This window comes from Hydrogenophaga pseudoflava NBRC 102511 (genome assembly GCF_001592285.1).
In the GTDB taxonomy this organism is placed as follows: Bacteria; Pseudomonadota; Gammaproteobacteria; order Burkholderiales; family Burkholderiaceae_C; genus Hydrogenophaga; species Hydrogenophaga pseudoflava.
Map to the genome: position 1 here is coordinate 224,681 of NZ_BCWQ01000002.1, position 111,921 is coordinate 336,601.

Here is a 111,921-nt window from a genome sequence, read left to right on the forward strand (position 1 = left end):
GTGCCGCCCCAAGCCAGACAGCCCCGGTGGTCGCGCACGATGTCGGTCAGCCGGTCGAACGGCAGCTCGACATTGGCCAGCACCTCCATGGTGTCGGCCGTGCCGGCCGGCGAGGTGATGGCGCGCGAGGAGGTCTTGGGAAAAACCAGGCCATAGGCGGCCACGATCGGCACCACCAGCATCGAGGTGCGGTTGCCCGGGATGCCGCCGATGCAGTGCTTGTCCACCACCAGCGACTCGCGCCAGTCCAGCCGCCGTCCGCTGGCCACCATCGCCTCGGTCAGGAACGAGACTTCCTCGCGGTCGAGTTCGCTGCGGTTGCAGGCCACGACGAAGGCCGTCAGCTCGATCTTGGAATAGCGGTGGCGGGCGATGTCGCCGACGATGGCGTGGAAGTCGTCGCGGCTGAGCCGCTCGCCATTGATCTTGCGGAACAGCGCCGGAATCGAGGCCGGCGGCTCCGCCTGCGTCACCGACGCCGGATGGCCCTCGGGCACCTCCAGCTGCGCAAATGCGTCCTCGGACACGCCGATCTGCTGGCAGCCCACCAGCGCCGGGTCATCGACCACGTTGAGCGTGGCCAGGATGCTGCGCCCGTTGGCGCGCACCTCGACCTTGGACAAGGCCTGGAAGCCCTCGGCCCGCACCACCGCGCAGTCCCGGTGCAGATAGGCCACGTTTTCGCGCCAGGTGTCGATCGCCACGCGGCGCAGGGTCAGCCCGGCGCCTGCGCCGGGAGTGGTTGTCTCAGGTGTCTCCATGGCTCCACGATACACCGCCCCGGGCCGCTTCGAGGCGGCAGAAATCGGTTAATGTTTTGCCACCCCATGCAGGAGACACGCCCATGAAAGCAGAACAGAACCAGCGCCTGACCCAGGTCGGCCCCGGCACCCCCGGTGGCGAATTGTTGCGACGCTACTGGCAACCCGTGGCCATGCTGGACGAGTTCGATCCGGCACTGGACCCATCCATGGCCATCCGCCCGGTCAAGGCGGTGCGGCTGCTGGGTCAGGACTTCGTGCTGTTCAAGGACGCCCAGGGGCGCTTCGGCCTGCTGGACCGCGACTGCCCGCACCGCGGTGCCGACCTGGCCTACGGCCGCAACGAGGGCGACGGCCTGCGCTGCCCCTTCCATGGCTGGAAGTTCGACGTGAGCGGCCAATGCACCGAAACCCCGGCGGAACCGGCGGGCAGCACGCTCTGCCAGCGCATCCGCCAGCGCAGCTACCCGCTGGTCGAAAAGGCAGGCGCATTGTTTGCATGGCTAGGCCCGGAGGGTCAGACGCCACCACCCTTCCCTGCGCTGGACTGCTTCGTCGCCCCTGCTTCGCACAGCTTCGTATTCAAGGGCCTGTGGCACTGCAACTGGTTGCAGGCGTTCGAGGTCGGCATCGACCCGGCCCACGCCTCCTACCTGCACCGCTTCTTCAACGATGCCCCGCTGGAAGGCAGCTACGGCAAGCAGTTCCGCGGTGCCAGCGCCGGCGACATCGGTGGCGAGCGCTGGCCGATGACGCGCGTGATGCGCGAGTTCGACCAGCCCGAGATTTCCTTCACCCAGCAGCCCTGGGGGCTGCAGCTGACCGCACTGCGCCCGTTGAACGAGGCGCTGACCCATGTGCGGGTGACCAACGACGTGTTCCCGCAGACCTTCGTGATCCCGCTGTCGGAGACCATGACGATCACGCAGATGCATGTGCCGGTGGACGACACCCGCAACTACTGGTACGCCTTCTTCACCAGCTTCGAGGCGCCGGTCGACAAGGCCACCATGCGCCAGCAGCGGCTGAAAGCCGTGACGCTGCCCGACTACATCCCCAAGGCCGGGCGCTGGAACCAATGGGGCTTCAACCCCGAGGAGCAGATGACCCGCACTTTCCTGGGCATGGGCGAGGACGACATCAACGTGCATGACCAGTGGGCCTGCGAGAGCATGGGCCCGATCCAGGACCGCACGCGCGAACACCTGGGCACCACCGACAAGGTCATCATGGCCCACCGCCGCCTGCTGCTGCAGGCCATGGACACCGTGGCGCAGGGCGGTACGGCGCCAGGCATCGGCGATGCGGCACAGGCTGCTGGCATCACCGGACCCGACACGGTCGACGGCATCGCACCGGCCCAGGGCTGGCAGGACTGGTGGCAACGCGCGGTGCGCGACAAGCGCGAGGGTGCGCCGTGGTCAAGCGCCACCGAACCGGCACAGACGCTGCTGGCGGCTGCCAAATGACGTCGTTCGCCGAACGCTGCGGCCTGCACGACACCCACCGGGAGGCGGCCTGCTTGCGCGCCGCCGAGCTGATCGAGTCCAGCGGCGTCCAGCGCGTGCGCATGGGCTGGTGCGATGTGCACGGACAGTTGCGCGGCAAGACCCTGATGGCACACGCCGCGGTCAAGGCCTTGCGCGACGGCGTCGGCATGGTCGGCACCATGATGCTCAAGGACACCTCGGACCACACCGCCTGGAAGGTGTTCGAGGCCGGGGGCACCGAAGGCCTGACCGGGTTCGCCGGCGCCTCCAACCTCATGCTGCTGCCCGACCCCGAGAGCTTCACCCTGCTGCCCTGGAGCGCGGGCACGGGCTGGTTGCGCTGCCAGCCCTGGCACAGCAACGGAACGCCGGTGGCGCTGGACAGCCGGCACGTGCTGGAGCAGGCGCTGTCCAGGCTCGCGATGGCGGGCTTCGGCTTCAAGACCGGCCTGGAGGTCGAATTTCACATCTACCGCATCACCGACGAAGCACCTCAGCTCGACCCCGAACTCGCAGGCTGGCCGGGATTGCCGCCAGCGGTGCAGATGATCCATCCCGGTTACAACCTGCAGGCCGAGGCCATGATGGACATGGCAGACGAGCCGCTGAGCATCGTGATGCAGACCGCCCAGGCGCTGGGCCTGCCACTGCAGTCGCTGGAGATTGAGCTGGGCCCGAGCCAGGTGGAGGCGGTGTTCGACGCCACCGATGCGCTGACCGCCGCCGACCAGATGGTGCTGTTCCGCAACGGCGTGCGGCAGGCGCTGCGCCGCGCCGGCTACCTGGCCACCTTCATGTGCCGCCCGCCCTTCCCCAACATCATGTCCAGCGGCTGGCACCTGCACCAGTCACTGGTTGAACGCGATGGCGGCCGCAACGGCTGTGCGCGCGCCGCTCCCGCCGAGGACAGCACGGTGCGCGACGCCCGCCACACCCTCTCGGACGCCGGTGCCCACTGGCTGGCCGGCCTGCTGGCGCATGCGCCGGGCATGACCGCGCTGTGTACCCCCACCATCAACGGCTTCGGCCGCTTCCGGCCCAACGCCCTGGCGCCGCAGCACATCCTCTGGGGCCAGGACAACCGAGGCGCGATGTTGCGCGTGGTGGGCGCCGCGGGCGACCCCGCCACCCGGATTGAAAACCGCATCGGCGAGCCCGCGGCCAATCCCTACCTCTACATGGCGTCCCAAATCCATGCCGGCCTGGACGGCCTGCTGCGCGGCCTGGAACCTCCGCCCGCCACCGACAATCCCTATGCCACCGGCCACGCTCGCCTGCCGGACAACCTGGGCGATGCCCTGGCCGCCCTGCGGGGCGACGAGGCACTGATGAACGGACTGGGCGCTGCGGTGGTCGAACACTTTTACCGCATCAAGCAGTCTGAAATCAACCGCCACGCCGACGCCCAGGACAAGGCAGACTTTGAACGGCGCGAATACTTCAGCCGCTACTGATTCACTTCTTTCACATGAGCACCATCCACATCCGTTTCGTCCACGCCGACCAGACCGAAGAAACCATCACCGCCGCCACCGGCCAGAGCCTGATGAAGGCCGCTGTCGACGCCGATATCCATGGCATCGAGGCCGATTGCGGCGGCGTTCTCACCTGCGCCACCTGCCACGTCATGATCGACAGCCCCTGGGCCGAGAAGCTGCCCAAGCCGGTGGCCGACGAAACCGACATGCTCGATTTCGCGGCCAGTCCGGTCGAGTCCGGCAGCCGGCTGAGCTGCCAGGTTCGGCTGACACCCGAGCTCGATGGGCTGGTGGTCCGCCTGCCCGCCTCGCAACACTGACCCGCCTCCCCGAGTACTGAAAGGTCACCGATGAGCTACACCTTCGCCCCGCCCGCCGTCGTCTCCGTGCCCGTGGTGGGGCGCGCCGAACGCTTTCCCGTCCACCGCATCTACTGCGTGGGCCGCAACTACGAAGAACACGCCAAGGAAATGGGCTTCACCGGCCGCGAGCCGCCATTCTTCTTCCTCAAACCTGCCGACGCCATCGTGGTGGCCGAGGCCGGACAGACCGCCACCATCCCCTACCCGTCGCTCACCGGCAACCTGCACCACGAGATCGAGCTGGTCGTCGCCATCGGCCGGGGTGGACGGAACATCAAGGCAGCCGATGCCGCCAGCCACATCTACGGCTACGCCGTGGGGCTGGACATGACCCGCAGAGATCTTCAAAACGACATGAAGAAACAGGGCCGCCCCTGGTGCATCGGCAAGGCCTTCGACCAGTCGGCGCCCATCGGCCCCATCACACCCGCCGCTGAAGCCGGCGACATCGCCAACGCCGCGATCTGGGTCCAGGTGAACGGCACCGACCGTCAGCGCAGCAATGTCTCGAAGCTCATCTGGAACATCGCCGAAACCATCGAGCACCTGTCGGCGGCCTGGGAACTGCAACCCGGCGACCTCATCTACACCGGCACACCCGAAGGCGTGGCTGCGGTGGTCAGCGGCGACACCATGAGCGGTGGTGTCGACGGACTCACCAGCATTGCTGTGCACGTGGGGTGACCCGGCAAGGGTAAACCCCCAGAGGCCGCTCCCTAGAATGGAACGCCTCTGATCCGCTGTTCCCCTAACTACAGGAGCCATCACATGATCCAGCGCAGAACCCTGCTCCAGTCCGGTGCCGCCGTTGCCTTCGGTGCCCCCGCCCTCGTCGGCCTTGCCCAGCAAAGCGTGACCCTCAAGTTCCACACTTTCATGGCGCCGCAATCCAACGTGTGGCTGAACATGCACAAGGCCTGGATGGACAAAGTCACCAAGGACTCCGAAGGTCGCATCAAGTTCGAGGCCTATCCCGCCATGCAATTGGGCGGCTCGCCCGTGCAGCTGTACGACCAGGCCAAGGACGGTGTGGTCGACATCGTGTGGACCCTGCCGGGCAACACCCCGGGCCGTTTCCCCCGCATCGAGGTGTTCGAACTGCCGTTCATGATGAACAACGCCGAAGCGACCTCTCGCGCCTACTGGGAATACGTGCAGACCGCGGCCACGGACGAGTTCAAGGAAGTTCACCCGATCGCACTGCAGGTGCACGGCCCCGGCATGTTCCACATGCGCGACAAACTGGTGAAGACCGCGGCCGACCTGCAAGGCTCCAAGGTGCGCGGCCCCACCCGGCAGATCACCAAGATGCTGGGCTACCTGGGCGCCACACCGGTCGGCATGCCGCTGCCGCAGATCCCTGACGCACTGTCCAAGGGCGTGATCAACGGCTGCGTGATTCCCTGGGAAGTGGTTCCCTCGGTCAAGGTGCACGAGCTCACCAAGTTCCACAGCGAATTTGACCCTGCTGGCGGCGCGTTGTACACCACCACCTTCATCATGGCGATGAACAAGGCCAAGTACGCCTCGCTGCCGCCCGACCTCAAGGCCATCATCGACAAGAACTCGGGCATCGAAACCTCGGGCTGGCTGGGCAAGGTGCAGCAGGGCGGGGATGTTCCCGGTCGCGAGGCGGCGGTCAAGCAGGGCAACACCATCCACACCATCCCTGCGGCCGAGGCACAGGAGTTCAAGCGCAAGGCGCGACTGGTCGAGGTCGAGTGGATGCAGGACATGGACAAGCGCGGTTTCAACGGCAAGCAACTGCTGGACACCGCCAAGGCGCTGATCGAGAAGCACGGTAAGGCCACCACGAAGAAGGCCTGACAGCCGTCGGCTTCACAAGGGCTCCCAAGGGAGCCCTTTTTGCTTTTTGTTCAGCCCCTACACTCAACGCCATGTTTCGCAGCCCGATCCAGCACTGCCGCCAATGCGGCGCACCCGTGGTCTACCGCCTGCCCGACGACGGGGACACCAAGCCTCGCGCAGTCTGCACCGCGTGTGCCACCGTGCACTACGAAAACCCGCTCAACGTGGTCGGCACCGTGCCGGTCTGGGGCGAGGACGGGGCCCAGGTGCTGCTGTGCCTGCGCAACATCGAACCGCGGCGAGGCAAGTGGACGTTGCCGGCCGGCTTCATGGAACTGGGGGAAACCACCGCCGAAGGTGCACAGCGCGAAACCATCGAGGAAGCCGGCGCCAGCATCGAGCTCGGGCCGCTGTTCACTCTGATGAACGTCGCGCGCGTGGGTCAGGTCCACATGTACTACCGTGCACGGCTGCTGAACGATCGCTTCGACCCAGGCGTTGAAACCATCGAGGCCCGTCTGTTCACGGAAGAGCAGATCCCCTGGGACGAGATCGCCTTCCGCACCGTCCGTGAAACCCTGGAGTGCTACTTCGCCGACCGCCGAAAAGGGCACTTCGGTTTTCACACCATCGACATTGCCTGACCGACAGAAACGAAAAAGCCCGCAATCGAACGATTGCGGGCTTTTCAATAAATGGTCGGCGTGGCGGGATTCGAACTCGCGACCCCTTGCACCCCATGCAAGTGCGCTACCAGGCTGCGCTACACGCCGACAAGCCTTGCATTATAGCGTGCAAATAGAGCGATTCACACGGGGGCAGTAAGAAGCTCGCGAATTTCAAGCAACTCCCGTCGGACACCCAGCAACGCAGCTGATGGTTGCTCAGAAACCGCGGGGATGGCCTCTGCCACCAGATCTTCTTCTGCGTCCCCCAGGACGTCGTATCCGACAGAATCAGCGAAATCGTCATCCTGCGCGCGGCGCCTGTCCCGCTCGGCCTGCACCAGCTCCTGAAGCTTGTTGCGGGCGCCGCTGATGGTGAAGCCTTGGTCGTACAGCAACTCCCGGATCCGCCGAATCATGAGCACTTCGTGGTGCTGGTAGTAGCGTCGGTTGCCACGCCGCTTCATCGGGCGCAACTGGGTGAACTCCTGCTCCCAGTAGCGCAGCACGTGCGGCTTGACACCACACAACTCGCCCACTTCCCCAATGGTGAAGTAGCGTTTTGCGGGGATAGGGGGAAGCGATTTTTCCATCAAAATCAATGCGGTATAAACCGAACCTTGAAATTTACTCTAAGCGCTGGTGCCGCGCGCTGCGCATCGGAAAAAACCGTACAAACTGTTGCAAATCCATCTCCTCAGCACTTTTTAGTGGCAGCGGAAGATAAAAAACCCGGCGACCACAGGTCCCGGGCTTCATTGATTGCCTGCAATGCAAGGCTGTGCGAAATGCTCAGCCGGTGACAACGGCCGCCTGCACCTGCTCCTTGAGTTTGGGGCTCGCATGGAACGTGACCACCCGACGAGCCTCGATGGCCACGGGTTCTCCTGTTCTGGGGTTGCGACCCGGTCGCGGGGCCTTGGTTCGGATCTGAAAGTTGCCGAAGCCGGAGATCTTGACGTCGGTGCCCTCGACCAGACAGTCTGTGATCAGGTCAAAAAACGCATCAATCATGTCCTTGGACTCGCGCTTGTTCAGACCGATCTGATCAAACAACAGCTCAGCAAGCTGCGCCTTTGTGAGTGCAGGAGTCTCCAGGCTCTCGACTGCCAGTTCCATTGGGGTGTGCTCCAGATTCTTGTCCATACGCAAGGCGCTCAACGCAGGCGCGCACCCACGCGCTGTTCCAGCGAAACCAGCGCGCCCTTGACCGCCGCCTCAATCTCCTGCTCGGTCAGTGTAGCGTCCTCCCGACTGAGCGTCAGGCGCACTGCCAAGCTCTTCTCGTCCGACGCCAGGCCGCCGCCCTGCCCTTCGGACGTCTTCTTGGGCCGGTACACATCGAACAACACGGCGTCGCGAAGAAGCTCACCTCCTGCGTCACGGATGGCTTCCATTACCGCGGCGTGCGTCACCGCCTCCTTGACCACGATGGCGATATCGCGCTCGACCGGCTGGTGGCGGCTCACGCTCTGGAACACCGGAACCTCGCGCTGCAGCACCGCATCCAGTGCGAGTTCAAACATCACCGGCGCCTGCGTCAGGTCGTAGCCCTGGCGCCACTTCGGATGCAGTTCGCCCACGTGACCGATGCAGCGCTCACCCAGCCAGACGCTGGCGCAGCGACCCGGGTGCATCGCGGAGTGCTCGGCTGGCTTGAAGGAGGCTTGCAATGGCGCCAGCAGCGCCTGCACATCACCCTTGATGTCGAAGAAATCGACGTTGCGCTCGGCGCAACCCCATTGCAGGCTGTCGACCCCGCCATACGCCAGACCTGCCACCCGCATAGGTTGGTCGAACCCGGCGACGGAGGTGTCGCTGTCCTGAACCGACGGGTCCTTGCGGAACACGCGCCCCAGTTCAAACAGGCGCACACGCTGTGCCTTGCGGTCCAAGTTGAACTTGAGCACCGCGATCAGGCTGCCCAGCAGCGACGAGCGCATCACGTTCATCTGGCTGGCGATCGGATTCAGCAGTTTGATCGGATCGGCATTGCCAGCCAGTTCGCGCTCCCACCGCTCTTCGACAAAGCTGAAATTGATGGTTTCCTGATAGCCCAGTTGCGCCAGTTGACGGCGCACAGCAAATGGGCCGCGCCGGCTCTCGACCCGCAGCTTGGCGGTGATGGGCGCCAGCGGCGGATTCGTCGGCAGTTGTTCGTAGCCGATCACACGCGCGACCTCTTCGATCAGGTCTTCTTCGATCTGCAGGTCAAAACGAAAGGCCGGTGGTGCAACGGTGACCGTGCCCTCGCCTTCGGTCACAGCCAAGCCAAGGCGGCGCAGCGCGCCAACGCACTGCTCCTGAGTCACCGGCATGCCGATGACCTTTGCCGTGCGAGCCACGCGCAGCGTGACCGGCCTGCCTTCCGGCAACGCAAGCACTTGATCATCCAGCGGGCCTGCCTGACCTCCACAGATCTCCAGCACCAGCTGCGTGATGCGCTCGACGTGTTCGACCGTGGTCGACGGGTCGACGCCACGCTCAAAGCGGTGGCCCGCATCGGTGCTGAAGTTGTAGCGGCGCGAACGGCCGGCGATCGCCTTGGGCCACCAGAACGCGGCTTCGATGAAGATGCTCTTCGTGTCGTCCGACACAGCGGTCGCGTCGCCCCCCATGATGCCCGCCAGCGACTCGACCTGCAGATCGTCGGCGATCACACCCACGCTGCTGTCGAGCGTGACGGTATTGCCGTTGAGCAGCTTGAGCTGTTCGCCCTCGCGGCCCCAGCGCACCTGCAAACCGCCATGGATCTTGTCGAGGTCGAAGATGTGCGAGGGACGGCCCAACTCGAACATCACGTAGTTGGAAATATCCACCAGTGGCGAAACGCTGCGCTGGCCGCAACGCGCCAGGCGCTCGACCATCCAGGCCGGCGTCTGCGCCTGGGTGTTGACGCCACGCACCACGCGGCCGCTGAAACGGCCGCAGAGATCAGGCGCCTGCACACTCACCGGCAGGCGGTCTTGCACCTGCACGGCGGCTTTCGGAAACTCGGGCTGTACAAGCGGTGTACCGGTCAGGGCCGAGACCTCGCGTGCAATGCCATACACGCTCAGACAGTGCGCCAGGTTGGGCGTGAGCTTGAGCGTGAACAACATGTCGTCCAGTCCCAACTGCTCGCGGATGTTGCGGCCAGCCACAGCGTCGTCAGCCAGTTCCAGCAGGCCGTTGCTCTCCTCAGAAATCTGCAATTCCTTGGCCGAGCACAGCATGCCCTGGCTCTCGACGCCGCGCAGTTTGCCCAGCTTGATGGCGAAGGGTTTGCCGTCTTCGCCTGGCGGCAGCAACGCGCCAACGGTGGCGCACGGGACCTTGATGCCGGCACGCGCGTTGGGAGCGCCACAAACGATGTTCAACGGAGCGCCCTGCCCCACGTCCACCTGGCAAACGCGCAGGCGGTCGGCGTTGGGGTGTTGCTCGGCGCTCAGGATCTGTCCAACCACCACACCGGTGAAGGCGGGCGCAAACGGGCGCAGCTCCTCAACCTCCAAACCAGCCATGGTAAGGGTGTCGGCCAGTTGCTGACTGGTCAGGGGCGGGTTGCAGAAGGCACGCAGCCAGGATTCGGGGAATTGCATGATTTCTTCAGCTCAACAAGACTTCAACGGAACTGCGACAGGAAGCGAATGTCGCCGTCGAAGAACAGGCGCAGGTCGTTCACGCCATACCGCAGCATGGTCAGGCGGTCCGGCCCCATGCCGAAGGCAAAACCGATGTAGCGCTCAGGGTCCAGCCCCATGTTGCGCACCACGTTCGGATGCACCTGACCAGATCCGGCCACCTCCAGCCAGCGCCCGGCCAACGGGCCGCTCTGGAACTGGATGTCGATCTCGGCGCTGGGCTCGGTGAACGGGAAGAAGCTGGGACGGAACCGCAACACCAGATCGTCGCTCTCGAAAAAGGCGCGGCAGAAATCTGTGAAGACGACCTTGAGGTCCTTGAAGCTCACGTTCTCGCCGATCCACAAACCTTCGCACTGGTGGAACATGGGCGAGTGGGTGGCGTCGCTGTCCACGCGGTAAGTGCGTCCCGGCGCGATCACGCGTATTTCGGGCATCGGCTGGCCCGCATCCAGCGCGCCACGGTGGCGCTTGACGTGCTGCACCGCATGGCGGATCTGCATCGGGCTGGTGTGGGTCCGCAGGAGGTTGGGCGCCTTGGCACTGCCACCTTCCACATAGAAGGTGTCATGCATGGAACGCGCCGGATGGTCCTCGGGCGTGTTCAGCGCGGTGAAGTTGAACCAGTCGGACTCGATCTCGGGGCCCTCGGCCACCTCGAAGCCCTGCGAACCGAAAATGGCTTCGATGCGCTCCAGCGTCAGGCTCACCGGATGCAGGCCACCCTGGCCACGCTGCCGACCGGGCAGCGTCACGTCCAGCGCCTCGGCCTTGAGCTGCGCCTGCAACTCGGCATCGGCCAGCGCCTGGCGGCGTTCGGTCAGCGCGGCTTCGATCGACTGCTTGGCCACGTTGATGGCCGCACCACGGGTCTTCTTTTCCTCGACCGGCAGGGAAGCCATGCCCTTCATCAGCTCGGTGATGCGGCCCGACTTGCCCAGGTACTGCGCCTTGGCATTTTCCAGATCGGCGGGGGTGGCTGCCTGCGCGAACGCGGCGCGTGCGCTGTCAACCAGTGCGTCCAACTCGTTCATGTGTATCTCGTCCGGGAAAACAAAAAAGGGGTTGAGAGCAGCGAGGGAATCCCTCAAGCCTCAACCCCTTTGAGCGACATCGTCACCACCGGCCGGAGCAGGCAGGGACAGTCGTGAATCAAGCGGCCAGCTTGGCTTTGACTTGCTCCACGATGCTGTTGAAAGCAGCAACGTCGTTGACGGCCAGATCGGCCAGAACCTTGCGGTCGATCTCGATCTGTGCCTTCTTCAGGCCATTGGCGAACTGGCTGTACGTCAGGCCGCAAGCGCGTGCACCGGCGTTGATACGCGCGATCCACAGCTGACGGAAGACGCGCTTCTTGGTGCGGCGGTCACGGTAGGCGTATTGACCGGCCTTCATCACCGCCTGTTTGGCGATGCGGAAAACGTTACCGCGGCGACCGCGGAAACCCTTGGCAAGGGCGAGAACTTTTTTGTGACGGGCGCGTGCCGTTACACCACGTTTGACGCGAGGCATGTGTTGCTCCTTGTTCGTCGTTGATCAAATGCCCATGCCGGGCAGCATCTGTGCCATGTGACCCATATTGGTCTCATGAACAGTCACCGCACCACGCAGATGGCGCTTGTTCTTGGTGGTCTTCTTGGTCAGGATGTGACGTTTGAAGGCTTGACCGCGCTTGACGGTGCCACCGGGACGAACGCGAAAACGCTTCTTCGCGCTGCTCTTGGTCTTCATTTTGGGCATGTGAATGCTCCTTTTCATTTGTGCTCGTGAGGCGCCGCGAACCTTCCGCGGACTTGCTGGCCCCGAGCCACTTTTGATGGACCACCCATTTGGGTCGTCCTGTTCGGAGAGAGGCTTTCACCCCTCACCTCGAAAGGACCGGCAGACTAGACCGGCCTTTTCAATCCTGACGGCAAAGACTTGCCACTGATTGTCAGGCGGCTGGCTGGACAACAGCCTCCGCCTTGGGTGCACCACCGCCTGCTTTCTTTTTCCCGGGCGCAATCATCATGATCATCTGGCGCCCTTCGAGCTTCGGGAACTGCTCAACCACGATCGCATCGCCCAGTTCATCCCTGATGCGATTCAGCAGAGCGAGACCCAACTCCTGGTGGGTGATCTCACGACCCCGAAACCGCAGCGTGATCTTGCACTTGTCTCCGTCGTCCAGAAAACGGCGAATGTTGCGCATCTTGATGTTGTAGTCGCCGTCGTCGGTCCCGGGACGGAACTTCACTTCCTTAATCTCGATGACAGTCTGCTTGGCCTTTGCCTCGGCAGCTTTTTTCTGCTCCTGGTATTTGAACTTGCCATAGTCCATCAGCCGGCACACCGGCGGGTTCGCTGTCGCCGCGATCTCGACCAGATCTACGTCCAGCTCACCGGCCATGCGCAACGCTTCCTGGAGGCTGACAATGCCCAAAGGCTCGTTGTCTGGCCCGTTGAGGCGGACCTCGGGGGCCATGATTTCCCGGTTCAGGCGGTGTGCACGCTCTTCACGCTGGCGGCGGTCGCGAAAGTTGGTAGCTATGGCTAGTTCCTTGTCGTGGGCAGTTGGTCAGAAAAAAACAAACCCCTCGGGGCCACGCGCAGTGCACAGCAGCCGAGGGGCCTTCCGGAGCGGATGAAATCACACCTTGGAGGAAACGTCTGTCGCCACTAATTGGGAGAAGCTCTCCAGCGACATGACACCGAGGTCTTTGTTGCCTCGTGCCCGCACAGCCACAGCGCCAGCGCCTTTTTCCTTGTCGCCCACGACGAGGATGTAAGGCAGCTTTTGCAACGCATGTTCGCGTATTTTATACGTAATTTTCTCGTTGCGCAGGTCTGTTTCAACCCTAAGCCCTTGTTTTTGCAGCGATTTCGCCACTTCCTGAGCGTAATCCGCCTGCGCATCGGTGATGTTGAGAACAGCCACCTGCACCGGCGCCAGCCAAACAGGGAGCGCACCTGCATGCTGCTCGATCAAGATTCCGATGAAGCGTTCGAGACTGCCCACGATGGCGCGATGCAGCATGATGGGACGATGGCGCGAGCCATCTTCCCCAACGAACTCTGCGCCCAGTCGTTCGGGAAGATTGGGGTCGACCTGGATGGTGCCGCACTGCCATTCGCGGCCCAAAGCATCCTTGAGTGTGTATTCGATCTTGGGCCCGTAGAACGCCCCTTCACCCGGCAGGTACTCGAACGCACACCCCGAAGCTCTCAGCCCTTCGGCCAACGCCGCCTCCGCCTTGTCCCAGCTCTCTTCGGTGCCGATGCGCTTTTCGGGACGAGTCGAAAGCTTGTAGAGGATGTTGGTGAAGCCGAAGTCCTTGTAGACCTGCTGCAGCAAAGTGGTGAACGCCTTGACTTCGGACTGGATCTGGTCCTCGGTACAAAAAATATGGCCGTCATCCTGCGTGAATGCACGCACACGCATGATGCCGTGCAGCCCTCCCGAGGGCTCGTTGCGGTGACACTGGCCAAATTCGCCGTAGCGCAGTGGCAGGTCCCGGTAGCTTTTGATTCCCTGCTTGAAGATGATGATGTGGCCCGGGCAGTTCATCGGCTTGAGCGCGTAGTCGCGCTTTTCCGACTCGGTCACGAACATGTTCTCTCGGTACTTGTCCCAGTGCCCGGTCTTCTCCCAAAGCGCCTTGTCCAGGATCTGAGGCCCCTTAACCTCCTGGTAGTCGTTGTCGCGGTAGACGGCCCGCATGTACTGCTCCACGGCCTGCCAAACGGTCCATCCTTTGGGATGCCAGAACACGGTGCCAGGCGAGTGCTCGTCCAGGTGGAACAGATCCAGCTCGCGACCGAGCTTGCGATGATCCCGCTTCTCAGCCTCTTCCAACATGATCAAGTACTGCTGAAGCTCATCCTTAGAGGCCCAGGCAGTGCCATAGATGCGCTGCAGCATTTCGTTGCGATGGTCACCTCGCCAATACGCCCCAGCGACTTTCATGAGCTTGAAGTGCTTAAGCTTGCCGGTGCTGGGCACATGCGGGCCACGGCAGAGGTCTTCGAAGGCGCCCTCGCGGTACAGCGACACATCCTCGCTGCTCGGAATGCTGGCGATGATCTCGGCCTTGTAGTGCTCACCCAGCCCCTTGAAATACGCCACCGCCTCGTCGCGCGGGAGCACACGGCGCACCACTGTTTCGTCCTTGCTGACCAGTTCGATCATCTTCTTTTCGATGGCCGCAAGGTCTTCGGGCGTGAAGGGCCTCTTGTAGGAAAAGTCGTAGTAGAAACCGTGCTCGATCACGGGACCGATGGTGACCTGTGCGTCGGGAAACAGCTCCTTGACGGCGTAGGCCAGCAGATGGGCGGTGGAGTGTCGGATCATCTCCAGGCCATCGGCGTCCTTGGCAGTGACAATGGCCAGCGAAGCGTCTTCTGCGATCAGGAAACTGGTGTCCACCAACCTGCCGTTGACCTTGCCACCCAGCGCCGCCTTGGCCAGACCGGCGCCGATGGAGGCGGCCACCTCGGCCACGGTCACTGGCCCAGGGAATTGTCGCGAGGAACCGTCAGGAAGTGTGATGTTGGGCATGGCGTGATCAGAGAAACAAAAAAGCGCGGACTTGGCCGCGCTTGAAAAGAGAAGACTGCAAAAAACTGCAGGCGCGAACTGTTGGCCTCAGCTGGCCTGGGCAAAGAGCTCCGGTTTAGTTCGCGGTGTCATAACCAAGCAGTACGAAGTCTAGAGAACAACAAACTTCAATTCTCACACAGTTCTTCGCTGCACTCCTGGCAGATCAGTTGCACTGCGTCTCAAGCCACCCAGGGATCACACAGCTCGTCCCACCCTTGGCAACACAATCCGACATGGCCCGCGAGTCGGCAACCTCCTTGGATGAGCCACTGGCAACACCCCAGACGTTGTTGTTGCCTCTCGCGGCTGATCCACAGGTACCGTTACCGGAGAACTCAAGAATGACCTCGCATCCCATGCCGGTTCCAACCAAGCGTGCGCACTGAACCAACGCATCGCTGTTGGCTTCAGGCTGAGAAGCATAGTTGGTCACGATAGTGCCAACACCGTTGATGGTGTTCACCGCAATCGCACCACGTGCTGTGGCTTCGCCGCCCCCACCACATCCTGCCAAAGTCAAGGACATTGCCAGAACAGACACCCATTTCCATTTGCTCAACACTTGGACTCTCCTGTTTTGTAGTGGCCTGAGCGACCTGCTTTACCCGGCAAATTCTCCCACGGGTAGGGAGGAATATCCCCAAGCAACACACCAATGTAGGAATTTGACGACAGACCACGTACTGGAAATAAGAGAAAACCCCGGGATCGCGGTGCCGCGAGCCGGGGTTGACGTCTCGTACTTGCGAACTGGTCGTCAGAGCGATCAGTGGAACTGCTCTTCTTCAGTCGAGCCGGTCAGGGCCTTCACGGAAGAGGACCCACCCTGGATCACGGTGGTCACGTCGTCGAAATAGCCGGCGCCGACTTCCTGCTGGTGCGACACGAAGGTGTAGCCCTTCTCGCGCGCCTTGAATTCCGGCTCCTGCACCATCTCGGTGTAGTGCTTCATGCCTTCGCCGCGGGCATAGGCGTGGGCGAACTGGAAGGTATTGAACCAGTTGATGTGGATGCCGGCCAGCGTGATGAACTGGTACTTGTAGCCCAGCGCGGACAGATCGTCCTGGAACTTGGCGATCTGCTTGTCGTCCAGGTTCTTCTTCCAGTTGAACGAGGGCGAGCAGTTGTAGGACAGCAGCTTGCCTGGGCAGGCAGCGTGCACGGCCTGGGCAAACTCACGGGCGAAGCCGATGTCCGGCACGCCGGTCTCGCACCACACCAGGTCGGCGTAGGGAGCGTAGGCCACGCCACGGCTGATGGCTTGCTCCAGACCGTTCTTGACGCGGTAGAAACCTTCTTGCGTGCGCTCACCGGTCAGGAAGGGCTTGTCGTTGGCGTCGTGGTCGCTGGTGATCAGGTTGGCGGCTTCGGCATCGGTGCGGGCCAGCACGATGGTGGGCACGCCCATCACGTCGGCGGCGAAGCGGGCGGCGATCAGCTTTTCGATGGCTTCCTGCGTGGGCACCAGCACCTTGCCACCCATGTGGCCGCACTTCTTCACGGCGGCCAGCTGGTCTTCGAAGTGCACGCCAGCAGCACCGGCGGCGATCATGTTCTTCATCAGTTCGAAGGCGTTGAGCACACCGCCGAAACCGGCTTCCGCGTCAGCCACGATCGGCAGGAAATAGTCGATGAACTCAGGGCTGCCCGGCTCGATGCCACGGCTCCACTGGATCTCGTCGGCACGCTTGAAGGTGTTGTTGATGCGGCGGACCATGGTGGGCACCGAGTCGTACGCGTACAGCGACTGGTCGGGGTACATGGTTTCGCTGGTGTTGCCGTCGGCGGCGACCTGCCAGCCCGACAGGTACACGGCCTCCAGACCAGCCTTGGCCTGCTGCATGGCCTGGCCGGCGGTGATCGCGCCGAAGGCGTTGACGTAGCCCTTCTTGGCGCCACCGTTGACCTTCTCCCACAGCTTCTCGGCGCCACGCTGGGCCAGCGTGTACTCGGGCTGCATGGAGCCGCGCAGACGCACCACGTCAGCGGCGGAGTAACCGCGCTTGACCAGCTTCCAGCGGGGGTTGGTGGCCCAGTCTTTTTCCAGGGCTTCGATCTGCTGTTGGCGGCTCAGTTGTTCTTTGAGGGACTGGGGCATTTTGGACTCTCCATGAGGTTGATGAACGGGACGGCTTGTCGCTGCTGCAGACCGGAGCCGATGGGAGAACTTTAAGTCTTATAGAAGACTTTTGGAAGCTCTTATGTCTTATATAAGACAAAAAATAAAACCATTTAAAATCAATAATCTCCAAAACATATTCCGCCATACAAAATCATTTCTCTTGTATTGAGAAATTTTTTTGCAGCGCAGCAGGAGATTTTTCTCATTGCGAAATAACACAACTCCATCTGGAAGACACTGATCACCGTTGACTGGGGCATGATGCTCGCCCTATGTCATCACAGCCAAAGTTACCAACCACACCCGCAAAATTTGGTGCGTATGTCTGCCTCGCGGCCAGCATGGCGCTGGTGGGGAGCTATGTCGCACTCTCCAAACCATTGGTCGCAGCCTTTCCGGTTTTCCTGCTTGCGTGGCTCCGCTTCGGTCTCGGGGGTGCGGCCATGTGGAGATGGCTGCGCAAGCCTGCCGAAGAGCCCCAGCTGTCCGCTCGCACACGAAAGCTGCTGTTTCTTGAGTCCTTTCTGGGTAACTTCCTGTTCTCAATCTGCATGCTGTTTGGCGTGTCGATGACCACGGCGGTGTCCGCTGGTGTGGTGATGTCATCAATTCCCGCGGTGGTAGCCGTCCTCAGCTGGGTGTTTCTCAAAGAGCGCATCGGCAAGCGCACCGCTCTTGGTATTGCGTGTGCTGCGGTCGGCATCGGGCTCTTTTCAATGCAGAAGGCCGGCGGGACCGCGCACGCACAAGCTGTCGGATGGTTTGGTCTCGGTCAGCAGTTCTGGGGCAACTTGCTGGTGTTCGCTGCGGTGCTTTGCGAAGCCTCCTATGTGGTCATTGGCAAGCGGCTCACGGAAGGCCTGGGGCCCAAGCGGATATCCGCCATCATCAACCTCTGGGGTTTTGTGCTGGTCACGCCCTTTGGGCTGTGGGCGGCCAGAGCCTTTGACTTCGCCTCCATCACAGCACCCATGTGGGGCCTGCTGGTCTTTTACGCACTCGCCGCCAGTGTCTGGACGGTCTGGCTCTGGATGACCGGCCTGAAGTCCGTTCCCGCCGCTCGCGCCGGGGTGTTCACAGTGATGCTCCCGATCAGCGCAGCCACCATCGGTGTGCTGTTCATGGGTGAAACCCTCAGCACCGTCCAGATGCTTGCTTTTGGTATCGCCTTGCTGGGCCTGGTTCTGGCAACCCTGCCAGGACGTTCAAGCTGAGAGGCTCACGCGCACCACAGACCGGTGGGATCGGTGATTCCCATCCAGAGCGCCCAACCGGAGGTGGCGGCCAGTGCAATACCTGCCAGCCGGATGCCCCAGCCACCCGAGCCGTCGCCTCGCAAACGCAGCAAAAGCCAGGGACCGATGGTCAATGACAGTGATGTCCCAGCAGAGAACAGCGCCATGATCGTCGCGCCCTCCATCGCGTCGGCCGACAAAGAGGCCACCATCAACGCGGAATACAGCAGCCCGCATGGCATCAGGGCCCACGCGACGCCGAGCACCGCGGGAGCCTTGGCCCCCAGGCGTCCGAACACTGGTCGCGTCCTGCGCCAGACGCCTTGGGCCAGCCCGTCGAGCCATGCTGGCTGGCGAGCCTGCCAGATCAGCACCAAACCAAGCAGCATGGCTGCCACGTGAAACATGGTCCAGACCGGCCGGATCACCGAGGTGTTGGTTCCCAGCCAGGCCAGGCCTTGCACCGAGCCTGCTGCAATCGCCCCGAAGAGGGAGTAGCCAAGCAGTCGTCCGGCCTGGAAGGTCAGCAGAGCCGAAGTGCTCTGGCGCCCGGTCCCGCCACGACTGATGCCCGCACACGCGGCACCACACATGGCGACACAATGGGGACCACCAGCGATCCCCATGAACAGTGCGGTGAGTGCCATGGATGTTTGCATGGCAGAACTCTAGCAGTCGCAGCCCTCGCGCCGGTTCGAAACCACGCGAGTCAGATGATCTTGGAGAAACGCGCCCGGTCCTGGTCGACCTGCAGGTTCTTGTCGAAAACCATGGCAATGGCGCGAACCAGATACCAGCCCGATGGCGTCACCTCCACACCTGAGTCGTCGATGCGAACCAGTCCGTGTTCGGCATAGCCAGCCAGTACCTCCAACTCGCGCGCAAAGTAGCTCTTGCAGTCGATCAAGTGCCCCAGGTTGATCGATTCGAACTGAAGCTGACCCTGACACATCAGCGACATGATCACGGAGCGGCGCAGCAGGTCGTCCCTGGTCAGTGCCAGCCCGCGCACGATCGGCAGCCGGCCCTGGTCCAGCGCGTCGTAGTACTCCTCGATCGTCTTGGCGTTCTGGCTGTAGGTCGCGCCGATGCGGCCGATGGCCGAGACACCCAAAGCGATCAGGTCGCAATCCGGCTGCGTGCTGTAGCCCTGGAAATTCCGGTGCAGGCGCCCTTGACGCTTGGCCACCGCCAGCGCATCCGTGGGCAGCGCAAAGTGATCCATGCCGACATAGACATACCCCGCATCACTCATGGCATCCAGCGAAGCCGACAGCATCGACAGCTTGTCTCCCGCGCTGGGCAGTTCGGCAGCGACGATTCGCCGTTGCGGCTTGAAACGCGCCGGAAGATGCGCGTAGGCATACAGCGCGATGCGGTCGGGGCGCAACTGGTTGACTTGGGCAAGCGTACGGGCAAACGACTCAGGGGTCTGCAGCGGCAGCCCATATATGAGGTCCACGTTGACCGACTCAAACCCGATCTTGCGGGCTGTCTCGACCAGTGCGAACACCTGTTCGGCCGGCTGCACCCGGTGCACCGCTTTCTGAACAGCGGGGTCGAAGTCCTGCACACCGAAGCTCAGGCGGTTGAACCCCAGTCTGGCCAGGGTCTGCAAACGCTGGTCCGTCACGGTGCGGGGGTCAACCTCAATGGAGTACTCGCCTCCTGGAACAAGTGTGAAGTTGCGCCGGATCATTGTCAGCAGATCTTCCAGCTCTGCGTCGGACAGGAAGGTCGGCGTCCCTCCTCCCAGATGCAGCTGGGACACGGCATGCCCCTTGCCGAAATGCTGCACCTGCAACTCCACCTCACGCGACAGATACCGCAGGTACTCCGCCGCCCTTTCGTGGTGCTTGGTGATGACCTTGTTGCAGGCGCAGTAGTAGCAAACAGACTCGCAGAAAGGAATATGCACGTACAACGACAGCGGCAACGCGAGCGAGCCTGCCCGACGCTGTTCCAGCGCCTGGATGTAGTCGCTCTCCGTGAACGCTTCTACAAAGCGGTCCGCGGTGGGGTACGAGGTGTAGCGGGGGCCCGGGATGTCGAATCGCTTGAGCAATTCGTCTGAAATGGCGTGACTCACAAACAATTCTCCAGTTCTCAGCGCGAATGTGCACCAAGGCAGAAATCGCACCCTTGATCAAGATCAAGGGCCGTCCAAGCCCCGGGTTTTCCCCCATGCGTGCAACGAGGATGAGCGCGCCCGCCTTGCTGGCACTTGTGGCCATGCGTTAAGCTTCGGGAGAAATCTGGAAGATTTATGGACATTCACAGTATCAAAGTCGCCTGTTCCAGCTGCAACCTTCGGGAGTTGTGTTTGCCAATGGGCCTCAATCCCGAGGAAATGGGCAAGCTGGACACCGTGATCTCCACGCGCAGGAGGATCAAGCGGGGAGCCGCACTGTTCAACACCGGCGACAAGTTCACTTCGCTCTACGCGGTGCGCTCGGGCTTCTTCAAAACCTGCGTGACCACGGCCGATGGGCGAGACCAGGTCACCGGCTTCCAGATGACCGGAGAAATCATCGGCATGGACGGCATCGTCAGCGACCGCCATTCCTGCGACGCGATTGCGCTTGAGGACGCCGAGGTCTGTGTGATGCCGTTTGACCAGGTCGAGGAACTCTCGCGGGAATTCACCACGCTGCAACACCATGTCCACAAGATCATGAGCCGGGAAATCGTACGCGATCACAGCGTCATGCTGCTGCTGGGCAGCATGCGTGCCGAGGAACGTCTCGCAGCGTTCCTTCTCAATCTCGTCCAGCGTCTGCATGCACGAGGTTTCTCGCAGTCAGAGCTCATCCTTCGGATGACCCGGGAGGAGATTGGAAGTTACCTGGGCATGAAGCTCGAGACCGTGAGCCGGACTTTCTCGAAGTTCGTTGAGGAAGGCACCATCGAAGTCAAACAACGGTACGTGCACATCAAGAACACCGATGCGCTCAAGCAGATCGTGAACCCTCAGAGCTGCCGCTGAGTCTGGGCGTTTGAACGAAAGAAACCCCGCTCGGGTCTGAGGCCTGAGCGGGGTTTCTCTTTGTGTGCAAGCCGAGGGTCAGCCGCACCCGCCATTGCGGGCGCAGTCCCGGGGGCGCTCCGCTTCGGGAACCGGGCAGCGGTTGACTTCGAACGGAGACATGGACAGCAGGGTGGTCAGCGCGCTCGATGCCATGGTGACACCCCAGAACACAAAGAACGCCAGTGTGTAGATGGCTTGGCGAGACAACTCCAGGGGGCTACCGAACCAATGGAGATCACCAGGGTCGACCATGGCGAAAACAACCATCTCAAGCACAGCAGCCACCAGAAAGGCAGGCCAGGCTATCCACATCCAACGCTGAGCATTCATGATGCGTCTCCTTCACTCCTGTGTGGTCACATCCGGTGGTGTGGCGTCCTACTTGGAGGGTGCCGCCGGGACGACGGGAGAGGCGGCGTGATTGCGGGCCTGATGGGCCGGCTGCAACTTGGCCATCGCATCGACCTTGGCCTGCCCTTCCAGCCGCTGAGCCGCCGCAAGATCCCTTTCGTAGTCAGACTTGTTGAGCACAGGGTCCGGATTCTTCACCGCGATGACCACGGTGACCAAGCCGGCAACGATCACCAGCAAAGGACCTCCCACCACCATCCACATGTGTGGGACTTTCCACCAAGGCGTGCTTGGCGCGCGGTCGACTGGACGAGGTATTGCTGACATGACTTGTTCCATAAGGCGTGTAATTTCAGTTTAGCGCGGAACGATGAAGACCGCCTTCTCCACCACCTCGGACGCATCCGCGGCGGTGGACCGGACGGTGAACCGTATCGGGTGCGATCCGGCGGGTGCGGCGTTTGGCGGGATCTGCACCCGCACGGCGGCGGAACGCACTTCCGTGGAAAGCACGTCCACCTCGTTTTCCGACGCGATCATCACGCCCTCCAGCCCCTCGACGCTGATCTGGTAGCGCTGAGGCGACTCGGTCGCGTTCATGATCTGCAGGCGGAACACGTTTTCGATACGCCCCTGCTCCACCATGCGCGCCAGCGCGCCACGGTCGCGAATCACGTCGACCTTGAGCGGCGTGCGCAGGAAGAGGCTGACAAACACAGCCAGGGTGATGACCGCCAGAATGCTGGTGTAGACGAGCACCCTGGGACGGAAGGCGTGACGGACCATCTGCTCACGGGTCCAGCCCTTGGCCATGCCGTTCTGCGTCGAATACTTGACCAGCCCCCGCGGATAGCCCACCTTGTCCATCACCTCATCACAGACATCGATGCAGGCACCACAGCCAATGCATTCGTACTGCAGTCCGTTGCGGATGTCGATGCCCGTCGGACAGACCTGCACGCAGAGCGTGCAGTCGACGCAAGCCCCAAGGCCCAGGGTCTTGGGGTCGGCTTTCTTCGAACGTGCTCCGCGCGGCTCTCCACGCGCCTTGTCGTAGGTCACGATCATCGTGTCCTTGTCGAACATGGCGCTCTGGAAGCGGGCGTAGGGACACATGTACTTGCAGACCTGCTCGCGCATGAAGCCCGCGTTGCCGTAGGTCGCGAAGCCGTAGAAGAAGATCCAGAAGGTCTGCCAAGGCCCCAGTGAAGCGGCCAGGCTCAGACTCGCCAGTTCCCGGATGGGTGTGAAGTAGCCAACGAACGTGAAGCCGGTCCAGAGGGCGAACAGGACCCACAGGGCGTGTTTGAGCGAACGCTTGCCGAACTTGCGGGCGTCCAGGCTCGATTCGTCCAGCCGGATCCGCGCCGACCGGTCCCCCTCCACCTTCTTCTCGATCCACAGAAAGATCTCGGTGTAGACGGTCTGGGGGCAGGCATAGCCGCACCAGAGGCGACCGGCGACCGCAGTGAACAGGAACAGCGCCAGCGCGGAGATGACCAGCAGTCCTGTCAGGTAGATGAAGTCCTGCGGGTAAAGGACCAGACCAAAAATATAGAAGCGGCGCGCTTCGAGATCGAAGAGCACCGCTTGGCGGGCGTTCCACTCCAGCCAGGGCAATCCGTAAAAGATGATCTGGGTGAACCAGACCAGCGCCCAGCGCCACTTTGAGAACAACCCGGACACCGAACGGGGATGGATCTTCTTTCGCGAGGCGTAGAGGGAAACCATCACCTCATCGTCCTCCGGGACACCTTTCGGCGTCTCGGGAACGATGGGAATCACGGGAGGCTTAACGGTGCTTGTGGCGTCTGGCGCTGGAGAACTCACGGATGACCCGGCGGGAGAGAAGTAACTGGCTTCAGTCCATCACTGCTTGGAGGCAGGCTTGTTGGACAAACCCCAGACATAGGAAGCCAGCACGTTGATCTGAGCTTCGTTCAGCAGCGCGGCCTGCGGCGGCATGTGGTTGTTGAAACCATTGTTGACGGCACGAATGATCGCCTCTTCGCCCCAGCCATGCAGCCAGACGCCGTCGGTCAGGTTGGGCGCACCCACCGCTGCCATGCCTTTGCCCTCGGGGCCGTGGCACGCCGCGCAAGCTGCGAACTTGGCCTTGCCCTGCGAAGCACGAACCGAATCGCTCGGACTGCCGGAGAGGCTGAGCACGTAGTGGGCCACGTCCTTGACGTCTTCAGGACCACCCACAGCCGCAGCCATCGGGGGCATGACGCCGGTACGACCCTGTGCAATCGTGGTCTTGATGTAGGCGTGATCGGAACCACCCAGCCAGTCGCCATCGGCAAGGTTGGGGAAGGACTTGGCGCCGCGGGCGTCGGAACCATGGCACTGGGCGCAGTAGTTCATGAACAGGCGCTCGCCAATAGCCATCGCCTGGGCGTCGGCCGCGATCTCCTCCGGCTTCATGCCGTTGTACTTCGCATAGATCGGGGCAATGGCGTCCTCGACCTTTTTCACCTCTGCGGCGTGCTGCCCCTGGGACGACCAGCCCAGGGCACCCTGGAACTTGCCAAACATCGGGTAAAGGGCGCCGTACACGAGGGCAAAGACCACGGTGATGATGAACAGGTACACCCACCATTTGGGAAGGGGGTTGTTCATCTCACGCAGGTCACCGTCCCATACGTGTCCCGTGGTGTTGTCGGCGTGGGTGGCAGCCTTGGTCGTGCCGCTGATGTACAGCAGCACCGCGCAGGCGATGATGCTGACGAGCGTGATACCGGCCACGTAGAGGTGCCAGAAGTCGCTGATGAAGTCACTCATGATGTTTTCTCGTGTTCGTTCCGCAATCGCTCAGTCGTCCTGGAAAGGCAGCTGGGCCGCCTCCTCGAAATCGCGCTGATTGCGTTTGGACCAGGCCCAGACCAGGATGCCGACAAAGGTCAGCAGGCTGATCGTCGTGACGATGCTGCGAAGATCGTTGATGTCCATGGTCTCGCCCCTTATTGGGTCTTGCCGTCGGCCGCCGGTGCTGCAGCCTCAGCCGCAGGAGCAGCGGCTGCAGGCGCGAGCTTGGCGGCACTGCGTGCGGTACCCAGCACCTGCAGGTAGGCGATCACGGCATCCTGCTCGGTCTTGCCCTTGACCTCTTCCACGGACTTGGCGATTTCTTCGTTGCTGTACGGCGCACCCAGGGTGCGCAGGGCCTTCATGCGGGCAGGAATGCCATCGGCGTCGACCGTCTTTTCGGCCAGCCAGGGGTATGCAGGCATGTTGGACTCGGGGACCACGTCGCGTGGGTTGTTCAGGTGGGCACGGTGCCACTCGTCGCTGTAGCGGCCACCGACGCGGTGCAGGTCCGGACCGGTGCGCTTCGAACCCCACTGGAAGGGGTGGTCGTACACGTATTCGCCGGCCACCGAGTAGGGGCCGTAACGCAGCGTCTCGGCCTGGAAGGGACGGATCATCTGCGAATGGCAGTTGTAGCAACCTTCCTTGACGTAGACATCGCGACCGGCCACCTGCAGCGCGGTGTAAGGCTTGAGACCTTCGATCGGCTGGGTGGTGGACTTCTGGAAGAACAGCGGCACGATTTCCACCAGACCGCCGACAGCCACCACGAGGGTGATCAGGACGATCATCAGGAAGTTGCTGGTCTCGATCCGAGCGTGTCCGCTCAGGTGTTCATTGCTGGCCATGTTGTTCTTCTCCTCAGGCGTGGGCAGGGTTGACGGCCATGACCGGGGCGTTGTGGGCCTTGCCCTGCAGCGCAGTCATGATCACGTTCCAGAGCATCACGATCATGCCGGTCAGGTACAGCACACCACCGACCAGGCGGATCACATAGAACGGGAAGGTGGCTTTCACCGACTCGACGAAGGTGTAGGTCAGGCTGCCGTCGGGGTTGACCGAGCGCCACATCAGGCCTTGCATCACACCGGCAATCCACATCGCAGCGATGTACAGCACGATGCCGATGGTGGCGATCCAGAAGTGCAGTTCGATGGCGGGCACCGAGTACATCTTCTTCTGGCCGAACAGGCGCGGGATCAGGTAGTACAGCGAACCCATGGACACCAGACCCACCCAGCCCAGGGCGCCGGAGTGCACGTGGCCCACGGTCCAGTCGGTGTAGTGCGACAGGGCGTTGACGGTCTTGATGGACATCATCGGGCCTTCGAAGGTGGACATGCCGTAGAACGACAGGGACACGATCAGGAAGCGCAGGATGGGGTCGTCACGCAGTTTGTGCCAAGCACCCGAGAGGGTCATGATGCCGTTGATCATGCCGCCCCAGCTGGGGGCCAGCAGGATGAGAGAGAACACCATTCCGACCGACTGGGCCCAGTCGGGCAGCGCGGTGTAGTGCAGGTGGTGGGGCCCCGCCCACATGTAGGTGAAGATCAGGGCCCAGAAGTGAACGATCGACAGGCGGTACGAGTACACCGGACGTTCGGCCTGCTTGGGGATGAAGTAGTACATCATGCCCAGGAAGGCGGCGGTCAGGAAGAAGCCCACGGCGTTGTGGCCGTACCACCATTGCACCATCGCGTCCTGCACGCCGGCGTAGGCCGAGTAGGACTTGAACAGGCTCACCGGCAGGGCCGCGCTGTTGACAATGTGCAGCAGGGCCACGGCGATGATGAAAGCGCCGAAGAACCAGTTGGCCACGTAGATGTGCTTGACCTTGCGGATGCCGACCGTGCCGAAGAACACGATGGCATAGGCCACCCAGGTCACGGCAATCAGCAGGTCAATCGGCCACTCCAGTTCGGCGTATTCCTTGCCGCTGGTGTAGCCCATCGGCAGGGTGATCACCGCCGAGACGATGACGATGTTCCAGCCGATGAAGGTGAACCACGCCAGCTTGTTGAGAAACAACGGTGTGTGGCACGTCCGCTGGACAACGTAGTAGCTCGTGGCGAACAGCACGCAACCGCCAAAGGCGAAGATCACGGCGTTCGTGTGCAGCGGCCGCAGGCGGCCGTAGGTGATCCATTCGATCCCCATGTTGAGCTCGGGCCAGGTCAGCTGGGCCGCGATGATGACGCCCACCAGCATGCCCACCACGCCGTAAATCACGGCTGCAATGGAGAACCAGCGGACGACGCTGTCGTTGTAGACCGCCGGTTGGCCGGTCTTTGTTGTTACGGACATACAGAACTCCTCATTAATGCCACCGGCGAAGTGTCCACATGTAACCCAGTGAACGCCTTGACTTACGTCAATCGCCTCTAAGAATGCGTTCGCCCTCGCGCTCGACGTTGTCGAACTGACCGGCGTGCAGTGCCCACCAGAACACGCCGATGATTGCGAAGACCAGCACGATAGAGACGGGTATCAACAGATACAGGATGTCCATGTCGGCTCCTTGAAATAATCTCAATCTGAAACGCCAAGAGCCGGTTCAGGCGCCGGTCTGCTCACGCGGTGGCGCGGCCAGCCGCAGCGCGTTGAGGATCACCAGCAACGAACTGCCCGCCATCCCCAGACCGGCCAGCCACGGCGGCATCCAGCCGACCAGTGCCAGAGGGACGCACACCAGGTTGTACAGCGCGGCCCATACGAGGTTCTGACGAACGATGCGCATCGTGAACCGGGCCTGCCGCAAGGTCAACACCACGTCCTGGACCTTGCCGCCCTGAAGGATGAAGTCGGATTGCGCCTGCGCCAGCGGCGCCGCATGACCGAGTGCGAACGAGGTGTCGGCCCTGGCGAGCACCGGACCATCGTTGAGACCATCACCCACCATCGCCACCCGCAGCCCCTGCGCCTGCATGGACTCGATCTGCGCCAGCTTCTGTTCGGGCGAGGCACCTGCCACTACGTTCTGCACCCCCACCGTCTGCCCCACCGCCCGGGCGGCCGCTTCCCGGTCGCCCGACAGCAGCCAGGTGCGCAACCCGGACTGGTGCAGGAACGCCACGGCCGGGGCCGCGTCCTCGCGCACCCCTTCGCTCAGGTCAAAACTCGCCACCCACCCCTGCGCGTCCGACAGGTGCACACGGCCAGTAGGCGCGTCCATGCCCTCGCTGGCCAAGCCACAGAAGGCCGCCGACCCCATACGGACCAGGTCGCCGTGCGCGCTCCGGGCAGACAACCCCTGCCCTGCCACCTCGGTCACCTCGTTCAAATCTGCCCGCTCGGTGGACACGCCTGCATCTCGCGCAGATGCGGCGATGGCGCGGGACACCGGGTGCAGCGAGCCTTCCGCCATGGCGGCAGCCAGCGCCAGCACCTGCCGGGGGTCAGCCCCCTCACGGACCCGCTGACCCGTCAGCGCCAGACGGTCGTGGGTGAGCGTTCCGGTCTTGTCGAACACCACCGCCCCCACCTCCGCCAGCGTCTCGAACGCCTGCAGACGGCGCACCAGAATGCCGCGCCGGGCCAGAGCCCCGGCGGAACTCAGCATGGCCGCCGGCGTGGCCAGCGACAAGGCACAGGGACAGGTGACGATCAGCACGGCGACAGCAACGGCCAGCGCCTTCGAGTGGTCGATCTGCCACCAGTATGCAAACGCGAGCGCGGCCGCCGCCAGCACGAGCACGAGGAATGGCGCCGCAATGCGGTCGGCCAGAATGGCCAGGCGCGGCTTCTCGGTGGAGGCCTTTTCCATCAGTGCCACGATCTGTGCAAACCGGGTGTCGCGCCCCAGGCGCAGCACCTCGACCAGCACCGGACCGGCCAGGTTGTAGCTGCCGGCCACCACCCCATCGCCCTGTCGGCGGGTCACAGGATCGGACTCGCCGGTGAGCAGCGCCTCGTCCACGGTCGCGGTGTCGCTGAGCAGCCGCCCGTCTCCCGGGAAAGCCTGGCCCGCCTGCACCCGCACCACATCGCCCACCGACAGACGGCGCACCGACAGCGATTCGAAACGCCCGTCAGCGGTCTGCCGCTCGCAGACCTCCGGCAGGCGGTTCATCAGCGCATCCAGCGCGCCGGCGGTGCGGTCCCGCGCCTTGAGTTCGAGGTAGCGCCCCCCCAGCAGGAAGAACACGAACATGGTCAACGAGTCGAACCAGACCTCACGGCCCCAGGGCCCTGACGGATCGAAGGTGGCCGCCGAACTGGCCAGGAAGGCCACGAGGATGCCGATGGACACCGGTGTGTCCATGCCGACACGACCGAGCTTGAGATCGCGCCACGCGCCCCTGAAGAACGGTCCGCTGGCAAAGGTGACCACCGGCACGCTGAGCACCCAGCTGGCCCAACGCAGCAGCTGGTCGATGTCGGCCGGCATCTCGCCGGGCTCGGCCACGTAGGCCGGCCACGCGTACATCATCACCTGCATGGCGCAGAAGCCGGCCACGAACAGGCGCCAGAGCGCGAGCCGGGTTTCCTTCAGGCGTTCGGAAATCGACAGCGCCTGCTGCAGCGGCAGCAGGCGGTACCCGGCCTGGCCCACGGCGTCGGCCAGCGACGACATGCGGGTGGCACCGGGTTCCCACTGCAGCATCAGGCGGCGCGTCGCGGCATGAACCCGCGCGCTGCGCACGCCGGGCAGGTCCTGCAAGGCGCATTCCACCGTGTCGGCACAGGCGGCGCAGTACATGCCCTGCACCATCAGCACGGATTCGGCCACCGTTTGGCCGTCAATTTCCTTGAATTCAGTGAAGTCGTTCAGCTCGACCGGGTCGTCGAGCACCGAAAAGTCATCGGTGACGGTCAGCGGCCCGCGATGTGGTCCGAAAGGGTCTTCCCCGCGCTGCGACTGGGCAGACGGTTCGTTGCCCAGCAAAAGCCCCACCGGGGGCGCGGTGGCGGCCTCGTTCATGCCGCGAGGGTAGTTCAAGTCGCTTTTCATGCAGTTGATTTAAGTCAACCGCTACCGGGCGGTCAATGCGTAGCCTATATTGTCCTTTCAACCACAACACAACCGGAGATCAGCATGTACAAGCGCATCCTCGTGGCCACCGATGGCTCCAAACTGTCCAACATGGCCGTCGAACACGCCATTGGCCTGGCCGACATCACCGGTGCCGAGGTCGTGGCATTGAAGGTGGTGCCGCGCTACCCGCAGACCTATTTCGAAGGCGGTGTGGCCCTGGCGGCAGCGGAAGTGGCCCGCATCGAGAAGCAGTGGAACGATGAAGCCATGGAGGCGGTCAACGCGGTCAAGGCCGCGGGACAGAAACGGGAGGTCAAGGTCAAGCCGATCACCGTCAAGTCCGACCTGATCGCCGAAGCCATCATCGCCGCAGCCAAGCGCAACAAGGTGGATCTGATCGTGATGGCCTCGCACGGCCGAAAGGGCATCAAGCGGCTGTTGCTGGGCAGCGAGACGCAGCAGGTGCTGACGCATTCTCACATCCCCGTGCTCGTCCTGCGCTGAGCGAGCCCCTCAAGCAAAAGGCCCGCGACTGCGGGCCTTTTTGTTTTGCAGCGCCAGGTTCAGGCGAACGCGCCCTTGTACTGATCGCGCAACAGGTTCTTCTGCACCTTGCCCATGGTATTGCGGGGCAGTTCGGCCACCACCACGCAGCGCTTGGGAATCTTGAAGTTGGCGAGTTTTGCCTTGAGTTCGGCGATCACCCGGTCCGGGTCCACCGTGGCGCCGGGCTTGGCGATGATCACCGCCACGCCCACCTCACCGAAATCCGGGTGTGGCACGCCGATCACCGCGCTCTCGGCCACGCCCGGCATGTCGTTGATGTAGCCCTCGATCTCGGCCGGGTAGACGTTGTAGCCGCCGGAGATGATCAGGTCCTTGCTGCGGCCGACGATGGTGACGTAGCCTCGTTCGTCCACCTTGCCGACATCACCGGTCCTGAAAAAGCCATCGGCGGTGAACTCCTCTGCGGTCTTTTCGGGCATGCGCCAGTAGCCCTTGAACACGTTCGGGCCTTTCACCTGGATGCCGCCGATCTCGCCCGGCGCCACCAGCTTGCCGTCGTCCTCCATCACCCGCAGCGTCACACCCGGCAGGGGGAAGCCCACGGTGCCGCCGCGGCGCTCGGTGGCGCCGCCGTGGCGCGCGTCCGGGCCGCAGGGGTTGGAGGTCAGCATCACCGTCTCGCTCATGCCGTAGCGTTCCAGGATGGTGTGACCCGTGCGCTGCTGCCATTCGGTGAAGGTCTCGATCAGCAGCGGCGCCGAGCCGGAGATGAACAGGCGCATGTGCGCGGCCTGCGCCTTCGTCAGCGACGGCTCCGCCAGCATGCGCACGTACAGCGTAGGCACGCCCATGAAGACGGTGGCTTCCGGGAATTTGGCAATCGCCAGCTTCGGATCGAACTTCGACAGCCAGATCATCTTGCTGCCATTGATGAGCGCGCCGTGGATGGCCACGAACAGGCCGTGCACGTGGAAGATGGGCAGCGCGTGGATCAGCACGTCGTCCGGCTGCCACTGCCAGTACTCGCGCAGCATCAGCGCGTTGCTGCGCATGTTGCCGTGTGTGAGCATCGCACCCTTGCTGCGGCCGGTGGTGCCACTGGTGTAGAGGATGGCGGCCAGGTCGTCGTCGTGCCGCACGGCGGGCGTGTGGCGGTCGCTGTGGTGGGCGGCGCGCTCCAGCAGGCTGCCTGTGCGGTCGTCGCCCAGTGTGAAGACGTATTGGGTGCCGGCGGTGAATGCGATCTTGCTCACCCAGCCGTGGTTCCTCGGGCTGCAGACAACCACGGCAGGCTCGGCGTTGCCGATGAAGTACTCGATCTCGGCACTCTGGTAGGCCGTGTTCAGCGGCAGGAACACATGGCCCGCACGCAGCGTGGCCAGATACAGCACCATGGCCTCGACCGACTTTTCCACCTGCACGGCGATGCGCGAAGCCGGAGGAAGGTCCAGCGAGTCCAGCAGGTTGGCCATCATGGCCGTGGCGCGGTCCAGATCGCGCCAGGAATAGGACAGACCGTTGTCGGTCTCCACCGCCGCGCGGTCGAGGTCGGCGGGGAAGGCGTCGCGCAGTGCGACGAACAGGTTCTGGTTGCTCATGGTGTGGCGTGGGAGGTTCAGAAGTTCGGCGGCCGCTTGGCCAGAAAGGCGGCAATACCCTCGCGGTGTTCGGCGCTGTCGGCGTAGTCGTAGGCGGTGGGTACCAGGGCTTCGGCGCCCTGCCCGCCCGCCAGCGCGCGCAAGGTCTGCTTGTTCAGGCGCGCGGCCTGCGGCGCCAGGCGGGCGATGCGCAGGGCGCGTTGCTGGGCCTCGGCGGGCACATCTGCGTCGTGCAGCACGGTGTGCAGGAAGCCGCGCGCGAGCAGGGTCGGCGCGTCCAGCACCGCGGCCTCCAGCAGCATCTGCCGCGCAGTGGCCAGACCCACTTCGCGCGCCACCAGCGCGGCCTCGCGCGGCGCCATCGGGAAGCCCAGCTTGGCAATCGGGGCACCGAAGCGGGCACCATGCCCTGCCACGCGGATGTCGCAGCAGCTGGCGATCTCCACGCCAGCCCCCATGCAGTTGCCCTCGATCTGTGCGATCACGGGCAGGTCGCAGTCCACCACGGCCGAGAGGCCGCCCCAGACGTCGTTCTCGTGGAAATCGCGCAAGCCGTCGGGGTGAAAGCGGAAGTCGGTGTACTCGGCGATGTCACCGCCCGCACAGAAGTGCCCGCCCTCACCCGCCACCACCACCGCACGCAGCTCGCTGCGCTGCTGCAGCCCGGTGAACACCTGCCGCAGCTCGCGCCACATCGCGCGCGACATGGCGTTGAACTTGGACGGGTTGCTCAGGGTGACGCGGGCGATGGCGTCTTCAAGGTGCAGGCGGATGTGACCGGACATGGGCGGGACTGTGGCGACAGATCAGTCGAGTTTCGCGCCCGAGGCCTTGACCACCTGCGCCCACTTCTTCAGTTCGGCCTTGACGAAGCCATCGAACTGGGCGCCGCTGAGGTTCGGGAACTCGGCGCCCTGGGCCGCCCAGACCGTCTTGGCCTCGTCGGCCTGTGCAGCCTTGCGGATCTCTTCGATGGCCCGCGCCTGCGCGTCGGCCGGCGTGCCCTTGGGTGCCCAGATGCCGTACCAGGTGGTCACGGTGTACTCGGGCAGGCCCAGCTCGGCGGCGCAGGGCACGTCGGGGAACGCGGCGTTGCGTTTGGTGCCCGACACCATCAGCGCCTTGATGCGGCCACCCTTGATGTGACCGGCCGATGAGCCCAGGCCGTCGAACATCATGTCGACGTTGCCGGCAATCAGGTCGTTGAGCGCAGGGCCCGCGCCGCGATACGGGATGTGGGTGATGAAAGTCTTGCTCTGCTGCTTGAACAGCTCGCCGGCCAGGTGGTGCGAGGTGCCGCTGCCGGCCGAGCCGTAGTTGAGCTTGCCGGGGTTGGCCTTGATCTCGGCCAGGAAGGCCTTGAAGTCCATGCCGCCATGCTTCTTGGCATTGACCACCAGCACCTGCGGCACGCTGGCCACCAGGATCAGCGGCACCAAGTCTTTTTCAAGGTCGTAGTCCAGCTTCGGGTACATGAACGGAGCGATGGTGTGGTGCACCGCCCCCATGAACAGGGTGTAGCCGTCGGGCGCCGCCTTGGCCGCGATGCCGGCGCCCAGCGTGCCGCCAGCGCCGCCGCGGTTGTCGATCACCAGGGACTTGCCCGAGAGCTTGGTGAACTGGGCCGCCATCGGGCGCGCGAAGGCGTCGGTGCCGCCGCCGGCCGGGAACGGCACGATCATCGTGACCGGCTTGGTCGGCCAGCTGCCCTGGGCATGGCCCACGGTGCCGTACACCGCGGCGCCTGCCGCGACCGCGCGCAGCACATCGCGCCGCTTGAATCCTGTTGCTTGCATCGGTTTGTCTCCGTTGTGGTTGTGGTGAAAGTGTTTCGCGTCAGGCCAGCAGGTCCTTGATCGCCGGGGCGACCGGGATCTTGCCTTGTGCCAGGGCGGACCGGTTCCTGTCGAGCTTCTTGAGATCGTAGAGGTAGTTGACCATCAGGCCATAGGACTGCTTGAACCCTTTGGGCGACGGGTCGGCGGCCCAGTTCAGGCGCTCGACGCGGGCGCCGTTACCCAGGTGGAAGCGCGCCACCGCATCCAGCGGCTTGCCATCCTGCAGCTCCTGGGCGAGGTAACGCGCCGCCCACTGCTTGAGGGCCACGCGCGGAGGCGACTTCTCGGCCAGATCTGGCGCCGCCTCCCAGGCCTGCAGCAACTCGGCCGGCGCGTGCTTGCCCAGCCAGGCCCGCAGCCCGGGAATCGGCGAGAGCGTGGCAAAGGTCTTGAGGCGCGGAAACTCCTCGTGCAGGCACTCGACCACGCGCTTGATCAGCGAATCGCCAAAGCTCACGCCGCGCAGTCCGGCCTGGGTGTTGCTGATGGAATAGAAGATTGCCGTGGTCGCGCGGTCCAGGTCGGCCGGCGCGGCGGCTTCGTCCAGCAGCGGCGTGATGCTGGGAGCGATCTCGTTGATCAGCGCCACCTCCACGAAGATCAGCGGCTCGCCCGGCAGGCGCGGGTGGAAGAAACCGTAGCAGCGGCGGTCGCTGTCCAGTCGGTTCTTCACGTCGCCCCAGCTGCGGATGTCGTGCACCGCCTCGTACTTGATGAGCTTCTCCACCAGCGACGCGGGCGAGTCCCAGCTGATGCGGCGCAGTTCCAGAAAGCCGACATCGAACCAGGTGGAGAACATGTACTCCATCTCCACATCCAGCGCGAGCAGGCGCTTGTCGGCCTTGAGCTGCGGCTGCATCTCGGCGCGCAGGTTGACCAGAAAAGGAATGCCGTCCGGGTGGGCGCTGAAGCGCTGCAGCAGGCGCCGGCGCGGCGAAACGGTGGCCCGCCGGTACAGCACCTCGGCCGCTGCTTCGTCGGGTGTACCGACTGCAGCGGCGTATTTCTGCTGCGCGGCCTTGACCTGCGCGGGGTCGGCCACGAAGCGCTCGCTCATGAGCAGCCACAGATCGCGCCGGTGGGCCGGCGATGCGCTGGCGTACCAGTCGATCAGCTCGCCGGCGCGGCGTCCACCCTCCACCTCGCTGACCAGCGGATCGACGATGCCCTTGAGCTCGTCCAGCTTTTGCCGCAGTGCCCGGGGCGACAGCGCTTCTTCGCCCTGGCGCAGGCGGGCCTTGAGCCGCTCGTTCGTGGAACGTACGGGCGCCGGCTGGGGTACCGCGGCCGGCGCACGCAGGCGGGAAACCCTTTCGCTCAGCCATTCCCTGGTGTTCATGCGGAGATCCTTGAGGTGTGGAGACGGGCCAGGTCGCGCAGCGCCACGCGCTGGCGGATCAGGTGGGTCCGCATCGCCGCCTCCGCCCCCTCGGCGTCCCTGGCCTTGAGTGCGGCGTACACCGCCATGTGCTCCGACAGGCTCTGTTCCAGCCGGCCGGGCGCATGCAGCTGCTGCAGGCGCGCGAGCTTGACGATCTTGCGCAGGTCGCCGATCACCTGCGCCAGCCAGCGGTTGTTGGCCAGCACGATGATGGCTTCGTGAATCGCGTAATTGGTTTCGTAGTACTCGGTGATGCGCTTGGCCTTGGCACTGCGCTGCAGACGGTCATGCAACTGCTCCAGCGCTGCCAGATCGGCGTCGGTCGCGTTGGTGGCAGCTTCGAACGCGCACCGCCCTTCCAGCAGAGCAATGACCGGAAAGATCTCGTCCAGATCGCGCTCGGTGATTTCACTCACAAAGCAGCCGCGCCGCGGCTCGTGCCTCACCAGCCCTTCGGCCGTCAGCACCTTGAGCGCCTCGCGCAAGGGCGTGCGGGAGATCGCCAGCTCGGCGCAGAGTGCCGGTTCGTCGATGAATCGCCCTGGCGCTAGGTCCCCCGCAAAGATGCGGTCGCGCAACTTGGCGGCCACCTCATCGTGAAGGGAGTTGAGCACCAGTCGCATGAAGCATCGGGAGAACCCGCTCTGTGATTACCTGTAATTACAGATAATTCTAGAGAGAGGCCCACCGGGCGCAAGCCCGTACAAACCCTCAGAACACGTCGGACGCCTTCAGCTGCGTCGACCCGCCCAGACCCACAACGCAGCACCGCCGAGGACCATGGGCACACACAGCCACTGCCCCATGCTCATGCCCAAAGACAACAGGCCCAGGTGGGCATCCGGCTCCCGGAAAAACTCCGCGGTAAAGCGGAACAGGCCATAGCCAAACAGGAAGGCGCCGCCCACCTGCCCCGTCGCGCGCGGTTTGCGCGCGTACCACCACAACAGGACGAACAGAAGCAGACCTTCCAGCAGGAACTGGTAGACCTGCGAGGGATGCCGCGGGAGGTCACCTGCGCCGCGGAACACCATGGCCCATGGCAGCGACGGGTCGGCCACCCGCCCCCAGAGTTCGCCGTTGATGAAGTTGCCCACCCGACCGGCGGCCAGACCAGTGGGGACGCAGGGCGCCACGAAGTCCATCACCTGCAGCCACGGCCGCTGGCGGCTGCGTGCGTACCAGACCATCGCCACCAGCACGCCCAGCATGCCGCCGTGGAAGCTCATGCCACCCTCCCAGACGGCAAAGATCTCCAGCGGGTGGCTCAGGTAGTACGCAGGCTTGTAGAACAGGCAATAGCCGATGCGCCCGCCCAGCACCACACCCATAACCCCCAGGAACAGGATGTCCTCGACATCCTTGCCCTCCCAGGGTCTGGGCGCTCGAACCGACGCAAAGGGCTCGTGCTTCAGCCGAGCACGCCCGAGCAAAATAAAAAGCCCGAAGGCCGCAAGGTAGGTCAGCCCGTACCAGTGGATGGCCAGCGGGCCAAGCTGCAGGGCGATGGGATCAATCTGGGGATGAATCAACATGGCCTGCGATTGTGCACGCAGGCCATGACCCTCTCCGGTCAGTCGAGCATCGACAGGTTGCGCACGGCACCCTTGTCGGCCGAGGTGGCCAGCAAGGCGTAGGCCTTGAGCGCGGCGGTCACCTTGCGCGGGCGCGGCTGGGCCGGCTTCCAGCCCAGAGCGTCCTGCTCGGCGCGGCGCTTGGCCAACTCCTCATCGCTCACCAGCACATTGATGCTGCGGTTGGGAATGTCGATGCGGATGCGGTCGCCCTGGCGCACCAGGCCGATGGCGCCGCCGGCCGCTGCCTCGGGCGAGCAGTGGCCGATAGACAGGCCGGACGTGCCACCGGAGAAGCGGCCGTCGGTGAGCAGCGCACAGGCCTTGCCCAAGCCCTTGGACTTGATGTAGCTCGTGGGGTAGAGCATCTCCTGCATGCCAGGGCCGCCCTTGGGACCCTCGTAGCGCACGATCACTACGTCGCCGGCCTTGACCTTGTCGGCCAGGATCTCGGCCACCGCTTCGTCCTGGGACTCGGTGACATAGGCCGAACCCTCGAACACCAGGATGGACTCGTCCACACCCGCCGTCTTCACCACGCAACCGTCGAGCGCAATGTTGCCGCGCAGCACGGCCAGACCGCCCTCTTTCGAGAATGCATGGTCAAAGGAGCGGATGCAGCCTTCGGCACGGTCCAGGTCGAGGCTGGGCCAGCGCGTGGACTGACTGAATGCCACCTGCGTCGGAATGCCCGCCGGGCCGGCCATGTAGAAGGTCTTGACCTCGTCTGACGGGTTGCGCGCGATGTCCCACTGTTCCAGCGCGTCCTTCATGGTCTTGGCGTGGATGGTGGGCACGTCGGTGTGCAACCTGCCCGCACGGTCCAGTTCACCCAGGATGGCCATGATGCCGCCCGCACGATGCACGTCTTCGATGTGGTACTTGTTGGTGTTGGGCGCGACTTTGCACAGCTGCGGCACGACACGCGAGAGGCGGTCGATGTCGGCCATGGTGAAGTCGATCCCGGCCTCCTGTGCGATGGCCAGCAGGTGCAGGATGGTGTTGGTGGACCCGCCCATGGCGATGTCCAGCGTGATGGCGTTCTCGAAGGCCTTGAAGCCCACCGAGCGCGGCAACACCGACTCATCGCCCTGTTCGTAATAGCGCTCGCACAGCGCCACAGCCGTGCGACCGGCGCGCTTGAACAACTGCTCGCGGTCGGCGTGCGTGGCCACCACGGTGCCGTTGCCCGGCAGCGCCAAGCCCAGCGCTTCCGCCAGGCAGTTCATGGAATTGGCGGTGAACATGCCTGAGCAGGATCCGCAGGTCGGGCAGGCCGAACGCTCGACCTCGGCCAGATCGGCTTCGCTCACCTTGCTGTCCACGGCCATCACCATCGCGTCCACCAGGTCGAGCTTCTTGATCTCGATGGTCTGGGTCTGCGGATTGGCCAGCCGCACCTTGCCCGCCTCCATGGGGCCACCGGAGACAAACACCACAGGAATGTTCAGGCGCATGGCGGCCATCAGCATGCCGGGTGTGATCTTGTCGCAGTTGGAAATGCACACCAGCGCGTCGGCGCAGTGGGCATTGACCATGTACTCCACCGAGTCGGCGATCAGCTCACGGCTGGGCAGCGAATACAGCATGCCGTCGTGCCCCATGGCAATGCCGTCGTCCACCGCAATGGTGTTGAATTCCTTGGCGACGCCACCAGCGGCCTCAATCTCGCGCGCCACCAGCTGGCCCAGATCCTTGAGGTGCACATGACCAGGCACGAACTGCGTGAAGCTGTTGGCAATGGCGACGATGGGCTTGGCGAAGTCGCCATCCTTCATGCCAGTGGCGCGCCAGAGAGCGCGGGCACCAGCCATGTTGCGGCCGGCGGTGGAAGTCTTGGAGCGGTAAGCAGGCATGGGGCGGATGATGTTGATGAACGGAATGCGGGCTGTCAACCTCAAATTATCCCGCAGGGCCATGCGCCCTGCATCTGAAAGCCCAGCCGGGGCAAGGGGGACGGCTACCGCGCGATTCAGCGCTTGCGTGTCCGGATGCCGAGCGCTGCGCGCTGCTTGTCGATGCGCTCTTTCTTCTTCCTGTCCATCTTCTCGACTTCTTTGCGCTTGGTGTAGCCGGTGGTGTCAGCCCAAGTCCACCAGGCAACCGTCAAACCGAAAGGCACCGCGACCCACCACCACGACACCCCGGCCATGAAACCGATCTCCAGGTATCTCATCAGCAACAAGGCAATTCCGACAGCCAACAAATACATCACACCCTCCGGTAAAGGTCCGATAAAGACGGGCAAACTTCTGTAAAGAAGCATGGGGCGTCCCCGACCGACTCGCTAGAATCGCGGCTCGTGAGCTTCTCACTTATTCCCACGAGGACAACACCATGAAACGCGCTCTGATGATTATGGCTGCGATGGCCGCTATCTCCACCTCCGCCATGGCTGATCAGGCTCTGGCCACTGCCAAGAACTGCATGGCCTGCCATGCGGTCGACAAGAAGCTGGTCGGCCCCTCCTACAAGGATGTGGCCAAGAAGTACGCGGGCGATGCCAAGGCCGTCGACATGCTGGCCGGCAAGATCGTCAAGGGTGGTTCCGGCGTCTGGGGTGCGATTCCCATGCCGGCCAACACGCAAGTCAGCGATGCCGAAGCCAAGAAGCTGGCTGCCTGGGTGTTGAGCCAGAAGTAAGCCGCTTCGCACAGCACACACCAAAAAAAAGCCCGCTGGATTCCAGCGGGCTTTTTTTATCGCCCGGTGCCTCGTTGGGCACCAGGGCGATTTCGAGGATGTCAGTTGTTTTCGGCCAGCTGGTCCAGGATCGCCGGGTTTTCCAGCGTGGAGGTGTCCTGGGTGATGGCTTCGCCCTTGGCGATCGAGCGCAACAGGCGGCGCATGATCTTGCCCGAACGGGTCTTGGGCAGGTTGTCGCCGAAGCGGATGTCCTTGGGCTTGGCGATCGGGCCAATTTCCTTGCCCACCCAGTCGCGCAGTTCCTTGGCGATGGCCTTGGCTTCGTCGCCGGTGGGGCGCGAGCGCTTGAGCACCACGAAGGCCACGATCGCCTCACCGGTCAGATCGTCCGGACGGCCCACCACAGCAGCTTCAGCCACCAGGTCGGTCTTGCCCACCAGGGCCGATTCGATTTCCATCGTGCCCATGCGGTGGCCCGACACGTTCAACACGTCGTCGATACGGCCGGTGATACGGAAATAACCCCGGTCGGCGCTGCGCACCGCGCCGTCGCCGGCCAGGTAGTAGCCCTTGAGTTCTTCGGGAAAGTAGCTTTTCTTGAAACGTTCGGGGTCGCCCCAGATGGTGCGGATCATCGAGGGCCAGGGCTTCTTCACCACCAGAATGCCACCCGCGCCGTTGGGTACGTCGTTGCCCGTCTCGTCGACGATGGCGGTGGTGATGCCCGGCAGCGGCAGCGTGCAGGAACCCGGCACCAGCGGCGTGGCGCCCGGCAGCGGCGTGATCATGTGGCCACCGGTCTCGGTCTGCCAGAAGGTGTCCACGATCGGGCAGCGCTCGCCACCCACGTGCTTGTAGTACCACATCCAGGCTTCGGGGTTGATCGGCTCACCGACCGAACCCATCAGGCGCAGGCTGGTCAGGTCCCAGTTCTTGGGGTGCACCTTCTCATCTCCTTCCGCGGCCTTGATCAGCGAGCGGATGGCCGTCGGGGCGGTGTAGAAGATCGTGCACTTGTGCTTTTCGATCATCTGCCAGAAGCGGCCGGCGTTCGGGTAGGTGGGCACACCTTCGAACACGATCTGGGTGGCTCCAGCGGCCAGCGGGCCGTAAGCGACGTAGCTGTGACCGGTGATCCAGCCGATGTCGGCCGTGCACCAGAACACGTCGTTGTCCTTCAGGTCGAAGGTCCAGTTCATGGTCAGGTTGGCCCACAGCAGGTAGCCGCCGGTGCTGTGCTGCACACCCTTGGGCTTGCCGGTGGAGCCGGAGGTGTAAAGCACGAACAGGGGATGCTCGGCGCTGACCATCTCGGCAGGGCAGTCGGTGGACTGGCCCTCCATCACGTCGTGCATGAAGCTGTCGCGGCCGGCCACCATGTTGCAGGCGGTGGGCGTGCGCTGGAACACGATCACATCCTTGATCGTGTCGCAGCCGCCCATGGCGATGCCTTCGTCCACGATCGACTTGAGCGGCAGCTCCTTGCCGCCCCGCAGCTGGTAGTTGGCGGTGATCACAGCCACGGCGCCAGCGTCCTGGATGCGCTCCTGCAAGGCCTTGGCGGAGAAGCCGCCGAACACCACGCTGTGGGTGGCGCCGATGCGGGCACAGGCCTGCATGGCCACCACGCCCTCGATGGTCATGGGCATGTAGATGACCACGCGGTCACCCTTCTTCACGCCACGCGCCTTCAGCGCATTCGCAAATTGCGACACCTTGGCCAGCAGTTCCTTGTAGGTGACCTTGGTGACCTCGCCGCCGTCGGCTTCAAAAATGATCGCGGTCTTGTTCTCCACCGGCGTGCCCATGTGGCGGTCCAGGCAGTTGAACGAGGCGTTCAGTTCGCCGTCCTCGAACCACTTGTAGAACGGCTTGTTGGACTCGTCGAGTACCTTGGTGAAAGGTTTGCTCCAGGTCAGGGTCTCGCGGGCGCGCTGGGCCCAGAAGCCTTCGAAGTCTTTTTCGGCCTCGGCACACAGGGCGTTGTAGGCCTCCATCCCCGAAATCCGGGCGGCCTTGCGGATGGCCTCGGACGGTTCGAAGACACGGTTTTCGACCAGGGTGGATTCAATCGACGACGAAGGCGTGGACATGTACAGGTCTCCTCTGGGATGGGGAACAAAGAACCCGGCGAATGTGCGCAAGGGCTCTTACGAGCCACTTACATGGACTGGCGCATCCTGAGACCATTTTCAGGGACCCAGGTGGCGGGGGCTTCTACAATTCCGCACAGTGCGCCAGCCTTGAGCCAGCGCCAGTCTAATCCCTACCCTGCCCATGAGCGACCCCGTCAAAACCCCCGGTTCCACGCGCGCCCTGCCCAACCTGATTTTCGCCAGCCGCTGGCTGCAGCTGCCGCTGTACATCGGCCTGATCGCGGCACAGGCCATCTATGTATTCCACTTCTGGGTGGAGCTGGTTCACCTCATCGAAGCAGCCTTCGGCAATCAGAACGCGCTCGCCGCCCTGGTCAAGAGCATCGGCTACAAGGACGGCTTCGAGGTCACCGCCCTGAACGAGACCATCATCATGCTGGTGGTGCTGGCGCTGATCGACGTGGTGATGATCAGCAACCTGCTGATCATGGTCATCGTCGGCGGCTACGAGACCTTCGTCAGCCGCATGCACCTGGAAAACCACCCCGACCAGCCGGAGTGGCTGAGCCACGTCAACGCATCGGTCCTCAAGGTCAAGCTGGCTACCGCCATCATCGGCATCAGTTCGATCCACCTGCTCAAAACCTTCATCAACGCCGCCAACTACGACCAGAAGGTGCTGATGTGGCAGACCATCATCCATGTGGTCTTCCTGCTCAGCGCCATGGCGATTGCCGCCACCGACCGGATCATGCACCCGGTGGCCGAAACGCCTGATCACTGATCCGATTGCCCCCAAGAACCATCCCCGGAAACGCCCCATGACCACCATCCGCCAGAACGACCTCATCGAGTCGATTGCCGCCGCCCTCCAGTACATCAGCTACTACCACCCGGCCGACTACATCGCTCACCTGGCCCGCGCCTACGAGCGCGAGCAGAGCGCTGCCGCCAAGGACGCCATCGCGCAGATCCTGACCAACAGCCGCATGTGTGCCGAAGGCAAACGCCCGATCTGCCAGGACACCGGCATCGTCAATGTGTTCCTCAAGATCGGCATGGACGTGAAATGGGAAGGCTTCACCGGCAGCATCCAAGACGCCATCGACGAAGGCGTGCGCCGCGGCTACAACAACCCCGACAACAAGCTGCGAGCCTCCGTGCTGTCGGACCCGATCTTCGAACGCAAGAACACCAAGGACAACACGCCGGCCGTGGTGTTCATGGAGGTCGTGCCCGGTGACAAGGTCGATGTCATCGTCGCAGCCAAGGGTGGTGGCTCCGAGAACAAGTCCAAGGTCTACATGCTCAACCCCAGCGACAACATCGTCGACTGGGTGCTCAAGACCGTGCCCACCATGGGCGCCGGCTGGTGCCCGCCGGGCATGCTGGGCATCGGCGTTGGCGGCACCGCCGAGAAGGCGGCGCTGCTGGCCAAGGAAGCTCTGATGGACGACATCGACATGTACGAGCTGCTGCAGCGCGGCCCGCAGAACAAGCTCGAAGAGCTGCGCATCGAGCTGTACGAGAAAGTCAATGCGCTGGGCATCGGCGCCCAGGGCCTGGGCGGCCTGACCACGGTGCTCGACGTCAAGATCAAGACCTACCCGACGCACGCGGCCAGCAAGCCCATCGCCATGATTCCGAACTGTGCGGCCACGCGCCACGCCCACTTCGTGATGGACGGCTCCGGCCCGGTCTACATGGACCCGCCCAGCCTGGACCTCTGGCCCAACGTGCACTGGGCGCCCGACTACAACAAGTCCAAGCGGGTGGACCTGAACACGCTGACCAAGGAAGAAGTGGCAAGCTGGAAGCCGGGACAAACCCTGCTGCTCAACGGCAAGATGCTGACCGGCCGCGATGCTGCACACAAACGCATCCAGGACATGCTGGCCAAGGGCGAGCCGTTGCCGGTGGACTTCACCAACCGCGTCATCTATTACGTTGGCCCGGTCGATCCCGTGCGAGAGGAAGTGGTTGGCCCGGCTGGCCCGACCACCGCCACCCGCATGGACAAGTTCACCCGCATGATGCTGGAGAAGACGGGTCTCATCGCCATGGTCGGCAAGGCCGAGCGCGGCCCGACCGCCATCGAGGCGATCAAGGATGCTAAGAGTGCCTACCTCATGGCAGTGGGTGGCAGCGCCTACCTGGTGTCCAAGGCCATCAAGGCCGCCAAGGTGGTGGGCTTCGCCGACCTGGGCATGGAAGCCATCTACGAGTTCGACGTGGTCGACATGCCCGTGACGGTGGCCGTGGATGCCGGCGGCACCAGCGCCCACATCACGGGCCCCGCCGAGTGGGAAAAGCGCATCGCCACCGGCGAGTTCAAAGGCATCACCGTCGCCGCCGCTTGAAGACGATCGGCGTTTTCGACAGTGGTGTCGGGGGCCTGAGCGTGCTGCGCGCGCTGCTGGCGGAGATCCCGCAGGCGCACTTCGTGTACCTCGCGGACGGCGCCCATGCACCCTATGGCGAACGAAGCCCGCAACAGATCGCCGAACGCGCCCACCGGATCACGGAGGGCCTGCGCCACCACTTCGGCATCGACGCCTTGGTGGTGGCCTGCAACACGGCCACGGCGCTGGCCATCGAAGGCCTGCGCGCAGAGCATGCAGACTGGCCCATCGTGGGGGTGGAGCCGGCGCTCAAACCGGCCGCAGCCCTCACACGAACCGGTCACGTAGGCGTGATGGCCACACGAGGAACGGTCGAAAGCGAACGGTACTCCCGGCTGCGGCAGCGCCTGGAAAGCGGCTCGGACTCACCGCTCCACTTCAGCAGCCAGGCCTGTGACGGTCTGGCCGATGCCATTGAGCGCGACGACAAAGCCGCCATACAAAGCCTCTGCAAGCGCTACTGGGAGATGCTCAAAACCGACCGGGAGGATCTACCGGCCATCGACACCCTGGTGCTGGGCTGCACCCACTACCTCTTCGCCGCCGACGTAATTCGTGCGCTGACAGGCCCGGAGGTCGCGCTGGTCGAGACCGGTGTTCCGGTGGCCAAACGCACACAGGCGGTGCTGAAAGATTTGCCAGACCGCCCACACGCCTCTGGCTCGCACCCTGGCGTCACGCTGCTCTCCACCGGCGACCCGGAACCTCTGGCCCGCGCGGCCCTCCGGTGGCTGGGACTGAATGTCCCAGGTCGGCAGTTCATCTGCTGAGCCGAGCCTGGACTCAGGCTTCCGCCGCCAACGCAGCCCGTCGACCGCGCTCGACATCCACCCGCTGCAACAACAGCCATCCGGTCACGAACAGGACTGCCGTGGAGGCGATCGCCAGCCGCTGATTGCCGCCTGTACCCCAGGCGATGAGGCCATAGGTCAACGGCCCGATGATGCTGGCAAGTCGTGTGGCAAAGGTCCACAGACCGTAGAACTCCGCCAGCTGAGCCGCGGGCGCAAACAACCCCGCCAGCGCCCGCCCTGCCGACTGGCTGGACCCCATACACAGACCGGCGATGGCCGCTGCGTACCAGAATCCCCCTTTGGTCGTCGTGAGGGCAGCGATCACGCAGGTTGTCACCCAGCCCAGCAACGTCACGCTCAGCGCGCGCTTGTGGCCGATCCGGTCCTGCCAATGACCAAAGACAAACGCCCCCACCGCGGCGGCAATGTTCAGCACGAAGATCAGCACCATGGTTTCCTGCTGAACGAAACCGATGACCTGCTCCGCATAGATGGCGGCCAGCGCGATCGTGACGGCCACACCGCCCTGGTAGGCCACCGCACAGCCCAGCAGCCACATGAAGTCGCGGTATCGGCGGGATCTGCGGTAAGTGGTCAGCAACTGCGACCAAGCCTGCCCCAGTCCACCGCCGGAACGACGGGGCGCGCGCTCTCGCAACCAGGCAAACGTGCACAAGGATGAAATCGAAAACACGCCCGCGGTGATCCACATGGTCATGGGAACGAACTGCGTCGCCGGCTCACCGGCCGCCTGCGACTGGATCACCACCACCAGGCTCAATCCCAGCGCCAGCATGCCGCCGAGGTAACCAAAACTCCAGCCCCAACCACTGACCCGCCCCAAGGCCTCCGGACGCGCCAGTTCGGGGAGGAAGGCCGCGCTCAACGACTCTCCCCACGAGAAGAACACATTGGACAGCACGATAAGGACAACACCCAAGGCAACATCCCCCGGCCCCACTTGTGACAACCCCATCGTCGACACGACGCACCCCACGGTGCTGACAGCCAGCAAACGCTTCTTGGCACCATGACGGTCGGCCCAAGCCCCCACCATAGGCATGGTGAGCATCACGATGGCGTAGGAGAGGCTCAGGCTCGCCGTCCAGGCGAATGTAGCCCAAGGAGCACTGCCGGCCACGGCACCCACGAAATAGGCAGAAAAAACGGCCGTGAGAACGACCGTTGTGTATCCGGAGTTGGCGAAGTCGTACATGGCCCATGCAAACACCTCGCGCTTTCGCACGCCAGGGTTCAGGGCTCCGGCGGCCGTCTGCGACATGCGTCAGTGAAGATGGCGCGGCTTGCGGCCTCCCCCATGCCCCGATGATCCACCGTGGCCACGGGGAGGACGCCCCAGCTGCATCGAGTTCACCAGGGCATCAAAACGCTGGTTGAACAGGCGGTCAATCGAGGCCACCACATCGTTGAGCTCCGATGCATCGAAATGCCGCTCCATGATATGGACCACGTCCTGCACCAGCAGATCGCGCTGGACCTGCATGATCGCTGCCGGGGTTGGCCCCACAAAGCACATCATGAAGTCGTCACGCGCCTCTTCGTCTTCGGGCGCCTCTTCTTCGTCGAACTCGGTGTCGTAGAAAGACACCTCGATCGGGGCTCCGGCGGAGGCGATTTCATTCAGGCCCATGCAGGCCTCTTCGATCACCTGCCGGAAGTCGTCATCACCGGGGACTGTCCAGCACATCTGCAGCACATGCTCTTGTGCGTCAAATCGGATACCCGGCTCGTCCTCATAGGCACTTTCGGCAGCAGCAGCCAGGGAACGGGCACCCGCATACTGCCAAAGGGGCTTGAGCGCGTCCTGAATCTGGGCGTAGGCCACATCCTCGCGCAGAGGAACGTCCCCATGCACATGGATTTCAAAAGGCGCGTTGTATCGGGTCATGGAAACTCACTGTAGCGGCGAAAGCGCCCCACGCATAGTCGGGCGGTGGGCGTGGTGCCTCGAACCGGAATCGAACCGGTACGACCGGTTAGGGTCGGCGGATTTTAAGTCCGCTGTGTCTACCAATTTCACCATCGAGGCGGACTGCGAGGCATTGTCGCAGGTTCATCCCAGGGACCACTGCAGCGAGCCGAGAGGCAGCGCCTACGCACGTCTGGCGGACAGCATCGAACCAAAGAAAAAACGGGAAGCGTTGCTTCCCGTTTTTTGATGAATGGAGCGGGAAACGAGGTTCGAACTCGCGACCTCAACCTTGGCAAGGTTGCGCTCTACCAACTGAGCTATTCCCGCAAAAATTCCAGTGTGACTGGAGGCGCGATCCGGAGTCGAACCGGACTAGACGGATTTGCAATCCGTTGCATAACCGCTTTGCTATCGCGCCCGATTCACCGACGCGAAGATCGCGTTGATGCAACCGACAAAAAAGGGAAGCCGGGCTTCCCTTTTTCAAACTGGAGCGGGAAACGAGGTTCGAACTCGCGACCTCAACCTTGGCAAGGTTGCGCTCTACCAACTGAGCTATTCCCGCATGTTTCTGACGTTTGGTGAAATTCGTCAGAAGCTGAAATTCTAGCGCAAAAAACGAGCCTTTTTCAAGGCCCACACTTTTTTTGCTCAGTGTTTGACTGCTCCAGGTGCCGGTGCAGGGGCACTACCCGCGGCAGCGGCCACTTGAGCTGCCACCTCTTCATCGGTCAAGGGCACCGGCTGGCGCTCCAGGGCAATGGACAGCACCTTGTCGATCCATTTGACCGGAACGATCTCAAGCCCTTGCTTGACGTTGTCGGGTATCTCGGCAAGGTCCTTGACATTCTCTTCGGGAATGATGACCGTCTTGATGCCACCACGGAGCGCAGCCAGCATCTTCTCCTTCAGGCCACCAATGGCCGTGACCTCGCCCCGAAGGGTGATCTCACCCGTCATCGCGACATCTGCCCGGACCGGTATGCCTGTGAGTGCAGATACCAGGGCGGTGGTCATGGCCGCCCCCGCGCTCGGGCCGTCCTTCGGCGTGGCGCCATCCGGAACATGGATGTGAATGTCGCGCTTGTCGAACTGCTCATCCTTGATGCCCAGCTGTCGGGCACGGCTTCGAACCACGGTGCGCGCAGCCTCTACAGACTCCTTCATCACATCACCCAGAGAGCCGGTGCGGATGGTGCCGCCCTTGCCAGGCATGATGGCGACCTCGATGGTCAGCAGGTCACCGCCCACTTCGGTCCACGCAAGGCCCACCACCTGCCCGACCTGGTTCTGTTGCTCGACCCGGCCATACGTGTACTTGCGCACCCCCAGGAAGTCGCTCAGGTTGTCGGCGTCGACCACCACCGTGGGGGTGTATTTCTTGAGCAGCAAACCCTTGACCACCTTGCGGCAGATCTTGGAGAGCTCCCGCTCCAGCGAACGCACACCAGCCTCGCGGGTGTAGTAGCGCACGATGTCCCGCACCGCCTCTTCCTTGACCTCCAGCTCGCCATCGCGAATGCCGTTGTTCTTCACCTGCTTGGGCAGCAGATAGCGCATGGCAATGTTGGTTTTTTCGTCTTCCGTGTAGCCAGAAAGACGGATCACCTCCATGCGGTCCAGCAGGGCCGGCGGGATATTCATCGAGTTGGACGTCGCCACGAACATCACGTCCGACAGATCGAAGTCCACCTCGACGTAATGGTCACCGAAGGTGTGGTTCTGCTCGGGGTCGAGCACCTCCAGCAGTGCCGACGACGGGTCGCCCCGGAAGTCGGTTCCCAGCTTGTCGATTTCGTCCAGCAAGAACAGCGGATTGCGGGTACCGACCTTGGACAGGCTCTGCAGCACCTTGCCAGGCATGGCGCCGATGTAGGTGCGACGATGCCCGCGGATCTCCGCCTCGTCGCGCATGCCGCCCAGCGCCATGCGCACGTACTTGCGCCCGGTGGCCTTGGCCACCGACTGCCCGAGCGATGTCTTGCCCACGCCCGGAGGACCGACCAAACACAGAATAGGAGCCTTGACCTTGTCCACGCGCTGCTGCACCGCGAGGTACTCAAGAATCCGGTCCTTGACCTTCTCCAGACCATAGTGGTCTTCGTTCAGGACCCCCTCGGCAAACGCCAGATCGTGCTTGATCTTGGTCTTCTTGCTCCAGGGCAGCGCCACCAGCGCGTCGATGTAGTTGCGCACCACCGTGGCCTCGGCCGACATGGGCGACATCAGCTTGAGTTTCTTGAACTCGGCCTCGGCCTTCTTGCGCGCTTCGGCAGGCATCTTGGCGGCCTTGATCTTCTTCTCGATTTCCTCGATGTCCGCGCCCTCTTCGCCTTCGCCAAGCTCCTTCTGGATCGCCTTGACCTGCTCGTTGAGGTAGAAGTCGCGCTGATTCTTCTCCATCTGGCGCTTGACGCGACCACGGATCTTCTTGTCGACATTCAGGATGTCGACCTCGCGCTCGAGCTGCTCGAACAGATTTTCAAGCCGCTTGTTGATCGGATCGAGATCCAGCACCACCTGCTTGGACTCCAGCTTCAGAGGCAGGTGCGCGGCGATGGTGTCAGCCAGGCGCCCCGGATCGTCGATGCTGGAGATCGAGGTCAGGATCTCGGATGGAATCTTCTTGTTCAGTTTGACGTACTGGTCAAACTGCTGCATCACGGCGCGGCGCAGCGCTTCGAGTTCATTGGTCTGTGTCACCGAGCGCTCCTGCGCCGGATCGATAGGCGTGACGTGGGCTACGAAGTGGCTCTCACCGTCCACGATCGACAGCACCTTGGCGCGCTGGACCCCCTCCACCAGCACCTTGACGGTGCCGTCGGGCAGCTTGAGCATCTGCAGAATGGTGGCGACGCACCCCATCTCGAACATGTCGTCCGTGGATGGCTCGTCCTTGGCGGCGGCTTTCTGTGCCACCAGCATGATTCGGCGCTCGGCCTCCATCGCCGCCTCCAGCGCTTTGATGCTCTTGGGGCGACCGACGAACAGCGGAATCACCATGTGGGGAAAGACCACCACATCGCGCAAAGGCAACAGTGGCAGGTCTACGGGCGTGCTGGGCAGGGGGATTTGTCCGGACATTTCAGACCTCTAGATGTTTGACGGGCGAAAGCGGGTGTCGCACTCCGCTTGCTCTCGCCCTCTCGACGCACGCAATCAGGCCTGCTTGGCCGCCTCGCGGTACACCAGCAGGGGGGGCTTGTTTTCTTCGATGGTGGACTCGTCGACCACCACCTTTTCCACATTGCTCATCCCCGGTAACTCGAACATGGTGTCGATCAGCGCGTTTTCCAGAATGGAACGCAAGCCTCGGGCACCCGTCTTCCGTGCCAGCGCCTTGCGGGCGATGGCCTTGAGCGCCGCGGGTCGCACTTCGAGATCGGCCCCTTCCATGGCTAACAGCCGGGAAAACTGCTTGACCACCGCGTTCTTCGGTTCGGTGAGGATTTCGACCAGCGCGTCCTCGCTGAGCTCGGCCAGACTGGCAATCACCGGCAGCCGGCCCACCAGCTCCGGAATCAATCCGAACTTGATCAGGTCTTCCGGTTCGATGTCCTTGAAGGCCTCTGTCAGGCTGCGCTGCTGCTTGCTCCTGACGACCGCGCCAAAGCCCATGCCAGACGCCTCGGTGCGGTTCTCGATGATCTTCTCGAGACCTGCGAACGCGCCGCCACAGATGAACAGGATGTTGGTGGTGTCGACCTGCAGGAAATCCTGATTGGGGTGTTTGCGGCCACCCTGTGGCGGCACGCTGGCCATGGTGCCCTCGACCAGCTTGAGCAGTGCCTGCTGAACCCCCTCACCCGACACGTCGCGGGTGATCGACGGGTTGTCCGATTTGCGCGTGATCTTGTCGATCTCGTCGATGTAGACGATGCCTTGCTGCGCACGCTCAACGTCGTAGTTGCAGCTCTGCAGCAGTTTGGCAACGATGTTCTCGACGTCCTCGCCGACATAGCCGGCCTCGGTCAACGTGGTGGCGTCGGCCATGACGAACGGCACATTGAGCATGCGCGCCATGGTCTGGGCCAGCAGTGTCTTCCCAGAGCCAGTGGGCCCTATCAGCAGGATGTTGCTCTTGGCCAGCTCGACGTCGTCCTTGCGTGCGGACTGCTTGTGCCGCAGGCGCTTGTAGTGGTTGTAGACCGCCACCGCCAGGGCACGCTTGGCAGCTTCCTGACCGATCACGTAGCTGTCGAGATTGTTTTTGAGGTCTGCCGGCGTGGGCAGGTCATCGGACGCGGCCTTGACCGATTCCAGGCCGGGAAGTTCATCACGAATGATGTCGTTGCAAAGGTCGATACATTCGTCGCAGATGAACACCGACGGTCCCGCAATGAGCTTCTTCACCTCATGCTGGCTTTTGCCGCAGAACGAGCAATAGAGTGCCTTTTCGCCGGAAGCGGCTTTTTTGTCGGCCATGGTCTGGAGGTGGGACTACCTAGTGGGAAAGTTGGAAACAATGATAGATCAAGCCCGCCGGGCCCGAAACCAAGGAAAAGGACCCCATTCAGGGCGAAATCCGCCGTCAGAAGGCCTCTTTTCCATGATGGTCTTGACTGCGAAACCAATCAACCCGCCACAGGGCGCTTGTCGATCACCTTGTCGATCAGTCCGTACTCGGCCGACTCGGCGGCCGACAGGTAGTAGTCGCGCTCGGTGTCGCGCTCGATCTTGTCCAGCGGCTGACCGGTGCGCTCGGCCAGGATCTTGTTGAGCTGCTCGCGGGTCTTGAGGATCTCGCGGGCGTGGATCTCGATCTCGGTGGCCTGGCCCTGGGTACCGCCCAGCGGCTGGTGAATCATGATCTTGGAGTTGGGCAACGCGAAACGCTTGCCCTTGGCGCCGGCGGCCAGCAGGAAGGCGCCCATGCTGGCGGCCATGCCGGTACACAACGTCGACACATCGGGCTTGATGAAATTCATCGTGTCGAAGATCGCCATGCCGGCGCTGACCGAGCCGCCCGGGGAGTTGATGTAGAAGGAAATGTCCTTGTCCGGGTTCTCGCTCTCCAGGAACAGCAGCTGCGCCACCACCAGGTTGGCGGACTGGTCATTGACCGGCCCCACCAGGAAGATCACGCGCTCCTTGAGCAGGCGCGAATAGATGTCGTAAGCGCGCTCGCCGCGGCCCGACTGCTCGATCACCATGGGCACCATGCCCAGACCCTGAATGTCCATTGCGCTCATGCGTTTCTCCAATGTGTGAGTGCGTGAATGTCACTACTGTAACCAACCCGGCAAAGCCGCGATCCGGGCGTCGGTTTTGCCCAAGGCTTGCATATGGCGTGCCCGCGTCAAAACACAAGGTGTGGCCCAAAACAAGAAGGGCGGATCACTCCGCCCTTCCGATGCGCTGTCACGGCGACGAGCGCCGCGCAGACCCTCAGGCCTGGCCCATCAGCTCGTCAAAGCCCACGGTCTTGTCGGTGACCTTGGCCTTGGACAGCACGAACTCGGTGACGTTGTTCTCGATCACCACCGCCTCGACCTCTGCCATGCGGCGGTTGTCGCTGGTGTACCAGCGCACCACATCGGCCGGCTTTTCGTAGGAAGAAGCCAGTTCTTCGATATGGGCCTTGATCTGCTCAGGCTTGGCATGCAGCTCGTGCGCACGCACCAGCTCGGCCACCACCAGACCCAGGCGCACGCGGCGCTCGGCCTGCTCCTGGAACAGCTCGGCGGGGATCGGGGCCTTGTCGGCGTCCTTGATGCCACGCTGCTTGAGGTCGGCGCGGGCGCCTTCCACCAGCCGATCGACTTCCGACTGCACCACCGACTTGGGCAGGTCCAGCTCGGCCTTGGCCACCAGGGCGTCCATCACAGCCTGCTTGTTGCGGGCCTGGACGCGGAACTTGACTTCGCGCTCCAGGTTCTTCTTGATGTCGGAGCGCAGGGCTTCGACCGTGCCGTCGGCGATGCCCAGCGACTTGGCCAGTGCCTCGTCCACCTCGGGCAGGTGAGCGGCTTCGATCTTGTTGACTGTCACGAGGAAGTCCGCCGTCTTGCCGGCCACGTCCTTGCCGTGGTAGTCGGCCGGGAACGGCAGCGGGAAGGTCTTGGACTCGCCCGACTTCATGCCGCGCACGGCGTCTTCGAATTCCTTGAGCATCTGGCCGTCGCCAACGATGAACTGGAAGCCTTCGGCCTTGCCGCCTTCGAAGGGTTCGCCATCGATCTTGCCGGCGAAGTCGATGGTCACGCGGTCGCCGTCGGCGGCCGCCTGGTCGGCTGCGCGCTGGGCAAAGGTGCGGCGCTGCTTGCGCAGGATGTCCAGGGTGCGGTCGATGGCCGCGTCGCTCACTTCCGTGCTGACCTTTTCAATCTCGGCGGTCGACAGGTCGCCGATCTTCACGTCGGGATACACCTCAAACACCGCGTCGAAGGTCAGCTGGCCTTCGGGGGCGCCTTCCTTCTCGGTGATCTGGGGCTGGCCGGCCACGCGCAGCTTGGCTTCGCCGGCGGCGTTGGCAAAGGCCTCCCCGACCTTGTCGTTCATGACCTCGTAGTGCACCGAATAGCCGTAGCGCTGGGCCACGACGTTCATGGGCACCTTGCCCGGACGGAAACCGTCCATCTTCACATCGCGGGCCAGGCGCTTGAGGCGCTTGGCCACTTCGTTCTGGATCACGTCGGCCGGCAGCGTCAGGGTGATCTTGCGCTCCAGCTTCTCCAGGGTTTCAACGGTCACGGTCATGGTTATCTCCAATCAGGAAGGCGGTCGACCAGCGGGGCCGGCCGGTGAGGATCTGTCTGTCGGTGCTGTGGTGCGCGGGGGGGGACTCGAACCCCCACACCATTGCTGGCGTCAGGACCTAAACCTGGTGCGTCTACCAATTTCGCCACCCGCGCGCCTGACACGCGGCGCCCACAGGCGCCGCAGGCGACCACCTGGATGCACGGGCGCCGCCGACGGCAACCTTCTATTGTATCCGTGCTCAGGCGTCCTTCCGGACCCGGAACCAGGCGGCGTACATCGCCGGCAATGCCAGCAGCGTGAGCACGGTCGCGACGATCAGTCCGCCCATGATGGCCACCGCCATCGGCCCCCAGAACACACTGCGCGAGAGCGGGATCATGGCCAGCACCGCCGCCGCGGCGGTGAGCACGATGGGCCGCATGCGGCGCACCGCGGCTTCGACGATGGCGTCCCAGGCCGGCACGCCGCGGGCGCGGTCCTGCTCGATCTGGTCGATCAGGATCACCGAGTTGCGCTGGATCATGCCCATGAGGGCGATCACGCCCAGCAGCGCGACGAAGCCGAACGGGCGGTTGAGCAGCAGCAGCGCGCCCGCCACCCCGGCCAAGCCCAGCGGCCCGGTCAGGAACACCAGCAGCGAACGGCTGAAGCTCTGCAGCTGCAGCATCAACAATGTGAAGGTGATGAACAGCATGACGGGCAGGCCGGCTGCGATCGACGAGGAGCCCTTGCTGCTCTCCTCCACCGCACCGGCCACCTGCACGTGGTAGCCAGTCAGCCCTTTAGCCAGCCAGCCGGCCTCGGCCTGGCGCAGCGCCGGCAGCAGCTCGGCGGTCACGGTGGCGCCCTGCAGACCCTCGACCACGTCGCCCTGCACCGTGATCGCGTAGTCGCGGTTCTCGCGCCACATCACGCCCGGCTCCCAGCCGAACACCGGCTTCGCGATCTGTGACAGCGGGATGCTCCTGCCGCTGGCGGTCGGGATGTAGGCATTCTCCAGACTGGTGATCGCATCGCGCTCGGACAGCGGCTGGCGCAGCACGATGTCGATCAGCTTGTCGCCGTCGCGGTACTGGCCGACGGTGCTGCCGCTCAGGATGGTGCGTGTGGCATTGGCGATCGACTGGCTGGACACGCCCAGCGCGCGCGCCTTGGTCTGGTCCACCTCCAGACGCAGCGCCTTCACCGACTCGTTCCAGTTGTCGTTGACGCCACGCATGCTGGGGCTGGCCCGCATCAGGCCCTTGATCTCGTCGGCCAGCCCGCGCAGCACCACCGGGTCGGTACCCACCACGCGGAATTGAACCGGGTACGGTACCGGCGGGCCGTTGGGCAGCAGCTTCACCCGCCCGCGCACCTCGGGAAACTCGGTGGCCAGCAGCTCGGGCAGCGCCTTGCGGATGCGCTCACGGGCCGCGAGGTCCTCCGGCAGCAGGATCATCTGGGAGACATTGGTCTGCGGGAAGATCTGGTCCAGCGGCAGGTAGAAGCGCGGTACGCCAGAACCCACCCAGGTGCTGACGCTCAGCACGCCGGGCTCGCGGGCCAGCCGGGTCTCGACACGCCGCGCCACCTCGTCCATCGCGGTCATGCTGGCACCCTCGGGCAGCCAGATGTCGACCAGCACCTCGGGCCGGGCCGAGTCGGGGAAAAACTGCTGCTGCACCTTGCCCATGCCGGCCATGCCCAGCACGAAGGTGGCGATGGTCAGGCCAATGGTGATCCAGCGGTGCTCGACGCACCAGTTCACCAGTGCCCGGAATTTCACGTAGAACGGGCCGTCGAACACCTCGTGCGCCGGCCCGGTGTGGACCTTGACCTTGAGCAGCCGCACGCCCAGGTACGGCACGAACATCACGGCAACCACCCACGAAATGACCAGCGCGATCACGGTGACCGCGAAGATCGCGAAGGTGTATTCGCCAACGGTTGAATTGGCCAGCCCGATCGGCAGGAAGCCTGCCGCCGTGATCAGCGTGCCGGTGAGCATGGGCATCGCGGTCGCGTCCCAGGTGAAGGTGGCCGCCTTCATCATGGAATAACCCTCTTCCAGCTTGCGCACCATCATCTCGACCGCGATGATCGCGTCGTCCACCAGCAGCCCCAGCGCGATGATCAGCGAACCCAGCGAGATCTTGTGCAGGCCGATGTTCCAGTAGCGCATGGCCAGGAAGGTGATCGCCAGCACCAGCGGGATGGTGATCAGCACCACCAGACCGGGCCGCACGTCCAGCACATAGCGGCGCAGGCCTGTGCCGCCCTCGCGGCGGTGCAGACCCAGACTCACGAAGCTGACCGCCAGCACGATCAGCACCGCTTCGATCAGCACCTTGACGAACTCGTTGACCGAACTGCTGACGGCGCTGGGCTGGTCCTGCACCTGCACCAGTTCCATGCCCGCCGGCAGATGCCCGCGGATGTCGGCCAGTGCGGTCTCCAGCGCCTTCCCCAGTGCGATGATGTCGCCGCCCTTGGTCATGGAAATGCCCAGTGCGATGCTGTCCAGCCCGTTGTGGCGCACCATGACCTGTGGCGGATCGGCGTAACCCAGGCGGATCTGCGCGATGTCGCCCAGCCGCAGCTGCGTGCCGTTGGCGGCGCGGATCGGCATGGCCCTCAGTTGCTCGACCGATCCAAAGGCCCCGGCCACGCGCACCTGCACCACATCGTGCGGCGCCTGCACGGTGCCGGCGGGCTCGACCGCGTTCTGCTGGCCCAGCGCCGCCAGCACCTGCTGCATGTCCAGCCCCAGGGTGGCCAGCCGCTGGTGCGAGATCTCGATGAAGAGCTTCTCGTCCTGCACGCCGAACAGCTCGACCTTGTTCACGTCCTTCACGCGCAGCAGCTTCTGGCGCACCTCGTCGGCCACGCTCTTGCGTTCGGCCGGAGAAAAGCCCTCGCCCTGCAGCGCGTAGATGACGCCGAACACGTCGCCGAACTCGTCGTTGAAGAAGGGCCCGACCACGCCCTGCGGCAAGGTCGGCCGCATGTCGCCGACCTTCTTGCGCACCGTGTACCAGATCTGCTGAATCTCGGCCGCCGGTGAGTTGTCGCGCACCTGGAACAGGATCAGGGTCTCACCCGGCTTGGAGTAGCTGCGGATCTTGTCGGCATAGGGCACCTCCTGCAGCGTCTTTTCGATGCGGTCGGCGACCTGTTCAGACACTTCCTGCGCGGTGGCGCCCGGCCAGTAGGCGCGCACCACCATGGCACGAAAGGTGAACGGCGGGTCTTCGTCCTGCCCGAGCTGGAAGTAGGCCGCGATGCCCAGCAGCATCAGCACGATCATGAGGTAGCGGGTGAAGGCCTGGTGGTCCAGCGCCCACTGGGACAGGTTCAGGCGCGAGATCCAGGAGTCCTGCGCGTCGGAGGGGTTGGGATGGCTCAGGCTCATCGTCCACCTCAGGGTTTCTGGGCCGCGGCAAAGCGGGTGACCTGCTGGCCGGGCGAGAGCACGTGCACACCGGCCGCGACGATTTCTTCGCCCTCCTTGAGGCCCGACACCACCAGCATCTCGTTGCCCTCGGCGCCCGACACCACCACAGGGCGCATGTTCACCCGGCTGCTGGCGGGGTCGAATACCCAGACCGCTGTGTCCTTGCCCCCTCCGTTCGCCTGGATCAGGGCGCTGGTGGGCAGGCGCACCGGTGCGGACACGGCCGGTGCGGCGGTGGCGTCGTCGGCGAACACCACCGACACGGTGCTGCCCAGCGCCACGCTCGCATCGGCGGTCAGGCCGAGCTTGACCTGGAAGGTCCGCGTCAGCGGGTCGGCGCTGGCGGCGATCTCGCGCACCTGGGCGGCCAGCGGCTCTGGCGACACCTGGCCCGAGGTCCACGGCCGCACCTGGGCCGCCTGGCCGACCTTCAGCCGCGCCACCCGGTCTTCCGGCACTGCGATCACGGCGTCGCGCGCGCCATCGCGCGCCAGCCGGACCACCGGCGCTCCGGCGGCCACCACCTGTCCCACCTCGGCCTCCACCGACAGCACCACACCTGGGCCATCGGCGAGCAGCCGGGCGTAGCCGGCCTGGTTGCCCTGCACCGCGCCCTGGGCGCGGGCCTGGCGCAGCGCCGCCTCCGCCGCGTCGAGGGCGGCCTGGCGGCGTTCGATTTCGGCACCGCTCACGAAACCCTGTGCCTTCAGGTCGGAGAACCGTTTGAAGTCGGCGGCGGCCAGGTCGCGCTGGGTCTGCGCCGCGACGATCTGGGCCTGTGCGGCCTGGGCCACGAGCGCCAGGTCCCGCGCGTCCAGCTGGGCCAGCAACTGCCCCGGCACCACACGCTGCCCCACTTCCACCGGCCGCTGCACGAGCTTGCCGCCGACGCGGAAGCCCAGGCGCGATTCGGTGCGTGCCCGGATCTCGCCCGCGTAGCCGCTCTGGGACTGCACCGCCGCGCGGGACACCGTCATCAGCTTCACCGCCCGCACCGGTTCCTGGGGCACTTCGGGACGGGAACAGGCGCCCAGCAACAGGGCAACCACCAGGACAGGGACATGCAACAGTGTCTTCATGGCAAAAGCGGAGAGCGTTGGGAGAAGCAGTGAATCGGCAGTCATATTAATGACTGACCGGTTAGTAATCAATTCTAGCGCGATCGGCGTTCTGGTGTAGACGCACAATCCGGCGACTGTGCCCGCCACAACACCCTGTCTCCGCCCCGTCCCCGTCAACCCCTGCAGCGCCCGCCGCCCATGCCACCGTCCGCCAGCCCAATGACTACCGAGGTCGGTCACTATGAAAATTTTCCGGTGGCGTCCTGGCTCTGCCCGGCAGCGATCCGTCCGGCGGTGGTGGCGATCTACCACTTTGCGCGCACCGCGGACGACATTGCTGACGAGGGGGCCGCCACCGCGCCCGAGCGACTGGACCAGCTATCGGCCTACCGCACCGCGCTGGCGCGCTGTCTGGCATCGGCTGCCGAGCCGGCGGATGCGGCGCAATGGCCCCAGGTGTTCGGTCCGCTGGCCCGGGCGGCCGAGCGCCACCGGTTGCCAGGCGATCTGTTGCACGACCTGCTGAGCGCGTTCGAACAGGACATCCGCCACACCGCCAGCGGCCATGTGTATGCCGACACCGCCGAACTGCTGGCCTACTGCCGCCTCTCGGCCAATCCGGTCGGACGGCTGCTCCTGCATCTCTATGGCATCCACGACGATGAATCACTGCTCCAGAGCGACGCGGTGTGCAGCGCGCTGCAACTGATCAACTTCTGGCAGGACATCTCGGTGGACCACGCCCGGGGGCGGCACTACCTGCCCGCCGATGCGCTGCAGGGCCAGGGTCTGCGGCTGGAGGAGTTCTCGGCCGGCGCGCCGCCCGAGGTGCAGGAGCGCTGCCGACAGGTGGTGCGCCGTTTGTGCGAAGAGGCCCGGGCGCTGATGCTCGAAGGGGCGCCGCTGGCGCGCCGCATTCCCGGACGGGCCGGCTGGGAGCTGCGCCTGGTGGTCCAGGGCGGCCTGCGCATCCTGGACAAGATCGCCGCCATCGACCACCGAAGCTGGCTGCAGCGACCGACCGTCGGCAAGGCCGACCTGCCGCTGATGCTCTGGCGGGCGGTGTCCGGAGCGAACCTCAACCCCCGCCAACCGGCAGGCTGAAACCGAAGCGGGCGCCTTCGCCGGGACGGGCCGTGGCCCAGACCCGGCCCCCGTGGCATTCGACGATGCGCCGCACCAGGGCCAGCCCCACCCCCAGGCTGGGGGCCGGTGCGCCCTGCGCGCGCTGGAACAGCCCGAACAGCTCGGCCGCTTTCTCGGGCTCGAACCCCAGACCGTTGTCGTGCACGAAATAGGCGTGGCCTCCCGGCACCGCCTCGCAGCTCACCTCGATGCGGGGCCGATCATGGCTGAGAGCGTGGCGCAGTGCGTTGTCCAGCAGCTCTTCCCAGACCCGGCGCAGCAGCGCCGCGTCGGCAAATGCGGGCGGCAGCCCCGGCGCCAGCACACACGACACGGGATGGCTGCGCTGGCCCAGCTGAAGGTCCCGGAGGACCACCTGCACCATCTGGTCCACGTCCACACGGATCGGGCGGAGGTCTGCCGCCTGCAGCCGCGCCAGCGCAGAGACCGATTCCATCAGGTGCTGCAGCCGCCGCGTGGAATCCATCACCTTGTGTGACAGCCGGGTCACCTGGCCCGGCTGCCCTGCGTATGACGGGTCGCCCAGCAGCTGGGCGTAGCTCGCCACGTGCCGCAGCGAGGTCCGCAGGTCGTGGGCCAGCGCATGGGAAATGTCCCGCAGGGTCTGCTCGGCCGATGCCAGCCGTGCGGCGATGGCCGGATCACCCACGGTGCCGGTTCCCGACGGCGACGCCGGGTCCGAACGCAGCGCGAGCGGGTGGTGGGAATCTCTGGGCGAAGTCATGACAGGAAGGCGGCGTCCGGAAGAAGGCGAAAACCCTGCATGTGGCAAGCGCCCGACACTAACCGCTGTCGACGTGCAAACCTTTGCGTCCTTGCAGCCAGGACCCAACTCGGATGCATTTATTCATTACGAATGTGACGGCACGCGCAGTTTGTGGTGCCGCCATCCGGGCCTCTGTGGCAAACCCGGGGTTCTCCCGGGCGAGAAGTGCAGCAGACCTCAAGCCCGGGAGGGACGCGCCGATGGATCAGGAACGGTCCGTCAAAACCAAGCTCCCCGCCGGCCGCGGCGAACCGCACGATCATGTCGCCCTCAGAACCTCCTTTCACCGATCCGCCGCTGCCCTGCCTGGACTGCGCGGCGCGCATCAGCTGCCTGATCGGCCAGATGCCGCGCCCGCAGCAGGACCGTCTGGGCCCGCTGATCCGGGAACAGCGGTTCCGCAAAGGCGAGGTCTTGCAGGCCGAAGGCGCGGAGGTTGAAACGGTGCGCACCATCAAGCTGGGCACGGTGATGCTCACCCGCTCGGGGCCAGACCATGTGCCGCGTCCGGTGGCGCTGGTCGGGCGCGGGCATCTCATGGGGCTGATGGGCCTGCTCGGCCAGACCACGCAGGTCGGGGCGCAGGCGCTGTCGCCCGGACGGATCTGCGACGTGCCGGTCGCGGCCATGCTCGGCGCCTTGGTCAAGGACCCGGTGCTTCAGGACACCCTGCACGAGCAGATCTGCCGGACCGTCGCCCGCCTGGCCGACTGGGGACAGACGATGCGGCTGCGGGGCCTGCACCGCCAGCTGGTGGCTTCGCTGATGCTGCTGGCACACGAACAGGGCACCCGCATGGTCCGCATCCCCAGCCATGTGGCCTTGTCCGAACTGCTGCGGACCACACGCGAATCGGTGGCGCGCACGCTGCGGCAGCTGGAAGACCAGGGCCACCTGCAGCGCAACGACCGCTGGCACGTGACCCTGGCGCCGGGGCACGAGCGCGTGTTCGCCGAGGGGTAGCGGGCGCCGCTCAGGCCTTCTTGGCGTAGGCGCTGCACCAGCCACCCACGGCCACCGCCTTGCCCGGGAAGATGCCGCAGGGGCCCGAGGGCGCATCGGGCTTGCCGGTGTAGAGCGTGCAGTTGCCGCACTTCTGGGTGGCGGCGTGCTTGGGAAACTTCTTGCCGTCGGCCTTGTTGGTGTCGGCAACGTAGCCCAGGGCCATGGGCTGGGCGTCCTTCTCGTTGACCATGGGCAAGGTCTGTGCCTGTGCCGCGACAGCAGACAGCAGGGCCGAACCGGCGGCCACCTGGAGCATGAACACGCGACGACTGGAATTCTTCATGGATACCTCGTGGGGTTGTGTGCGAAATCGCGTTCGCAGCCTAAACACGAGGACTGAAGAAGCACTTAAGCAGGGCCGCAGCGGCTGCGTACACTTGGCGTCCACCACCATGCCCATGAACCCGCAAGACTACGCCCAGCAGAAGGCCGCAGCCTCCGGCAGCAGCTTCTATTACGCCTTCCTGTTCCTGCCGCCCGAGCGCCGCGCCGCCATCACCGCCTTCTACGCCTTCTGCCGCGAGGTCGACGACGTGGTCGACGAGGTCAGCGACCTCGGTGTGGCCCAGGCCAAGCTGGGCTGGTGGCGGCAGCAGGTCGCCCAGGCCTTCGGCGGCCGTGCGCACCACCCGGCGCTGCAGGCTCTGATGCCGCACACCGCCACCTTCGGCATCGAGGCGCGGCACCTGCTGGCCGTGATCGACGGCTGCCAGATGGACCTGGACCAGAGCCGCTACCTCGACTTCGCCAACCTGCAGCAGTACTGCCACCTGGTGGCTGGCATCGTGGGCGAGGTGGCGGCGCGCATCTTCGGCCAGACCGACCCGCGCACCACCGACTACGCCCACCGGCTGGGTCTGGCCTTCCAGCTGACCAACATCGTGCGCGACGTGGGCGAGGACGCGGCGCGCGGCCGCATCTACCTGCCGGTCAACGAGCTGCAGCGCTTCGACGTGAAGGCGCACGAACTGATCAAGCGCGGCGCCGCCCCCGGCATGGACAAGGCCGACTTCGAACGCCGTTTCCTGGAACTGATGCGCTTCCAGTGCGAGCGCGCGCTCTCGACTTACGACGAGGCGCTGGCGCTGCTGCCCGAAACCGACCGCCGCGCCCAGAAGCCGGGCCTGATGATGGCCAGCATCTACCGCACCCTGCTGCAGGAGATCGCCGCCGACCCCGTGCTGGTGCTGACGCAGCGCGTGAGCCTGACGCCACTGCGCAAGTTCTGGCTGGCGTGGAAGGTGCAAGCCTTGGGACGGTTGTGAAGCTGGCGGTTGTTGGTGCCGGCTGGGCAGGCCTGGCCGCCGCCGTGGAGGCGATGGACCTGGGCGCAGACGTCACCCTGTTCGAAGCCACTCGCACGCCCGGCGGCCGCGCCCGCGCCTTGCCCGCCACGCGGCCCGACGGCGTACCACTGCGGCTGGACAACGGCCAGCACATCCTGATCGGTGCCTACCGCTATACGCTGGGCCTGATGCAGCGCCTGGGCATCGAGCCGGAACAGGTCCTGCTCGGCACTCCGTTGTCCCTGCCCTACCCCGACGGCGGCGGCCTGCAGACGCCCGCCTGGGCCGCGCGATGGCCGGCGCCGCTGGACGCCGTGGCCGCGATCCTGACCGCGAGCGGCTGGTCATGGGGCGAGCGGCTTGCGCTGGTGCGCGCCTCGCTGGCGTGGCAGCGCTCGGGTTTTGTCTGCCCGCCTTCGCTCACGGTGGGCGAGCTGTGCCGCGCCCTGCCCGCCCGTGCGATGGACGAGCTGATCGAGCCGCTGTGCGTCTCGGCGCTGAACCTGCCCGCGGCCCAGGCCAGCGCGCAGGTGTTCCTGGCGGTCATGCGCGACGCGCTGTTCGGCCAGGGCTTCGGGCGCTGGTCCGCCTCGGCCCTGCTGCTGCCGCGCGACGACCTCGGCGCGCTGCTGCCCGACGCCGCCTGCCGCCATCTCGGCGCGCGGGTGCGGCTGGGCACGCGGGTCACGGCCCTGCAGGACACTGAATCAGGCTGGACGCTGGCAGGCGACGGCTGGTCGGAAGACTTCGACCGGGTGATCTGGGCCACCGCGGCCAGCCACGCCGCGTCGACCATCGGCGCCGCCACCGGCGAGAGCGCCAGCAGCACCGCGCGGCGCGACTGGGCGGCTCAAACCCGCCAGCTGGACTTCACCGCCATCACCACGGTCTATGCCTGGGCGCCTGATGCGCGCCTGCCGGCGCCCATGCTCGCGCTGCGCAACAGCCCCGACGCGCCGGCGCAGTTCGCGTTCGACCGCGGCCAGTTGCGCCCGGACGACCCGTCCGCCCAGGGGGTGCTGGCCTTTGTGGTCAGCGCCAGCGAGGGCGAACGCGACGAACTGCAGCAAAGGGTGCTGGCACAGGCTGGCCAACAGCTGGGATGGCCGAATCTGCAAGCCATCCAGACGGTGGTGGAAAAACGCGCCACCTTCGCCTGCACGCCCGCGCTGAAGCGCCCGGCCACCGCCATCGCGCCTGGGCTCTGGGCGGCGGGCGACTACATCGACGGCCCCTACCCGGCCACGATCGAAGGTGCGGTGCGCAGCGGTCTGGCGGCGGTGGCGCGGGCCGGTTGACGCCGGTTTGACGCCCGGGCTTGGCGCGCCCCCTCAATCTGCGCATCATGGCCACACCGACCCGAGAGACCTGCCCATGACCACCACCCGCCTCGCCCCCGAGCAACTGAGCCTTCGCATCGACCCCGCCTCGCTGGGCTTCGTCGACACGTCCACGCTGCCCACCGGCGCCCTGCCCTGGATCGGCCAGGAGCGCGCCGAAACGGCCGCGCGCTTTGGCCTGGCGATGGACCAGCCCGACTACAACCTGTTCGTGCTGGGCGAGGTGGGCAGCGGGCGCGCCACGCTGCTGCGGCAGCTGACGCGGGCGGTGGCCGCCGAACGCCCGGTGCCGCCCGACCTGTGCTACCTGCACAACTTCGACGCCCCCGAGCGCCCGCGCGCCCTGCGCATGCCCGCCGGCCAAGGGCGCGAGCTGCGCCAGCTCATGGGCAAACTCTCACGTTTCCTGCAGAGCGAGATCCCGCTGCGCCTGAGCAGCGAAGACTTCAAGGCCGAGAGCGAGCGCATCCAGAACGCCTACCAGGCCGAGGAGGCCAAGGCCTATGGCGAGCTCAACGCCTTCGCCGAGGCGCGCAGCTTCAATCTGTTTCGCGAATCGGGCCATCTGGTGTTCACCCTCATCGGTGAAAAGGGCGCCGCGCTGACCGAGGCCGAGGCACGCGCGCTCTCCAAAGACCGACGCGCCGAGATCGACAAGGCCGAGCAGGAGCTGCGCGATGAGATCGCACGCTTCCTGGAAAAGACCCGCCCCATGCTGCGGGTGATGAACGAAGGCCTGGCCGCGCTGCGCCGCCAGACCGTCAAGCCCCTGCTCGACCACGAGTTGCAGACCATCCGCGTGAGCCTGAAGAAGCAGATCAAGGACTCCGTCAAGCTCGGGAGCTACCTCGACCAGGTGCAGCACGACGTGCTCGAACACATCGAGCTCTTCATCGCGCAGGACAGCGACGACGAGGCGCGCCAGGAAGCGCTGGCCCAGCTGCTGCTGGGTTACCGCGTCAACCTGGTGGTGGACAACGCCGACCTGTCGGGCGCGCCGGTGATCGCGGAAGACAACCCGGTGTTCCACACGCTCTTTGGCCGCATCGAGTACCAGGCCGAGGAGGACGTGATGATGACCGACTTCTTCCGCGTGCGCGCGGGCAGCCTGATCCGCGCCCACGGCGGCTTCCTGCTGCTGCACCTGCGCGACCTGCTGGCCGACGAACTCGTGTGGGAAAAGCTGCGCCGCTTCATGCGCTCGGGCCGGGTGCAGATCGAGGAGCCCGGCAGCTCGCTGATGCCCATGGCGGCCGTCTCGCTGCAACCCGAGGCGGTGGACGTGGAGACCAAGATCGTGCTGATCGGATCGGTGGACGAGTACTACGCGGTGCAGGAGGCCGACCCCGAGTTCGCGCGCCACTTCATGGTCAAGGTGGATTTCGCCGAGAGCTTTCCGGCCAGCGACGAGACCCGCGCGGCCAGCGCGCTGTTCGTGGCCCACACCTGCCGCAAACTGGGCCTGCCCCACCTGTCGGCGCCGGCCGTGGCCCGACTGATCGAGGACGCCCACCGCCAGGTGGACGACCAGACGCGCCAGAGCGCCATCTTCGCGCGCACCGAGGCCCTGGTGGCCGAGAGCGCCGGCATGTGCCGCGCGCGCGGCGCCAGCCGGGTCGAACGGGAAGACGTGGACGCGGCGCTGGATGCGCGGCGCCAGCGCCACAACTACCCCGAGCAGCGCCTGCGCGAATCCATCGCCGAGGGCGAGCGCCTGATCACGCTGCACGGCGAGCAGGTGGGCCAGATCAACGGTCTGACCCAGATCGACCTGGGCGACTGGCGCTTTGGCCTGCCGGTGCGTGTGAGCGCGCGCACCCACGCGGGCACGCAGGGCCTGCTCAACATCGAACGCGAGGTCGAGATGTCGGGTCCCATCCACGACAAGGGCGTGCTGATCCTGCACAGCTACCTCACGGCCCTGTTCGCGCACCTGGCGCCGCTGGCGCTCAACGCCTCCATCGTGTTCGAGCAGGAGTACCACGGCGTGGAGGGCGACTCGGCATCGTGCGCCGAGCTCTTCGCCGTGCTTTCGGCGCTCTCGGGTGTGCCGCTCAACCAGGGTATTGCGGTCACGGGCGCGCTCAACCAGCACGGCGAGGTGCTGCCCGTGGGCGGCATCAACGAGAAGATCGAGGGCTGGTTCCGCGTCTGCGAAGCCTCGGGCCTGGACGGCCGCCAGGGCGTGCTGATGCCCGCGCGCAACCTGCGCCACCTGATGCTGGAGCGCCCTGTGGTCGAGGCCGTTGAGCAAGGCCGCTTCCACATCCACACCGCCGCCCACCTCAGCGAAGGGCTGGAGCTGCTGACCGGCCTGCCCTCGGGCCTGCCGGTGGCGCCTGCGGTGGAGGTGGACTACCCGGCCGAGAGCGTGCTCGGGCGCGCGCAGCAGACCCTGCAGGCCTACCGCCGCGCCTGCCAGCGCGCCGGATCGGCGGGGCGGACGAGGCGGCTCCGGCCCTGAAGGGAAGCTTCGCCTTTGGGTCGCGCGCAGCGCGGCAGGGGTTTTTCGTTCAGCCCAGCGCCTTCGCGGCCAGGTGCGCCGGGCGTTCGATGCAGCGCCGGATCCAGTCGTGCGTGAGCGGGTGCGCAGCCATGAGCTCGCGCGCCGGTCTGGCCCAGTTCAGCACGCTGGCCACGCACAGGTCGGCCACCGTGAAACGGTCCGCCGCCAGATGGCGCTCGCCGCGCGTGTGCTGCTGCTGCAGGTGTTGCTCGATCACACGCAGTGGCACGGCCAGCCGCTTCGCGGCCACCAGCGCCAGCTCGGGTTTGCGTCGCTCGGCGGGCATCACCATGCGGTGCATGAGCACCGTGAGTGCGTCGGCCTCGGCTTCGTTCACGGCCCAGAAGCTCCAGCGCAGCGCCTCGGCGTCTTCGCGCGGCGTGGCCGGTGTGATCGACGCCCCGTCGCCCACGCCGTGGTGGCGCGCGATGTAGAGCGCGCAGGCCATGCTCTCCCACACCACCACCTCGCCCTCCGGCCGCGCGTCCACCACCACCGGGATGTGGCCGTTGGGGTTGAGCGCCAGGAATTCGGGCATGCGGGTCGCGCCGCCCTGGTAGGGCGTGGGCACGTGATTGAAACTGAGGCCCAGCTCGGTGGCGGCCCACAGCGGGCGCAGCGCCCGCGAGGCCGCAATGCCGTGGATGCTCAGCGTCATTCGTCAGCCCTCCAGCGCGCGGCACAGCGCGTGCAGGTCGCCCACCGTGAGGTGCGGCACCAGCGGCGCGTGTTCCCAGGCGTGGCCGGCGCGGTTCAGCCAGGCCAGCTGCATGCCGGCGTTCAGCGCGCCCACACCGTCCAGGTGCGCGTCGTCGCCGATGTGCAGCACCTCGTGCGGCGCCACGCCCGCGGCCTCGGCTGCGGCGTGAAAGATGCGAACGTCGGGCTTGCCGACGCCGAAACCGCCCGCGTGCAACGAAGCGTGGAAATGCGCGCCAATGCCGACGCGGTGCACGTCGGCGTTGCCGTTGGACAGCGCCACCACCGGGAACCGGCTGGCCAGGTATTCGAGCGCCGGCAGCGCGTCTTCAAACAGCTCCACCCGGTGCCGCTCGGCAAAAAAGACCTCGAAGGCCGGCTCGGCCAGCGCCGGGTCCTCGCCCGCGCGCTGCAGCAGCCAGCGGATCGACTCCCGCCGAAGGCCGCTCATGTCTAGTGCAAGGTCGGGCCGCATCGTCACCATCTGGTTGCGGGCCTCGCGCAGGGTGTTGCGGTCACGGCCCAGCGCGGCGGTGGCCGGCGCGTGTGTGTCCAGCCAGTCCTGCAGCACCCGCTCGGCGCGTTCGATGGTGGGCCAGATGGGCCAGAGCGTGTCGTCCAGATCCAGCGTGATCGCGCGGATGCGGGACAGGTGCAGGCCCTGGTCGGGAACATGGGTGCGCAGGGGCTCGGGGGTCTTCATGGCTGCGGGAGAATAGCGCATGCCCTTCCAGACCGAACCCGCTTTCAAACATGGCCAGGCGCCCCGCACGGCCATCGTGCTGTGCAACCTCGGCACCCCCGACGAACCCACGGCACCGGCCCTGCGCCGCTACCTCGCCGAGTTCCTGGGCGACCCCCGCGTGGTAGAGATTCCGCGCGCGCTGTGGCTGCTGATCCTGCACGGCATCATCCTGCGCGTGCGGCCCAAGAAGTCGGCCGCCAAGTACGCCAGCATCTGGACGCCCGAGGGCTCGCCGCTGAAGGTCTGGACCGAGAAGCAGGCCACGCTGCTGCGCGGCTACCTCGGCGAACGCGGCCACCAGGTCACCGTGCGCTACGCCATGCGCTACGGCAACCCTTCGATCCCGTCCGTGCTCGACGAACTCAAGGCCCAGGGCGTGACCCGCGTGCTGGTGCTCTCGGCCTACCCGCAGTACAGCGGCACCACCACCGCCAGCGTGATCGACGCCGTCTCCACCTGGAGCCAGAAGATCCGCCACATCCCCGAGCTGCGCTTCGTCAACCGCTACCACGACGACCTGGGCTACATCGACGCGCTGCACCGCAAGATCCGCGCGCACTGGATGCACCACGGCCAGGGCGACCACCTGGTGATGAGCTTCCACGGCGTGCCCGAGCGCACCCTGCTGCTGGGCGACCCCTACCACTGCGAGTGCCTGAAAACCGCGCGCATGCTGGCCGAGAAGCTGGGCCTCACCAAGGACGACTACACCGTCACCTTCCAGTCGCGCTTCGGCAAGGCCAAATGGCTGGAGCCCTACACCGAGCCGACCCTGATCGCGCTGGCGCAGAAAGGGCTCAAGAGCGTGGACGTGGTCTGCCCCGGCTTCACCAGCGACTGCCTGGAGACGCTGGAAGAAATCCGCATGGAAGCGCAGGAAGCCTTTAAACACGCGGGCGGCCAGCGCTTCGAATACATCGACTGCCTCAACGACAGCCCGGACTGGATTCGGGCACTCGCCGACCTGAGCGAACGGCATCTGCAGGGCTGGCCGACGAAGCAGGCGGACGATCCGATGCAGTTGGCGGCGAGCCGGGAACGGGCGTTGGCGCGGGGGGCGAGGGATTGAGGATGATCAGGATTCGGCCGCTGGATTGGGCGAATCTGATATACCGGCGCCTGCTTGCGGTGGAGTTGCCTAGTCGCTTAATTTCACAGCGCCTTCCTGAATTCGATGAGACTACGTTTAACGGCGGCGGTTATGCATATCCGGCGTCTTGCCGTTTAAATCAAATTAGGTCGCATACACACCATGAATCAGCCGCAGAAACTCGTTGATCTAATTGACAAATTGATTCAAGATGCGCACCGCATGTTGGAGTCTACATACGGTGACTCTATCCAAGATCGGGACAGTCTTCGTCGCTGGTCTAACGAACTTATCCTTCTTCGCAATATTGGCGGCAAAATGCTGGCTCCTTGGGCGCCGCGTCTTGCTCACGATGGAGTGCTGATACCTACCGTATACGTGCAAGGCCCGCTAGCAGCTCTTGAGACAGTGAAGTATGCGATCGAAAATGGATTGCTTACCTCATACAGAGATCTGGTAATGGCTGAGGCGTTTTCCGATCTTTTCGAGCAGGGCCAGTACCTCCTCAACGAGGGTTATTTTCTTGCCGCGGGAGTAATTTTCCGTGCCGTGCTCGAAGAAAGACTTCGTGAACTGTGCGTTGGCGCGAACTGTATGCCAGGAAAGGATCGTCCGACGCTTGCGGACCTGAATCAAGCTCTTTATCGTTGTGAAACGGTGCAGTATGACAAGGCGATGATGCTGAACGTCACTGCCCTCGCAGCAGTTGGAAACGACGCAGCCCACAATAAGGAGTCATTGAAACGAGAAGATGTCGAGCGCCTTATGAGAGGCACACTTGAGTTCATTTCAAGGTACGCGCCCGCATGAGGCGCAACCCTTCGTTGCAAGGCGCCTCGCACAAAAAGCCGATTTAGTCCCGGAACTCAATGGGTAGAAAAACGAGATTATCGTGGCGGACTTGAATCCACCTATCTTTCAATGGCGCTCTAACAATGAACCAAGACCAACTCCTTGCGAACTGGGCGCTGCAGAAGACGTCCCGCAACCACCACGTGCTTTCTACGGCGCATGAAGTTGAGTTCGAGTTCAAAGGTCGGTACGGTCATCCTTCGAGCTATGCGTTCGTGAAACTTCGCGCAGAGCCGTCGGCGGAACTCAACTTCTCGGTGGCGGTCGAGTGGCCGGAGGAGTTCAACGCAGAGTACGCCCTGCGCATTCAACACGCTGTCGCTGAAGCGGTAGTCGACGGACTGATTGCCTCACACAACACGAATCCATATCGCGGTTGCCATGTCCGGCTCATCGGCTTTCGCTGGGACAGCATTGGTGGTAGCGAGGCTGCCGTCGCACGAGCAACATCAAAGGCCATCGAATTGCTCCGTGAGCAAGCCCATTGGGTCTTTTCTGACGGCCACTACCGCGTGTACGAGAGCAGCACGGACTAACCTAAACAGGAACACCCATGCAGAAACCCTGGCAGCTCGCCGTTGCGGAACTTCGCGTCGCAGGCCGCAAGGCCGAGGCAATGGAGATTCTCAAAGCCGAAATCGAACGTGGAAACCTCGCCGCGCTTGCCTCCTATGCGTGGCGAGCCGCAGGCGAGGAACTGTCGCACGTCGAAGCTGTGCGGCTCGTGGACAGAGTGGAAAAGGAGATGAAGCAGGGAGACGTAGATGCCCACCTCCAACTGGCATTTGCTTACGACATGAAGGTGTGCTCATTGCCTTATGACGAGGCACCCATGCGGCGCCTGCATCACATAGAACAAGCAGCCATGCACGGTGCGGGTGCACACGTAGCGCTCGCTGCTGCGCGCATCTGGTTGGCAGGGTCTCTGGGAATCCAGCCCGACCGAACCAAAGCCGCATATTGGTATGGGGTAGCAGAGCGCGACGGAAGTGATGAAGCGAGAATCGAGAGGCGGAAGCATGGCCTTTAACTGGTCGATCAACACGGACACTCAGCAGCATGGAGCCGCGTGGCGCACGAGCTCACGTGGTGCCGTGAAGCCCATGCCACTGCGCGTCGGTCATCTTTTCGCTAATCGGGACACTCGACACGAACTGTCGCGAGCGGTATTGCCACCTTCCATGTCCCTCTTGGCCGACTCACTTCGTCCAAGCCTCACTGCCCCGCCAAAAACCGGCTGACCAACTGCAACTGCTCCGGCACATTCAGCGCCGGCGCATGCCCACAGCCCGCAATCGTCACCACCAGCGCCCGCGGCCCGCGGTCGCGCATCTGTTCGGCGGTGTCGGCCAGCAGCAGGTCGGACTCGGCGCCGCGCAGGCACAGCACCGGGATGTCGATGCGGTCGTATTCGGGCCAGCGGTCGTAGTCGCCCGGGTGTTCGGTGAACTGCATCACCATGGCCGGGTCGTAGTGCGGCGTGACGCGGCCGTCGGGCAGGCGGCGCACCGAGCTTTCGGTCAGCAGCGTCCACTGCGCGTCGTTGAGCCAGCCGTAGGGTTTGTAGACGGTGCGGAAGTACTGCTCCAGCTCGCTCACCGTCGCGAAGCTGGCCGGGTTGCCGGCGTAGCTGCGGATGCGTTCGATGGCGGCGTCGGCGAGCTTGGGGCCGTTGTCGTTGAGCACCAGGCGCAGGATGCGGCCGCGCAGCAGGCCGTCGGCGGCGACCATGCCGATGGCGCCGCCCATGGAGGTGCCGACCCAGTGGAACTGGTCCAACGCCAGCTGGTCGACCAGCGAGCGCGCGAGCTTGGCGTAGAAGGCCAGGCAGTACTCGGCCTTGGGCTCGGGGCTCCATTGCGAGAGGCCGCGGCCGATGGTGTCGGGGCAGATCACGCGGTAGCCCAGCGCGCTCAGGTGCGCGGCCAGCGGGTCCATGTCGCGGCCGGTGCGGGCCAGGCCGTGCCAGGCGATGACGGTGCCGTGGTCGGTGGTGCCGGGCGCGCGCGCCCAGTCCATGAAGTGGATTTCGCGGCCTTCGCAGGTGAGGTAGCGCGACTGGGGCACAACAGCGGAGTCGTTCATTTCATGCCTTTCAGCCGCGCGAGCACGGCGCGTTCGCGCAGCTTGCCGACGATGCCGGTGGGGAAGTAGTAGACCGAGAGCACGAACAGCAGGCCCAGCCAGAGCAGCCAGCGGTCGGGTGTGAGCAGCGCCGGCAGCAGCGGCACGCCGGCCGTGGCCTCGCCCGCGACGCGCAGCAGGTCCTGCAGGTAGCTCTGCGCCAGCACGAAGAGCACGCTGCCGATGAGTGCGCCGTAGAGCGTGCCCATGCCGCCGATGACGACGATGAGCAGGATGTCCAGCATGATCTCGAAGGACAGCGAGGTGTCCGGCCCGTTGTAGCGCAGCCAGAGCGCGAGCAGGCAACCGGCCAGGGTGGCGAACAGGGCTGAGAGCACGTTGGACAGCGTGCGGTAGACGACGGTGCGGTAGCCCAGCGCCTCGGCGCGGAAGTCGTTTTCTCGGATGGCCTGCAGCACGCGGCCGAAGGGCGAGTTCACGATGCGCAGCAGCGTGAGGAAGATGGCGCAGACGCTGGCGAAGATGAGGTAGTAGGTGAGCAGCTTGCCGTTGAGGTTGACCTCGCCCCAGGGCAGCGCCAGCGGTTCTTCGCTCAGCGCGAAGCCGGGCGAGAGCAGCTCGGGCACGCTGAAGGTGAGGCCGTCTTCGCCGCCGGTGAAGTCCGACAGCTGCGAGGCCAGCGTGAGAAAGGCCGAGGCCACAGCGAGCGTGATCATGGCGAAGAAGATGGCGCGCACCCGCAGCGAGAACAGGCCGATCAGCAGCGACAGCAGCGTGGACACCAGCAGCGCACACACCACGCCGAGCAGGATGGTGCCGAAGGACGCTTCTTCCACCGAGTTGAGCGCGATGGCCACGCCGTAGGCGCCGATGCCGAAGAACATGGTGTGGGCGAAGCTGACGATGCCGGTGTAGCCCAGCAGCAGGTCGAAGCTGGCCACCAGCGCGACAAAGATCAGGATCTTGGCCGCCACGTTGAGCGCCTTCACGCCCGGGAACAGGAAGGGTGCGAAGGCCAGGCCCAGGAACAGCAGCACCAGCAGCGCCGCCAGCCAGGGGCTGCGCGGCAGGTCTTTGGAGAGAAGTCGTTGCAGCATGGTCAGGCTTTCAACGGCTGGTCACCGGGTAGACGCCCTGCGGACGCCACAAGAGGATGGCGACCATCAGCGCGATGTTGGAGAACAGCGCCACCTTGGGCACCAGGAAGCCGGTGTAGTTGGCCATCAGGCCCACCAGCAGCGCGCCGATCAGCGCGCCCAGCGTGGAGCCGAGGCCGCCGATGATGATGACGATGAAGATCAGCACGTTGACCTGCGCGCCCATCTGCGGCACCACGTTCTGCTGGTACAGGCCCCACATCACGCCGCCCAGCCCGGCCAGCGCGCTGCCGGCCACGAACACGCCGACGAACAGGCGCCGGATGCGGTAGCCCAGCGACTCGACCATCTCGCGGTCCTGCACACCGGCGCGGATCAGCAGGCCGACCTTGGTGCGGTTGAGCGTCCAGACCATGGCGGCGAACACCGCGGCACCCACCAGCACCGCGACGATGCGGTACTTCTCCACGGCCGCGTCGCCGATCAGCAGCGAGCCGCGCAGGCCCTCGGGCAGCGGCAGCGGAATCTGCTCCGGCCCCCAGATGACCTTGATCATCTCCTCGCCGATGATCATGCCGCCCATGGTGATCAGGATCTGCTTGAGGTGCATGCCGTAGACGGGCCGGATGATGAAGCGCTCGAACACCAGGCCCAGCGCGCCGGCCACCGCCATCGCCACCAGCATGGCCGGCAGCAGCGCGAGCAGGTTGGTCCAGAGGCTGTCGGCGGTGGTGAAGGCGTTCATGCTGCCCAGCACCGTGGTGGCCACGAAGGCGCCGAGCGCGATGAACACGCCGTGGCCGAAGTTCAGCACGTCCATCAGGCCGAACACCAGCGTGAGGCCCGAGGCGATGATGAAGACGATCATGCCCATGGCCAGGCCGGCCACGGTCAGCGTCAGCCAGGTCGAGGGGCTGCCGACGGCCGGCAGCGCGGCCAGCGCCAGCAGCGGCACCAGGGCCATGGGCTTCCAGTCCATGTCTTTGAACAGGCTCATTGGTGCGCTCCCAGGCTCAGGCCGAGCAGTTTCGATTGCAGGGATTCGTCGGCGGCCAGTTCGGCCATGGCGCCGCTGTGCACCACGCGCCCGTCGTCCATCACGGCCACGCTGTCGCCCAGCTGTTTGGCGAAATTGAAGTTCTGCTCGACCAGCAGGATGGTGGTCTGCGCGGCCTTGAGTTCGCGGAAGGCCGCGATCATGTTCTGGATGATCGCGGGCGCCAGGCCCTTGCTGGGCTCGTCGATCAGCAGCAGCTGGCGCGGCTCGACGATGGCGCGCGAGACCGCCAGCATCTGCTTCTGCCCGCCGCTGAGCTTGCCGGCCGGGTGGTTCCAGAACTTCTTCATGGCCGGGAACAGGCCGAAGATCCATTCGAGCCGCGTGGTGTCGATGTCGTCGAGCGTGCGCGCGCCGCGCGCGGCCAGCAGCATGTTCTCGCGCACCGACAGGTCGGAGAAGATGCCCATGCTCTCGGGCACGTAGGCCACGCCGCTGGTGGCGATCTCGGGCGTCTGGCGCGCGGTGATGTCCTGCCCCGCCAGCGTGATGCGGCCCTGGCTGGCGTGCCACAGGCCCATGATGGTCCGCAGCGTGGTGGTTTTGCCCGCGCCGTTGCGGCCCAGCAGCATGGTCAGCTCGCCCTTGGGCACGACCAGGTCGACGCCGTGGAGGATGTGATAGGCCCCGATGTGCGTGTGCACGCCTTCGAGTTTCAGCAGCGCCTCGCTCATGCGGCCACCTCTTCTTTTTCTTCGGGGTTGATGCCGAGGTAGGCCTGCTGCACCACCGGCGAGGCGATCACGGTGGCCGGCTCGCCGTCGGCCACCAGCTCGCCGTTGTGCAGCACGATGATGCGGTCCGAGAGTTCGCGCACCACGTCCATCTTGTGTTCGACCAGCAGGATGGTCTTGGTCTTGTCGGCCTTGAGCTGGCGGATCAGGTTCAGGATCACCGGCACCTCGTCCACGCTCATGCCGGCGGTGGGTTCGTCGAACATGAAGACCTGCGGCTCCAGCGCCATCAGGATGCCCACTTCGAGCTTGCGCTGGTCGCCGTGCGGCAGGCTGGCCGCGAGCTGGTCGCCCTTGTCGGCCAGGGCCACGGTCTCCAGCACCTCGTCGGCCCGCACCACCAGGTCCTTGCGGTCGCTCCAGATCTTCCAGAGGTTGAGCCCGGCCCCTGCCCTTGCCTGCACCGCCAGCCGCACGTTCTCGCGCACCGTGAGGTTGGGGAACAGGTTGGTGAGCTGGAAGGCCCGGCCCAGCCCGGCCTGCGCCCGCGCCGGGGCGCCCTGGGCCGAGATGTCCACGCCGTTGAGCTTCACGCGCCCGGCGGTGGCCTTGATCTGGCCCGAGATCAGGTTGAAGTAGGTGGTCTTGCCGGCGCCGTTGGGGCCGACGATGGCGGTGAGCGTGCCCGGCGCGAACGCGCAGGAGACAGCATTCACCGCCACGTGCCCGCCGAAGCGGACCGTGAGGTCAGTGGTTTCAAGCATCAAGTTCCTCCACGCGCAGCGCGAGTGCGCGAGCAGTTGCGGCGAGTGCCGCAACCTTCCAGAAACGCCGCGGAACCGGCTTTGCCGGGCCGCAGGCGTTGTCCCCTGGGGGAAGCCGCGAAGCGGCGCAGGGGGGTTACTTCTTATTGCGGATGGGAACGTTCATTTCCGAAGGCTTGATCTCGCGCACCAGCTCAGGCACGCCCCAGGCAAAGGCCGGGTCCACCTTGATCTTGAAGTGGTACATGCTCTGCATGGCCTGGTGGTCTTCCTTGCGGAAGGTCATGGTGCCCTTGGGCGTCTCGAAGCTCATGCCTTCCATGGTCTTGATCAGCGTGGCGGCCTTGGCATCGCCGTTGGTCTTCTTCAGTGCTGTCACCACGGCCATGGCCGAGCTGAAACCACCGGCGGTGAAGAAGTCCGGCGGGCTCTTGAACTGGGTGTAGTGCTGGGCCACCATGGCCTCGTTCACCGGGTTCTTGGGGATGCCGAAGTAGTAGTAGGTGGCGCCTTCCATGCCGGGGAAGTTCTTGTACGAGGCCATGGCCGGCAGGATGTTGCCGCCGGTGGCGATCTCGATGCCGTAGCGCTTGAGGTCGAGATCGGCGATCTTGAACGGGTTGCCCGCGCCGGCCCAGATGATGAAGATCACCTTGCGGCCGGGCGCGTCCTTGAGCTTGTCGATCAGGCGCTGCGCACCGGCGGTGAAGTCGGTGGTGCTGGTGGGCAGGTATTCCTCGTGGACGATCTTGGCGGTCTTCACCGCGTCCTTGAAGGCCTTCACGCCGTCGCGGCCGAAGGCGTAGTCCTGCGCCAGGGTGGCGATGGTGGTGCCGGCCTTGTCCAGCGCCACGGCGTTGGAGATCGCGTCCTGCGAGGAGTTGCGGCCGGTGCGGAAGATGTACTTGTTCCACTTGTCGCCGGTGATGGAGTCGGCCACCGCGGGCTCGACCAGCAGGATCTTCTGGTATTCCTCGGCCACCGGCAGCATGGCCAGCGCCACGCCCGAGCTGGTCGGACCGATGGCCAGGTCGGCCTTGTCGTCGGCGTAGGCCGCGGCCAGCAGGCTCTTGCCCAGGTCGGGCTTGCCCTGGTCGTCCTTCTCGATCACGACGATCTTCTTGCCGCCGACCATCATGGTGCCGCCCGTGGCGTAGTTCAGACCCATCATCAGACCCACCTGGGTCTGCTTGCCGTAGGCCTCCAGCGGACCGGTCTTGCTGTAGACGTGGGCGATGCGGATTTCGCCGCCCGACTGGGCGAAGGCAGCGGCGGCGCCGCAGGCAAGGGCCATCACCGCAACGCGGCGCGTGGTCTGGAACATGTCTTGTCTCCTGGTTATGAGATCACCGGGCCGGTGAACGCCAACCCACTTTGCACGGTCCGTGCCAGGAAGAAAAGTCCTTTTGAATCAATGAGCTGCTGCTGTCTTGCCGTATGAATGCCTGAAATTCAGACACACCATCCAAACCCAAAATGTCTAAATATCAGACAGTTGTCTGGTTTTCAGACACAGACAGCCGGTCGTACAGGCTGGCGCGCGAGATGCCCAGCAGCTTCGCCGCCGCCACCCGGTTGCCCCCGGTGCGCGCCAGAGCGGCGGCAATGGCGCGGCGCTCCAGCTCGGCGATCTGCACCGGCAGCGGCCGCAGGTCGTCGTCCGCGGCCATCGCCGGCACAGGGGCGGCAGGCCGCGACAGCGCGGGCTCGATGCGGTCCAGCCCCGAGTCGCGCAGCACTTGTTCCACCTGCGCGGCGCCGATCTGCGGCGAGTCGCTGCGCAGCGCCAGCTGCTCCAGCACGTTGCGCAGCTCGCGCGTGTTGCCACGCCAGGGCTGCGCGGCCAGCAAATCGAGCGCGGGCGGCAGCAGCTCCAGGTGAATGTTGGCGCCGCGCGCCGCGATGTCCTCGCACAGCGTCTCGACCAGCAGCGGGATGTCACCCTGCCGCTCGCGCAGCGGCGGCACGCGGATGGGCAACACATTGAGGCGGTAGAACAGGTCTTCGCGGAACAGGCCCTCGCGCACCAGTTGCGCGAGGTCGCGCGAGGTCGCGGCCACCACGCGCACGTCGCAGCGGATCAGCTTGTTGGAGCCCAGCGGCTCGATCTCCCCGTCCTGCAGCGCGCGCAACAGCTTGACCTGCACGGCCATGGGCATGTCGCCCAGTTCGTCGAGAAACAGCGTGCCGCCGTCGGCCAGCTTGAACTTGCCATCCCGCCCCTTCTTGTCGGCGCCGGTGTAGGCCCCGGGCGCGACGCCGAAGAACTCCGCCTCCATCAGCGCCTCGGGCACGGCCGCCATGTTCACACCCACGAATGGCCGGCCGGCGCGCGGCGAGGCGGCGTGGATGGCGTGGGCGAGCAGCTCCTTGCCGGTGCCGGTCTCGCCCAGCAGCAGCACCGGGCTGGCCGACTGCGCCGCGCGGCGCGCCTGGCGCTTGACCTCCTGCGCGGCGGCGCTGCTGCCGACGAAGCTGGCGAAGGTGTACTTGGCGCGGCGCTGGCTGGCGAGTTCGCGCCGCGCCTCGTTCAGATCCTGCTCCAGCCGCGCGAACTTGGCGATCAGCGGCTGCAGCGTGGTCTCGGGGTGGTCGAACAGCACGATGCCCAGCACGCCGATGACCTCGCCCGCCTCGTCCCGCAGCGGGATGCGGCTGACCACGAAGGTGCCGGCCTTGTTGGTCAGCAGGTCGATCAGGATCGGCTTGCCGGTCTCCAGCACCTGGTGCATCTGCGTGTTCTGCACGACGTTCGACACCGGGTGGCCGACGAAGTCTTCCTCGCGTTCGTAGCCCAGCGCGGGCAGGAAGCGGCGGTACTGGTCGTTGATCCACACCACCCGCCCCTTGCGGTCCACCAGCAGCATGCCCTCGCTGGCGTTGGCGAACAGGTCGAACATCGAGCGCGCGGCCAGCTCCAGGATGCTCTGGGCGTCGCGCGGGAGGCGGGTGTCGGGGCTCATGGTCGCTGCATGGTACCCGCGGTGCCGGCCGATCCGCCCCTGCCGAGCCGAAGGCCCACGGCCACCAGCGCCGAGGCCACCGCCAGACCGACCACCGCGTTCCAGCCCCAGCGGGCGAACAGCATGCCGGCCAGCACGGCGCCGGAAGCCATGCCCCCGAACATCACCACAAACAGCAAGGCATTGAGCCGGCTGCGGGCCGACGGATCGGCGCTGTAGACCAGCGACTGGTGCGACACCAGCGCGCCCTGGAACCCGAGGTCGAACACGATCACCGCCAGCGCCAGCGCCGCCACCTGAACACCCTGCGGCAAGCCACCCACCAGCCCCGTCACCGCATAGCCCGCCAGCGCCAGACAGGCCCCCGCCAGGGCGCTGCGGTGCGGGCCATGGCGGTCCGCCAGGCGCCCGAACCAGGGTGCGGCGAGTGCGCCGGCCGCCCCGGCAATGCCGAATGCACCGGCCGCCGCGCTGCCCATGTGGAACGGTGCGCCGTGCAGCCACATCGCCAGCGTGGACCAGATGGCGCTGAAGCCCACCGCCAGCGCGCCCTGGGCCAGCGCGGCCTGCCGCACCGAGGGGTGGCGGCGCCACAGCGATCCGAGCGACGCCAGCAGCGCGCCGTAGCCCAGGGTGGTCGTGGGCGGCACATGCGGCAGCCCGCGTGCCAGCGCCAGGGCCACCAGGGCCACCGACACGGCCGCCAGGCCGAAGGTCGAGCGCCAGCCCAGGTGTTCGGCCGCGAAACCGCTGACCACGCGCGACAGCAGGATGCCCAGCAGCAAGCCGGTCATCACTGCACCCACAGCCTGCCCGCGGCGGGCTTCAGGCGCCAGCGTGGCCGCAGCGGGCACGATGTCCTGCGCGGCCGTGGCCGCCAGCCCGATGGCGAAGCTGGCCAGCAGCAGCCAGCCAATGGATGGAGCCAGCGCCGCGCCCGCCAGGGCCGCCACCAGCCAGCCGCACTTGACGAGCACCAGCGTCCGGCGGTCGCAACGGTCGCCCAGGGGCGCTGTCAACAGGATGCCCAGCGCGTAGCCCAGCTGCGTGAGCATGGGCACGAAGCCCAGGGTCTGCGGCCCCACCCCCAGCTGTGCGCCCAGCACTCCCAGCATGGGCTGGGCGTAGTACAGCGCGGCCACGGTCAGGCCAGCGCCGACAGCCAGCAGGCGCACCAGGGCGGGCGAAAGCGCCACACCCTGATGGGATGGCGCCGCCCCCAATACATTCGACAAGTGAATGGATGACATGACAAACTCCAGAAAACTCGATGGACGCAGTGTCCTTCTCGGTGAATTTCGGCGGAAGACGGCTGTCACACACCACAGATATACGATAGGCGAATGAATAAGCCTCCATCACCCGCAGCACCGGCCGACACGCTCCCCATCGGCAGCGGCGACCGGCTGGCCCTGATGCAGACCTTCGTGCGCATCGTCGAAGCCGGCAGCCTCTCGCGCGCGGCGGCGCAGATGCAGACCACCCAGCCCACCATCAGCCGGCGCCTGCTGGCGCTGGAACGCCTGCTCGGCGTGCGCCTGCTGCAACGCTCCACCCGGGCCATGCACCTGACGCCGGACGGCGAGCGCTGCTATGAGCGCGCCAAGCTGCTGATGGAGGACTGGGAGGCGCTCACCGCGGACGCGCACGGCGAGCAGCAGGCGCCCCGCGGCCAGCTGCGCGTGGTGGTGCCGCATGCGTTCGGACAGGAACAGCTGGTGCGGCCCCTGACCCGGTTCCTGCAGGCGCATCCGGACATCCAGGTCGAGTGGCTGCTGCGCGACGATGTGCACAACTTCATCGGCGCCGGCATCGACTGCGCGATTCAGGTCGGCGAGGTGCGCGACCCCTCGGTGGTGGCGATCCGGCTGATGGACGTGCCGCGCATCGTGATCGCGGCGCCAGCACTGCTGGAAAGCGGCGAGCCGCCCGCGACGGTGGACGCACTCGCCAACCTGCCCTGGCTGGCCCTGCGCACCTACTACCGAGACGAGGTGAGCCTCACTCACCAGCAGACGCAGCAGACCCGGCGCTTTGCCATCCGCCCCCGCCTGAGCACCGACAACCTCTATGTGCTGCGCAATGCCGCCGTGCTGGGGCTGGGTGCGGGCATCGTGTCGGCCTGGATGGCGGCGGACGATCTGGCCGCGGGGCGGCTGGTGCATCTGGTACCCCAGTGGCAGGCGCCGGCCCTGCCGGTCTACCTGGTCTATCCGCACGCCCGGTTCTACCCCCTGCGGCTGCGGCGCTTCATCGACGCCATGCGCGCGGCCATGCCGGTGACCGGCGGCGTGGCCCCCTGAGCGGCGGCTGTGGCGGGTTGAGGGCCCTGGGCGCTCAGCCCAGCAGCCCGAGCGCCCCGAGATCCACCCGCACCTGCGCCGCGGTCTCGAAGCGCACAGCGCGCCAGCCGATGGCATGGGCCGCGTCGATGTTGCGCTGCGCGTCGTCGATGAACACCGGCGACGGATCGCTCACCGCCAGTTGTTCCGTCACCGTGTGGAAGATCGCGGGGTCGGGCTTCATCAGCGCCACGCGGGCCGAGAAGACGCCGTCCTCGAACCAGTCGGCGAACGGATGGTCGTCCTCGATCCAGCGCGCCAGGCCGTGCGGCATGTTCGAGAGGTAGACCAGCCGGTGGCCGCGCGCCTTGAGCTCGTGAATCAGCGCGACGGTGTCGTCCTTCACGCGCATGTGCGGCGCCAGCCCGTCGATCACCGCCATCACCTCCTGCGCATCCAGCCCGGTACGCAGGGCGATGCGCTGCGCCAGCCCCTCGGGCTCCACATGGCCGAGGTCGAACTGCGCCCAGTCGCCGTCGGGGTCGAAGGTCTGGAAGATCTCGCGCACCCAGTGCGCCGCCTCGGCCTCGTCGCGCGCCCGCGCGGGCAGCACCTGGCGCAGCAGCACGGTCGGCTGCCAGTTGAACACCACCCCGCCGAGGTCGAACACCACCGTCTCAGTCGTCATGCCTTGTTTCCGTTTCTCTGTTGTGTGAAAGCTCATGCAGCGACCACGGTCACGCCGTGGTCCTTGAGCGTGAGGCCCAGTTCTTCGCCCAGCCGCCATTCGCGGTCCACCTGCGGGCTGACCACGAAGATCGGGCCCAGCTCGGTCTGCACCGTGAGTTCCTGGAACGAGCCGAGGTAGGCCTGCTTGAGCAGTTCGCCGCCCAGGCCGCCCGATTCGCGCGGGCCGATGGACCAGGCCTCGGGCCGGATCGCGGCCTTCACCGGGCCGGGCGGCAGACGGTGGCGCGGTTGCAGCCGGATGGGGCCGAAGCGCACCGAACCGTCGGCCTCGCTCACGCCGTCGAACAGCATCGCCTCGCCCATGAAGCCGGCCACGAAGGCGCTGGCCGGGCGTTCGTACAGGTCCTGCGGCGCGCCGGCCTGGGCGATCTGGCCGGCGTCCATCACGATGATCTGGTCGCTCACCGCCAGCGCCTCGCTCTGGTCGTGCGTCACATAGGCCACCGTCAGGCCCAGGCGCTGCTGCAGGGCGCGGATCTCCTCGCGCATGCTGCGGCGCAGCCGGGCGTCGAGGTTGGACAGCGGCTCGTCGAACAGCAGCACAGCCGGCTCGATCACCAGCGCGCGCGCCAGCGCCACGCGCTGCTGCTGCCCGCCCGAGAGCTCACTGGGCAGGCGCGCGTCCATGCCGACCAGGCCGACGGTCGCCATCGCGGCCCGCGCCCGCTCGGCGATTTCCGCCTTGGGCAGGCCGCTCACGCTCAGGCCGTAGCCCACGTTGTCCAGCACGCTCATGTGCGGGAACAGCGCGTAGCTCTGGAACACCATGCTGACGTTGCGCTCGCTGGGGCCGAGCGAGGTGACGTCGCGGCCGTCGATCAGGATCTGGCCGCCCGAGGGCGACTCCAGCCCCGCAATCATGCGCAGCGTGGTGGTCTTGCCGCAGCCCGAGGGGCCGAGGATGGTGGTCAGCGTGCCCTTGGGCACGGTGAAGTCGATGCCCTTGACGATCAGGGGCGCGCTGGCGCCGCCGTAGCGCTTGGTCACCTGGCGGAATTCAATGCCGTGAGTGGTCATGGCGGTTTCCTTGGAATCAGTGGCCGCCCGCGCGGCGGCCGAGTTGCCGTTCACCGACCAGGCGCTGCACCAGCGCGGTGATGACGGACATGAAGACGATGAGCACCGTGCAGTAGGCGAGCGCGAGCCCGTACTCGCCGTTGCCGACGCGGCCGATGATGTAGGTGGTGGACAGCTCGTACTTGGCCGAGACCAGGAAGATCACCGCCGACACCGTGGTCATGGAGCGAACGAAGCTGTAGATCAGCGCCGCCGTCAGCGCCGGCTTGAGCAGCGGCAGCACCACGCGGCGCAGCGTGGTCAGCGTGCCGGCGCGCAGCATGAACGAGGCTTCGTCGAGCGAACGGTCGAGCTGCTTGAACGCCGCCGTGCCGGCGCGTACGCCCACCGGCAGATTGCGGAACACGTAGCACAGCACGATGATCAGCCCGGTGCCGGTGAGCTCCACCGGCGGCACGTTGAAGGCCAGGATGTAGCTCACGCCCAGCACCGTGCCCGGAATCGCGAAGGTCAGCAGCGCAGCGAACTCGAAGCCCGCCTTGCCGCGGAACTCGGTGCGCGCCAGCAGCCAGGCGATCAGCAGGCCCAGGAAGGCGCAGACCGGCGCCGCCATCGCCGCCAGCGAGGCGGTGGTGAACAGCGAGTTCCAGGCCGTGCCCGCCCACACCAGGCCGTGCTCGCCCCACTGCAGGTCGAAGGCGCCTCGGAAGTGGTCCAGCGTGAGCGTGTAGTCGCGGCCCCAGGTCTTCACGAAGCCGCCCGCGAACGCGAACAGGTAGACCACCACGGTGAACAGCAGCCAGGGCCCGGCCACGCCGAAGCAGAGGCGCCGCACCGCATCGGGCAGCGGCATCGGCAGGCCCGCGTCGCCCTTGCCGGTCACGGTGGTGAAGCTGGTGCGCCCCAGCAGCCCGCGCTGGACGAAGAACACCACCAGGGCGAACAGCGTGAGCACCAGGGCCAGCGCCGCCGCCATGCCCGGGTCCAGCGAGGCGCCGACGATGGCGAAGAAGATCTCGGTCGACAGCACGGCGTAGGAACCGCCCAGGATGATGGGGTTGCCGAAGTCGGCCATGCTTTCGATGAAGCCGACCAGGAAGGCGTTGGCCAGGCCCGGCTTGAGCAGCGGCAGCGTCACGGTCACGAAGGTGCGCAGGCGGTCGGCGCGCAGTGTCTGCGCCGCCTCTTCCAGCGAGGGGCTCACGCCCTGCACCACGCCGCGCATGATCATGAAGGCGATGGGTGTGAAGGCGAACATCTGCGCCAGCCAGACACCGAACACGCCGTAGAACCAGCGCGAGGGCGGCACGCCGAAGGCCCATTCCATGAACTGGTTGTAGAGGCCGGCGCGACCGAACAGCAGGATCAGGCCCAGGCCGACCACGAAGGGCGGCGTGATGATGGGCAGCATGGCCAGCACGTTCAGCGGCTTCTGCAGCCGCGTGCCGCCGCGCTCGGCCCACAGCGCCATCAGCGTGCCCATCACCGTCGTGCCGGCCGCCGTCAGCAGCGCGAGGAACAGCGTGTTCCAGGCCACGCCACAGCGTGTCCCACCGCTCACGCAACCCAGGCCCCAGATGCGCTCGGTGGCCAGCCGGTCGACCAGCGCACCCGGCGCCCACAGGCCCATGTCGTCGTACAGCCCCGAAGCCAGCGAGCGCAGCACCGGGTAGACCACGAACAGTGCCAGCAGGCTCACACAGCCGACCACCGAGCCCGCGACGAACACGTCGCCGCGGAAGAAGCCCAGACGCGCGATGCCCGCGCCCAGCAGCATCACCAGGCAGGCGATGGCGACAAAGCCGCCCCAGCCCATGCCGAACTGGCCGTGCTCCAGCGGGCCGAACCAGGCCTCCAGCGTCTGGAAGCTCCAGCCCGGCGCGCCGATGGCGAAGCCGCTGGCCAGCAGGCCGGCCAGGCCCAGCAGCGCGCCGGCCACCAGCACCCCGCCCTGCGCCCGCCCCACGGGCAGCAGCAGGCCGGCGCCGGCGATCAGCAGACCGGCCACGCCGGTCCAGAGCCAGGGCCGCCCGTGCAGCGCCGCCTGCACCACGCCGCTGGCGGTGGCGTCGCCGCCCCAGACGCCAGGCAACGCCGCCCAGAGCGACTGTTGTTGGAGGAAGTACCAGGGCAGCAGCGCGTAGGCGGCCAGCCCCAGCAAGGTCCAGGCGGCCAACGCCCGCCCGGACCGCGAGGTCAAGGTGTTCATGCGGAATTCCGGAGCGGGTGAAGGTCAGCGCGGCAGGCTGTTGACGTCTTTTTCCCAGCGCTGGATCAGGCGGCGGCGCTCGGCCGTCTGGCCGTACTTCGCGTAGTCGTAGTTGATCAGCTTGATCTTGCGGAAGTCGGGCACGCGCGGGTCGACCTTGGTCTCCTTGTTCGACGGCAGCTGGAACTGCAGCGTGGCCGCGCCCAGGGCCTGGGCCGAGGGCGTGAGCGCCCATTCGTAGAACTTCTTGGCCGCGTCCAGGTTGCGCGCACCCCTGATGATCGACATCGATCCGATCTCGGCGCCCGTGCCGTCCGACGGGGTGATGGTCTCCAGCGGGAAGCCCTGCGCCTTCTCGCCCGGGCCGTCGTGCACGAAGCTGATGGAGATGGTGGCCTCACCACGCGCCACCGCCTTGATCGGGCCGGTGCCCGAGCGGGTGTAGGCGCCGATGTTGCCGTGCAGCTTCTTCAGATACTCAAACGCCTGGTCTTCGCCCATGAGCTGCACCAGCGTCGCGATCATGGTATAGGCGGTGCCGCTGGAGGCCGGGTTGGCCGACTGGATCTCTCCCTTGTATTCGGGCTTGAGCAGGTCGGCCCAGGTCTTGGGCACGGCCAGCTTCTTCTTGGCCAGCAGCTCGGTGTTGTAGCCAAAGCCCAGCGGGCCGGAGTAGATGCCCACCGTCTTGTAGCCCGATTGCGCGGCCTGCTTCTGCGCCCAGTCGTGCAGCTTGGGCAAGGTGGGCGACTTGTATTCCATGGTCAGTCCCTGCTCGGCGGCCTGCAGGTGCGGGTCGCCGGTGCCGCCGAACCAGAGGTCAGTCTTGGGGTTGGCGCGCTCGGCCATGATCTGCGCGATCGCCTCGCCCGAGCCCTTGAGCGTCATGTTGACCTTCACGCCCTGGCTCTTCTCGAAGGTGACGGCGAGCATGTTGCACCAGGCCGCCTGGGCCGAGCAGATCAGGTTGAACTCGCTGCTCTGGGCCTGCGCGGACAGCGCGGGCAACAGCAGGAAAGGGGCGGCAAGCCAGAGGGTCTTTTTCATGGGTTTTCTCCTGGGATGGACGGGGATCTCGGGTGTGGGAAACGGGTGGGGCGAGCGGTTCAGGGCCCTTCGGGCATGGCGGTGGCACCGGTCATCAGCACGCTGACGCCGGGGCCGTCGAGGAAGACGCTGACCGGCGCGCCCACCTGCAGCGTCTGGCGCTCGTGCTGGCGGTGCACCTGCAGCAGGCCCAGCGCGGTGCGCACGCGGTAGTGCGACTGCCGGCCTTCGTAGGCGTGCGATTCGATGCGCCCGGCCAGGCCCTGCCCGCTGGCCGGCGCCAGGCGCCAGGCCTCGGGCCGCACCACCACGCGGGTGGCGCCGCGGCGCCGGGCGTGGCCGGTGTTCACCGTCAGCGGGCCGACGCGCAAGCCGCCCTGGCCATCGGCCTCGGCGTCGAACACCGCGGCATCGCCCATGAAGCCGGCCACGAACTCGGAGCGCGGGCGCTCGTAGATGTCGCGCGGGCTGCCGACCTGCTGCACCTGGCCGTCGCGCAGCACCACGATGTGGTCGCTGACCGCCATGGCCTCGTTCTGGTCGTGCGTCACGTAGACCACCGTCAGGCCCAGCGACTGCTGCAGGCCGCGGATCTCCTCGCGGATCTGGCGCCGCAAGCCGGCGTCGAGGTTGGACAGCGGCTCGTCGAGCAGGAGCACCTCGGGCGCCAGGGCCAGCGCGCGCGCCAGGGCCACGCGCTGCTGCTGCCCGCCCGAGAGCGAGGCCGTGCTGCGGGCGGCCAGCGCACCCAGGCCGACCTGCGCCAGCGCGGCGTGCACCCGCGGGTCGCGCGCGGCGGCGGCGCTGTCCAGCCCCAGGCCGTAGCCCACGTTGCCCTGCACGTCCAGGTGCGGGAACAGCGCGTAGTTCTGGAACACCATGCTGATGGGCCGCTGGTCCGGGCCGGTGCCGGTCACGTCGCGCTCGCCGATGAACACCCGGCCAGCGGTGGGCTGTTCCAGCCCGGCCACCAGGCGCAGCAGCGTCGACTTGCCGCAGCCCGAGGGCCCGAGCAGCGTGGTGAGCTGGCGCCGCGCGAACCGCAGCTGCACACCGCGCAGCGCGCGCGTGCCGTCGGCAAAGGTTTTTTCCACCGCGTCCAGGCGCACCGCGTCAGGCATGTGAGCCCCCTGCCCCGGCCGGTGCCAGGTTCCAGCGCACCACGGCATCGACACCGACCACGCGGTCGTCCTGCACGCGGTTGAACAGCTGCACCTGCGCCTGCATCGACTCGGCGATCTGACGGCAGATCGACAGACCCAGGCCGATGCCCGTGCCGCCCGCGGCCGACTGGAAGGGCTCGAACAGCCGGTCCATCACCGCCGCATCGATGCCGCCGCCGTTGTCCCAGATCAGCAGCTCGGCCTGGTCCGGCAGCACCCGCACCACCATGCCCAGGGCCGAGCCGCGCGGCGCGTGGTGGATGGCGTTGGACAGCAGGTTGCGCAGCAGCTCGCCCAGCATCCAGGGGTCGGTGGTCAGGCGCACCGGCACCGATTCGAAGGAAAAATCCAGCCGCTTGCGCGCCAGCAGCGGCCCGAACTCCAGGCACACCGCCTGTGCCACGGTGTCCAGGTCCACCTCCTGCCAGTGCGCCTGCGCCACCAGCTGCTCGACCTTGGCCAGCGAGAGCAGCTGCCGCACCAGCTCGCTGGAACGGTCGACGGTCGCGAGCATCTTGGGCAGGGTGTCCTTCACCTCCAGCTGGCCCGACATCGCGCCCTGCAGCTGGGTGCGCAGCACCGCGAACGGCGTGCGCAGCTGGTGCGAGGCATCGGCGAGGAAGCGGCGCTGCTGCTCGGTGGCAGCGCGCTGGTGCGCCAGCACACCGTGCACCGCGTCGGACAGCGGCTGCAGCTCGGCCGGCACCGGGCGCGGGGCGCTGCCGGCCTCGCCCGCATGGAGCTCGTCCTCCAGGTGGCGCAGCGGCGCCAGCGCGCGCCCGGCGCACCAGGCGAACAGCGGCAGCACCGCCACCAGACGCAGCGCGCCGCCCCACAGCGGCGCGGCCGCCAGCTCGGGCAGGAAGGCCTGCAACAGCAGCTCGACCAGCAGCAGGCACAGCGCCAGGCCCAGCAGCAGCCGCACCGTGATCGACCAGGGCCGCGCGGCGGGTGCGGACGGTGTCGACGCGGGGCCTGTCATGGTCGGTGGGGTGGATGGAACAGACGACGCCATGTGCCGTTCAGACCGCGACCGGCCCTTCCGTCATCGCCTCGTCGATCAGCAGGTAGCCCACACCGCGCAGCGTCACCAGCTGAGCGCCCGAGCCCTGGATGCGCTTGCGCAGCCGGTGCACCAACACCTCGATGGCGTCGGCGCCCACCGGCTCGTCGCCGAACACGGCGTGGTGCAGGTCTTCCTTGCCGACCGCCTGACCCGGCCGGGCCAGCAGCGCCTTGAGCAGGGCCAGCTCGCGGGTCGACACGTCCAGCGGCGTCGCGCCGCGGAACACGGCGCCGGTGGGCTCGTCGACGCGCAGCAGCGCGCAGCGCAGCTCCGGCGCGCCATGGCTGCGGCGCACCAGCGCCTTGAGGCGGGCTGCCAGTTCCTCGATGTCAAAGGGTTTGGTCAGGTAGTCGTCGGCGCCCTCGTTGAGGCCGAGCACCCGGTCCTGCACCGCGCTGCGGGCGGTCACCACCAGCACCGGCACCTGCGAGCCGCCGTCGCGCATCAGGCGCAGCACCTCCATGCCGTCCATGCCCGGCAGGCTCAGGTCCAGCAGCACCACGTCGGGCCGGCGGCGCCGGAACATGGCCAGCGCCTCCGCACCGTCGGCGCAGCGCGTGACCTCGAAGCCCCGGCCCTGCAGCACGCGCCCCAGCGCGTCGCCCAGGGCCAGATCGTCTTCCACCATCAGCACTTTCATGCCAACGATGATGCCCGGCGCCCCCGCCGGACCGCATAGAGGAAACCTTAGAGAAACACGAAAGCCGGACGAAATCTTCGTCCGGCTTTCAGGCGCCGCTCAAGGCGGCGGAGCGCGGGGCGCTCCTTTCTTCAGCTGCGTCTGTGCCAGGCCAGCAGGCGCGGCGTCACCAGCACCAGCAGCACGATCACCAGCAGCGTGGCCGACATCGGGCGCTCGAAGAACACGGTGAAGCTGCCCTCTCCGATGGACATGGCGTTGCGGAACTGGGCCTCGGCCAGCGGCCCCAGGATCAGACCCACGATGACCGGCGCGGTCGGGAAGTCGAAGCGGCGCATCGCCACCCCCACCAGCGCCAGGCCGAACATCAGGAACAGGTCGAACGAACTCTGGCGCATACCGTACACGCCCACCGTCGCGAAGATGAGGATGCCGGCGTACAGCGGTGCCTTCGGAATCTTCAGCAGCTTGACCCACAGGCCCACCATCGGCAGGTTCAGCACCAGCAGCATCACGTTGCCGATGTAGAGCGAGGCGATCAGCGCCCAGACCAGGTCGGACGAGGTCTGGAACAGCTGCGGGCCGGCGTTGATGCCGTAGTTCTGCAGCGCAGACAGCAGGATGGCGGCGGTCACCGAGGTCGGGATGCCCAGCGTGAGCAGCGGCACCAGGGTGGCCGTGACAGCCGAGTTGTTGGCGGCCTCGGGGCCGGCCACACCTTCGATGGCGCCGACCGTGCCGAACTCCTTCTTGTGCTCCGGGTCGGCCAGCTTGCGCTCGGTCGCGTAGCTCAGGAAGGTCGGAATCTCGGAACCGCCCGCGGGGATGGTGCCGAAGGGGAAGCCGATCGCCGTGCCGCGCAGCCAGGCGGGCCAGGAACGGCGCCACTCGGTCCTGGTCATGTGGGCCTTGTTCATCTTGTTCATGTTGGCCTCGCTCTTGCCCTCGTACAGGGCGTTGTAGAGCGCTTCCGTCACCGCGAACAGGCCCACCGCCACCAGCACCACCTCCAGGCCGTCCATCAGCTCGATGACGCCCGCGGTGTAGCGCACCTGGCCGGTGATCTGGTCCATGCCGACCAGGCCCATGGCCAGGCCGACGAACAGCGAGGTCAGGCCGCGCAGCGTGCTCTGGCCCAGCACGGCGGAGACGGTCGTGAAGGCCAGCAGCATCAGGCAGAAGTATTCGGGCGGCCCCAGCTTGACGGCGAACTCGGCCAGGATGGGCGCGAACAGCGTGACCAGCACGGTGGCAATGGTGCCGGCGACGAACGAGCCGATGGCCGAGGTGGCCAGCGCAGCGCCCGCGCGACCGTTCTTGGCCATCTTGAAGCCTTCGAGCGCGGTCACCATGGTGCCGGTCTCGCCCGGGGTGTTGAGCAGGATCGAAGTGGTCGAGCCGCCGTACATGGCACCGTAGTAGATGCCGGCGAAGAAGATCATCGAGGCTGTCGGCTCGACCTGACCGGTGATCGGCAGCAGCATGGCCACGGTCACCGCCGGGCCAAGGCCGGGCAGCACGCCGATGGCGGTGCCCAGCGCACAGCCGGCCAGCGCCCACAGCAGGTTGAGGGGGGTGGCTGCGGTGGCGAAGCCGCCCAGCAGCTGGTTCCAGGTGTCCATCATGCTTGTGCTCCCTGATCAGATCCAGCCGGTGCCGGTCAGGCCCGGCAGGTTGACGGCGAGGAATTTGGTGAACAGCCAGTAGGTCGGTGCGGCAATCACGATGCCGGTGACCGCGTCGCGCAGCACCTGCATGGCGTTGCCGCCGGACTTGCCTTCGCTGATGCGCAGGCCCCGCACCGCGAGGGCGTAGCACAGCGCACAGCTGAGCACAAAACCGATGGTGGTGATCAGCGCCGCGTTGCCCAGGATGCCGGCCGACACCCAGGCCAGCGCGTGCCAGTCGCCGCGCGGGGCGCCCGAAGGCTCCTCCATGTTGCGGTAGCCGCCGGAGCGCACCTCCAGAATCAGCATCACGCCACACAGGCCCAGCGCGGCCGCCACCAGCCAGGGCAGGAAGTCGGGGCCCACGCCCGCATAGCCGGCGTCGGACGGGATGTTGGCTGCACCGTAGGCCAGAACGGCAGCCACCACCACGGCGGCGATGCCCATGGCCAGCTGGCCCGGGCGGTGATCGGGACGCGCCTCCTGCGCGGGGGTGGTGTCGGCATTCATGACGTGCTCCACTCGTAAAAAAATGCGGCCGCGGCGCGAACGCCGTGGCCGCTGGATCGGACAGACCGGGCCGTGTGCTTACACCATGCCGGCGCGGACCATGGTGGCGCGCAGGGTGGAGAAGTCCTTGTCGACGAAGGCGTCGAATTCCTTGCCGGTCAGCAGGGCCGGGGTCCAGTTGTTCTTGACCAGGGCTTCCTGCCAGGCCTTGCTCTTGGTGGCCTTGACGATCATCTCGGTCAGCGCGGCGCGCTGCTCGGGGGTGATGCCGGCGGCGCCGTAAACACCGCGCCAGTTGCCGATCTCGACATCGATGCCCTGCTCCTTGAGCGTGGGGATCTTTTCCAGGCCCTTGACGCGCTGGCCGGAGGTGATGGCGATCGCCTTCATCTTGCCGCTCTCGATGTACTGCTGGAACTCGCTGTAGCCGGAGCCACCGACGGTCACGTTGCCACCCAGGATGGCGGCGACGGCCTCACCGCCCCCACGGAAGGGCACGTAGTTGATCTTGGCGGCGGGCACGCCCACGGCCTGGGCGATCTGCGACGCGGCGATGTGCTCGGTGGAGCCACGCGAACCGCCGCCCCACTTGACACTGCCGGGGTCCTTCTTGAGCGCCTCGACCACGTCCTTCATGGTGTTGAGGGGCGAGCTGGCGGGCAGCACGAACACGTTGTATTCGGTGGTCAGGCGGGCGATCGGCGTGACCTGGGTGATCGAGACCGGCGGCTTGCCGGTGATGATGCCGCCCAGCATCACGGCGCCCATCACCATCATGGCGTTCGGGTCGCCCTTGGCGGAGTTGTAGAACTGGGCCAGACCGATGGCGCCGGCAGCACCGCCCTTGTTCTCGTAGGTCACGGAAGACGCCACGCCCGCATCGCGCAGGGCCTCGCCCAGGGCACGGCCGGTGCCATCCCAGCCACCACCCGGGTTGGCGGGGATCATCATCTTGACGTTGGCACCCTGGGCCCAGGCGGCATTGGGCAGGGCACCGGCGGCGGCCAGAGCGGCCAGGGACTTGAGGAAGGTATCGCGACGCATGTTTGTCTCCGTGGGAGGTTGATCGACGGTCGTTATGTTCCTGTCGGCCGCTGTCAATCGGCTGTCGTTGCCGTCAGGAAAAACCCTATGAGGGTGCGGGATCTCCCATCACGGGGAGGACCATAATTGCACCAGCCCTCTTCACCACGCAGGGCCTTTGGCCAGACGCCCTTCGCTCATGAATGCACATGCCCATCCCGTGTTTGACGCTTGCCTGAAAGAGGCATTGGCCTTGTCGGCCGAGTGGGTGCCCCGCTGGCTGGCGGCGCTCGGCAACGCACTGCTGGAGAAGGAGGCCTCCGCCGTCGGCGCCTCCGAACAGCGCAGCGCCGGCCAGGCGCGCGCCACCCTGGCCGCCTACCAGCAGCGGGTGACCGAGCACTTTCTGTCGGCGCTGTCACAGTCGATAGGCAGCGTCGCCGACGGCGAGGGTGACCTGACCCCCGTCAGCGGCAGGACCCCGCCCCCCCGCCTGGACACACTCAGCCTGGACGACCTGGAGCTGATGGACCACCAGCAGGTGCAGCACACCGTCGAGCTGGCGCGCATCCAGCAGGTGGTGAAGATGGCGGTGGAAGAAGAGCTGGTGAAGCTCGACGCGCGCCTGAGCACCGCCCGGGGACTCACTGTGGTGAGCAGCAAGGCCAACCCGCTGCACCCCGAGGCCATCATCGGTGCGCTGATCCGCGCGCTGTCCAAGCTGCACATCGACGAGGAGGTGCGGGTGCAGTGGCTGCACATCGGCGCCCTGCCCCTCGGCCAGGAACTGCGGCGTTTCTACCGCCAGCTGGTCGACCTTCTGGACCGCTGGGGCGTGCAGCCCGCGGGCTACAAGGTCGTGCAGACCCCGGTGGGCAAGCCCGCCGACCGAGGTGCCTCCCGCCCCCGCGGGGACAGCCTGCCCGTGGAGGCGCTGAGCGACGGGAACGAGTTGCTCACCCTTGATCACCTGCACCAGCTGCTGGTGGGCAATGTCGCGCGCGGCGCGGCCGATGCCTCCGATCCGGCACAGGCGCAGGAGGCCGACAGCATGGTGCGGTCCCTGGCGGTGGAGGTGGTCGCACTGATGCTGCGCCGCATCGTCGACGACCCCCGCCTGCTGGCGCCGGTGCGGGACATGATGCTGCGGCTCAAGCCCATGCTGCTGGAGCTGGCGCGCAACGACCCGCGCTTTTTTACCGATCGCAGCAACCCGGCGCGGCGCCTGCTGGATGTGCTCACCGAGCGCGCGCTGGCGTTCAAGAGCGAGCGGGACTCGGGGTTCCAGGCCTACATGCAGCAGCTGCGCAAGGTGGTCCAGGACCTGCAGGTGCCGGCCAGCCAGCTGTCGCAGCGCATCAGCGAACTGCTCGCACGTCTGGTGCGCACCGACCCGGTGACACAGGCACCCGCACGGGGCCTGGCCATGCAGACCTTGATGAAGGTGGAGCAGCGCAACCTGCTGGCCGAACGGGTGGCCACGGAAATCCAGGCCAGAAACGACTTTGCCCGGGCACCCGGTGTGGTGCGCCGCTTCCTCACCGGCCCCTGGGCCCAGGTGGTGGCGCAGGCGCGCATCCAGGCGAAGGCCGCGGACAGCCTGAGCCCGGGCGATGCACCGGCGCTGCGCTACATGGACGCCCTGCCCGACCTGCTGTGGTCAAGCCAGCACGAACTGGCCAGCCTCAACCGGCCCCGGCTGATCAAGGTCATTCCTGGCCTGCTGCGCACGCTGCGCGAAGGGCTGGAGTCCATCGACTACCCGCGCGCCCAGGCCGACTCCTTCTTCCAGGCGCTCATGGAGCTGCAGGAACCAGCCTACGCCGCCCGGCGCGACGACGAGGCGGACATGCGCGGACTGGACATGTCCGATACCTGGGTGCATCCGGCGGAAGCACGCGACTCGGGATTCATGGACGACCTGCAGATCGAGAGCCAGCCCGGCTTCCAGGACACCGAGCCGATGGACCCCGAGTGGCTGCGCCAACGCCAGACAGAGACCACCGCAAAGCCCCGCCCGCTGACGGTGGGCACCTGGGTGGACCTTCGAGACGGAGGAGAAGACCTGCGTTGCCAGCTCACCTGGGCCAGCCCGCACGGCACCATGTTCCTCTTCAACGCCGCCAACGGGCGCAGCATTTCGCTGACCCTGCGCGGGCTGGAACGACTGCGCGAGCTGGGACGCCTGACGGTGGTGGCCGACCACGGTCTGGTCGACGATGCCCTCGACGAGGTGACGCGCCAGGCCTTCCTCAACTCCGGTCGCCGCTGAGCCCAGGCCTCCTGTCCGCATGAAGCTGCTTCTGGTCGAAGACAACCCCACCATGCAGGCCACCCTGCAGCGCACGCTGGAGCGGCGCGGCATGCAGGTGCTCACCTGTGGCGATGGTGACAAGGCCCTGCCGCTGTGGCGCTCCAGCCTGCCCGACGTGGTGCTGCTGGACCTGAGCCTGCCCGGGCGCGACGGCCTGCAGGTGCTGGGCGACGCGCGCGCCGAAGGCCTGAAGACGCCGGTGATCATCCTCACCGCGCGCGGCACCGTGGGCGATCGCATCATCGGCCTGAACACCGGCGCCGACGACTACCTGCCCAAACCCTTCGACCTCGACGAGCTGGAGGCCCGCGTGCGCGCCCTGGTGCGCCGCTCAGCCGACGCCACCGACAGCCCGGGCAACCTGCCCGCGCGCAGCGCCGGCTGGTGCGGCATGCAGATCGACCGCGACAGCGGCGCGGTCTACCACGACGGTGAGCCGCTGGAGCTCGCCCCGCGCGAGCTGGCCCTGCTGCGCGCCGTGCTCTCCCAGCCCGGGCAGGCGATCACCAAGGAACGCCTGTTCGAGCTGGTGTTCCCCGGCGAGGCCCATGTGCAGCCCGAGGCCATCGAGGTGGTGGCCTACCGGCTGCGCAAGAAGATCGGCCACACCGGCGCGCAGCTGGTGACGCTGCGCGGGCTGGGCTATCTGCTGAAGGCCGCTGCCTGAGGACATGGCCGTGAGCGCACCGCTGTCGCTGCGCCGCACGCTGCTGCTGGGCATCCTGCTGCCGCTGTTCGGCTTTGTGGTCATCAACACCGTGGTGCTCTACCGGCAGGCGCTGGCGGGCGCCGACACCGCCTACGACCGTACCTTGCTGGCCACCGCCAAGTCGCTGGGCGAACAGCTGGAGGTGGTCAGCACCGGCGACCAGCCCAGCGTGCGCTCGTCCCTGCTCTATTCCGCACTGGAGGCCTTCGAGGCCGACAACCGCAGCCGGCTCTTCTACCGCGTCAGCGGTTTTCGCGGCGAAATGGTCTCGGGCTTTGAAAACCTGCCGCCGCCCAGAGCCCGCCTGCCCGACCAGAAGATCTACGCCGCCCTGGTGCACTTCTACGACGACGAGTACCAGGGCGCGCCGGTCCGCATGGCGGTGCTGCTGCAGCCGGTGGCGGGCGAGGCCGGCCAGGGCATGGCCACCATCCAGGTGGCCGAGACGCTGGAGCTGCGCCAGACGCTGGCGCGGCAGATCCTGATCGACACCCTGTGGCGCCAGGCGGCGCTGGTGGTGGTGATCGTGCTGGTGGTGGTGATCGTGGTGCAGCGCGCCACCCGCCCGGTGCGCTCCATCAGCCACGCACTGGCCCACCGCAGCGACAACGACCTCTCGCCGCTGCCCACCAACAGCGCCCCGCGCGAGCTGCTGCCGCTGCTGGAGGCGACCAACCAGCACATGCAGCGGCTGTCGCAGCTGCTGGACCACCAGAAGCGCTTCGTGCGCGACACCTCGCACCAGCTGCGAACCCCGCTGGCCGTGCTCAAGACCCAGGTGCAGTCGGCCCGGCGCGGCGACGTGCCGCCGCTGCAGGCGCTGGACGAGATCGGGCACACCGTCGACCGCGCCACCGAACTGGCCAACCAGATGCTGGCCCTGGCCAAGGTCGAGCAGCTGCGCCAGGACCGGGACGCCCCCGTGGTCGACTGGGGCGAGGTGGTGCGCGCCGTGGCCCTGGACCTGGCCCCGCTGATCGCCGACCGCGGCCTCGACTTTTCGCTGGACGTGGTCAGTGCCCCGGTGCGTTCGCACGAATGGGCGCTGCGCGAGCTCGGGCGCAACCTGCTGCACAACGCCATCAAGCACTGCCCGCCGGAATCGCGCCTGGCGGTGGGCATGGTCTGCGACGACCGCTCCGCCGCACTGTCCATCAGCGACAGCGGGCCGGGCATTTCCGACCACCTGCGCGAACGCCTGTTCCAACCGTTTGCCACCGACCACGGCGCGCGGCCCTCGGGCGCCGGATCGGGCCTGGGACTGGCCATCTGCCACGGCATCGTGCAGTCGCTCGGCGGCAGCATCGAGCTGGAGAACCGCATGGTGCGCGGACGCATCGGCGGGCTGGACGCCACCGTGCGCCTGCCCCTGGCGCATCCGGTCACGGAGGCCGATCATGACCAATAACGCAACCGAAGGCGGCCGGGTCCGGCTGGACAAGTGGCTCTGGGCCGCGCGCTTCTACAAGACCCGCTCGCTCAGCGCCGAAGAGATCGACAAGGGTCGCGTGCGGGTCAACGGTGCGCCCGTGAAGCCGGCGCGCGAGGTGCGCATCGGCGACGTGGTCGAGCTGCGCAGCGGCAGCGTGCAGCGCACCCTGGTGGTCAGGGCGCTCAGCGGTGTGCGCGGCCCGGCCACGGCGGCGGCCTTGCTGTACGAAGAGACCGCCGAGTCGGTGGCGCAGCGCCTGGCCGCGGCCGAGCGGCGGCGCCTGGCGCCCGAACCGGCCGACAGCATCACCCAAGGGCGACCGAGCAAACGCGACCGCCGCGAACTCGACGCCTGGCAGAAGCCGCCAGCCGAATGGAACGACCGCTGGAGCGCGTCTCTAGAAAGTGACGACGAGGACTGAATTTCCGCGCTAGCGGCGCCGCAGTCCCAGCCACATCACGGTGGCCACCACCAGCACACCACCCAGCACCTGCACCGGCGCCACCTGCTGCCCGAGCACCGCCCAGGCCAGCAGCAGCGCAAAGATCGGCTCCACATTCATGATCGGCGAGCCGCCCACCACGCCCAGCCTGGGCAGCACGGTGAACATGATGGTGAAGGCGGTGCCGTAGAGCACGGTCAGGCCCAGCAGGCCCCACCAGCCCGCCGGGGCCTGTGGCAGCGACCAGCCACCCTGCCCCGCGACGCCGACCAGGGCCGCCAGCGCCACGATGGCCATGGTGGCAGCCGTGCGCACGCGGCCGTCCAGCCCCACCGTCTCGTGCTGCGTGAACACCAGCGCCAGGCCGAACGAGGCCGCGGCCGCCAGCGCGAACGCCACACCGGCCCCGATGCGCCCCCAGTGCGCCGAAGCCCCCAGGCCCGACGCCGCACCCGCCACATCCAGGGCCAGCGCCAGCCCCAGCAGCAGCACCGGCATGGCGCGCAGCAGCGCAGGCTCCACCCGCTCGGCCTTGAGCGTGCGCGCCCACAGCGCCGTCCACAGCGGGTAGGTGTTGAAGGCCAGCAGGGCCAGCGCCACCGGCAGGCGCGCCACCGCCGAATACAGGCACAGGCTCTGCACGCTGATCAGCACACCGATCTTCAGCAGCGCCCGCTTCTGCCCTGCGGGCAGATTCACCGGCACCCCCGCCATGCGCACGATCAGCCAGACCACCAGGGCCGTGACACCACTGCGGAACAGCACCGCGGTGGACACGGAAACCCCGTGGTCAAAGGCCAGCCGCGCCGCGACGTGGTTGGCGCCCATCATGAACGCGATGAGCAGCAGGGTGGCAAAAGCGGAACCGGAGAGGGATTTGTGAGATGGAGAAGACATCGGGCGATTGTGCGCGGCCTGCCCAAAAAGCGGGCAACGCTGCCGCAGGCCTTGTGCGGCGCGGACTTGGCGCAGGTGTCCGGGACATATCCACAGGCTTACCCCCTGCGGCTGGGTGCAACTTCGGCATCACCTTCGCGCGAGGAGGACGCGGACCGTCAGCCAATTCCACCAGGTCTGCGTCGAGAATCCTCATCGGCCTACAATCGGCCCCATGACCAAACTTCTGAGCCTCACCATGACCCTCTGCGCTGACGCGCAGGTGGCGGTGTGCGCTCGTCGCGTGCAGGGCCAGGCCACGGCCCCGTGCGGCCACCGCCTTATGGCCGCACATTCCCCCGCCCGGCGATAACCCTCTCACCCTAGAACGCACACTCTTCATCGCCGGGCCCCAATCAGTGCGGGCATTGCCATCCCCTTGAGGGCGCTGGCAATTCGATGGAGTCGTTCTTCATGTATTCCCCCGACTGTGGTGAGCGTGTTCTCACCGAGATGGATCACGCACGTCTGACCGTGCTGAAGGGTGTTTCCGACCACCCCGACCTGTCCTCCCTGTTGTCGCTGGCCGATCTGGTACCGCCGGCGCAAGTCCCCGCCGACGTGATCACCATGCACTCGCGTGCGCTGATCCGCGACCTGGCGGCAGGCGAGCTGCAAGAGCTGACCTTGTGCTACCCCGGCGACGCGGTCGCCGGGAAGGGCTCCACATCCGTCCTCTCGCCAATCGGCGCAGCCTTGCTGGGCCGCCGTGTGGGTGACAGCGTGCACGTTCAACTGCCGGCCGGCAAAGCCCGCGACCTGCGCATCGAGACCGTGCTGTTCCAGCCCGAAGCCGACGCTGCCTGCGCAGCGTAGCCGCGGCCGCCTGATCTTCCGCCTTTCCTGGTGGTGGCTGACCCCACCAGGCCAAACCCTGGACATCTCTTCCATGACTGCTTCCTTGTCTGCGACCTGGGCGCACGTGATCGCGCCACGCGGTGCTTCCGCGGCCACCCCTGCCGTGCCACAGTCGGCGTTCAACGCGTCCCATGCACACGACCCACCCATCCGGCGACGGGTGGTGGTTCTCACCTCGCTGTCCGTCGGTTCGAGCGGCCACCTGCTGCGGGCCGCGCAAGGCGCCGCCGCCATGGGCGCCGAACTGCAGCTGGCCTACCTGCAGCTGGAAGGGGTCGACCCGTGGAGCGATCCGATGGCCCGCCTGTCCCAACGGGCGCGCTTTCTGCGAAGGCATGTCGCGCTGCCGGTCGAAGTGGTTCCCCAGCCCGTGCAAACCAGCGCAGCCCTGTTGCTGGTGTGTCGGGACGCGAGCCTGGTCTGCCTGGTCGATGGCGAGCCCTCGCCATCGAGCATTCAGCGCCTGTCGCCGGTAGTGCGGGCGCTGCTCAGCCGCGGCAACCGCCCGGTCTGGTGGGTCCACCAGTCCGACCTGGAGACATCCACCCCTGCGCTGTGCTGCCTCTCCAGCGTCAACGCACCAGAGACCGAATGGACGGCCTGGTCGCCCCTGCTGTGGCACCTGCCCTCGCTGCAGCTGCTGCACGTGCTGCCGGACCTGACCGAACAAGCCGTCACGGACGACATGGCGGAGTTGCTGTTGCTGGAGCACCAGCTGCGCAAGGCGCGCGTGGGCGCGCTGCAAGCGCTGGAGACCATCACCAGCACCTGGCGTGCTTCGGGGCGCCGGATGTCGCTCCAGGTGCTCCTCGGCGGATTTGAGGAGCAGCTGGTGAATCACATGGCGGCCCACAAGCCCTGGCTGGTCGTCATCGGCAGCCGCTGGCACACGCTGTCTTTCAGGACCACACTGCGGCGGTTGGCACTCATCAGGGACCAGGGGGCGGATGCGGTGATCGTTCCGCGGGAACGGCGCTCCTGGCGCTCGTGGCTATACGGCTGGATCCGGGGGGCTGTGGCATGAAGACCGTCGAACTGTCCAAACGCCTGGTCAAGGCCAAGAACCCCTGTGCGAACGGCTTCCGCTGGATGCTGCGGCACCACCCGGACGGCCACGACTACCAGCCGCTGCTCGACGCCCTGGTCGCCGACGGCCGGGTCAACGACGCCCGCTGGCTGCTCGACCAGTTCGGAGCGACGAGCGATGTGCTGCGCCTCGAGACGCTCTCCGCCGAGGTCGTCGTGTTTGCGGGCTCCATCGAGGTGGCGGGCGATATCGATGTCGCGGGCATGGTGCGCGCCGGAGGCGGGGTGCGCGCGGGCGGCTCCATCCGGACGGGGGCGCATCTTGTCGCGGGAACCTCCATCGTCGCCGAGGGCACGATCGATGCGGAGTCGGTGTCGGCCGGTGCCGACGTACATGCCAACTCGATCGTGGTCACAGCCGGGGTGCGTGCCGGCGGTGGCCTGCGCTGTTCCCAGAGCCTGTTCTGCCACACGGATCTGGACGTGGCGGAGCAGGCCATGGTCGGCGGGATGCTGGTCGCCGGTGGACGGGTGCGCGTGGGCAGGAGCCTGCGTGTGCGGGGCGAACTCCGTTCGGGCCTGGAAGTGCGCGCCGGTGACGGCATCCAGGTCGATGGGGCGATCGAATGTGGCTCGCATCTGGAAGCCGGCTGGGGCATCCGGTCGGGCGGCGACATCGTCGCGGCCGGTGCGATCCGCGTCGGCGAGAGCCTGCTGGCCCAGGGGGACCTGCGGGCGGGCGCAGACTACGGCATCTACGCCGGCCTGGAGGTGCAGCGCGCCAACTGGGACACCAGTGCGCGGGTCAGCGCCGCGGTGGAACCCGAGAACCTGCTGAGCGGCCACTGGGTGGGCCGCGGAGGCCTGTGATGAGCCTGGCGGGCACCACTGTGGACGCCACCACCCAGGAAGACTTTCACACGCGGATGGTGCTGCTGGGTGCGGGATTTTTTGGTGCCGGCCAGCGCATGGCGCCGGATCTCGGAAAGAATAGGTCATGTCGCGGCGAGCCCTCTACCTGTCTTCGTCTGTCCTGCTGGCCTTGCTCTTGATCGCCTCGCTGGCGTGGTGGAGTTGGCGCCCGCCCGAGGCATCTTCCATCGTCGCCAGCAAGTCCCCGCTGGTGCGCACCTTGCAGTTTTCCGCCCGTGTGGCCACGTTGTCGCGGGTCGACGTGGGCAGCACCTTGACCGCCCGGGTGCGCGAGGTTCTGGTAAACGAAGGCGCACCGGTGGAGGTCGGCGATGTCCTCGTCCGGCTGGAGAGTGAGGAGCTGAAAGCCGCCCTGGCCCAGGCCGAGGCCAACGAACGGCAGGCGCAGGCTCGGCTGAGCGGGCTGCGCAGCACCGGTCGACTGGCGGTGCAGGCCAGCGTGACGCAGGCGGAATCCGTGCTGGTGGCCGCCCGCGCCGAACTGCAGCGCACGCAGGACCTGGTGAGCCGGGGCTTCCTGAGCCAATCCCGCCTGGACGAAGCCCGCCGCGCGGTGGACGTGGCGCAGGCACAGGTGTCCGCCGCCCGCGCACAACGCGATGCCAACGCCGACAGCGGCACCGATGTGGCGCAGGCACAGGCGCAACTGGCGCTCGCGTCCGCGGCCCGGCGGTCGGCGCAGGTGCGCCTGAAAGAGACCGACATCGCCGCACCCGCGAAGGGCAAAGTCCTCTCGCGCTCGGTCGAACCGGGGCAGATCGTCCAGCCGGGCCGCGCCCTGTTGACGCTGGCGTTGTCCGGTCCCCTGCAACTGGTGGCGCAAGTGGACGAGCGGTACCTGGAACAGCTCGCCCCCGGCCAGCCGGCCCAGGTGCTGGCCGACGCCTATCCCGCACAGGCCTTTCAGGCCCGGGTGCTGTCGATCGCCCCGGTGGTCGACTCGCAACGCGGGGCCATCGAGGTCAAATTTTCCCTGCCGGCAGCGGCCCCCGACTTTCTGCGCGAGGACATGACCGTGTCCATCGAGGTCGAAACCGCGCGTCGCGAACAGGCGCTGGTGGTGCCCGTGAGCGCACTGCGGAGCGAGGCGAACGCCGAACCGACCGTGTGGGTGGAACGCGATGGACGCGTGGAGGAACGCCGGGTGCGGCTGGGCTTGCGCACCCTGGCATGGGCCGAGGTGCTCGAGGGCCTGAACGAAGGTGACGCGGTGCTGTTCGGACCGGCCCCCGGCCCGGGTGCCCGGGTGCGTGCCGTGGCCGGTGCGCCGGTGGCTTCCGCGCAGGCGCCGGCCCGGGAGGACGCGGGCGCGGTGATGACCAATGCCGTGGGGCGCTGAGGCCGCTGCATGCTGCTCGGATTTGAAAGCCTGGTCGCCATCCGCTTCCTGCGCGAAGGAAGAATGCAGTCCCTGCTCATCATCGTGGGCGTGGCCGCGGGTGTGGCGGTGGTGGCCTACATCTCGGCCCTGATCACCGGCCTGCAGCGCAACACGATCGAGAAGACGCTGGGCGCACAAGCCCATGTCACGGTGAGCCCGCTGGATGAGCGGGTGCTGGTGGCAGCCACGCCGCCCGGTGCAGGCGCCAGCAAGCTGGAGCAGACCCAGGCCCGCGCGCAACGCCCGCGTTCCATCGACAACTGGCGACTCCTGCTGGCCGAACTGGAGGCCATGCCGCAGGTCGCCGCGGTGTCGCCCATGGTGTCGGCGGCGGGCCTTGCCGTGCGCGGAGAGGCCTCCCGGGCGATCGCGCTGATGGGTGTCGAACTCGAGCGGTACGACCGCATCGTGAAGCTGCGGTCCAAGGTCGTGACCGGGACCGCGCGGCTCGAGCCGGGAGAAGGCCTCATCGGGCTCGAACTGGCCCAGGACCTGGGCGTGCAGGTGGGCGACCGGATCGGCATCGTGGCCAACGGCGTCGAGGATGCCCTGCGGATCACCGCGCTGGTGGACCTCGGGGTGAAAGACCTCAACCGGCGCACCGTGATCGTGCCCTTGCGCACGGCGCAGAGCCTGGTGGGACTGCCCGGCAGCGCCACCGGCCTGGATCTTGCGCTGCACGACATCTGGGCGGCCCAGGACCTGGCGGGCGGGTTGTCCGCGCGCTGGCCCTACAAGGCCGAGAGCTGGCAGCAGGCGAACGCGCAACTGGTGTCGGCGCTGAACGCGCAGTCGGTCAGCACGTCGGTCATTCGCGGCGTCGTGATGATCGTGGTGGTGCTGGGCATCGCCAGCGTGCTGGTCGTGTCGGTCGTGCAGAAGCAGCGGGAGATCGGCATCCTGCGCGCCATGGGCGCCACCAGGGGGCAAGTGCTGCGCGTCTTCCTGCTGCAAGGCCTCATCGTGGGTGCTCTGGGATCGGCGCTGGGCGTGTTGCTGGCGGTGGCCCTGATCTGGCTCTTCACCCATTTCGTTCGCGGATCGGACGGTCTGCCGCTGTTCAACATCACGCTGGATGCCGGACTGGCGCTGCGCATCGCGGCCCTGGCCACCGTGTGCGGCCTGCTCGCCTCTGTCGCCCCCGCGCGCCGCGCCTCCCGGCTGGACCCGGCGCAGGCCATCCGGCTATGAGCGCACCGCCCGCCGCCCACCGCTCGCCTGCACTGCTGGAACTCACAGCGGTCTGCAAGCGCTACAACGTGGGCCAGCCCAACGAGGCCGAGGTGCTGCACGGGGTGTCGTTCAACATCGCCCCTGGTGAGATGGTCGCCCTCATCGGACCCTCCGGATCGGGCAAGAGCACCTTGCTGAACATCCTGGGCCTGCTCGAGCGCACGACCTCGGGCAGCTACCGGATCGAAGGCCAGGAGATGGTGGGCATCGACGACGAGGCGCTGACGCTGCAACGCCGCACCAAGCTGGGTTTCGTGTTCCAGTTCCACCACCTGCTGCCGGCGTTCACCGCACTGGAGAACGTGACCTTGCCGGCCCTGATGCGGGAGGGGCGGGTCACGTCCCGGCAGCTGGGGCGCGCACGCGCCATGCTGGATGCCGTCGGCCTGGGCCACGCCATGGACAAACGCCCAGGCGAGCTGTCCGGTGGCATGCAGCAACGCGTGGCCATTGCACGGGCCATGGTGCTGGAGCCACCGATGGTGCTGGCCGACGAGCCCACGGGCAACCTGGACACCGCCTCATCGGACGAGGTGTTCGCCCTGATGCGCCGCATGCACGCGGAACGGAACACCTCGTTCCTGGTGGTCACCCACGACCCACGCCTGGCCGCGCGCTGCGATCGGGTACTGGAACTGGTGGACGGCCGGCTGGTGCGGGACCAGGTGTCTGGCGCTGCAGGCGGGTCGTCGGCTGTCTAGGCCTTCACGCCCAATATCGCCGCGTCCCACACCTTGACGAAGTGTTTTTCAAACAAGGCTTGCGCCTTCTCGCCATCTCGCCGTCGCAGAACCTCCAGCATGGCCCGGTGATGGCCCAGCACAATCTCGGTGGCCGCCGGCGTGGTGATCTTTCTCACCTTGGGAGAGAGCGAGTAGAAGATGGCCGACATGGTGATCGACAGCACGTGGTTGTGTGCCGCGTCCACCTCGGCCTGGTTGCAGGCCAAGGCCGCTTCGGAAAAAGCACTCTGGTCGTTGCGCACCGATTCCGCGTGGGCAATGGCCGCCTCTATGGAGCGGTAGTCTTCGTCCTGCGCATGGGCGGCCGTCTGCACCAGCACCGCCGACTGCATGCAGCGCCAGGCGCTGAGAATTTCCTGGGTGCTCGTGCCCACCAGCGCCATCTGGATGGCCAGGGCCTCCACCGCAGGCCGGGGGTCTCCCTCGGCGATGCGCACCCCACCGCCGGCCCCTGTGCGAACCTCCACGACACCCAGCGAACCCAGACGCCCCACCGCCTCGCGTATGGGCAGGCGGCTGACATCAAAGCGCGACGCCAGTTCGGTTTCTGAGCCGAGAAATTCGCCGGGGGCAAACACGCCCTCCAGCACCGCCGTCTTGATCTGGCGCTCCACCCTCGATGCGGTGGTTTCGCGCTTTTCAACTTTCCAGACGTGTGCGGTTCGGGACGTGGACATGGATGTGGGGGAGCTCTTGAAGGCGGACAGCCGCAGTGAGCAGGCCTGGGAAATCATACCTGTGCGTGACAAGGGGCTGCCGCGCCGCCCGCGGCCCTGACCGGACTCAGTGACGCAGGAAATCCACCACCTGCCGGTTGAAATCGTCGGCATGCTCCCATTGCGCCCAGTGGCCGCATTTGGAGTACACGACCAGCTTGGCATCGGGAATGGCCCACACCGCCTTCAAGCCGTTGTCCAGCGGAACGAAGCGGTCGTCCCTGCCCCAGATGCACAGGGTCTTGGCACGGATCTTGGGCATCAGGTGGGCCATCACGTCCAGCGGACCGGTCGGGTTGAGTTCCTGGCTCCTGACGAAGTTCTTCAGGTGTTCGCCATCGTTGCGCATCATGGCGTCGTAGCGCCCCTGGACCAGCTCGTCGGTGATCGTGCTGCGGTCGTAGATGAACACGTCGATCATCTTCTTCAGGGCCTCATACGACGGGTCCCGGAACACGCCCAGCATGAGCTTGATGCCTTCGGCCGGTCCCGGCACGAACAGGCTCTGCCCCAGACCCGCAGGCCCCATCAGCACCAGGCGGTCCACGCGTTCCGGGTGATCGATGGCCAGGGTCATGGAGGTGGCGCCCCCCATGGAGTTGCCGACCAGATGGGCCTTGTCGATCTGCAGCGCATCCATCAGGCCTTTGACGCCCCACATGTTGAGCACGCGCCGCGGGGCGGCGGTCACCACCGGATCGGACGATGCAAAGCCGGGGCAGTCGATCAGGATCACGCGGTAGCCCGCGTCGACCAGGGCCTGGAAATTCCGGCTGTAGTTGCTCCAGCCGCTGGCGCCCGGCCCGCCGCCGTGGACCATGATCACGGTCTCGCCCTGACCTGCCTCGTGGTAGTGAATGGAAAAGTCTTTCAGCTCGCCCTCGTTGATGCGCACGCGGCGGCTGGTGCCTTGCTCGGTCAGTGTGGTCATGAGTAGTCTTTGGAAATGGGAAAACGCAGGTCGGTGTTCACGCCGTCTCGGTCGCCGGCTTCTCGAAGGCGCCGACCGGCAGGCCATAGCCCAGCAGGTGGCCGCCGAGAATCCCGGCGTTGTCGTCCGCGTTCATCGTCGGGTGGTTCGCGGCACCGAGGGTGTCCCGCAGATAGCGCTGCATCGGGTTGTCCAGGAACAGCGCGCGCGCCGCCACCGCCTTGTAGAGCAGCAGCACCGCCTCTTCGCAATCCCTGCCGCAGCGGGAGATGTCCAGTTGCAGCTTGACCCGTTCGTCCAGCGGGATCTGCTCACCGCGTTCGGCATAGCCCAGGGCTTCGCGGCAGATGTGCAGGATGCGCATGCGGCTGGTCCGCACGCGCGAGACCGCGTTGCCCAGGCGATCCTTGACATACGGACTGGCCGAGGCGAGCCCGGCGGCACCCAGCACATTGGTGCGCACCTTCATCTGCTCGATGTAGGTGTCCACCGCGCCCTGCGCAAACCCGGTGATGATGGACGCACCGGCCAGATGGAAGGCGACCCCGAAAGGAATCCGGTAGGGCACCGGCAGCTCGCTGGAGGGCGGTGCCACCAGGCTGTGGCCGCGGTGGTCGGGCACGAAGACGTCCTTGATCACCAGGCTCTTGCTGCCAGTCCCCACCAGCGCAAAGGTGTACCAGTCGTCCACGATCTCGTACTGCGTGCGCGGCACGATGAACGACATGCGGTCCACCAGCTGCTTGTCGTCGTTGAAGATGCGCGCGCCGATGAAGGCCCACTGCGCATGGTCACAGCCGCTGGAAGTGCGCCAGGTGCCGTTGAGCACGTAGCCCCCCTCCACCTTGCGGGCTGTGCCGAAGGGGGCGTAGGACGAAGACAGCAACACCTGGTTGTCGGCGCCCCACACCTCCTGGACCGCCTGCTCGGGAAACTGCCCCATTTCCCATTGGTGCACACCCAGGATCATGAGGTTCCAGGCCGAACTGCCGCAGCCGCGCCCCAGCTCCATCACCACCTCGTAGAACGCCTCGGGCGACATTTCCCAGCCGCCCCAGCGCCGGGGCTGGAGGATGCGGAAGAAGCCGGCCGCGCGAAACGCCTCGATGGTCGACGCGGGCACGCAGCGTGCCTTTTCAACCGCATCCGCGCCCTCCTTGAGCCAGGGCAGCATGGCGCGGGCCCGTGCCACCAGCTCGTTGATGGAGGGCGCCTCTTCCTGTGCAAAGGCCGGTGCAAGCAAGTCGTCTCTCTTCATCGCAGTTCTCCCGTCGTCTTCACTTGGCCTCGCGAGCCACCTTGATGATTTCGTTCCGGTACTCGGTCAGAACGTCGGCGGCGTTGCCCAGACCCCGCCCTTTGGCGGCATTGATCCACGCAGCCTCCAGGGGCTGCGCACGTGCCCTCATCGCCTGCACGGCCGCCTCCGGCAGCGGCGTCGGCTCCACGCCAGCCGCCTTGAGCAGGGCAATGGCTTCGGCATCGACCGCATCAAACCCCTTGCCAAACGCACGGGACAGGCGTTCGCCGCTGAGCTTGTCGATGGCGGCTTGGTCCTGCGGGGACAGGGCATCCCACACCTTCTGGCTCATGATCATGGAGAGGCTGGCCAGCGCGATCGGCGTGCGCCGCGACTCCTTCACGAACTTGTCCAGGCGGAACGACTTGACCCCTTCCAGCGGAGCCAGCACGCCGTCGACGATGCCGGTGGAGAGCATTTCGTAGGTTTCCGACACCGGCTTGGCCACCGGCACGGCGCCCAGCAGCTTCACCAGTTCCACGGCGTCCCGGCTGCCCGCCTGGATCTTCATGCCCTCCAGATCCTTGAGCCCGTTGATCGGCTTGCCCACGGTGGAGAAGTTGTTGGGACTGCCGCTCCACACCGCGATCACCTTGAGGCCGCGCATCTCGGCGAACTTCGAGAAGTACTTGTTGTGCATGCGCTGCAAGGCCACCGACGCGGATTCACCGGTGGTTTCGGCCGGCGGGAACGGCACGCCGCTGATGGCGCTGAGCACCGGCGGATTGGGCAGGTAGCCGTCGATGACGAAGGACACATCGGCCAGGCCATCGCGCACGGCGTCGGCGCTCTTGGGCGGCGGCGCGACCGACTTGGGCAGCACGTCGCAGGTGACCCGGTTGGCCGTGGCCGCCGCCACATCCGTGCACCAGGCTGTCATGGTCCGGGTGACGTGGTGATTGGGCGGCACCCAGCTGGACACCACCAGTTTGGTCTGCGCCATCACCGACCCACTGAGGACCATCAGGCCAGCCGCGGCCAGCGAGGGAATGAAACGTTGCATTGCTGTCTCCTGCTCTTGTGTTGAGGTTGAAAAAAGGCACCGCGGGCACACGACCCTCGGCGAAGGTCGAGCCGCCTGGCTCAATCGGAAGGGGTCAGGTCGACGTTGCGGGAGCAGGACTGGAACCTGCCCCGGTAGAACAGCAGCGAATCGCCGGCAGCGCTGCTTTCTTCCATGCCGACCACCTTGCCCAGGAAGATGTGGTGATCGCCCGCCTCCATCACGCTGGCGGTTTCGCAGTGAAAGCGAACAGGGCAGCCCTGCAGCAGGGGCACGCAGCCCTCGCCCTCCACCACCGGCACCCCATCGAAGCGCTGCGGCACGTTGGAGGCAAAGCGCCTGGCCAGATCGATCTGGTCTTCGCTGAGCACGTGCACGGCAAAGTGCGCCGCCTCTTTGAAATGGGGCAGGCTCAGCGACTTGTTGGCCAGGCTCCACAACACCAGGGGCGGCTCCAGCGAGACCGAGCTGAAGCTGTTGACTGTCAGGCCCACCCATTGCTGATCAATGCCGCGGGCCGTCACGATGGCCACGCCTGTCGCAAACCGCCCCAACGCGTGGCGCAGTTGCCTGCCGTCAAAACCCGCCGTCCACACCGGCTCATCCATCAGTTGCATCAGCCACTCCTTGGTGCATTCAGGTTCCAGGACTTGGAACCTTTTCAACCGCCTGGAGATAACTATATGCGTGTTATACAGTCTGACTGTATGGTGTTTACCCTGAGATTCAGGGGCCCACGCCCTCGGCAATGACCAGGCGCATGTGGGCGGCCTGCGCCCGGGCCTGGCGCGCCTGCCGGTAGCGTTCACCGTCGTAGAAGCGCCGGGCATGCTCCACGCTTGAAAAGGCGATGACCACGAGGCGGGCGGGCGTCCAGCCGCCCTCCACCGCGTGCACCGGCCCGCCCCTGACCAGCACCTCGCCCCCCGCTTCGGCGATGGCTTGCGTGGACAGGACCTTGTATTGCTCATAGGCTTGGGCATCGGTCACATCCACCTCTGCGATGACATAGGCACGGCTCATGGTCGTTGGTCTCCTAGGGGTTGGGGGTTGTTGTGCGGTTGCGCGGCCGCCGTGGGGCGGTGCAGATCGGTTGCAGGCCCTCCAGCACGCGGACGCCTTTCCAGAAATCCTGCTGGATCAGCTGGCCAATGGCGTCGAGCAGCAGATTGCGCACCACGGACACCGCTGGCGACACCTCGTCGCGCCGGGGTGTCACCAGGCACAGGGTCCAGCTCAGCAGCGGAAAGCTGAAAGGGATGGCGACCAGTTCGCCGCGTGCGAGTTCGTCGCGCAGGCCTGCCGCGCCGAAGATGCCGACGCCATGGCCGGCGGTGACCATGCCCTTGAGCATCTCGATCCCGTCCACCTCGAACACGAGGTTCAGCCGTTGTGCGTACCTGGCGCACAGGCGGTCGAGCAGCACACGGATGCTGTGTGGCCTGCGGTTGAGCAGCAGGGGAAGCCGGGAGAGATCCGACAGCGCATAGGACGCCGGGTACTCGACGGCTGCGCCAGTGATCGGGTCCCTGGCTGGCGCGACCACGAACAAGGGCTCCACCAGCAGGGGCTGGATGACCAGCGCCGACGAGTCTTCGGCGTTGTACATCAGGGCCAGGTCCAGCTCATCGGCCGCCAGCCACTGGTGGATCGCGTCGGAAGGCCCGGTGCGAATCACGGGCGCGAGGTCTGGAAACTGGCGTTTGCAGCGGTCGTACACCAGCGGGGCCAGAAACCGGCTCGTGGCGGGCGGCATGGCGATCCGCACCTCGCCGCCAGGCGTTTCCAGCGCGGCGTAGACATCGCGCTCCAGGTGATCGAACCGGTCCAGCAACTCGCCGGCCCGCTCCAGCACCACCCCGCCCGCGCTGGTGAGGGACACGCCTTTGGAATGGCGCACCAGCAGCTCGCAGCCCATGGCGTGCTCCAGCCGCTGCACCCGTTTGCTCAACGCCGACACCGCCACCCGCAATTCGGTCGAAGCCCGCGAGAAACTGCGCTGGCGGGCGACCACCACAAACGCGTTCAGGTCTTCGAAGTTCATGCTTCGCTCAATAGACGCCCGGGTAGGTGCCACCGTCCAGCAGGAAGTTCTGCGCCGTGACGTAGCCGCTGTGCTCGCTGGCCAGAAAGGCGCACCAGGCGCCCAGTTCCTCAGGCCGCCCCACGCGCCGCACCGGCGTGTTGCGCGCCATCTCCTGCAGCACCTCGGCGGCGCTGCGGCCGGTCCTGGCGCCGACGGCGGTGGCGTAGCGCTCCAGCCGCTCGGTGTGGAAATTGCCGGGCAGCAGGTTGTTGATGGTGACGCCATGCTCGGCCACCTCGCGCGCCAGGCCCGAGACAAAGCCGATCAGCCCCGCCCTGGCGCCGTTGGAGAGTCCCAGCAGCGGCAGGGGCAGCTTGGCCGAATAGGACGCGATGTTGAGGATGCGCCCCCAGCGGCGCTCGATCATGCCGTCCACATAGGTGCGGATGAGCTGGATCGGCGTCACCATGTTCGCATCCAGGGCGGATGCCCACTGCGCGCGGTCCCAGTCGCGGAAGTCCCCGGGCGGCGGGCCCCCGCCGTTGTTGACCAGAATGTCCGCTTGGGCGCACACCGAATGGATGCGCTCAGGCGCATCGGGCGTGGTCAGGTCGACCGCCACCGTGCGCACCGCCACCCCGGTGTCGTCCTGCAGCTGCCGGGCCACCCGGTTGAGCTTGTCGCCGTCCCTGGCCACCAGCACCAGGTTCACCCCGGCCTGTGCCAGCGCGGTGGCGCAGGCCAGGCCCAGGCCGGCGTTGCCGCCACACACGATAGCCGTGCGCCCGGCAATGCCCAGGTCGAGGCCACGGCTTCCGTGCCCAGGATGCGCCATGCTCACGCCGCCACCATCACCGGCTTCTTGTGGCCCCAGCGGCTGAGCTCCAGATGGGTGACCGGGTTCCACTTTTCACCGGTCGCGCCGCCGTACCCCACTTCCATCAGGTAGCCCGACGGGGTCATGGCATAGAAGGAGAACATCTCGTCCCCCTCATGCACCCCGAACGAACGCTCGATCGAGACGCCATTGGCCACACAGCGCTCATAGGCCAGACCCACGTCGTCGAGTTGCTGGTATTCCACCATCAGGTGGCGCGTGGGCTTGGGCTGCCCGCCCGGCAGCACCGCCAGCAGGTGGTGCCGGCCACCGGCGCCGTGCAGGAAGGTGGCCACCATGCGGCGACCCTCGGGCCCCGGCGCGTCGGCGTAGCCGCTGACGCCCAGGCCCAGGACGTCCTGGTAGAAGCGCACGCTCCTGGGGTAGTCGGGCGACGTGAGCGCGGCATGCCCCAGCCCCAGCGCGCCGGCTTTGAAGCCACCACGGACCAGGGGGGACTGGAAGGCGCGGGTCGGCGCGAAACAGCGGGCTCCGCAATAGAACTCGTGCACATAGTGCAGGCAGGGGTCCTGGCAGGAGAACACCCGGTGCACGCCGCGCGCGGCGGCCAGGGCCGCATCGCCCTCCTCCACCGCGTGCCCCTTGGAACGCACCCGTTCCACCATCTCCAGCAACTCATACTCGGTCGTCAGCTCCCAGCCAAAGACCTGCAACTCGTCGTCCGGACTCTGGCGCAGCACCAGGCGCTGTTCGCAGTCGTCGACCCGGAACCCCACCGACCCGTCGGCATGCCGACGACTGACCTGCATGCCCAGCAGATCGCACAGAAAGGATGTCCACCGGGCCGGGTCGCTGACACCCAGGACCATGTAGCCAATGGAACTGATTCCAACCATGAAGAACCTCCAGAAAATGTCGCCCGGCGGCGGGATGTCGCGTTGGCGTTTACAGGTTGAGCAGACGCGGCAGGTACAGCGTCAACACCGGGAACGCCACCAGAATGGCGATGCGGCAGAAGTCGGCCACGATGAAGGGCGCCAGGCCCCACCAGACCTCGCTGCCCTTGACCCAGGACACGGTGGCGCGGATAACAAACACATTCATGCCCAGCGGTGGTGTGATCAGGCCGATCTCCACCACGCACACCAGCAGAATCCCGAACCACACCGGGTCGTAGCCCATGCCGGTGACCAGCGGGAAAAACACCGGCACGGTCAGCAGGATCATCGACATGGACTCCATGAAGCAGCCCAGCACGATGTAGATGCAGCAGATGGCGACGATCACCCCCAGAGGTCCCCAGCCCAGGCCGTCGACCCAGGCCGTCAGGTCGGACGGCATCGAGGTGAAGTTGACAAAGGCGGCAAAGATCTGCGCGCCGATCAGGATGGTGAACAGCATGCCCGACGTGATGGCCGACTCCACCAGCACCTCGCGCAACACCTTCCAGCTGAGGGTTCCCCGGGCCCAGGCCACCAGGAAGCCACCGAACGCGCCGATGCCCGCCGCCTCGGTGGCCGTGAAGAACCCGCTGTACAGGCCCCCCATCACCAGCACGAACAGGAACAGCACGGACCCCACGGCCCGCAGTGCCTTGATGCGCTGCATCCAGGTGAACCGGTCTCCCGGCGGTCCCGCCAGGGGATCGCGCGCGACCGTCCAGCGCGCCGCCAGGAGGTAGAAGGCCATGGCGATCAGCCCCGGGACCACACCGGCCGCGAACAGTGCACCGATGGAGGTCTCGGTCATCAGCCCGTAGATCACCATGATCGAGGACGGCGGGATGAGAATTCCCAGCGTCCCGCCGGCGGCCACCGCGGCGGCTGCGAAGCCGTTCTTGTAGCCCAGGCGCTGCATTTCCGGCAGGGCCACCTTGGCCATGGTGGCCGCCGTGGCGATCGACGAGCCGCACACCGCGCCAAATCCGGCCGAGGCCACGATGGTCGACGCGACCAGGCCGCCGCGCCGGTGCCCCAGAAAGGCGTTCGCCGCCTGGTACAGGTCGCGCGAGAGCCCTCCCCGGGTGACGAAGTTGCCCATCAGGACGAACAGGGGCACCACCGACAGGCTGTAGCTCGCCACGTGCAGGAACTCGCCCACCACGGCGGCCTGTGCGGCGTTCCAGTTGCGCACCAGCCCGATGCCCACGAAACCGACCGCTCCGATGGAAAAGCCGATCGGCATGCGGAACAACGCCACCAGGGCGATGAAGGCCAGAAAACCCAGCAGAGAGACGGTCATGCCACAGCTCCCTCGGGTTCCTCGCGCATCGCCACAAAGTGCGACAGGCCATCCATCAGCAGCAGCACCGCCACCAGGGCCTCCAGGGGCCAGAGGCTGATGCGCAACAAGGTGGTGGTGTCGCCGTTCTGGTGCGTGTCGACGGCGTGG

Annotated in this window: 106 protein-coding genes and 6 tRNA genes (2 of these 112 only partly in view); 33 read left to right on the plus strand and 79 right to left on the minus strand. The window is 66.0% G+C overall.

From position 1 onward, the window contains the following. Nucleotides 1-761: the start of a thymidine phosphorylase family protein gene (locus HPS01S_RS03925; protein WP_066151450.1), read on the minus strand. It extends 811 nt beyond the left edge of the window; the window shows 761 of its 1,572 coding nt (coding positions 1-761); its start codon is at nt 759-761; its stop codon lies off the left edge, out of view. Between the two features lie 83 nt (nt 762-844). Between HPS01S_RS03925 and HPS01S_RS03930 the strand changes: the two genes are divergently transcribed. From HPS01S_RS03930 to HPS01S_RS03955, 6 genes are all read left to right on the plus strand, one after another. Next, a complete protein-coding gene (locus HPS01S_RS03930) occupies nt 845-2,230 on the plus strand; it encodes a Rieske 2Fe-2S domain-containing protein (RefSeq protein ID WP_066151452.1) in 1,386 nt (461 codons plus the stop codon). After that, complete coding sequence (locus HPS01S_RS03935; RefSeq protein ID WP_066151454.1) at nt 2,227-3,705, plus strand: glutamine synthetase family protein; 1,479 nt, start codon at nt 2,227-2,229, stop codon at nt 3,703-3,705. Before HPS01S_RS03930 ends, HPS01S_RS03935 begins: the two co-directional genes overlap by 4 nt. Before the next feature lie 14 nt (nt 3,706-3,719). Then, a complete protein-coding gene (locus HPS01S_RS03940; protein ID WP_066151456.1) occupies nt 3,720-4,049 on the plus strand; it encodes a 2Fe-2S iron-sulfur cluster-binding protein in 330 nt (109 codons plus the stop codon). Nucleotides 4,050-4,079: 30 nt separating this feature from the next. After that, nucleotides 4,080-4,775 carry a fumarylacetoacetate hydrolase family protein gene (locus HPS01S_RS03945; RefSeq protein WP_066151459.1) on the plus strand — a complete coding sequence of 232 codons (696 nt, stop codon included), beginning with the start codon at nt 4,080-4,082 and terminating at the stop codon, nt 4,773-4,775. An 84-nt stretch (nt 4,776-4,859) separates the two neighbouring features. Further along, nucleotides 4,860-5,918 carry a TRAP transporter substrate-binding protein gene (locus HPS01S_RS03950; RefSeq protein ID WP_066151463.1) on the plus strand — a complete coding sequence of 353 codons (1,059 nt, stop codon included), beginning with the start codon at nt 4,860-4,862 and terminating at the stop codon, nt 5,916-5,918. 71 nt (nt 5,919-5,989) lie between these two features. Then, the gene (locus HPS01S_RS03955) at nt 5,990-6,544 is read left to right on the plus strand and encodes an NUDIX hydrolase (RefSeq protein ID WP_066151467.1); all 555 of its coding nucleotides are present in this window, start codon (nt 5,990-5,992) and stop codon (nt 6,542-6,544) included. A 52-nt stretch (nt 6,545-6,596) separates the two neighbouring features. Here the strand turns inward: HPS01S_RS03955 and HPS01S_RS03960 are convergent. From HPS01S_RS03960 to aceA, 11 genes are all read right to left on the minus strand, one after another. Continuing rightward, a tRNA-Pro gene (locus tag HPS01S_RS03960) sits at nt 6,597-6,673 on the minus strand. Nucleotides 6,674-6,708: 35 nt separating this feature from the next. Then, nucleotides 6,709-7,158: a MerR family transcriptional regulator gene (locus tag HPS01S_RS03965; protein WP_066151469.1), complete on the minus strand. Its 450-nt coding sequence runs from the start codon at nt 7,156-7,158 to the stop codon at nt 6,709-6,711. 199 nt (nt 7,159-7,357) lie between these two features. Then, on the minus strand, nt 7,358-7,684 hold the full coding sequence (locus tag HPS01S_RS03970) for an integration host factor subunit alpha (RefSeq protein WP_066151798.1): 327 nt from the start codon (nt 7,682-7,684) through the stop codon (nt 7,358-7,360). A gap of 38 nt (nt 7,685-7,722) precedes the next feature. Continuing rightward, nucleotides 7,723-10,146, minus strand: coding sequence for a phenylalanine--tRNA ligase subunit beta (pheT, locus tag HPS01S_RS03975; RefSeq protein WP_066151471.1), 2,424 nt, complete (start codon nt 10,144-10,146; stop codon nt 7,723-7,725). 23 nt (nt 10,147-10,169) lie between these two features. Further along, nucleotides 10,170-11,222, minus strand: coding sequence for a phenylalanine--tRNA ligase subunit alpha (gene pheS, locus HPS01S_RS03980; RefSeq protein WP_066151475.1), 1,053 nt, complete (start codon nt 11,220-11,222; stop codon nt 10,170-10,172). A 118-nt stretch (nt 11,223-11,340) separates the two neighbouring features. Beyond that, the gene (gene rplT / locus HPS01S_RS03985) at nt 11,341-11,700 is read right to left on the minus strand and encodes a 50S ribosomal protein L20 (protein ID WP_066151478.1); all 360 of its coding nucleotides are present in this window, start codon (nt 11,698-11,700) and stop codon (nt 11,341-11,343) included. A gap of 24 nt (nt 11,701-11,724) precedes the next feature. Beyond that, the gene (rpmI, locus tag HPS01S_RS03990) at nt 11,725-11,928 is read right to left on the minus strand and encodes a 50S ribosomal protein L35 (RefSeq protein ID WP_066151481.1); all 204 of its coding nucleotides are present in this window, start codon (nt 11,926-11,928) and stop codon (nt 11,725-11,727) included. Between the two features lie 193 nt (nt 11,929-12,121). After that, a complete protein-coding gene (gene infC / locus HPS01S_RS03995; protein WP_079365662.1) occupies nt 12,122-12,718 on the minus strand; it encodes a translation initiation factor IF-3 in 597 nt (198 codons plus the stop codon). Nucleotides 12,719-12,817: 99 nt separating this feature from the next. After that, entirely contained in the window at nt 12,818-14,725 is a 1,908-nt protein-coding gene (gene thrS, locus HPS01S_RS04000) for a threonine--tRNA ligase (RefSeq protein WP_066151488.1), read from the minus strand. A 205-nt stretch (nt 14,726-14,930) separates the two neighbouring features. Then, a complete protein-coding gene (locus HPS01S_RS21430) occupies nt 14,931-15,326 on the minus strand; it encodes a DUF4189 domain-containing protein (protein ID WP_143434252.1) in 396 nt (131 codons plus the stop codon). 207 nt (nt 15,327-15,533) lie between these two features. Then, nucleotides 15,534-16,865, minus strand: a complete 1,332-nt coding sequence (gene aceA / locus HPS01S_RS04005) for an isocitrate lyase (RefSeq protein WP_066151490.1) — start codon at nt 16,863-16,865, stop codon at nt 15,534-15,536. Between the two features lie 296 nt (nt 16,866-17,161). On the opposite strand from aceA, the gene HPS01S_RS04010 reads away from it, so the two are divergent. Beyond that, nucleotides 17,162-18,103: a DMT family transporter gene (locus tag HPS01S_RS04010; protein ID WP_066151492.1), complete on the plus strand. Its 942-nt coding sequence runs from the start codon at nt 17,162-17,164 to the stop codon at nt 18,101-18,103. 5 nt (nt 18,104-18,108) lie between these two features. Here the strand turns inward: HPS01S_RS04010 and HPS01S_RS04015 are convergent, their stop codons facing one another. Then, entirely contained in the window at nt 18,109-18,783 is a 675-nt protein-coding gene (locus HPS01S_RS04015) for a sulfite exporter TauE/SafE family protein (RefSeq protein WP_066151494.1), read from the minus strand. A 50-nt stretch (nt 18,784-18,833) separates the two neighbouring features. Continuing rightward, nucleotides 18,834-20,213 carry an oxygen-independent coproporphyrinogen III oxidase gene (gene hemN / locus HPS01S_RS04020; RefSeq protein ID WP_066151499.1) on the minus strand — a complete coding sequence of 460 codons (1,380 nt, stop codon included), beginning with the start codon at nt 20,211-20,213 and terminating at the stop codon, nt 18,834-18,836. Nucleotides 20,214-20,390: 177 nt separating this feature from the next. On the opposite strand from hemN, the gene fnr reads away from it, so the two are divergent. Next, nucleotides 20,391-21,110, plus strand: a complete 720-nt coding sequence (gene fnr, locus HPS01S_RS04025; protein WP_066151501.1) for a fumarate/nitrate reduction transcriptional regulator Fnr — start codon at nt 20,391-20,393, stop codon at nt 21,108-21,110. A 78-nt stretch (nt 21,111-21,188) separates the two neighbouring features. Here fnr and HPS01S_RS04030 read toward each other — a convergent pair whose 3' ends face one another. The 9 genes from HPS01S_RS04030 to HPS01S_RS04070 all read right to left on the minus strand — a co-directional run bounded on the left by HPS01S_RS04030 (nt 21,189) and on the right by HPS01S_RS04070 (nt 29,256). Further along, nucleotides 21,189-21,482, minus strand: a complete 294-nt coding sequence (locus HPS01S_RS04030; RefSeq protein ID WP_066151503.1) for a hypothetical protein — start codon at nt 21,480-21,482, stop codon at nt 21,189-21,191. Between the two features lie 48 nt (nt 21,483-21,530). Beyond that, nucleotides 21,531-21,767, minus strand: coding sequence for a FixH family protein (locus tag HPS01S_RS04035; RefSeq protein ID WP_066151505.1), 237 nt, complete (start codon nt 21,765-21,767; stop codon nt 21,531-21,533). A gap of 93 nt (nt 21,768-21,860) precedes the next feature. Continuing rightward, nucleotides 21,861-23,234: a cytochrome c oxidase accessory protein CcoG gene (ccoG, locus tag HPS01S_RS04040; RefSeq protein WP_084397019.1), complete on the minus strand. Its 1,374-nt coding sequence runs from the start codon at nt 23,232-23,234 to the stop codon at nt 21,861-21,863. Between the two features lie 138 nt (nt 23,235-23,372). Then, nucleotides 23,373-24,287 (minus strand): cytochrome-c oxidase, cbb3-type subunit III, encoded by a 915-nt coding sequence (ccoP, locus tag HPS01S_RS04045; RefSeq protein WP_066151509.1) that lies wholly within the window; start codon nt 24,285-24,287, stop codon nt 23,373-23,375. Between the two features lie 30 nt (nt 24,288-24,317). Next, entirely contained in the window at nt 24,318-24,455 is a 138-nt protein-coding gene (locus HPS01S_RS04050; protein WP_066151511.1) for a cbb3-type cytochrome oxidase subunit 3, read from the minus strand. A gap of 11 nt (nt 24,456-24,466) precedes the next feature. Continuing rightward, nucleotides 24,467-25,162: a cytochrome-c oxidase, cbb3-type subunit II gene (gene ccoO / locus HPS01S_RS04055; RefSeq protein WP_084397021.1), complete on the minus strand. Its 696-nt coding sequence runs from the start codon at nt 25,160-25,162 to the stop codon at nt 24,467-24,469. A 13-nt stretch (nt 25,163-25,175) separates the two neighbouring features. Beyond that, on the minus strand, nt 25,176-26,621 hold the full coding sequence (gene ccoN / locus HPS01S_RS04060) for a cytochrome-c oxidase, cbb3-type subunit I (RefSeq protein WP_066151514.1): 1,446 nt from the start codon (nt 26,619-26,621) through the stop codon (nt 25,176-25,178). Between the two features lie 67 nt (nt 26,622-26,688). Further along, nucleotides 26,689-26,826, minus strand: a complete 138-nt coding sequence (ccoS, locus tag HPS01S_RS04065) for a cbb3-type cytochrome oxidase assembly protein CcoS (RefSeq protein WP_066151515.1) — start codon at nt 26,824-26,826, stop codon at nt 26,689-26,691. A 45-nt stretch (nt 26,827-26,871) separates the two neighbouring features. Then, entirely contained in the window at nt 26,872-29,256 is a 2,385-nt protein-coding gene (locus tag HPS01S_RS04070; protein WP_255284145.1) for a heavy metal translocating P-type ATPase, read from the minus strand. 96 nt (nt 29,257-29,352) lie between these two features. Here HPS01S_RS04070 and HPS01S_RS04075 point away from each other — a divergent pair, with 96 nt between their 5' ends. Then, nucleotides 29,353-29,796, plus strand: a complete 444-nt coding sequence (locus HPS01S_RS04075) for a universal stress protein (RefSeq protein ID WP_066151517.1) — start codon at nt 29,353-29,355, stop codon at nt 29,794-29,796. 59 nt (nt 29,797-29,855) lie between these two features. Here HPS01S_RS04075 and HPS01S_RS04080 read toward each other — a convergent pair whose 3' ends face one another. The 8 genes from HPS01S_RS04080 to HPS01S_RS04115 form a co-directional block, all read right to left on the minus strand. Next, a complete protein-coding gene (locus tag HPS01S_RS04080; RefSeq protein WP_066151519.1) occupies nt 29,856-31,397 on the minus strand; it encodes a malonate--CoA ligase in 1,542 nt (513 codons plus the stop codon). 17 nt (nt 31,398-31,414) lie between these two features. After that, complete coding sequence (locus tag HPS01S_RS04085) at nt 31,415-32,182, minus strand: enoyl-CoA hydratase/isomerase family protein (protein ID WP_066151521.1); 768 nt, start codon at nt 32,180-32,182, stop codon at nt 31,415-31,417. A 21-nt stretch (nt 32,183-32,203) separates the two neighbouring features. Then, a complete protein-coding gene (locus tag HPS01S_RS04090) occupies nt 32,204-33,193 on the minus strand; it encodes a Bug family tripartite tricarboxylate transporter substrate binding protein (RefSeq protein WP_066151523.1) in 990 nt (329 codons plus the stop codon). Between the two features lie 40 nt (nt 33,194-33,233). Continuing rightward, nucleotides 33,234-34,574 (minus strand): malonyl-CoA decarboxylase domain-containing protein, encoded by a 1,341-nt coding sequence (locus HPS01S_RS04095; protein ID WP_066151525.1) that lies wholly within the window; start codon nt 34,572-34,574, stop codon nt 33,234-33,236. Then, nucleotides 34,571-35,239 carry a GntR family transcriptional regulator gene (locus tag HPS01S_RS04100; RefSeq protein ID WP_066151527.1) on the minus strand — a complete coding sequence of 223 codons (669 nt, stop codon included), beginning with the start codon at nt 35,237-35,239 and terminating at the stop codon, nt 34,571-34,573. The genes HPS01S_RS04095 and HPS01S_RS04100 overlap by 4 nt, the downstream gene beginning before the upstream one ends. A 108-nt stretch (nt 35,240-35,347) precedes the next feature. Continuing rightward, entirely contained in the window at nt 35,348-36,151 is an 804-nt protein-coding gene (gene lgt, locus HPS01S_RS04105) for a prolipoprotein diacylglyceryl transferase (RefSeq protein ID WP_066151529.1), read from the minus strand. Nucleotides 36,152-36,189: 38 nt separating this feature from the next. Further along, nucleotides 36,190-38,046, minus strand: a complete 1,857-nt coding sequence (gene ilvD / locus HPS01S_RS04110; RefSeq protein ID WP_066151803.1) for a dihydroxy-acid dehydratase — start codon at nt 38,044-38,046, stop codon at nt 36,190-36,192. Between the two features lie 116 nt (nt 38,047-38,162). Beyond that, nucleotides 38,163-38,402, minus strand: a complete 240-nt coding sequence (locus tag HPS01S_RS04115; RefSeq protein WP_066151530.1) for a TIGR04438 family Trp-rich protein — start codon at nt 38,400-38,402, stop codon at nt 38,163-38,165. A 125-nt stretch (nt 38,403-38,527) separates the two neighbouring features. Between HPS01S_RS04115 and HPS01S_RS04120 the strand changes: the two genes are divergently transcribed. Further along, entirely contained in the window at nt 38,528-38,833 is a 306-nt protein-coding gene (locus tag HPS01S_RS04120) for a c-type cytochrome (RefSeq protein WP_066151532.1), read from the plus strand. Between the two features lie 101 nt (nt 38,834-38,934). Here the strand turns inward: HPS01S_RS04120 and acs are convergent, their stop codons facing one another. Then, the gene (acs, locus tag HPS01S_RS04125) at nt 38,935-40,929 is read right to left on the minus strand and encodes an acetate--CoA ligase (protein ID WP_066151534.1); all 1,995 of its coding nucleotides are present in this window, start codon (nt 40,927-40,929) and stop codon (nt 38,935-38,937) included. 184 nt (nt 40,930-41,113) lie between these two features. On the opposite strand from acs, the gene HPS01S_RS04130 reads away from it, so the two are divergent. From HPS01S_RS04130 to murI, 3 genes are read left to right on the plus strand one after another with little or no spacing between them, the layout of a single operon-like run. Next, complete coding sequence (locus HPS01S_RS04130; protein ID WP_066151536.1) at nt 41,114-41,716, plus strand: TIGR00645 family protein; 603 nt, start codon at nt 41,114-41,116, stop codon at nt 41,714-41,716. Nucleotides 41,717-41,753: 37 nt separating this feature from the next. Next, the gene (locus tag HPS01S_RS04135; RefSeq protein ID WP_066151538.1) at nt 41,754-43,292 is read left to right on the plus strand and encodes a fumarate hydratase; all 1,539 of its coding nucleotides are present in this window, start codon (nt 41,754-41,756) and stop codon (nt 43,290-43,292) included. Then, a complete protein-coding gene (murI, locus tag HPS01S_RS04140; RefSeq protein WP_066151540.1) occupies nt 43,289-44,104 on the plus strand; it encodes a glutamate racemase in 816 nt (271 codons plus the stop codon). The genes HPS01S_RS04135 and murI overlap by 4 nt, the downstream gene beginning before the upstream one ends. Nucleotides 44,105-44,117: 13 nt before the next feature. Here the strand turns inward: murI and HPS01S_RS04145 are convergent, their stop codons facing one another. From HPS01S_RS04145 to HPS01S_RS04205, 13 genes are all read right to left on the minus strand, one after another. Beyond that, nucleotides 44,118-45,410, minus strand: a complete 1,293-nt coding sequence (locus tag HPS01S_RS04145; protein ID WP_066151543.1) for an MFS transporter — start codon at nt 45,408-45,410, stop codon at nt 44,118-44,120. A 3-nt stretch (nt 45,411-45,413) separates the two neighbouring features. Further along, nucleotides 45,414-46,037 carry a DUF6806 family protein gene (locus HPS01S_RS04150; RefSeq protein WP_066151545.1) on the minus strand — a complete coding sequence of 208 codons (624 nt, stop codon included), beginning with the start codon at nt 46,035-46,037 and terminating at the stop codon, nt 45,414-45,416. 52 nt (nt 46,038-46,089) lie between these two features. Beyond that, nucleotides 46,090-46,178 (minus strand) — tRNA-Leu (locus HPS01S_RS04155). A 134-nt stretch (nt 46,179-46,312) separates the two neighbouring features. Next, nucleotides 46,313-46,388 (minus strand) — tRNA-Gly (locus HPS01S_RS04160). 17 nt (nt 46,389-46,405) lie between these two features. Further along, nucleotides 46,406-46,479: transfer RNA gene (locus HPS01S_RS04165), tRNA-Cys, on the minus strand. A gap of 71 nt (nt 46,480-46,550) precedes the next feature. Next, a tRNA-Gly gene (locus HPS01S_RS04170) sits at nt 46,551-46,626 on the minus strand. 86 nt (nt 46,627-46,712) lie between these two features. Beyond that, the gene (lon, locus tag HPS01S_RS04175) at nt 46,713-49,145 is read right to left on the minus strand and encodes an endopeptidase La (protein ID WP_066151547.1); all 2,433 of its coding nucleotides are present in this window, start codon (nt 49,143-49,145) and stop codon (nt 46,713-46,715) included. Between the two features lie 75 nt (nt 49,146-49,220). After that, nucleotides 49,221-50,486 (minus strand): ATP-dependent Clp protease ATP-binding subunit ClpX, encoded by a 1,266-nt coding sequence (clpX, locus tag HPS01S_RS04180; RefSeq protein ID WP_066151550.1) that lies wholly within the window; start codon nt 50,484-50,486, stop codon nt 49,221-49,223. A gap of 149 nt (nt 50,487-50,635) precedes the next feature. Continuing rightward, complete coding sequence (clpP, locus tag HPS01S_RS04185; protein ID WP_066151552.1) at nt 50,636-51,253, minus strand: ATP-dependent Clp endopeptidase proteolytic subunit ClpP; 618 nt, start codon at nt 51,251-51,253, stop codon at nt 50,636-50,638. A gap of 196 nt (nt 51,254-51,449) precedes the next feature. After that, nucleotides 51,450-52,760 (minus strand): trigger factor, encoded by a 1,311-nt coding sequence (tig, locus tag HPS01S_RS04190; protein WP_066151554.1) that lies wholly within the window; start codon nt 52,758-52,760, stop codon nt 51,450-51,452. A 68-nt stretch (nt 52,761-52,828) separates the two neighbouring features. Continuing rightward, nucleotides 52,829-52,915: transfer RNA gene (locus tag HPS01S_RS04195), tRNA-Leu, on the minus strand. An 86-nt stretch (nt 52,916-53,001) separates the two neighbouring features. After that, on the minus strand, nt 53,002-56,157 hold the full coding sequence (locus HPS01S_RS04200) for an efflux RND transporter permease subunit (protein ID WP_066151556.1): 3,156 nt from the start codon (nt 56,155-56,157) through the stop codon (nt 53,002-53,004). Between the two features lie 8 nt (nt 56,158-56,165). Next, on the minus strand, nt 56,166-57,278 hold the full coding sequence (locus HPS01S_RS04205; protein ID WP_066151558.1) for an efflux RND transporter periplasmic adaptor subunit: 1,113 nt from the start codon (nt 57,276-57,278) through the stop codon (nt 56,166-56,168). A gap of 180 nt (nt 57,279-57,458) precedes the next feature. On the opposite strand from HPS01S_RS04205, the gene hpnC reads away from it, so the two are divergent. Beyond that, nucleotides 57,459-58,364, plus strand: a complete 906-nt coding sequence (hpnC, locus tag HPS01S_RS04210) for a squalene synthase HpnC (protein ID WP_066151560.1) — start codon at nt 57,459-57,461, stop codon at nt 58,362-58,364. Here the strand turns inward: hpnC and HPS01S_RS04215 are convergent. Beyond that, nucleotides 58,339-59,130: a sensor histidine kinase gene (locus tag HPS01S_RS04215; protein ID WP_079365638.1), complete on the minus strand. Its 792-nt coding sequence runs from the start codon at nt 59,128-59,130 to the stop codon at nt 58,339-58,341. The genes hpnC and HPS01S_RS04215 overlap by 26 nt on opposite strands. Before the next feature lie 303 nt (nt 59,131-59,433). Here HPS01S_RS04215 and HPS01S_RS04220 point away from each other — a divergent pair, with 303 nt between their 5' ends. Next, nucleotides 59,434-60,135 carry a Crp/Fnr family transcriptional regulator gene (locus tag HPS01S_RS04220; RefSeq protein ID WP_066151563.1) on the plus strand — a complete coding sequence of 234 codons (702 nt, stop codon included), beginning with the start codon at nt 59,434-59,436 and terminating at the stop codon, nt 60,133-60,135. Between the two features lie 10 nt (nt 60,136-60,145). On the opposite strand, the gene HPS01S_RS04225 is transcribed toward HPS01S_RS04220, so the two are convergent. Then, a complete protein-coding gene (locus HPS01S_RS04225; RefSeq protein WP_066151565.1) occupies nt 60,146-60,460 on the minus strand; it encodes a high-potential iron-sulfur protein in 315 nt (104 codons plus the stop codon). 115 nt (nt 60,461-60,575) lie between these two features. Here HPS01S_RS04225 and hpnD point away from each other — a divergent pair, with 115 nt between their 5' ends. The 3 genes from hpnD to HPS01S_RS04240 all read left to right on the plus strand — a co-directional run bounded on the left by hpnD (nt 60,576) and on the right by HPS01S_RS04240 (nt 65,267). After that, nucleotides 60,576-61,442: a presqualene diphosphate synthase HpnD gene (gene hpnD, locus HPS01S_RS04230; RefSeq protein ID WP_066151804.1), complete on the plus strand. Its 867-nt coding sequence runs from the start codon at nt 60,576-60,578 to the stop codon at nt 61,440-61,442. Further along, complete coding sequence (hpnE, locus tag HPS01S_RS04235; protein WP_066151566.1) at nt 61,439-62,761, plus strand: hydroxysqualene dehydroxylase HpnE; 1,323 nt, start codon at nt 61,439-61,441, stop codon at nt 62,759-62,761. Before hpnD ends, hpnE begins: the two co-directional genes overlap by 4 nt. Before the next feature lie 76 nt (nt 62,762-62,837). Beyond that, entirely contained in the window at nt 62,838-65,267 is a 2,430-nt protein-coding gene (locus HPS01S_RS04240; protein WP_066151568.1) for a Lon protease family protein, read from the plus strand. A 49-nt stretch (nt 65,268-65,316) separates the two neighbouring features. Here the strand turns inward: HPS01S_RS04240 and HPS01S_RS04245 are convergent, their stop codons facing one another. Further along, on the minus strand, nt 65,317-65,967 hold the full coding sequence (locus tag HPS01S_RS04245; RefSeq protein WP_066151570.1) for a glutathione S-transferase family protein: 651 nt from the start codon (nt 65,965-65,967) through the stop codon (nt 65,317-65,319). A 3-nt stretch (nt 65,968-65,970) separates the two neighbouring features. Beyond that, a complete protein-coding gene (locus HPS01S_RS04250) occupies nt 65,971-66,711 on the minus strand; it encodes an HAD family hydrolase (RefSeq protein WP_066151807.1) in 741 nt (246 codons plus the stop codon). A gap of 19 nt (nt 66,712-66,730) precedes the next feature. Here HPS01S_RS04250 and hemH point away from each other — a divergent pair, with 19 nt between their 5' ends. The 4 genes from hemH (at nt 66,731) to HPS01S_RS04270 (ending at nt 69,725) form a co-directional block, all read left to right on the plus strand. Beyond that, complete coding sequence (gene hemH / locus HPS01S_RS04255; protein ID WP_066151571.1) at nt 66,731-67,822, plus strand: ferrochelatase; 1,092 nt, start codon at nt 66,731-66,733, stop codon at nt 67,820-67,822. A 183-nt stretch (nt 67,823-68,005) separates the two neighbouring features. Continuing rightward, on the plus strand, nt 68,006-68,653 hold the full coding sequence (locus HPS01S_RS21435) for a DUF4145 domain-containing protein (protein WP_084397025.1): 648 nt from the start codon (nt 68,006-68,008) through the stop codon (nt 68,651-68,653). Nucleotides 68,654-68,778: 125 nt separating this feature from the next. Beyond that, the gene (locus HPS01S_RS04265) at nt 68,779-69,231 is read left to right on the plus strand and encodes a hypothetical protein (RefSeq protein ID WP_066151574.1); all 453 of its coding nucleotides are present in this window, start codon (nt 68,779-68,781) and stop codon (nt 69,229-69,231) included. A 17-nt stretch (nt 69,232-69,248) separates the two neighbouring features. Continuing rightward, nucleotides 69,249-69,725, plus strand: coding sequence for a hypothetical protein (locus tag HPS01S_RS04270; protein WP_066151576.1), 477 nt, complete (start codon nt 69,249-69,251; stop codon nt 69,723-69,725). Nucleotides 69,726-69,910: 185 nt separating this feature from the next. On the opposite strand, the gene HPS01S_RS04275 is transcribed toward HPS01S_RS04270, so the two are convergent. The 8 genes from HPS01S_RS04275 to HPS01S_RS04310 all read right to left on the minus strand — a co-directional run bounded on the left by HPS01S_RS04275 (nt 69,911) and on the right by HPS01S_RS04310 (nt 78,585). Further along, nucleotides 69,911-70,780 (minus strand): alpha/beta fold hydrolase, encoded by an 870-nt coding sequence (locus tag HPS01S_RS04275; protein WP_066151578.1) that lies wholly within the window; start codon nt 70,778-70,780, stop codon nt 69,911-69,913. Continuing rightward, nucleotides 70,777-71,877, minus strand: coding sequence for a branched-chain amino acid ABC transporter permease (locus HPS01S_RS04280; protein WP_066151580.1), 1,101 nt, complete (start codon nt 71,875-71,877; stop codon nt 70,777-70,779). The genes HPS01S_RS04275 and HPS01S_RS04280 overlap by 4 nt, the downstream gene beginning before the upstream one ends. A 10-nt stretch (nt 71,878-71,887) precedes the next feature. Then, nucleotides 71,888-72,874, minus strand: a complete 987-nt coding sequence (locus HPS01S_RS04285; protein ID WP_066151581.1) for a branched-chain amino acid ABC transporter permease — start codon at nt 72,872-72,874, stop codon at nt 71,888-71,890. Continuing rightward, nucleotides 72,871-73,608: an ABC transporter ATP-binding protein gene (locus HPS01S_RS04290; RefSeq protein ID WP_066151583.1), complete on the minus strand. Its 738-nt coding sequence runs from the start codon at nt 73,606-73,608 to the stop codon at nt 72,871-72,873. The genes HPS01S_RS04285 and HPS01S_RS04290 overlap by 4 nt, the downstream gene beginning before the upstream one ends. After that, nucleotides 73,605-74,372 (minus strand): ABC transporter ATP-binding protein, encoded by a 768-nt coding sequence (locus HPS01S_RS04295; protein ID WP_066151584.1) that lies wholly within the window; start codon nt 74,370-74,372, stop codon nt 73,605-73,607. Before HPS01S_RS04295 ends, HPS01S_RS04290 begins: the two co-directional genes overlap by 4 nt. Before the next feature lie 136 nt (nt 74,373-74,508). Beyond that, the gene (locus HPS01S_RS04300) at nt 74,509-75,696 is read right to left on the minus strand and encodes a substrate-binding domain-containing protein (protein WP_066151586.1); all 1,188 of its coding nucleotides are present in this window, start codon (nt 75,694-75,696) and stop codon (nt 74,509-74,511) included. 163 nt (nt 75,697-75,859) lie between these two features. After that, a complete protein-coding gene (locus tag HPS01S_RS04305; RefSeq protein ID WP_066151588.1) occupies nt 75,860-77,335 on the minus strand; it encodes a sigma-54 interaction domain-containing protein in 1,476 nt (491 codons plus the stop codon). Continuing rightward, a complete protein-coding gene (locus HPS01S_RS04310) occupies nt 77,332-78,585 on the minus strand; it encodes an MFS transporter (RefSeq protein ID WP_066151590.1) in 1,254 nt (417 codons plus the stop codon). Before HPS01S_RS04310 ends, HPS01S_RS04305 begins: the two co-directional genes overlap by 4 nt. A gap of 93 nt (nt 78,586-78,678) precedes the next feature. On the opposite strand from HPS01S_RS04310, the gene HPS01S_RS04315 reads away from it, so the two are divergent. Continuing rightward, on the plus strand, nt 78,679-79,638 hold the full coding sequence (locus HPS01S_RS04315) for a LysR family transcriptional regulator (RefSeq protein WP_066151593.1): 960 nt from the start codon (nt 78,679-78,681) through the stop codon (nt 79,636-79,638). A gap of 34 nt (nt 79,639-79,672) precedes the next feature. Here the strand turns inward: HPS01S_RS04315 and HPS01S_RS04320 are convergent, their stop codons facing one another. The 10 genes from HPS01S_RS04320 to HPS01S_RS04365 form a co-directional block, all read right to left on the minus strand. Further along, nucleotides 79,673-80,305, minus strand: coding sequence for an HAD-IA family hydrolase (locus HPS01S_RS04320; protein WP_066151595.1), 633 nt, complete (start codon nt 80,303-80,305; stop codon nt 79,673-79,675). A gap of 32 nt (nt 80,306-80,337) precedes the next feature. After that, on the minus strand, nt 80,338-81,384 hold the full coding sequence (locus HPS01S_RS04325; protein ID WP_066151810.1) for an ABC transporter ATP-binding protein: 1,047 nt from the start codon (nt 81,382-81,384) through the stop codon (nt 80,338-80,340). A gap of 16 nt (nt 81,385-81,400) precedes the next feature. Further along, a complete protein-coding gene (locus tag HPS01S_RS04330) occupies nt 81,401-83,593 on the minus strand; it encodes an ABC transporter permease (RefSeq protein WP_066151598.1) in 2,193 nt (730 codons plus the stop codon). 24 nt (nt 83,594-83,617) lie between these two features. Further along, entirely contained in the window at nt 83,618-84,640 is a 1,023-nt protein-coding gene (locus HPS01S_RS04335; protein WP_066151600.1) for an ABC transporter substrate-binding protein, read from the minus strand. 59 nt (nt 84,641-84,699) lie between these two features. Next, nucleotides 84,700-85,761 carry an ABC transporter ATP-binding protein gene (locus HPS01S_RS04340; RefSeq protein ID WP_066151601.1) on the minus strand — a complete coding sequence of 354 codons (1,062 nt, stop codon included), beginning with the start codon at nt 85,759-85,761 and terminating at the stop codon, nt 84,700-84,702. Continuing rightward, complete coding sequence (locus HPS01S_RS04345) at nt 85,754-86,785, minus strand: sensor histidine kinase (protein ID WP_066151603.1); 1,032 nt, start codon at nt 86,783-86,785, stop codon at nt 85,754-85,756. Before HPS01S_RS04345 ends, HPS01S_RS04340 begins: the two co-directional genes overlap by 8 nt. A gap of 40 nt (nt 86,786-86,825) precedes the next feature. Then, nucleotides 86,826-87,509, minus strand: a complete 684-nt coding sequence (locus HPS01S_RS04350) for a response regulator transcription factor (protein ID WP_066151605.1) — start codon at nt 87,507-87,509, stop codon at nt 86,826-86,828. 131 nt (nt 87,510-87,640) lie between these two features. Next, nucleotides 87,641-89,131, minus strand: a complete 1,491-nt coding sequence (locus HPS01S_RS04355; protein WP_066151813.1) for a tripartite tricarboxylate transporter permease — start codon at nt 89,129-89,131, stop codon at nt 87,641-87,643. Between the two features lie 18 nt (nt 89,132-89,149). Further along, complete coding sequence (locus HPS01S_RS04360) at nt 89,150-89,686, minus strand: tripartite tricarboxylate transporter TctB family protein (RefSeq protein WP_066151606.1); 537 nt, start codon at nt 89,684-89,686, stop codon at nt 89,150-89,152. 78 nt (nt 89,687-89,764) lie between these two features. After that, nucleotides 89,765-90,730 carry a Bug family tripartite tricarboxylate transporter substrate binding protein gene (locus tag HPS01S_RS04365; RefSeq protein ID WP_066151607.1) on the minus strand — a complete coding sequence of 322 codons (966 nt, stop codon included), beginning with the start codon at nt 90,728-90,730 and terminating at the stop codon, nt 89,765-89,767. A 178-nt stretch (nt 90,731-90,908) separates the two neighbouring features. Here HPS01S_RS04365 and HPS01S_RS04370 point away from each other — a divergent pair, with 178 nt between their 5' ends. Genes HPS01S_RS04370 through HPS01S_RS04385 form a run of 4 tightly spaced genes read left to right on the plus strand, consistent with a single transcriptional unit; the run spans nt 90,909 to nt 95,585 of the window. Then, entirely contained in the window at nt 90,909-92,981 is a 2,073-nt protein-coding gene (locus tag HPS01S_RS04370; RefSeq protein ID WP_084397030.1) for a DUF1631 family protein, read from the plus strand. A 19-nt stretch (nt 92,982-93,000) separates the two neighbouring features. Next, nucleotides 93,001-93,690: a response regulator transcription factor gene (locus HPS01S_RS04375; protein ID WP_066151611.1), complete on the plus strand. Its 690-nt coding sequence runs from the start codon at nt 93,001-93,003 to the stop codon at nt 93,688-93,690. A 4-nt stretch (nt 93,691-93,694) separates the two neighbouring features. Next, a complete protein-coding gene (locus tag HPS01S_RS04380; RefSeq protein ID WP_084397032.1) occupies nt 93,695-95,140 on the plus strand; it encodes a sensor histidine kinase in 1,446 nt (481 codons plus the stop codon). Continuing rightward, entirely contained in the window at nt 95,130-95,585 is a 456-nt protein-coding gene (locus tag HPS01S_RS04385) for an RNA-binding S4 domain-containing protein (RefSeq protein ID WP_066151613.1), read from the plus strand. The genes HPS01S_RS04380 and HPS01S_RS04385 overlap by 11 nt, the downstream gene beginning before the upstream one ends. 9 nt (nt 95,586-95,594) lie before the next feature. Here the strand turns inward: HPS01S_RS04385 and HPS01S_RS04390 are convergent, their stop codons facing one another. Beyond that, the gene (locus HPS01S_RS04390) at nt 95,595-96,503 is read right to left on the minus strand and encodes a DMT family transporter (protein ID WP_066151615.1); all 909 of its coding nucleotides are present in this window, start codon (nt 96,501-96,503) and stop codon (nt 95,595-95,597) included. A gap of 453 nt (nt 96,504-96,956) precedes the next feature. On the opposite strand from HPS01S_RS04390, the gene HPS01S_RS04395 reads away from it, so the two are divergent. From HPS01S_RS04395 to HPS01S_RS04420, 6 genes are all read left to right on the plus strand, one after another. Beyond that, nucleotides 96,957-97,358 (plus strand): GreA/GreB family elongation factor, encoded by a 402-nt coding sequence (locus HPS01S_RS04395; protein WP_066151818.1) that lies wholly within the window; start codon nt 96,957-96,959, stop codon nt 97,356-97,358. Nucleotides 97,359-97,431: 73 nt separating this feature from the next. Beyond that, on the plus strand, nt 97,432-98,424 hold the full coding sequence (locus HPS01S_RS04400; protein ID WP_157576085.1) for a putative universal stress family protein: 993 nt from the start codon (nt 97,432-97,434) through the stop codon (nt 98,422-98,424). Further along, nucleotides 98,388-99,296, plus strand: a complete 909-nt coding sequence (locus HPS01S_RS04405) for a FapA family protein (protein WP_255284146.1) — start codon at nt 98,388-98,390, stop codon at nt 99,294-99,296. The genes HPS01S_RS04400 and HPS01S_RS04405 overlap by 37 nt, the downstream gene beginning before the upstream one ends. A gap of 127 nt (nt 99,297-99,423) precedes the next feature. Then, on the plus strand, nt 99,424-100,698 hold the full coding sequence (locus HPS01S_RS04410) for an efflux RND transporter periplasmic adaptor subunit (RefSeq protein WP_066151622.1): 1,275 nt from the start codon (nt 99,424-99,426) through the stop codon (nt 100,696-100,698). A gap of 9 nt (nt 100,699-100,707) precedes the next feature. Next, nucleotides 100,708-101,931 carry an ABC transporter permease gene (locus tag HPS01S_RS04415; protein WP_066151624.1) on the plus strand — a complete coding sequence of 408 codons (1,224 nt, stop codon included), beginning with the start codon at nt 100,708-100,710 and terminating at the stop codon, nt 101,929-101,931. Next, nucleotides 101,928-102,674 carry an ABC transporter ATP-binding protein gene (locus tag HPS01S_RS04420; RefSeq protein ID WP_066151626.1) on the plus strand — a complete coding sequence of 249 codons (747 nt, stop codon included), beginning with the start codon at nt 101,928-101,930 and terminating at the stop codon, nt 102,672-102,674. The genes HPS01S_RS04415 and HPS01S_RS04420 overlap by 4 nt, the downstream gene beginning before the upstream one ends. Here HPS01S_RS04420 and HPS01S_RS04425 read toward each other — a convergent pair. The 11 genes from HPS01S_RS04425 to HPS01S_RS04475 form a co-directional block, all read right to left on the minus strand. Beyond that, complete coding sequence (locus HPS01S_RS04425; protein ID WP_169803931.1) at nt 102,671-103,393, minus strand: FadR/GntR family transcriptional regulator; 723 nt, start codon at nt 103,391-103,393, stop codon at nt 102,671-102,673. The two genes, HPS01S_RS04420 and HPS01S_RS04425, sit on opposite strands and share 4 nt — an antisense overlap. A gap of 106 nt (nt 103,394-103,499) precedes the next feature. After that, complete coding sequence (locus HPS01S_RS04430) at nt 103,500-104,363, minus strand: alpha/beta fold hydrolase (protein ID WP_066151630.1); 864 nt, start codon at nt 104,361-104,363, stop codon at nt 103,500-103,502. A 37-nt stretch (nt 104,364-104,400) separates the two neighbouring features. Then, the gene (locus HPS01S_RS04435) at nt 104,401-105,621 is read right to left on the minus strand and encodes an acyl-CoA dehydrogenase family protein (protein WP_066151632.1); all 1,221 of its coding nucleotides are present in this window, start codon (nt 105,619-105,621) and stop codon (nt 104,401-104,403) included. 19 nt (nt 105,622-105,640) lie between these two features. After that, nucleotides 105,641-106,666: a TRAP transporter substrate-binding protein gene (locus tag HPS01S_RS04440; protein ID WP_066151636.1), complete on the minus strand. Its 1,026-nt coding sequence runs from the start codon at nt 106,664-106,666 to the stop codon at nt 105,641-105,643. An 80-nt stretch (nt 106,667-106,746) separates the two neighbouring features. Next, a complete protein-coding gene (locus tag HPS01S_RS04445; RefSeq protein WP_255284147.1) occupies nt 106,747-107,283 on the minus strand; it encodes a flavin reductase family protein in 537 nt (178 codons plus the stop codon). A gap of 109 nt (nt 107,284-107,392) precedes the next feature. Next, nucleotides 107,393-107,689, minus strand: a complete 297-nt coding sequence (locus HPS01S_RS04450; protein WP_066151638.1) for a DUF1330 domain-containing protein — start codon at nt 107,687-107,689, stop codon at nt 107,393-107,395. Nucleotides 107,690-107,702: 13 nt separating this feature from the next. Further along, nucleotides 107,703-108,710, minus strand: coding sequence for a LysR family transcriptional regulator (locus tag HPS01S_RS04455; RefSeq protein ID WP_066151639.1), 1,008 nt, complete (start codon nt 108,708-108,710; stop codon nt 107,703-107,705). Between the two features lie 7 nt (nt 108,711-108,717). Then, nucleotides 108,718-109,527: an SDR family oxidoreductase gene (locus HPS01S_RS04460; RefSeq protein WP_066151642.1), complete on the minus strand. Its 810-nt coding sequence runs from the start codon at nt 109,525-109,527 to the stop codon at nt 108,718-108,720. Nucleotides 109,528-109,529: 2 nt separating this feature from the next. Then, a complete protein-coding gene (locus HPS01S_RS04465; protein WP_066151644.1) occupies nt 109,530-110,426 on the minus strand; it encodes a VOC family protein in 897 nt (298 codons plus the stop codon). Nucleotides 110,427-110,475: 49 nt separating this feature from the next. Then, nucleotides 110,476-111,771, minus strand: a complete 1,296-nt coding sequence (locus HPS01S_RS04470; RefSeq protein WP_066151646.1) for a TRAP transporter large permease — start codon at nt 111,769-111,771, stop codon at nt 110,476-110,478. Further along, nucleotides 111,768-111,921 carry the 3' portion of a TRAP transporter small permease gene (locus tag HPS01S_RS04475; protein WP_066151648.1) on the minus strand. The gene runs 335 nt beyond the window's last position, so only the last 154 of its 489 coding nucleotides appear in the window; its start codon lies beyond the right edge, outside the window — the gene reads right to left on this strand; it ends in the stop codon at nt 111,768-111,770. Before HPS01S_RS04475 ends, HPS01S_RS04470 begins: the two co-directional genes overlap by 4 nt.

Bases quoted from the DNA above. Each gene is read 5' to 3' on its own strand.
- HPS01S_RS03930 (WP_066151452.1), top strand. From the start codon at position 845: ATGAAAGCAGAACAGAACCAGCGCCTGACCCAGGTCGGCCCCGGCACC.
- HPS01S_RS03935 (WP_066151454.1), top strand. From the start codon at position 2,227: ATGACGTCGTTCGCCGAACGCTGCGGCCTGCACGACACCCACCGGGAG.
- HPS01S_RS03940 (WP_066151456.1), top strand. From the start codon at position 3,720: ATGAGCACCATCCACATCCGTTTCGTCCACGCCGACCAGACCGAAGAA.
- HPS01S_RS03945 (WP_066151459.1), top strand. From the start codon at position 4,080: ATGAGCTACACCTTCGCCCCGCCCGCCGTCGTCTCCGTGCCCGTGGTG.
- HPS01S_RS03950 (WP_066151463.1), top strand. From the start codon at position 4,860: ATGATCCAGCGCAGAACCCTGCTCCAGTCCGGTGCCGCCGTTGCCTTC.
- HPS01S_RS03955 (WP_066151467.1), top strand. From the start codon at position 5,990: ATGTTTCGCAGCCCGATCCAGCACTGCCGCCAATGCGGCGCACCCGTG.
- HPS01S_RS03965 (WP_066151469.1), bottom strand. From the start codon at position 7,158: ATGGAAAAATCGCTTCCCCCTATCCCCGCAAAACGCTACTTCACCATT.
- HPS01S_RS03970 (WP_066151798.1), bottom strand. From the start codon at position 7,684: ATGGAACTGGCAGTCGAGAGCCTGGAGACTCCTGCACTCACAAAGGCG.
- pheT (WP_066151471.1), bottom strand. From the start codon at position 10,146: ATGCAATTCCCCGAATCCTGGCTGCGTGCCTTCTGCAACCCGCCCCTG.
- pheS (WP_066151475.1), bottom strand. From the start codon at position 11,222: ATGAACGAGTTGGACGCACTGGTTGACAGCGCACGCGCCGCGTTCGCG.
- rplT (WP_066151478.1), bottom strand. From the start codon at position 11,700: ATGCCTCGCGTCAAACGTGGTGTAACGGCACGCGCCCGTCACAAAAAA.
- rpmI (WP_066151481.1), bottom strand. From the start codon at position 11,928: ATGCCCAAAATGAAGACCAAGAGCAGCGCGAAGAAGCGTTTTCGCGTT.
- thrS (WP_066151488.1), bottom strand. From the start codon at position 14,725: ATGCCCAACATCACACTTCCTGACGGTTCCTCGCGACAATTCCCTGGG.
- aceA (WP_066151490.1), bottom strand. From the start codon at position 16,865: ATGCCCCAGTCCCTCAAAGAACAACTGAGCCGCCAACAGCAGATCGAA.
- HPS01S_RS04010 (WP_066151492.1), top strand. From the start codon at position 17,162: ATGTCATCACAGCCAAAGTTACCAACCACACCCGCAAAATTTGGTGCG.
- HPS01S_RS04015 (WP_066151494.1), bottom strand. From the start codon at position 18,783: ATGCAAACATCCATGGCACTCACCGCACTGTTCATGGGGATCGCTGGT.
- fnr (WP_066151501.1), top strand. From the start codon at position 20,391: ATGGACATTCACAGTATCAAAGTCGCCTGTTCCAGCTGCAACCTTCGG.
- HPS01S_RS04030 (WP_066151503.1), bottom strand. From the start codon at position 21,482: ATGAATGCTCAGCGTTGGATGTGGATAGCCTGGCCTGCCTTTCTGGTG.
- HPS01S_RS04035 (WP_066151505.1), bottom strand. From the start codon at position 21,767: ATGTGGATGGTGGTGGGAGGTCCTTTGCTGGTGATCGTTGCCGGCTTG.
- ccoG (WP_084397019.1), bottom strand. From the start codon at position 23,234: ATGGTTTCCCTCTACGCCTCGCGAAAGAAGATCCATCCCCGTTCGGTG.
- ccoP (WP_066151509.1), bottom strand. From the start codon at position 24,287: ATGAGTGACTTCATCAGCGACTTCTGGCACCTCTACGTGGCCGGTATC.
- HPS01S_RS04050 (WP_066151511.1), bottom strand. From the start codon at position 24,455: ATGGACATCAACGATCTTCGCAGCATCGTCACGACGATCAGCCTGCTG.
- ccoO (WP_084397021.1), bottom strand. From the start codon at position 25,162: ATGGCCAGCAATGAACACCTGAGCGGACACGCTCGGATCGAGACCAGC.
- ccoN (WP_066151514.1), bottom strand. From the start codon at position 26,621: ATGTCCGTAACAACAAAGACCGGCCAACCGGCGGTCTACAACGACAGC.
- ccoS (WP_066151515.1), bottom strand. From the start codon at position 26,826: ATGGACATCCTGTATCTGTTGATACCCGTCTCTATCGTGCTGGTCTTC.
- HPS01S_RS04075 (WP_066151517.1), top strand. From the start codon at position 29,353: ATGTACAAGCGCATCCTCGTGGCCACCGATGGCTCCAAACTGTCCAAC.
- HPS01S_RS04080 (WP_066151519.1), bottom strand. From the start codon at position 31,397: ATGAGCAACCAGAACCTGTTCGTCGCACTGCGCGACGCCTTCCCCGCC.
- HPS01S_RS04085 (WP_066151521.1), bottom strand. From the start codon at position 32,182: ATGTCCGGTCACATCCGCCTGCACCTTGAAGACGCCATCGCCCGCGTC.
- HPS01S_RS04090 (WP_066151523.1), bottom strand. From the start codon at position 33,193: ATGCAAGCAACAGGATTCAAGCGGCGCGATGTGCTGCGCGCGGTCGCG.
- HPS01S_RS04095 (WP_066151525.1), bottom strand. From the start codon at position 34,574: ATGAACACCAGGGAATGGCTGAGCGAAAGGGTTTCCCGCCTGCGTGCG.
- HPS01S_RS04100 (WP_066151527.1), bottom strand. From the start codon at position 35,239: ATGCGACTGGTGCTCAACTCCCTTCACGATGAGGTGGCCGCCAAGTTG.
- lgt (WP_066151529.1), bottom strand. From the start codon at position 36,151: ATGTTGATTCATCCCCAGATTGATCCCATCGCCCTGCAGCTTGGCCCG.
- ilvD (WP_066151803.1), bottom strand. From the start codon at position 38,046: ATGCCTGCTTACCGCTCCAAGACTTCCACCGCCGGCCGCAACATGGCT.
- HPS01S_RS04115 (WP_066151530.1), bottom strand. From the start codon at position 38,402: ATGTATTTGTTGGCTGTCGGAATTGCCTTGTTGCTGATGAGATACCTG.
- HPS01S_RS04120 (WP_066151532.1), top strand. From the start codon at position 38,528: ATGAAACGCGCTCTGATGATTATGGCTGCGATGGCCGCTATCTCCACC.
- acs (WP_066151534.1), bottom strand. From the start codon at position 40,929: ATGTCCACGCCTTCGTCGTCGATTGAATCCACCCTGGTCGAAAACCGT.
- HPS01S_RS04130 (WP_066151536.1), top strand. From the start codon at position 41,114: ATGAGCGACCCCGTCAAAACCCCCGGTTCCACGCGCGCCCTGCCCAAC.
- HPS01S_RS04135 (WP_066151538.1), top strand. From the start codon at position 41,754: ATGACCACCATCCGCCAGAACGACCTCATCGAGTCGATTGCCGCCGCC.
- HPS01S_RS04145 (WP_066151543.1), bottom strand. From the start codon at position 45,410: ATGTCGCAGACGGCCGCCGGAGCCCTGAACCCTGGCGTGCGAAAGCGC.
- HPS01S_RS04150 (WP_066151545.1), bottom strand. From the start codon at position 46,037: ATGACCCGATACAACGCGCCTTTTGAAATCCATGTGCATGGGGACGTT.
- lon (WP_066151547.1), bottom strand. From the start codon at position 49,145: ATGTCCGGACAAATCCCCCTGCCCAGCACGCCCGTAGACCTGCCACTG.
- clpX (WP_066151550.1), bottom strand. From the start codon at position 50,486: ATGGCCGACAAAAAAGCCGCTTCCGGCGAAAAGGCACTCTATTGCTCG.
- clpP (WP_066151552.1), bottom strand. From the start codon at position 51,253: ATGAGCGCAATGGACATTCAGGGTCTGGGCATGGTGCCCATGGTGATC.
- tig (WP_066151554.1), bottom strand. From the start codon at position 52,760: ATGACCGTGACCGTTGAAACCCTGGAGAAGCTGGAGCGCAAGATCACC.
- HPS01S_RS04200 (WP_066151556.1), bottom strand. From the start codon at position 56,157: ATGAGCCTGAGCCATCCCAACCCCTCCGACGCGCAGGACTCCTGGATC.
- HPS01S_RS04205 (WP_066151558.1), bottom strand. From the start codon at position 57,278: ATGAAGACACTGTTGCATGTCCCTGTCCTGGTGGTTGCCCTGTTGCTG.
- hpnC (WP_066151560.1), top strand. From the start codon at position 57,459: ATGCCACCGTCCGCCAGCCCAATGACTACCGAGGTCGGTCACTATGAA.
- HPS01S_RS04215 (WP_079365638.1), bottom strand. From the start codon at position 59,130: ATGACTTCGCCCAGAGATTCCCACCACCCGCTCGCGCTGCGTTCGGAC.
- HPS01S_RS04220 (WP_066151563.1), top strand. From the start codon at position 59,434: ATGTCGCCCTCAGAACCTCCTTTCACCGATCCGCCGCTGCCCTGCCTG.
- HPS01S_RS04225 (WP_066151565.1), bottom strand. From the start codon at position 60,460: ATGAAGAATTCCAGTCGTCGCGTGTTCATGCTCCAGGTGGCCGCCGGT.
- hpnD (WP_066151804.1), top strand. From the start codon at position 60,576: ATGAACCCGCAAGACTACGCCCAGCAGAAGGCCGCAGCCTCCGGCAGC.
- HPS01S_RS04240 (WP_066151568.1), top strand. From the start codon at position 62,838: ATGACCACCACCCGCCTCGCCCCCGAGCAACTGAGCCTTCGCATCGAC.
- HPS01S_RS04245 (WP_066151570.1), bottom strand. From the start codon at position 65,967: ATGACGCTGAGCATCCACGGCATTGCGGCCTCGCGGGCGCTGCGCCCG.
- HPS01S_RS04250 (WP_066151807.1), bottom strand. From the start codon at position 66,711: ATGAAGACCCCCGAGCCCCTGCGCACCCATGTTCCCGACCAGGGCCTG.
- hemH (WP_066151571.1), top strand. From the start codon at position 66,731: ATGCCCTTCCAGACCGAACCCGCTTTCAAACATGGCCAGGCGCCCCGC.
- HPS01S_RS21435 (WP_084397025.1), top strand. From the start codon at position 68,006: ATGAATCAGCCGCAGAAACTCGTTGATCTAATTGACAAATTGATTCAA.
- HPS01S_RS04265 (WP_066151574.1), top strand. From the start codon at position 68,779: ATGAACCAAGACCAACTCCTTGCGAACTGGGCGCTGCAGAAGACGTCC.
- HPS01S_RS04270 (WP_066151576.1), top strand. From the start codon at position 69,249: ATGCAGAAACCCTGGCAGCTCGCCGTTGCGGAACTTCGCGTCGCAGGC.
- HPS01S_RS04275 (WP_066151578.1), bottom strand. From the start codon at position 70,780: ATGAACGACTCCGCTGTTGTGCCCCAGTCGCGCTACCTCACCTGCGAA.
- HPS01S_RS04280 (WP_066151580.1), bottom strand. From the start codon at position 71,877: ATGCTGCAACGACTTCTCTCCAAAGACCTGCCGCGCAGCCCCTGGCTG.
- HPS01S_RS04285 (WP_066151581.1), bottom strand. From the start codon at position 72,874: ATGAGCCTGTTCAAAGACATGGACTGGAAGCCCATGGCCCTGGTGCCG.
- HPS01S_RS04290 (WP_066151583.1), bottom strand. From the start codon at position 73,608: ATGAGCGAGGCGCTGCTGAAACTCGAAGGCGTGCACACGCACATCGGG.
- HPS01S_RS04295 (WP_066151584.1), bottom strand. From the start codon at position 74,372: ATGCTTGAAACCACTGACCTCACGGTCCGCTTCGGCGGGCACGTGGCG.
- HPS01S_RS04300 (WP_066151586.1), bottom strand. From the start codon at position 75,696: ATGTTCCAGACCACGCGCCGCGTTGCGGTGATGGCCCTTGCCTGCGGC.
- HPS01S_RS04305 (WP_066151588.1), bottom strand. From the start codon at position 77,335: ATGAGCCCCGACACCCGCCTCCCGCGCGACGCCCAGAGCATCCTGGAG.
- HPS01S_RS04310 (WP_066151590.1), bottom strand. From the start codon at position 78,585: ATGTCATCCATTCACTTGTCGAATGTATTGGGGGCGGCGCCATCCCAT.
- HPS01S_RS04315 (WP_066151593.1), top strand. From the start codon at position 78,679: ATGAATAAGCCTCCATCACCCGCAGCACCGGCCGACACGCTCCCCATC.
- HPS01S_RS04320 (WP_066151595.1), bottom strand. From the start codon at position 80,305: ATGACGACTGAGACGGTGGTGTTCGACCTCGGCGGGGTGGTGTTCAAC.
- HPS01S_RS04325 (WP_066151810.1), bottom strand. From the start codon at position 81,384: ATGACCACTCACGGCATTGAATTCCGCCAGGTGACCAAGCGCTACGGC.
- HPS01S_RS04330 (WP_066151598.1), bottom strand. From the start codon at position 83,593: ATGAACACCTTGACCTCGCGGTCCGGGCGGGCGTTGGCCGCCTGGACC.
- HPS01S_RS04335 (WP_066151600.1), bottom strand. From the start codon at position 84,640: ATGAAAAAGACCCTCTGGCTTGCCGCCCCTTTCCTGCTGTTGCCCGCG.
- HPS01S_RS04340 (WP_066151601.1), bottom strand. From the start codon at position 85,761: ATGCCTGACGCGGTGCGCCTGGACGCGGTGGAAAAAACCTTTGCCGAC.
- HPS01S_RS04345 (WP_066151603.1), bottom strand. From the start codon at position 86,785: ATGACAGGCCCCGCGTCGACACCGTCCGCACCCGCCGCGCGGCCCTGG.
- HPS01S_RS04350 (WP_066151605.1), bottom strand. From the start codon at position 87,509: ATGAAAGTGCTGATGGTGGAAGACGATCTGGCCCTGGGCGACGCGCTG.
- HPS01S_RS04355 (WP_066151813.1), bottom strand. From the start codon at position 89,131: ATGGACACCTGGAACCAGCTGCTGGGCGGCTTCGCCACCGCAGCCACC.
- HPS01S_RS04360 (WP_066151606.1), bottom strand. From the start codon at position 89,686: ATGAATGCCGACACCACCCCCGCGCAGGAGGCGCGTCCCGATCACCGC.
- HPS01S_RS04365 (WP_066151607.1), bottom strand. From the start codon at position 90,730: ATGCGTCGCGATACCTTCCTCAAGTCCCTGGCCGCTCTGGCCGCCGCC.
- HPS01S_RS04370 (WP_084397030.1), top strand. From the start codon at position 90,909: ATGAATGCACATGCCCATCCCGTGTTTGACGCTTGCCTGAAAGAGGCA.
- HPS01S_RS04375 (WP_066151611.1), top strand. From the start codon at position 93,001: ATGAAGCTGCTTCTGGTCGAAGACAACCCCACCATGCAGGCCACCCTG.
- HPS01S_RS04380 (WP_084397032.1), top strand. From the start codon at position 93,695: ATGGCCGTGAGCGCACCGCTGTCGCTGCGCCGCACGCTGCTGCTGGGC.
- HPS01S_RS04385 (WP_066151613.1), top strand. From the start codon at position 95,130: ATGACCAATAACGCAACCGAAGGCGGCCGGGTCCGGCTGGACAAGTGG.
- HPS01S_RS04390 (WP_066151615.1), bottom strand. From the start codon at position 96,503: ATGTCTTCTCCATCTCACAAATCCCTCTCCGGTTCCGCTTTTGCCACC.
- HPS01S_RS04395 (WP_066151818.1), top strand. From the start codon at position 96,957: ATGTATTCCCCCGACTGTGGTGAGCGTGTTCTCACCGAGATGGATCAC.
- HPS01S_RS04400 (WP_157576085.1), top strand. From the start codon at position 97,432: ATGACTGCTTCCTTGTCTGCGACCTGGGCGCACGTGATCGCGCCACGC.
- HPS01S_RS04410 (WP_066151622.1), top strand. From the start codon at position 99,424: ATGTCGCGGCGAGCCCTCTACCTGTCTTCGTCTGTCCTGCTGGCCTTG.
- HPS01S_RS04415 (WP_066151624.1), top strand. From the start codon at position 100,708: ATGCTGCTCGGATTTGAAAGCCTGGTCGCCATCCGCTTCCTGCGCGAA.
- HPS01S_RS04420 (WP_066151626.1), top strand. From the start codon at position 101,928: ATGAGCGCACCGCCCGCCGCCCACCGCTCGCCTGCACTGCTGGAACTC.
- HPS01S_RS04425 (WP_169803931.1), bottom strand. From the start codon at position 103,393: ATGTCCACGTCCCGAACCGCACACGTCTGGAAAGTTGAAAAGCGCGAA.
- HPS01S_RS04430 (WP_066151630.1), bottom strand. From the start codon at position 104,363: ATGACCACACTGACCGAGCAAGGCACCAGCCGCCGCGTGCGCATCAAC.
- HPS01S_RS04435 (WP_066151632.1), bottom strand. From the start codon at position 105,621: ATGAAGAGAGACGACTTGCTTGCACCGGCCTTTGCACAGGAAGAGGCG.
- HPS01S_RS04440 (WP_066151636.1), bottom strand. From the start codon at position 106,666: ATGCAACGTTTCATTCCCTCGCTGGCCGCGGCTGGCCTGATGGTCCTC.
- HPS01S_RS04445 (WP_255284147.1), bottom strand. From the start codon at position 107,283: ATGCAACTGATGGATGAGCCGGTGTGGACGGCGGGTTTTGACGGCAGG.
- HPS01S_RS04450 (WP_066151638.1), bottom strand. From the start codon at position 107,689: ATGAGCCGTGCCTATGTCATCGCAGAGGTGGATGTGACCGATGCCCAA.
- HPS01S_RS04455 (WP_066151639.1), bottom strand. From the start codon at position 108,710: ATGAACTTCGAAGACCTGAACGCGTTTGTGGTGGTCGCCCGCCAGCGC.
- HPS01S_RS04460 (WP_066151642.1), bottom strand. From the start codon at position 109,527: ATGGCGCATCCTGGGCACGGAAGCCGTGGCCTCGACCTGGGCATTGCC.
- HPS01S_RS04465 (WP_066151644.1), bottom strand. From the start codon at position 110,426: ATGGTTGGAATCAGTTCCATTGGCTACATGGTCCTGGGTGTCAGCGAC.
- HPS01S_RS04470 (WP_066151646.1), bottom strand. From the start codon at position 111,771: ATGACCGTCTCTCTGCTGGGTTTTCTGGCCTTCATCGCCCTGGTGGCG.